Source organism: Streptomyces sp. NPDC051963, from assembly GCF_044593495.1.
In the GTDB taxonomy this organism is placed as follows: Bacteria; Actinomycetota; Actinomycetes; order Streptomycetales; family Streptomycetaceae; genus Streptomyces.
The window spans coordinates 284710-400052 of the sequence record NZ_JBIUCC010000004.1 but is presented as its reverse complement, the minus strand read 5'-3'; the positions used below and the strand labels follow the sequence as shown (position 1 = coordinate 400052).

At 71.0% G+C, this 115343-nt stretch carries 95 protein-coding genes (2 of these 95 only partly in view); 41 read left to right on the top strand and 54 right to left on the bottom strand.

Translation table 11 applies throughout. The features are described from left to right. On the bottom strand, positions 1-16 hold the 5' portion of the coding sequence (locus tag ACIHFB_RS18515; RefSeq protein ID WP_365274415.1) for a helix-turn-helix transcriptional regulator. Its footprint begins 821 nt before the window's first position; 16 of the gene's 837 nt are visible here — the first part of the coding sequence; it begins with the start codon at positions 14-16; the stop codon falls past the left edge of the window. A 115-nt stretch (positions 17-131) separates the two neighbouring features. Between ACIHFB_RS18515 and ACIHFB_RS18510 the strand changes: the two genes are divergently transcribed. From ACIHFB_RS18510 to ACIHFB_RS18495, 4 genes are all read left to right on the top strand, one after another. Continuing rightward, positions 132-902, top strand: coding sequence for a hypothetical protein (locus ACIHFB_RS18510; protein ID WP_400127345.1), 771 nt, complete (start codon positions 132-134; stop codon positions 900-902). Between the two features lie 47 nt (positions 903-949). Further along, positions 950-1543 (top strand): helix-turn-helix domain-containing protein, encoded by a 594-nt coding sequence (locus ACIHFB_RS18505; protein ID WP_365274410.1) that lies wholly within the window; start codon positions 950-952, stop codon positions 1541-1543. Beyond that, positions 1540-2841: an MFS transporter gene (locus ACIHFB_RS18500; protein WP_365274407.1), complete on the top strand. Its 1302-nt coding sequence runs from the start codon at positions 1540-1542 to the stop codon at positions 2839-2841. Before ACIHFB_RS18505 ends, ACIHFB_RS18500 begins: the two co-directional genes overlap by 4 nt. Positions 2842-2913: 72 nt before the next feature. Beyond that, positions 2914-4185: an MFS transporter gene (locus ACIHFB_RS18495; RefSeq protein WP_365274404.1), complete on the top strand. Its 1272-nt coding sequence runs from the start codon at positions 2914-2916 to the stop codon at positions 4183-4185. Here ACIHFB_RS18495 and ACIHFB_RS18490 read toward each other — a convergent pair. Further along, positions 4162-5586, bottom strand: coding sequence for a DHA2 family efflux MFS transporter permease subunit (locus ACIHFB_RS18490; protein WP_365274401.1), 1425 nt, complete (start codon positions 5584-5586; stop codon positions 4162-4164). The genes ACIHFB_RS18495 and ACIHFB_RS18490 overlap by 24 nt on opposite strands. A gap of 5 nt (positions 5587-5591) precedes the next feature. Then, entirely contained in the window at positions 5592-6227 is a 636-nt protein-coding gene (locus ACIHFB_RS18485; protein WP_365274398.1) for an NAD(P)H-dependent oxidoreductase, read from the bottom strand. Positions 6228-6310: 83 nt separating this feature from the next. Here ACIHFB_RS18485 and ACIHFB_RS18480 point away from each other — a divergent pair, with 83 nt between their 5' ends. Then, positions 6311-7033 (top strand): TetR/AcrR family transcriptional regulator, encoded by a 723-nt coding sequence (locus tag ACIHFB_RS18480; RefSeq protein ID WP_365274395.1) that lies wholly within the window; start codon positions 6311-6313, stop codon positions 7031-7033. A gap of 47 nt (positions 7034-7080) precedes the next feature. Here ACIHFB_RS18480 and ACIHFB_RS18475 read toward each other — a convergent pair whose 3' ends face one another. From ACIHFB_RS18475 to ACIHFB_RS18430, 10 genes are all read right to left on the bottom strand, one after another. Next, positions 7081-7896 (bottom strand): ABC-2 family transporter protein, encoded by an 816-nt coding sequence (locus ACIHFB_RS18475; protein ID WP_365274393.1) that lies wholly within the window; start codon positions 7894-7896, stop codon positions 7081-7083. Between the two features lies 1 nt (position 7897). Next, positions 7898-8701 (bottom strand): ABC-2 family transporter protein, encoded by an 804-nt coding sequence (locus ACIHFB_RS18470; RefSeq protein ID WP_365274390.1) that lies wholly within the window; start codon positions 8699-8701, stop codon positions 7898-7900. A 1-nt stretch (position 8702) separates the two neighbouring features. Beyond that, a complete protein-coding gene (locus ACIHFB_RS18465) occupies positions 8703-9710 on the bottom strand; it encodes an ATP-binding cassette domain-containing protein (protein ID WP_365274388.1) in 1008 nt (335 codons plus the stop codon). Between the two features lie 133 nt (positions 9711-9843). Beyond that, complete coding sequence (locus ACIHFB_RS18460; RefSeq protein ID WP_400127343.1) at positions 9844-12717, bottom strand: glycoside hydrolase family 2 TIM barrel-domain containing protein; 2874 nt, start codon at positions 12715-12717, stop codon at positions 9844-9846. Positions 12718-12729: 12 nt separating this feature from the next. Continuing rightward, a complete protein-coding gene (locus ACIHFB_RS18455; protein ID WP_365274382.1) occupies positions 12730-13608 on the bottom strand; it encodes a carbohydrate ABC transporter permease in 879 nt (292 codons plus the stop codon). After that, entirely contained in the window at positions 13605-14570 is a 966-nt protein-coding gene (locus ACIHFB_RS18450; RefSeq protein WP_365274379.1) for a sugar ABC transporter permease, read from the bottom strand. Before ACIHFB_RS18450 ends, ACIHFB_RS18455 begins: the two co-directional genes overlap by 4 nt. Before the next feature lie 20 nt (positions 14571-14590). Beyond that, entirely contained in the window at positions 14591-15853 is a 1263-nt protein-coding gene (locus ACIHFB_RS18445; RefSeq protein ID WP_400127342.1) for an ABC transporter substrate-binding protein, read from the bottom strand. Positions 15854-16079: 226 nt separating this feature from the next. Continuing rightward, complete coding sequence (locus tag ACIHFB_RS18440) at positions 16080-17936, bottom strand: glycoside hydrolase (RefSeq protein WP_365274373.1); 1857 nt, start codon at positions 17934-17936, stop codon at positions 16080-16082. Between the two features lie 11 nt (positions 17937-17947). After that, positions 17948-19195, bottom strand: coding sequence for an ROK family protein (locus ACIHFB_RS18435; protein WP_400127341.1), 1248 nt, complete (start codon positions 19193-19195; stop codon positions 17948-17950). Positions 19196-19398: 203 nt separating this feature from the next. Next, positions 19399-20643, bottom strand: a complete 1245-nt coding sequence (locus ACIHFB_RS18430) for an FAD-binding protein (RefSeq protein ID WP_400127340.1) — start codon at positions 20641-20643, stop codon at positions 19399-19401. A gap of 162 nt (positions 20644-20805) precedes the next feature. Between ACIHFB_RS18430 and ACIHFB_RS18425 the strand changes: the two genes are divergently transcribed. From ACIHFB_RS18425 to ACIHFB_RS18395, 7 genes are all read left to right on the top strand, one after another. Further along, entirely contained in the window at positions 20806-22125 is a 1320-nt protein-coding gene (locus ACIHFB_RS18425; protein WP_365274365.1) for a radical SAM protein, read from the top strand. Positions 22126-22188: 63 nt separating this feature from the next. Beyond that, entirely contained in the window at positions 22189-22761 is a 573-nt protein-coding gene (locus ACIHFB_RS18420) for an RNA polymerase sigma factor (RefSeq protein WP_400127339.1), read from the top strand. Continuing rightward, a complete protein-coding gene (locus ACIHFB_RS18415) occupies positions 22758-23504 on the top strand; it encodes a hypothetical protein (RefSeq protein WP_400127338.1) in 747 nt (248 codons plus the stop codon). Before ACIHFB_RS18420 ends, ACIHFB_RS18415 begins: the two co-directional genes overlap by 4 nt. A gap of 185 nt (positions 23505-23689) precedes the next feature. Continuing rightward, positions 23690-25198 (top strand): cellulose binding domain-containing protein, encoded by a 1509-nt coding sequence (locus ACIHFB_RS18410; RefSeq protein WP_400127337.1) that lies wholly within the window; start codon positions 23690-23692, stop codon positions 25196-25198. Between the two features lie 255 nt (positions 25199-25453). After that, entirely contained in the window at positions 25454-26545 is a 1092-nt protein-coding gene (gene rsgA / locus ACIHFB_RS18405) for a ribosome small subunit-dependent GTPase A (RefSeq protein ID WP_400127336.1), read from the top strand. A 63-nt stretch (positions 26546-26608) separates the two neighbouring features. Continuing rightward, positions 26609-27985: a DNA-3-methyladenine glycosylase 2 family protein gene (locus tag ACIHFB_RS18400; protein WP_400127335.1), complete on the top strand. Its 1377-nt coding sequence runs from the start codon at positions 26609-26611 to the stop codon at positions 27983-27985. Continuing rightward, positions 27982-28461 carry a methylated-DNA--[protein]-cysteine S-methyltransferase gene (locus ACIHFB_RS18395; protein ID WP_365274349.1) on the top strand — a complete coding sequence of 160 codons (480 nt, stop codon included), beginning with the start codon at positions 27982-27984 and terminating at the stop codon, positions 28459-28461. Before ACIHFB_RS18400 ends, ACIHFB_RS18395 begins: the two co-directional genes overlap by 4 nt. Before the next feature lie 108 nt (positions 28462-28569). Here ACIHFB_RS18395 and ACIHFB_RS18390 read toward each other — a convergent pair whose 3' ends face one another. The 3 genes from ACIHFB_RS18390 to ACIHFB_RS18380 form a co-directional block, all read right to left on the bottom strand. After that, positions 28570-28941, bottom strand: coding sequence for a PPOX class F420-dependent oxidoreductase (locus ACIHFB_RS18390; RefSeq protein ID WP_365274347.1), 372 nt, complete (start codon positions 28939-28941; stop codon positions 28570-28572). Between the two features lie 180 nt (positions 28942-29121). Further along, positions 29122-29604: a DUF456 domain-containing protein gene (locus ACIHFB_RS18385; RefSeq protein WP_365274344.1), complete on the bottom strand. Its 483-nt coding sequence runs from the start codon at positions 29602-29604 to the stop codon at positions 29122-29124. 36 nt (positions 29605-29640) lie between these two features. Beyond that, on the bottom strand, positions 29641-30630 hold the full coding sequence (locus ACIHFB_RS18380; protein ID WP_400127334.1) for a helix-turn-helix domain-containing protein: 990 nt from the start codon (positions 30628-30630) through the stop codon (positions 29641-29643). Between the two features lie 204 nt (positions 30631-30834). Here ACIHFB_RS18380 and ACIHFB_RS18375 point away from each other — a divergent pair, with 204 nt between their 5' ends. From ACIHFB_RS18375 to ACIHFB_RS18365, 3 genes are all read left to right on the top strand, one after another. Continuing rightward, on the top strand, positions 30835-34521 hold the full coding sequence (locus ACIHFB_RS18375) for a S8 family serine peptidase (RefSeq protein WP_400127333.1): 3687 nt from the start codon (positions 30835-30837) through the stop codon (positions 34519-34521). A 193-nt stretch (positions 34522-34714) separates the two neighbouring features. Beyond that, entirely contained in the window at positions 34715-36283 is a 1569-nt protein-coding gene (locus ACIHFB_RS18370) for a protein phosphatase 2C domain-containing protein (protein ID WP_400127332.1), read from the top strand. A gap of 93 nt (positions 36284-36376) precedes the next feature. Continuing rightward, entirely contained in the window at positions 36377-37030 is a 654-nt protein-coding gene (locus tag ACIHFB_RS18365; protein ID WP_400127558.1) for a DNA alkylation repair protein, read from the top strand. Positions 37031-37037: 7 nt separating this feature from the next. Here the strand turns inward: ACIHFB_RS18365 and ACIHFB_RS18360 are convergent, their stop codons facing one another. Beyond that, the gene (locus ACIHFB_RS18360) at positions 37038-38441 is read right to left on the bottom strand and encodes a helix-turn-helix domain-containing protein (protein WP_400127331.1); all 1404 of its coding nucleotides are present in this window, start codon (positions 38439-38441) and stop codon (positions 37038-37040) included. Between the two features lie 173 nt (positions 38442-38614). Between ACIHFB_RS18360 and ACIHFB_RS18355 the strand changes: the two genes are divergently transcribed. Further along, positions 38615-39223 carry a hypothetical protein gene (locus ACIHFB_RS18355; protein WP_365274329.1) on the top strand — a complete coding sequence of 203 codons (609 nt, stop codon included), beginning with the start codon at positions 38615-38617 and terminating at the stop codon, positions 39221-39223. Between the two features lie 377 nt (positions 39224-39600). Next, positions 39601-40047 carry an ATP-binding protein gene (locus ACIHFB_RS18350; protein ID WP_365274326.1) on the top strand — a complete coding sequence of 149 codons (447 nt, stop codon included), beginning with the start codon at positions 39601-39603 and terminating at the stop codon, positions 40045-40047. 58 nt (positions 40048-40105) lie between these two features. Here the strand turns inward: ACIHFB_RS18350 and ACIHFB_RS18345 are convergent, their stop codons facing one another. Together ACIHFB_RS18345 and ACIHFB_RS18340 are read right to left on the bottom strand one after the other, a co-directional pair. After that, positions 40106-41149, bottom strand: coding sequence for a DUF2637 domain-containing protein (locus ACIHFB_RS18345; protein ID WP_365274323.1), 1044 nt, complete (start codon positions 41147-41149; stop codon positions 40106-40108). Between the two features lie 303 nt (positions 41150-41452). Then, entirely contained in the window at positions 41453-42301 is an 849-nt protein-coding gene (locus ACIHFB_RS18340; protein WP_400127330.1) for a (2Fe-2S)-binding protein, read from the bottom strand. Between the two features lie 168 nt (positions 42302-42469). Here ACIHFB_RS18340 and ACIHFB_RS18335 point away from each other — a divergent pair, with 168 nt between their 5' ends. Next, a complete protein-coding gene (locus ACIHFB_RS18335) occupies positions 42470-43279 on the top strand; it encodes a GntR family transcriptional regulator (RefSeq protein ID WP_400127329.1) in 810 nt (269 codons plus the stop codon). 388 nt (positions 43280-43667) lie between these two features. Here the strand turns inward: ACIHFB_RS18335 and ACIHFB_RS18330 are convergent, their stop codons facing one another. Next, complete coding sequence (locus ACIHFB_RS18330; protein ID WP_365274315.1) at positions 43668-44441, bottom strand: hypothetical protein; 774 nt, start codon at positions 44439-44441, stop codon at positions 43668-43670. Positions 44442-44753: 312 nt separating this feature from the next. After that, positions 44754-46436, bottom strand: a complete 1683-nt coding sequence (locus tag ACIHFB_RS18325; protein WP_365274312.1) for a PucR family transcriptional regulator ligand-binding domain-containing protein — start codon at positions 46434-46436, stop codon at positions 44754-44756. 378 nt (positions 46437-46814) lie between these two features. Between ACIHFB_RS18325 and ACIHFB_RS18320 the strand changes: the two genes are divergently transcribed. From ACIHFB_RS18320 to ACIHFB_RS18300, 5 genes are all read left to right on the top strand, one after another. Next, positions 46815-47705, top strand: a complete 891-nt coding sequence (locus ACIHFB_RS18320) for an FAD binding domain-containing protein (RefSeq protein WP_365274310.1) — start codon at positions 46815-46817, stop codon at positions 47703-47705. Next, a complete protein-coding gene (locus ACIHFB_RS18315) occupies positions 47705-48277 on the top strand; it encodes a (2Fe-2S)-binding protein (protein WP_400127328.1) in 573 nt (190 codons plus the stop codon). The genes ACIHFB_RS18320 and ACIHFB_RS18315 overlap by 1 nt, the downstream gene beginning before the upstream one ends. A 2-nt stretch (positions 48278-48279) precedes the next feature. Further along, positions 48280-50664, top strand: a complete 2385-nt coding sequence (locus tag ACIHFB_RS18310) for a molybdopterin cofactor-binding domain-containing protein (RefSeq protein WP_365274304.1) — start codon at positions 48280-48282, stop codon at positions 50662-50664. A gap of 181 nt (positions 50665-50845) precedes the next feature. Then, positions 50846-52303, top strand: a complete 1458-nt coding sequence (locus ACIHFB_RS18305) for an NCS2 family permease (RefSeq protein ID WP_365274302.1) — start codon at positions 50846-50848, stop codon at positions 52301-52303. A gap of 50 nt (positions 52304-52353) precedes the next feature. After that, positions 52354-53511, top strand: a complete 1158-nt coding sequence (locus ACIHFB_RS18300; protein ID WP_365274299.1) for an XdhC/CoxI family protein — start codon at positions 52354-52356, stop codon at positions 53509-53511. A 58-nt stretch (positions 53512-53569) separates the two neighbouring features. Here the strand turns inward: ACIHFB_RS18300 and ACIHFB_RS18295 are convergent, their stop codons facing one another. Both ACIHFB_RS18295 and ACIHFB_RS18290 read right to left on the bottom strand, forming a co-directional pair. Beyond that, complete coding sequence (locus tag ACIHFB_RS18295; protein ID WP_400127327.1) at positions 53570-54139, bottom strand: class I SAM-dependent methyltransferase; 570 nt, start codon at positions 54137-54139, stop codon at positions 53570-53572. Further along, a complete protein-coding gene (locus tag ACIHFB_RS18290; protein WP_365274293.1) occupies positions 54139-54579 on the bottom strand; it encodes an SRPBCC family protein in 441 nt (146 codons plus the stop codon). The genes ACIHFB_RS18295 and ACIHFB_RS18290 overlap by 1 nt, the downstream gene beginning before the upstream one ends. A gap of 133 nt (positions 54580-54712) precedes the next feature. On the opposite strand from ACIHFB_RS18290, the gene ACIHFB_RS18285 reads away from it, so the two are divergent. Beyond that, positions 54713-55738 (top strand): DUF2278 family protein, encoded by a 1026-nt coding sequence (locus ACIHFB_RS18285; protein WP_365274291.1) that lies wholly within the window; start codon positions 54713-54715, stop codon positions 55736-55738. 130 nt (positions 55739-55868) lie between these two features. After that, positions 55869-57200: a vanadium-dependent haloperoxidase gene (locus tag ACIHFB_RS18280; RefSeq protein WP_400127326.1), complete on the top strand. Its 1332-nt coding sequence runs from the start codon at positions 55869-55871 to the stop codon at positions 57198-57200. Positions 57201-57325: 125 nt separating this feature from the next. Here the strand turns inward: ACIHFB_RS18280 and ACIHFB_RS18275 are convergent, their stop codons facing one another. From ACIHFB_RS18275 to ACIHFB_RS18265, 3 genes are all read right to left on the bottom strand, one after another. After that, positions 57326-58798: a family 43 glycosylhydrolase gene (locus ACIHFB_RS18275; RefSeq protein WP_400127325.1), complete on the bottom strand. Its 1473-nt coding sequence runs from the start codon at positions 58796-58798 to the stop codon at positions 57326-57328. A 164-nt stretch (positions 58799-58962) separates the two neighbouring features. Continuing rightward, the gene (locus ACIHFB_RS18270; RefSeq protein ID WP_365274280.1) at positions 58963-59355 is read right to left on the bottom strand and encodes an SCO5389 family protein; all 393 of its coding nucleotides are present in this window, start codon (positions 59353-59355) and stop codon (positions 58963-58965) included. 61 nt (positions 59356-59416) lie between these two features. Continuing rightward, a complete protein-coding gene (locus ACIHFB_RS18265; protein WP_400127324.1) occupies positions 59417-60376 on the bottom strand; it encodes an ATP-binding protein in 960 nt (319 codons plus the stop codon). Positions 60377-60526: 150 nt separating this feature from the next. Between ACIHFB_RS18265 and ACIHFB_RS18260 the strand changes: the two genes are divergently transcribed. Genes ACIHFB_RS18260 through ACIHFB_RS18245 form a run of 4 tightly spaced genes read left to right on the top strand, consistent with a single transcriptional unit; the run spans position 60527 to position 63976 of the window. After that, the gene (locus ACIHFB_RS18260) at positions 60527-61492 is read left to right on the top strand and encodes a metal ABC transporter solute-binding protein, Zn/Mn family (RefSeq protein ID WP_400127323.1); all 966 of its coding nucleotides are present in this window, start codon (positions 60527-60529) and stop codon (positions 61490-61492) included. Next, a complete protein-coding gene (locus tag ACIHFB_RS18255) occupies positions 61489-62334 on the top strand; it encodes an ABC transporter ATP-binding protein (protein WP_365274272.1) in 846 nt (281 codons plus the stop codon). Before ACIHFB_RS18260 ends, ACIHFB_RS18255 begins: the two co-directional genes overlap by 4 nt. After that, complete coding sequence (locus tag ACIHFB_RS18250) at positions 62331-63140, top strand: metal ABC transporter permease (protein ID WP_400127322.1); 810 nt, start codon at positions 62331-62333, stop codon at positions 63138-63140. Before ACIHFB_RS18255 ends, ACIHFB_RS18250 begins: the two co-directional genes overlap by 4 nt. After that, the gene (locus tag ACIHFB_RS18245; protein WP_400127321.1) at positions 63137-63976 is read left to right on the top strand and encodes a metal ABC transporter permease; all 840 of its coding nucleotides are present in this window, start codon (positions 63137-63139) and stop codon (positions 63974-63976) included. Before ACIHFB_RS18250 ends, ACIHFB_RS18245 begins: the two co-directional genes overlap by 4 nt. Here the strand turns inward: ACIHFB_RS18245 and ACIHFB_RS18240 are convergent. The 9 genes from ACIHFB_RS18240 to ACIHFB_RS18200 all read right to left on the bottom strand — a co-directional run bounded on the left by ACIHFB_RS18240 (position 63933) and on the right by ACIHFB_RS18200 (position 73985). Beyond that, positions 63933-64337 (bottom strand): (2Fe-2S) ferredoxin domain-containing protein, encoded by a 405-nt coding sequence (locus ACIHFB_RS18240; protein WP_365274264.1) that lies wholly within the window; start codon positions 64335-64337, stop codon positions 63933-63935. The genes ACIHFB_RS18245 and ACIHFB_RS18240 overlap by 44 nt on opposite strands. Before the next feature lie 90 nt (positions 64338-64427). Continuing rightward, positions 64428-65357 (bottom strand): sugar phosphate isomerase/epimerase family protein, encoded by a 930-nt coding sequence (locus ACIHFB_RS18235; protein WP_400127320.1) that lies wholly within the window; start codon positions 65355-65357, stop codon positions 64428-64430. Continuing rightward, positions 65354-65962: a nucleoside deaminase gene (locus ACIHFB_RS18230; RefSeq protein ID WP_365274258.1), complete on the bottom strand. Its 609-nt coding sequence runs from the start codon at positions 65960-65962 to the stop codon at positions 65354-65356. Before ACIHFB_RS18230 ends, ACIHFB_RS18235 begins: the two co-directional genes overlap by 4 nt. Further along, complete coding sequence (locus ACIHFB_RS18225; protein WP_365274256.1) at positions 65959-67488, bottom strand: GMC oxidoreductase; 1530 nt, start codon at positions 67486-67488, stop codon at positions 65959-65961. The genes ACIHFB_RS18230 and ACIHFB_RS18225 overlap by 4 nt, the downstream gene beginning before the upstream one ends. Positions 67489-67550: 62 nt before the next feature. After that, positions 67551-68681, bottom strand: a complete 1131-nt coding sequence (locus tag ACIHFB_RS18220) for an ROK family protein (RefSeq protein ID WP_365275115.1) — start codon at positions 68679-68681, stop codon at positions 67551-67553. Between the two features lie 35 nt (positions 68682-68716). Continuing rightward, positions 68717-69598 (bottom strand): carbohydrate ABC transporter permease, encoded by an 882-nt coding sequence (locus tag ACIHFB_RS18215; RefSeq protein ID WP_400127318.1) that lies wholly within the window; start codon positions 69596-69598, stop codon positions 68717-68719. Then, positions 69595-70473: a sugar ABC transporter permease gene (locus ACIHFB_RS18210; protein WP_365274251.1), complete on the bottom strand. Its 879-nt coding sequence runs from the start codon at positions 70471-70473 to the stop codon at positions 69595-69597. The genes ACIHFB_RS18215 and ACIHFB_RS18210 overlap by 4 nt, the downstream gene beginning before the upstream one ends. Positions 70474-70480: 7 nt before the next feature. Beyond that, the gene (locus tag ACIHFB_RS18205; RefSeq protein WP_400127317.1) at positions 70481-71779 is read right to left on the bottom strand and encodes an extracellular solute-binding protein; all 1299 of its coding nucleotides are present in this window, start codon (positions 71777-71779) and stop codon (positions 70481-70483) included. A 559-nt stretch (positions 71780-72338) separates the two neighbouring features. Beyond that, positions 72339-73985, bottom strand: coding sequence for a PucR family transcriptional regulator (locus ACIHFB_RS18200; protein WP_400127316.1), 1647 nt, complete (start codon positions 73983-73985; stop codon positions 72339-72341). Between the two features lie 238 nt (positions 73986-74223). Here ACIHFB_RS18200 and ACIHFB_RS18195 point away from each other — a divergent pair, with 238 nt between their 5' ends. The 3 genes from ACIHFB_RS18195 (at position 74224) to ACIHFB_RS18185 (ending at position 78636) form a co-directional block, all read left to right on the top strand. Continuing rightward, on the top strand, positions 74224-75477 hold the full coding sequence (locus ACIHFB_RS18195; RefSeq protein ID WP_400127315.1) for an aspartate aminotransferase family protein: 1254 nt from the start codon (positions 74224-74226) through the stop codon (positions 75475-75477). Continuing rightward, positions 75474-76913: an NAD-dependent succinate-semialdehyde dehydrogenase gene (locus ACIHFB_RS18190; RefSeq protein ID WP_400127314.1), complete on the top strand. Its 1440-nt coding sequence runs from the start codon at positions 75474-75476 to the stop codon at positions 76911-76913. The genes ACIHFB_RS18195 and ACIHFB_RS18190 overlap by 4 nt, the downstream gene beginning before the upstream one ends. Positions 76914-77013: 100 nt before the next feature. Beyond that, on the top strand, positions 77014-78636 hold the full coding sequence (locus tag ACIHFB_RS18185; protein WP_400127313.1) for an MFS transporter: 1623 nt from the start codon (positions 77014-77016) through the stop codon (positions 78634-78636). A gap of 59 nt (positions 78637-78695) precedes the next feature. Here ACIHFB_RS18185 and ACIHFB_RS18180 read toward each other — a convergent pair whose 3' ends face one another. The 4 genes from ACIHFB_RS18180 to ACIHFB_RS18165 form a co-directional block, all read right to left on the bottom strand. After that, on the bottom strand, positions 78696-80066 hold the full coding sequence (locus ACIHFB_RS18180; protein ID WP_400127312.1) for a PhoPQ-activated protein PqaA family protein: 1371 nt from the start codon (positions 80064-80066) through the stop codon (positions 78696-78698). Beyond that, positions 80063-81493: an MFS transporter gene (locus ACIHFB_RS18175; RefSeq protein WP_400127311.1), complete on the bottom strand. Its 1431-nt coding sequence runs from the start codon at positions 81491-81493 to the stop codon at positions 80063-80065. The genes ACIHFB_RS18180 and ACIHFB_RS18175 overlap by 4 nt, the downstream gene beginning before the upstream one ends. Positions 81494-81590: 97 nt before the next feature. Then, positions 81591-82808, bottom strand: a complete 1218-nt coding sequence (locus tag ACIHFB_RS18170; RefSeq protein WP_400127310.1) for an acyl-CoA dehydrogenase family protein — start codon at positions 82806-82808, stop codon at positions 81591-81593. Positions 82809-82833: 25 nt separating this feature from the next. Then, on the bottom strand, positions 82834-84393 hold the full coding sequence (locus ACIHFB_RS18165; RefSeq protein WP_400127309.1) for a long-chain fatty acid--CoA ligase: 1560 nt from the start codon (positions 84391-84393) through the stop codon (positions 82834-82836). 141 nt (positions 84394-84534) lie between these two features. On the opposite strand from ACIHFB_RS18165, the gene ACIHFB_RS18160 reads away from it, so the two are divergent. Beyond that, positions 84535-85161 carry a TetR/AcrR family transcriptional regulator gene (locus ACIHFB_RS18160; protein WP_365274225.1) on the top strand — a complete coding sequence of 209 codons (627 nt, stop codon included), beginning with the start codon at positions 84535-84537 and terminating at the stop codon, positions 85159-85161. Positions 85162-85185: 24 nt separating this feature from the next. Here ACIHFB_RS18160 and ACIHFB_RS18155 read toward each other — a convergent pair whose 3' ends face one another. After that, positions 85186-85818 carry an HAD-IA family hydrolase gene (locus tag ACIHFB_RS18155; RefSeq protein WP_400127308.1) on the bottom strand — a complete coding sequence of 211 codons (633 nt, stop codon included), beginning with the start codon at positions 85816-85818 and terminating at the stop codon, positions 85186-85188. An 81-nt stretch (positions 85819-85899) separates the two neighbouring features. Next, complete coding sequence (locus tag ACIHFB_RS18150) at positions 85900-87120, bottom strand: MFS transporter (protein WP_400127307.1); 1221 nt, start codon at positions 87118-87120, stop codon at positions 85900-85902. Positions 87121-87209: 89 nt separating this feature from the next. On the opposite strand from ACIHFB_RS18150, the gene ACIHFB_RS18145 reads away from it, so the two are divergent. From ACIHFB_RS18145 to ACIHFB_RS18130, 4 genes are all read left to right on the top strand, one after another. Next, positions 87210-87971: a DeoR/GlpR family DNA-binding transcription regulator gene (locus tag ACIHFB_RS18145; RefSeq protein WP_365274217.1), complete on the top strand. Its 762-nt coding sequence runs from the start codon at positions 87210-87212 to the stop codon at positions 87969-87971. 201 nt (positions 87972-88172) lie between these two features. Then, on the top strand, positions 88173-89294 hold the full coding sequence (locus ACIHFB_RS18140) for a diaminopropionate ammonia-lyase (protein WP_400127306.1): 1122 nt from the start codon (positions 88173-88175) through the stop codon (positions 89292-89294). Positions 89295-89329: 35 nt separating this feature from the next. Continuing rightward, complete coding sequence (locus ACIHFB_RS18135) at positions 89330-89968, top strand: M20/M25/M40 family metallo-hydrolase (protein ID WP_400127305.1); 639 nt, start codon at positions 89330-89332, stop codon at positions 89966-89968. A 129-nt stretch (positions 89969-90097) separates the two neighbouring features. Further along, on the top strand, positions 90098-92068 hold the full coding sequence (locus tag ACIHFB_RS18130; RefSeq protein ID WP_400127304.1) for a potassium transporter Kup: 1971 nt from the start codon (positions 90098-90100) through the stop codon (positions 92066-92068). A gap of 44 nt (positions 92069-92112) precedes the next feature. On the opposite strand, the gene ACIHFB_RS18125 is transcribed toward ACIHFB_RS18130, so the two are convergent. From ACIHFB_RS18125 to ACIHFB_RS18105, 5 genes are all read right to left on the bottom strand, one after another. Then, the gene (locus ACIHFB_RS18125) at positions 92113-92766 is read right to left on the bottom strand and encodes an FHA domain-containing protein (RefSeq protein ID WP_400127303.1); all 654 of its coding nucleotides are present in this window, start codon (positions 92764-92766) and stop codon (positions 92113-92115) included. A gap of 40 nt (positions 92767-92806) precedes the next feature. Continuing rightward, positions 92807-94156: a VWA domain-containing protein gene (locus tag ACIHFB_RS18120; RefSeq protein WP_400127302.1), complete on the bottom strand. Its 1350-nt coding sequence runs from the start codon at positions 94154-94156 to the stop codon at positions 92807-92809. A gap of 48 nt (positions 94157-94204) precedes the next feature. Further along, a complete protein-coding gene (locus ACIHFB_RS18115; protein WP_400127301.1) occupies positions 94205-96700 on the bottom strand; it encodes a tetratricopeptide repeat protein in 2496 nt (831 codons plus the stop codon). A 48-nt stretch (positions 96701-96748) separates the two neighbouring features. Next, a complete protein-coding gene (locus ACIHFB_RS18110) occupies positions 96749-98158 on the bottom strand; it encodes a hypothetical protein (protein ID WP_400127300.1) in 1410 nt (469 codons plus the stop codon). A 408-nt stretch (positions 98159-98566) separates the two neighbouring features. Beyond that, positions 98567-99730: a magnesium and cobalt transport protein CorA gene (locus tag ACIHFB_RS18105; RefSeq protein WP_400127557.1), complete on the bottom strand. Its 1164-nt coding sequence runs from the start codon at positions 99728-99730 to the stop codon at positions 98567-98569. Positions 99731-99856: 126 nt separating this feature from the next. On the opposite strand from ACIHFB_RS18105, the gene ACIHFB_RS18100 reads away from it, so the two are divergent. Further along, complete coding sequence (locus tag ACIHFB_RS18100; protein ID WP_400127299.1) at positions 99857-100963, top strand: winged helix DNA-binding domain-containing protein; 1107 nt, start codon at positions 99857-99859, stop codon at positions 100961-100963. Between the two features lie 105 nt (positions 100964-101068). Here the strand turns inward: ACIHFB_RS18100 and ACIHFB_RS18095 are convergent, their stop codons facing one another. The 3 genes from ACIHFB_RS18095 to ACIHFB_RS18085 form a co-directional block, all read right to left on the bottom strand. Then, positions 101069-101860 carry a serine protease gene (locus ACIHFB_RS18095; RefSeq protein WP_365274187.1) on the bottom strand — a complete coding sequence of 264 codons (792 nt, stop codon included), beginning with the start codon at positions 101858-101860 and terminating at the stop codon, positions 101069-101071. Between the two features lie 201 nt (positions 101861-102061). Continuing rightward, positions 102062-104872 carry an AAA family ATPase gene (locus ACIHFB_RS18090; protein ID WP_365274184.1) on the bottom strand — a complete coding sequence of 937 codons (2811 nt, stop codon included), beginning with the start codon at positions 104870-104872 and terminating at the stop codon, positions 102062-102064. A gap of 183 nt (positions 104873-105055) precedes the next feature. Next, positions 105056-105892, bottom strand: a complete 837-nt coding sequence (locus ACIHFB_RS18085; RefSeq protein WP_365274181.1) for a LuxR C-terminal-related transcriptional regulator — start codon at positions 105890-105892, stop codon at positions 105056-105058. A gap of 114 nt (positions 105893-106006) precedes the next feature. On the opposite strand from ACIHFB_RS18085, the gene ACIHFB_RS18080 reads away from it, so the two are divergent. After that, entirely contained in the window at positions 106007-107677 is a 1671-nt protein-coding gene (locus ACIHFB_RS18080; RefSeq protein WP_400127298.1) for an AMP-binding protein, read from the top strand. Beyond that, positions 107674-109260 (top strand): AMP-binding protein, encoded by a 1587-nt coding sequence (locus ACIHFB_RS18075; protein ID WP_400127297.1) that lies wholly within the window; start codon positions 107674-107676, stop codon positions 109258-109260. The genes ACIHFB_RS18080 and ACIHFB_RS18075 overlap by 4 nt, the downstream gene beginning before the upstream one ends. 7 nt (positions 109261-109267) lie before the next feature. On the opposite strand, the gene ACIHFB_RS18070 is transcribed toward ACIHFB_RS18075, so the two are convergent. Continuing rightward, entirely contained in the window at positions 109268-109963 is a 696-nt protein-coding gene (locus ACIHFB_RS18070) for a hypothetical protein (RefSeq protein WP_365274172.1), read from the bottom strand. Between the two features lie 208 nt (positions 109964-110171). On the opposite strand from ACIHFB_RS18070, the gene gcl reads away from it, so the two are divergent. Beyond that, a complete protein-coding gene (gene gcl / locus ACIHFB_RS18065; RefSeq protein WP_365274169.1) occupies positions 110172-111956 on the top strand; it encodes a glyoxylate carboligase in 1785 nt (594 codons plus the stop codon). A gap of 238 nt (positions 111957-112194) precedes the next feature. On the opposite strand, the gene ACIHFB_RS18060 is transcribed toward gcl, so the two are convergent. The 4 genes from ACIHFB_RS18060 to ACIHFB_RS18045 form a co-directional block, all read right to left on the bottom strand. Next, positions 112195-112443: a hypothetical protein gene (locus ACIHFB_RS18060; protein WP_400127296.1), complete on the bottom strand. Its 249-nt coding sequence runs from the start codon at positions 112441-112443 to the stop codon at positions 112195-112197. A gap of 282 nt (positions 112444-112725) precedes the next feature. Continuing rightward, entirely contained in the window at positions 112726-114183 is a 1458-nt protein-coding gene (locus ACIHFB_RS18055; protein ID WP_365274166.1) for a catalase, read from the bottom strand. Between the two features lie 184 nt (positions 114184-114367). Then, positions 114368-115285 carry a 2-hydroxy-3-oxopropionate reductase gene (locus tag ACIHFB_RS18050; protein ID WP_400127294.1) on the bottom strand — a complete coding sequence of 306 codons (918 nt, stop codon included), beginning with the start codon at positions 115283-115285 and terminating at the stop codon, positions 114368-114370. A gap of 26 nt (positions 115286-115311) precedes the next feature. Next, positions 115312-115343, bottom strand: the end of a protein-coding gene (locus tag ACIHFB_RS18045) for a TIM barrel protein (RefSeq protein ID WP_400127293.1). Its footprint extends 808 nt past the window's final position; the window shows 32 of its 840 coding nt (coding positions 809-840); its start codon lies beyond the right edge, outside the window; its stop codon occupies positions 115312-115314.

Here is a 115343-nt window from a genome sequence, read left to right as displayed (position 1 = left end):
CCTGTGCAGGATCCATGACGTCATAGTGCCGTGTGGGTGGGTCTGCGCGTCCCTGGGTCCGACAGCGCCTGGGAGCGGCGAGGCCGCCGGGTGAGCATGGGGCGAACGGACGGACGTGAGAGGAGCGCGGAGTGCGCACACGGTACTTCAGCAGCGGCCTGGCCGCGGCGTTGGTGGCGGCGGCGGGACTGGCCTGGGGAGCGGAGGACGGGGGCGGTCCGCCGGACCCCGCGCCCGGCGGACCGCAACGGCCGTACGAACCGGATGTGTCCGGCCCGCGCAACATCGACTCCTTGACGGTCGGGGTCGACGGGGACGGGGGAGCGGGCGTCCGGGTGGCGTTCGACCGGACCAGCCGCGCCGAGCCGGCCGGTCCACCGGCCGCGCCCCGCAGGTTCGTCTTCCTCTTCGACGAGTCGCTGGACTTCCACCCGCGTGACTTCCCGGTGTGCGCACGGGCCGTCATCGAGACGAACGGACCGGCGGCCTGCCCCGACGGCTCGCAGGTCGGCCGGGGCACCAGCCACCTCCACCCCGAGGGCACCGCCGACGTGTACGCCTTCAACGCGCGCCATGCGAACGGGCTGCGCGGCGCGCTCGTCGTGATCCCCGCGAGCAACACGATCCTCGAACTGACCTGGGAGAAGGTCACCCGGCCCTACCGCGAGCGCGGTTACCGCTGGGCCCTGGACGAGATCGTCCCACCGAGCCCGCTGCCCCCGGAGCAGCGCGTGGGCACCCGACGCTTCGAACTCACCTGGGGGGCCACCCACGGCACTGCGTCCTTCGCGACCGTACGAAAGGACGACGGCAAGTTCCGCTTCGGGCTGTGGAGCGAGTTCGTGACCGGGCAGGTCGTGCTGCCGGAGGCGCTCAACGTCTCCCGCCGACAGGGGACGTGAGATGTGAGACTTGACTCTCACAGTTTCTGAGAGAACACTCTCACACCATGGAACCCGGTAACCGTTTCGGCGACATGGAGATCAGCGACCCGAAGGCCATGCGGGCGCTGGCGCATCCCGTACGCCTCGCGATCCTCGAACGACTTCAGCGGTACGGGCCGGCCACGGCCACCCAGCTTTCCCCGCACGTCGGTGCCACCCCGTCCGTGACCAGTTGGCATCTGCGTCATCTGGCGGGCTTCGGCCTGGTCGGTGACGCCGAGGGCGGCACGGACCGGCGGGAGCGGCGGTGGGAGGCGATGGCCCGCGGCTTCCGGTTCGAGCGGCCGGAGGACGAGGACGGCGCCGCGGCCGCACGGGCGTTGTCCTGGGAGATGTTCGCCCAGGCCGCGGCCGTGCCCGAGCGGTGGGCCACGGATACCGAGCCCGGCCTGGAACCGTCCTGGCGGCGACTCGCGGGGCTGGCGAACACCCGTGTCGTGGTGTCGGCCGAGGAACTCGCCGCGATCCACGACGCGATCGAGGCCGTACTCGAGCCGTATGTGACGCGGGACGCGGCGGAGCAGCCGGGGAGTCGCGGCGTGCGGTTGCTGCGGTACGTGCTGCCGGAGGCGGACGACGAGTCCGGTGCCTCCGCGTGACGCGCCGCGGCCTCGTCCCCGCGTCCTCCCTCTGGCGTGACCGGCGCTTCGTGCGGTACTGGACGGGCAGTGCCGTGTCCCAGTTCGGCGACCGGATCTCGGAGTTGGCGCTGCCGTTGATCGCCGTCGGGGTGCTGGACGCCTCGGCCGGGCAGGTGGCGTGGCTGACCGCGCTCGTGTGGACGCCGAACCTTCTCGCGGTGGTCCTGGGGGCGTGGGTCGACCGCCGGCGGCGCAAACGCCGGCTGATGGTGGCCGCCGATCTGATCCGCGCGGGCGTGCTGCTGACCGTGCCCGTCGCCTGGCTGACGGGCGGTCTGACGCTCGCGCAGCTGTATGCGGTGGCGCTGCTCACCGGTTTCGCGGGGGTGCTCTTCAACTGTGCGTGGCCGCCGTTCTTCGCCCATCTGGTGCCGCGTTCGTCGTACGTCGACGCCCACAGCAAGCTCAGCGCGGCCCGTTCGGCCTCCTTCGTCGCCGGTCCCGCCGTCGGGGGCGGTCTCGTGCAGGCGCTGAGCGCACCGGTCGCCGTCGTCGCCGACGCCCTGTCCTTCCTGGCCTCCGCGGTACTGCTCGCGCCGGTCGCGGTCGACGAGCCCGCCCCGTCGGCCGAACGGGAGAAACCCTCGCTGTGGCGAGAGGCCCGGGAGGGGCTGGCGTTCGTCGTCCGCCACCCGGTGCTGCGGGCGAGCCTCGGCTGTGTGACGACGCTGAACTTCTTCACGTTCATATCGAGCACCGGCCTGGTGGTGCTGTTCGCCGACCGGGTCCTCGAACTCTCCCCAGGGGCCATCGGGTTGACGCTGGGCATCGGAGCGACCGGCTCCCTGCTCGGCGCTCTGATCGCGCCCCGGCTGTCCCGGCGCATCGGAGTGGGGCGCGGTATCGCCGTCGGGGCCGTGCTGTTCCCGGCCCCCTTCGCCGTGGCCGCGCTCGCCGACGGCCCCGCGTGGGCGCGTGCCGGGATCCTGGGCGGGGCGCACTTCCTCGCCGGCTTCGGGGTGATGCTGTTCGACATCAACCACAACTCCCTTCAGGCCGCGGTGATCCCGGACGACCTGCGCAGCCGCGTGGCCGGCGCCTACGGCACCGTCAACTACGGAGTACGTCCCCTCGGTGCCGTCGTCGGAGGGGTGCTCGCCGAGACCGTCGGGCTCAGGGCGACCCTCGTCACGGCGGCCGTCGGCGGGACCCTGTCGCTGCTGTGGCTGCTGCCCTCACCGATACCGGGGATCCGCTCGCTGGAGCAGGTGGCTGCGGTGCGGCCCCCTGCGCTCGTGCGTCCGCCGCGGTCGTAAGGTTGCCGGACCGGTTACCAGGTGCCGGAACCGGTTACCAGGTGCTGAACCGGTTACCAGGGGGAGGGCGGTTTGACGTACGACGCGCGGCGGACGGACGAACCCGCCGGCCGCAGGCCCGACTCGGCGTCCGAGGACAGCCGTCCGCTGTGGCGGCGCCGGGACTTCGGCATCTTCTGGGCCGCGCAGACCCTCTCCGTCCTCGGGGACTCCTTCGCCCTGATCGCACTGCCCCTGCTGGTGCTCCAGGCCACCGGTTCGCTGGCCCGGATGGGTCTGCTGACGGCGGTGGGCGGTGCGGCCATGGTCGTGGCGGCCGTGTTCGCGGGGGCCGTGGTGGACCGCGTCGACCGGCGCAGACTGCTGATCGGCTGCGATCTCGTCCGGATGGTGCTGTACGGGGTGGTCCCGGTGGTGTGGCTCTTCGGGCCGCAGATCTGGCTGCTGTACGCGGTGCTGCCGCTGTGCGAGGCGGTCGGCATGCTGTTCGCCGTCGGCTATGTCACCGTCGTCCGCAGCCTGGTCGGCACCGAGCAACTCACCGAGGCCAACGGCCGGTTGAACGCGACCGCCGCCGCGGCCGGGGTGCTCGGGCCGCTGGGCGCGGGGCTGGTGGCCGCCTGGTCCGGCCCGGCCACCGCCGTCGGTGTGGACGCGGCCAGCTTCGGGGTGTCGGCGGCCTGTCTGGTCGCCGTACGGTTCCGGGCCCGCCCTGGAGACGACCGACCGAAGGAGCGGACGAACCTGTGGCGTGACCTGCGCACCGGTGTGTCCTTCCTGTACGGGCACCCGGTGCTCCGCACGCTGACCGCCCTGCTGTTCCTCTTCAGCTTCTTCACCCTCGGCCTGAACGACCTGGTCATCTACCACCTCAAGCACGACCTCGGCCATGACGACGGCACCGTCGGCACCGTGATGGCCGTCGGCGCGCTCGGCACCATCGCCGGCTCCCTGCTGGTCGCCCGGATCCGCCGCCGGCTCGGCTTCGGCCCGACCTGGATCGGCGCGGTCGCGATCTGCGGACTGGCCTTCGCCGGGCTCGGCCGGGCGAGTGAGGTACCCGAAGTCGCCGTCCTCGCCGCGGCCTTCCTGGCGTGCGTCGCCATCGCGGGCACCTGCTCGATGTCGCTGCGCCAGGAAGTGACCCCGGAGCCGCTGCTGGGCCGGGTCACCTCTGCCTTCTGGACCCTTCAGTACTCGGCGGCCCCGATCGGCGCGGCCGTCCTCACCTGGGCGGCGGAGCGGCAGGGCACGGCGCCCGTCGCGCTGATCGCGGGCGGCAGCTGTGTACTCATCGCGCTCGGCGCCCTGTTCACACCGCTACGACGAGCGGGCACCGACTGACGCGTGGCCCGGCAGCAACCACGCCGGCAGCAGCGCAAGCCCCAGCAGGCCGGCCGCCACCGCGAAGGTGATGCGGAAGCCCGACGGGTCCGTGCCCGCGGCACCCAGGACCACCGACATCAGGGCCGTGCCCACCGATGCCCCCACCTGCGCGTTGATGCTCAACGCCGTGCTCGCCGCGGCGATACGGTCCTTCGGCAGATCGCGGGTCGCGGTCGTCATCGTCGGCATCAGCACCATGCCCGCGCCGATGCCCATCACCACCGACGCCGCCACGACCCGCCAGGCCGCCACACCGTCCACGCCCGTCTGAAGCGCGGTCAGCACCATGCCCAGCGCACCCACCACGATCCCGGCCGGGACCAGGCGGCGCGGCGACATCTTGTCGATGCGGCGGGCGGCGATCTGCATCGTGACACCGACAGCGAGGCCGACCGGTGCACCGAGGAGACCGGCCGCCGTCGCGCTGGTGCCCCGCACCTCCTGCCAGTACATCGGCGCGAGCAGCATCGACCCGAAGTAGCCGCAGGTGAACAGTGCAAGCGTGCCGATGCCGACGGCGAAGGTACGGTCGCGCAGCAGCCGTAGGTCCAGCAGCGGGTCGCGGGTCGTCAGCGCGCGCCGGACGAAGGCGGCGACGAGAGCCGTGCCGGCGAGCGTGGGCAGCAGTACGCCCGTCGCCGCGAAGTCGCCGCGCTCGCCGCCCCGCGCCAGCCCGAACAGCAGCAGCGCCAGTCCCGGCGAGAGCATCAGCAGGCCCGGTACGTCCAGCCGCGGCGCCGATGCGGACCCGCGGGGCGCGTCCGATCGTAGGAGCTTCGCCGCGAGGGTCAACGCGATTGCTCCCACGGGCAGGTTGACGAGGAAGATCCACTGCCAGGACGCGATGTCGATCAGCCAGCCGCCCAGCACGGGCCCGGCGACCGGCCCGACCAGGATGGGCAGCCCGAGCAACGCCATGGCGCGGCCCATCCGTTCGCGCTCCGCGGTGCGCATCACCATCGCCATGCCGACCGGCATGATCAGCCCGCCGCCGAGCCCCTGCACGGCCCGGAACGCGATCAGACTGCCCGCGTCCCAGGCACACGCGGCGAGCAGCGAGCCGAGTGTGAACAGCGCCAGCGCGGTGAGGTAGGTGCGCTTGACGCCGATCCGGCCCATCGCCCAGGCCGCGGTCGGGATGACGGCGGCGAGCGCGAGCGTGTACGCGGTGGCGGTCCACTGGATCGTCTGAAGCGGGGCGTGGAACGCCTCGGAGAGTCTGCGCAGCGCCACGTTCACGATGGTCATGTCGAGCACCGTCATCACCGAGCCGGTGATCACGACGACGACCGTGCGGTGGAGGGCGGCGGAGGGGGTGGCGTGCTCCGCCAAAGCCCGCGCCGGCTCGGTGGAGGTCATCCGCTTCAGCCCTCGTACGGCCGCGTCGCGCGTGCCTCCCGCAACACCCGCCCCCACCAGGTCAGTTGACCGAGCATGCCCTTGGCGGCGCCCTCGCAGACGGCGGCGTCGCGCGGGGTGCCGTCCTCCTCCAGGCCCGACCACGGCCAGTGCAGGCTGACCGAGTCGCGTACGGTCATCGCGTGCAACTCGGCGAAGACCAGCCGGAGTTGCTCGACCGCCCGCAGGCCGCCGCCCAGTCCACCGTAGGAGACGAAGCCGACCGGCTTGGCCCGCCACTGTACGTAGTGCCAGTCGATGAAGTTCTTCAGCGCGGCCGGAAAGCTGTGGTTGTACTCGGCCGTGACGATCACGAAGGCGTCCGCGGCGGCGACGCGCGGCGTGACGTCCTCCAGCGCGGCGACGGCCTCCGGGCTCGGGGAGCCGCCCCAGTCGGGCATGACCAGCGGCAGCGGTACGTCCGCGAGGTCGATGACGTCCAGTTCGACCCCGTCGTAACCCTCCGCGGCTCCCCGGAACCAGTCGGCGACGGCGGGTCCCCGGCGACCGTCGCGGACGCTGCCGACGATGACGGCGAGGCGCAGCGGTGTGTCCGCGGCGTCCCCGGGGGCGGCAGTGGGCGTGATCTCGGTGGCAGACATGGAAGTATCCCCTCGTCAGCGGGTCGGCCGCCCGATACGGCCGCCCGCACCAGAAAGGTACAACGGTCGTTGTAGGAATTACAATGGACGTTGTACTTCGGGATCGTGAGGAGGCGAGAGTGGGCAGCGGCAACGAGGCTCGGGTGGAGCAGGCGCGGCGTGAGGTCCCGCCGCGCAGGCTGGAGAAGCAGATGGCCATCGCGAGCGCGTCCTGCAAGGTCTTCGGCCGCGAGGGCTACGCACGCGCCTCCGTCGACGTGCTCGCCGCCGCGGCGGGCGTCTCGACCCGCACGCTCTACAACCACTTCCCGGGCGGCAAGGCCGAGCTCTTCCGTACGGTCGTGACCTGGACGTCGACCGATGTGCGGGACGCTCAACTCACCCGCCTCCACACCCTGTTGGACCTGGAGCGGCCGCCCCGCCCGGAGGACCTGGAGCGCGACCTGGTGGCCCTCGCGCGCGCCTTCGTCGCCCTCATGACCGACTTCCCCGACCACTTCGCGCTGGTCCGGCACATCCACGCCGAGGCCGACCATGTGCCGCCCGAGGTCCTCCAGGCGTGGCAGGAAGCGGGCCCGAGCCCGGTCCAGCAGGCGATGTCCGACACGATGACGGGCCTGGAGGAGGCCGGGCTGATCGACGTGCACGGCGACGCGCCCCTGGCGGGCATCCACTTCCTCGCCCTGATCTCGCACTCCGTCGTCCAGCAGTCCCACTACGGCGTACGGCCCCTCCCCAAGGGCGAGACCGACCGCATGGTCACGGGAGGCGTGTCGGCGTTCCTGAGGGCGTACCGGGCCGGTTGATCCGCGGGCGCCCCTTCAGCCCGCCCCGACCGCCGGTGCCGTCGCCGTCAGCCGTTCACCCCCGTGTAGTGCCGCAGCGCCCACCGCCACAGCAGCCGCGCCCCCGCATACGCCAGCACGCCCAGCAGCGGGGAGACCGCCGCCAGCCAGTACGGGGCGCCGGTGTCGTGGCCGTGGCCGGTGAGGACCGCGGCAGGGAAGAAGGCGACGAACGCGAGCGGAAGGCCGTACGTCAGGAAGCCGCCGACCGCCTTCGGCAGGACGTTCAAGGGGTAGCTGCCGAAGGTGCCGAGGAGTTCCTCCAGCCAGCGGCCCCAGTAGTCGGCGGCGGGGAACCGGAGCGAGGCGCAGGCCACCACCGTGAACAGGGCCGCCTCCAGGAGCATGCCGCCGAGCACGGCGGCGACCAGGTACGAGATCCGGCCCGACGTCCAGTCCAGGTCACTGCGGCTGAGCGCGCCCACCATCAGGCCCGCCGCGATGGTCAGATCGCCGATCGCGTTGGTGGGGAAGTAGGCGAGCTGGACCTGGCGGTGCACCGGCATGGGGCGGACCAGATAGACGTCCAGCATGCCTTCCTGGATCTGCCGGCCGATGAAGGGCAAGCGCCCCAGCACCAGGACGAACAACCCGTGCGCGAGCATCCGGATCGCCGGGATCAGCAGGACGTCCGAGCTGTCCCAGCCGCCCATCCCCGTGAACCGCGCCAGCAGCACCGTCGCGAACACGATCACCGACACCTGCCAGATCGCGCCGACCGCGATGTTCAGCAGGAACTCGGTGCGGTACTCCATCGCGGCGCGGATGTTGAGCAGCGTGATGCGCCACGTGATGCGCAGCGACTTCACCGCCTTCGGCGACATCTCAGCCTCCCTGCGAGATCACGCGCAGTGCGGCCCGCCGCCACACCCACCGGGTGAACAGAGCCAGCACGACGACCCAGGCGGCCTGAACGGCCAACTGGACTCCTGCGTCGGACAGTTCGATCCGGCCGACATAGATGGACAGCGGCACGCTCAGCGTCGCCTGGAAGGGGAGGAAGCCGCTCAGCCTGATGAACCAGTCCGGGAAGAACCACAGCGGTGCGTAGACCCCGGACAACAGGTTCTGCGCGAAGATCAGGATCAGCATCGCGGAGTTGTTGCGGATGGTGAAGAAGCACATCTGGTCGAGGACGAGCATGACGTAGTACAGGACCCACTGGCCGAGCAGCATGCTCACCGCGAACACCCCGGCCACGGCCGCCGACCCGGGCGGTTCCACCACACCCGCGGCCAGACAGACCACATACCCGCCCAGCGCCCAAGCCAGCCCGTACAGCTGCTCGCCGAGCGCGCGCAGGGCGTAGTAGCGCTGGGGCGGCAGCGGGCGCAGATACCAGTAGACGATCGTGCCGAAGTGCATGTGCTGCAACACGGTGTCCCGGCCCGCGTACTGGTCCAACTCCCGTAGCCGGGAGGCGAGTACGGCCATCACCGCGTACGTGACCGCCTGGTCGCGGGTCAGTCCGGCGGTGGTGCCGGTGTGTGCGTACAGGCCGCGCCACAGCGATGCCACCAGGACCACCTGGACGGTCAGCCGGAGCAGGACGGCGGTCATCCGGGGCGGTGTGTGCAACTCTCCGAGCGGGGTGACGCGGGCGGCGCGCCAGCCGTGCAGGACCGCCATCTCAGGCTCCCTCTGCCACGGGCTCGGCATGCACGTACGCGGCCCGCATCACGTCCTCCAGGTCGGCCTCGTCGAGGGCGAGGTCCGTCACCTCGTACCGCTCGATGACGTGCTTCAGCGCCTGGTGCACGGTCGGCGCGTCCGGGCCGTCCGGGCCGAAGACCGCCTGCGGGCCGTCGTGCCGGAGCAGCGCGATGCCCGGCAGGGAGCCGACCTCGGTGTGCGGGTCGGCGAGCGTCACCCGTACCTGCCAGGTCGAGCCGTACTTGCGGCGGATCTCGTCGAGGGTGCCGTCCAGGACGAGCCGCCCGTGGTTGATCAGGACGACCCGCTCGGCGAGCCGCTCGACCTCCGTCATGTCGTGGGTGGTGAGCAGCACCGTACGGCCGCGCTCCTCGACCTGGTGCCGCAGGAACTCCCGCACCTGCTCCTTCACCACCACGTCCATGCCGATGGTCGGCTCGTCGAGGAAGACCACCGGCGGGTCGTGCAGCAGGGCGGCGGCCAGATCGGAGCGGACGCGCTGGCCGAGGGAGAGATGACGGACCCGGGTGTCCCAGAAGGAGGAGAGGGCCAGGAGGTCGTCGAACTCCTTCAGTCTCGCCGCGTGTTCGGCCTTCGGCACTTCGTAGATGTCACGCAGGATCGCGAACGACTCCCGCACCGGGAGGTCCCACCACAGCTGGGTGCGCTGCCCGAACACCGTGCCGATGTTCCGGGCGTTGCGCTCGCGCTCCTCGTACGGCACCACGCCCGCGACCCGGGCCTCACCGGCGGTGGGGGTGAGGATGCCGGTGAGCATCTTGATGGTGGTGGACTTCCCGGCGCCGTTCGGGCCGAGCAGGGCGAGGAGTTCGCCGGGGGCGACATCGAACGTGACGTCCTGGACGGCGTGCTTGGCGACCCGCTCCGGGTTGACCAGGGACCGCAGCGCGCCGGCGAAGCCCGGTCTGCGGACGGTGGTGTGGAAAGTGCGGGACAGGCCGCGGACCTCGATGCTTCGGCTCACGTCGTGAATTCCCTTGCCTGGAACATGAGTTGCGGCCGGTCGGCTTGGAAGGGGCCGACCGGCCGCGGGCACATCACGACCGTCGCAGAATGTCGATCAATCGGTCAATGGATTAATGGTCCGTCCAGTTGGACTAATCGATCACCGAGAACACGAACGAGAACTCCGCCGGCTCGGCCTTGAGGAAGTACTGCGGCAGCGGTCCCGGCCCGCACGACTGGGAGCCGATGCCGTGCTGCCCGTGGTCGAGGTTGACCCACACCGTCTCACCGGGCGTGAGATCGGTGAGGTGCCCGGCCGCGTCCAGCTGCTCGTTCGTCCAGCGGCGCGCACTGAACCAGAACTCCGGCTCACCCTCGATCCGCAGCCCGCCCAGCTCCGCCCAGCGGACGTCGGACCGGGCACCGTTCTCCTGCGGACGGACGTACGGCGTCTGGAGTTCCCCGATGCTCGCGTCCCACTGAAGGAGCTTCGCCGCGGCCTTGGTGTCCGGGTACGCCTCGCCGCCACTGCCGAACCAGACCGCGGAGTCCGTGGACGCCGCGGGCAGCCCGAACCGGACGCCGAGCCTGGGCAGCGGCACGGTCCAGTCGCCCTCGGGCGCGACCGAGACGGTGAGGCGCAGTCGCGTTCCGTCGGACGTCCACCGGTACACCGTGCTGAGGCCCACCTCCCGGGCGGCGGGCGCCACCCGCGTCCGTACCGTCAGCGCGTCGTCGCCCGACTCCACGCCGTCCAGCCGGTGCCGCATGCGGTGCAGGCCCAACTGCCGCCACCGCACGCCGTACCGCACATCGTCCTGCCAGGACGCTCCCTCGTCGTTGTCGGTGGGGGCGCGCCACACGTCCAGACGCAGTCCGGTGACGTCGACCCCGCCGATGGACCGCAGGGCACCGGTGCGGGCGTCGAAGGAGGCCGGGCCGAGCACGATCCGGTCGCCGTCGGCCGCGGGCCCGGCACCGGTCGCCGCCGGGAGGGGCGCACGCGGCGCGACGGTCCGCTGCGCCCACGCCACCTCGTGCCCCCTGCCGGACCAGGAGGTGTCCTCGGCGAGCAGCGCGCGGACCGTCCACCGGACCTCGTCGCCGTTGCCGTCGGGGGCGGCCGCCGGCAGCTTGACCTCCGCCGACTCACCCGGCCCGAGCGGCGGCACGGCGAGCGTGTGCGCACCCGTGGGGACGCCGTCCACCTGGTACGAGAACTCGAACTCCAGGTGCGACAGATCGGCGAAGTCGTACGCGTTCGTCACCCGTACGGTGCCGTCCGCGCCGTCTCCCTCGATCCGGACCGGCTCGATCACCTTCTTGTACTCGACGAGCCCCGGGGACGGCGTCCGGTCAGGGAAGACCAGTCCGTCGCAGACGAAGTTGCCGTCGTGCAGCTCCTCGCCGAAGTCGCCGCCGTAGGCGAACCCCAGCTCAGGGTGGGTGATGCCGTGGTCGATCCACTCCCAGATGAAGCCGCCCTGGAGCCGGCCGTACGACTCGAACAGCCGCTGGTAGTCGGCGATGCCGCCGGGGCCGTTGCCCATGGCGTGGCCGTACTCGCAGAGGATGAAGGGGAGTTCACGCCGTTTGCGCGTCCCCCCGTCCAGTCCGGCGCCGATCCGCTCGACCTCGGCGTGCCCCGCGTACATCCGCGAGTACACGTCCGTGTCACGGCAGTCGATGTCGCCCTCGTAGTGCACCAGCCGCGATCCGTCCCGCCCGTGGATCCACTCGGCCATCGCGGTCAGGCCGCGGCCGGTGCCGGCCTCGTTGCCGAGGGACCAGATGACGACGGAGGGGTGGTTCTTGTCGCGCTCGACCATGCGGGCGGCGCGGTCGAGCAGGGCCGGGGTCCAGCGGTCGTCGTCGACGGGGTTGTCGCGCCAGGCCTGCTCGGTGAAGCCGTGGGTCTCCAGGTCGCACTCGTCGACGACCCACAGGCCGTACTCGTCGCACAGGTCCAAGAAGGCCGGGTGCGGCGGGTAGTGCGAGGTGCGGACGGCGTTGAGGTTGTGCCGCTTCATCAGCAGCACGTCGGCCCGCATGGTCTCCACATCGAGGGCACGGCCCTGCTCCGGGTGCCATTCATGGCGGTTGACCCCCTTGAAGAGGAGGGGTTTGCCGTTGACCTTGATGAGTCCGTCTTCGAGGGCGACCGTACGGAAGCCGATGCGCAGGGGCACCCGCTCGCCTCCGGTGGCCAGCACCCCGTCGTAGAGATACGGGGTCTCGGCGGTCCACGGCCGCACCGGGACCGTCACCGACTCGCCCGTCGCGACATCGATGTCCAGGGCGGGCACGGACACCCGCCCGTCGACGTCGGAGTCGACGCGCAGGGTGCCCTCGCCCGTGACATGGTCGAAGCCGGCGTGCACGAAGAAGTCGAGCGCGCTGTCCGCCGGCCGGTGCAGCAGCGTCACATCACGGAAGATGCCGGGCAGCCACCACTGGTCCTGGTCCTCCAGATAGGAACCCGCGGACCACTGGTGCACACGGACCGCGAGAACATTGCCGGTCGGCTTCAGCAGCAGCCCGACCGCGAACTCGTGCGGCAGGCGCGAGCCCTTGAACTCCCCGAGGTCCGTGCCGTTCAGCCAGACGCGGGCGCACGACTCCACCCCGTCGAAGCGGAGCACGGCGCCGCCGTCGCCGGGCCAGTCCGCCGGCAGGTCGAAGAACCGGACGTGGTCGCCGGTCGGGTTCTCGGTCGGGACGTGCGGCGGGTCCACCGGGAAGGGGTACAGGTGATTCGTGTAGATGGGCGACCCGAACACGCCGCCGCCTTGGAGAACCCAGTGACCGGGGACCGCGACCTCGGCCCAGTCCCCGGTGTCGTACCCCTCCGCCGCGAAGGACTCGTCCTCGGCGTCGGCCGTCGCGGACAGCCGGAAGCGCCAGTTGCCGTTGAGGGAGAGCGACTTGGCGTCCGAGGACGCGAACCAGGCGCGGGGCGGGAGGGCCCCGCTGCCGGGTGCGACGTCCTCGACGTAGTCGATGGCCGGGGTGGTGCGGTAAGACATCGGTCTCCTAGGTCAGCCCTTGATGCCGGTCTGTGCGATCCCCTGGACCAGCCAGCGCTGGAGGAAGAGGAAGACGAACACCAGGGGCAGGATGGAAATGGCGGTGGCCATGAAGATCAGGTGGTAGTTGACGGTCTGGTTGTTCATGTACGCCGACAGCGCGACCTGCACGGTCCATGCGCTCGGGTCCTGGCCGATGACCAGCGGCCACAGGAAGGAGTTCCACCCGTTGATGAAGGTGATCGTCGCGATCGCCGCGAAGAAGTTCAACGAGTTCGGCACCACGACACGCCAGTACGCACCCCAGTAGCCGAGCCCGTCCACGCGTGCCGCCTCCTCCAGTTCCTTGGGGAACCCCAGGAAGTACTGCCGGAACAGGAAGCAGGTGAAACCACTGAACAGGCCCGGAATGATGAGACCCCGGTAACTGTCCACCCAGCCGAGGGACGAGACGAGCACGAAGCTGGGGACGAAGGTGACGGCCGTGGGAACCATCAACGTCGCCAGGACCGCGTAGAACACCTTGTTGGCGTGCTTGTACGGGATACGGGCGAGGCCGTAGCCGGCGAGCGAGCACAACAGGAGGATGCCCGCGGTGTGCAGGACGGCGACGACCACGGAGTTCCACATGGCCCGCGCGAAGTCGACGGTGACATCGTCGAACGGCTCGGTGATGTTGCCCCACTGGATGTCGGTCGGGAACCACTTCCAGCTCTCGCCGGTGATCTCCGGGTCCTTCATCAGGGCGTTGCGGACGATCAGATAGAAGGGGATCAGGAACAGAAGTGCGGCGACGGCGGTCGCGACGTAGAGGCCGCTGCTGCTCATGACGCCGCCGCGCCTTGCCTTCACCGGCTTCGTCTTCCCGACCTCGGGTGCTGTGGTGGTCACTTGGACTCCTCACCCCTTCCGAAGCCCATGATCTTGCCCTGGAACAGGGTCACGATGCAGATCAGCATCGTCAGCACGACGGCGCCCGCGCTGCCCGCGCCGTAGTTCTGGTTCTCACCGAGGGCCATCTTGTACAGCTCGACCAGCGGAGGCTGGCCCCAGGTCGCCCTCGGCAGCAGATTGAAGAACTCGTCGAAGGCCTGGTAGGCGGCGACCAGCAGAAGCAGGATCACCGCGGTGGACGTGGCCCGCAGCTGGGGCAGCGTGATGAAGCGGAAGGTCTGCCAGCCCCGCTTCGCACCGTCGATGGCGGCGGCCTCGTACAGCTCCCGCGGGATGTTCTGGAGCGCGGCGATGAAAAGGATCATGTAGAAGCCGGACTGGAGCCACAGCCGCACGGTCACGATGACCAGCCAGTACCAGGGCGGGTCGGGGACCGCGAGCCAGGCGATGTTGTCCACGCCGAACCAGCCGAGGACGGTGTTGGCCAGGCCGAAGCGCACGCCGTTGAAGAGGGACATCTTCCAGATGAGCGAGGCGGCGACATAGCTGACCGCCGTGGGCAGGAAGAACACCGACCGGAAGAACGCCCGCATGAACCGGATCTGGTTCACCAGCAGCGCGAGGCCCAGGGAGAGGGCCCAGGTGGCCGGCACGATGAACGCCGCGAACACGGTGAACGTGACCAGCGAGTTCCGGAAGTCGGTGTCGGTCAGGATCAGCTTGTAGTTGTCGAAGCCGACGAAGTCGCTCGGCGTGACCGTGAAGCGTGCCTCGAAGAAGCTGAGATAGATGCTCCAGCCGATGGGCACGAAGACGAAGATCACCAGGCCGATCAGGAACGGGCCGGTGAAGAGCCAGAAGTTGAAGGTGCTGTTCGCCCTCAGGCCCCGCCGCGGCCGGCCCTTGGAGACCTTGGCCGAGGCGGGCGGGGCGACCCCTCGCGTGGTGGTGGTCGACATGTCGAGATCCGTCCGTCGGCCTATCCGAAGAGCTTCTTGAGCTCGGTGTCGACCTTCTTCTCACACGCGTCGAGCTGGGCCTTGGGGTCGCCGTCCTTGCGGACGGAGTTGGCCATCACGTCCCAGAACGCGGTGATCATGGCCTGCGTCCAGCCGATGTTGTCGAAGTGCCCGAACTCGTTGAAGAGCTTCACGCCCTCGGCCGGCAGGCCGGACTTGAGCTTGGTGGCGCTCTCCGCGAGGGAGGTGCGCGGCGGGATGTGGAAGCCGTAGGAGGTGGCCCAGTCCTCCTGGTACTCCTTCTGGTCGATCCACAGCCACTTGACGTACTCCTTGGCCGCCTCGACGTTCTTGCCCTTGGCGTTGACGAACATCGACCAGCCGCCGTTGTACACCGACTCCTTGCCGGCCGAACCGACCTTCGGGAAGGGGAAGATGCCGATGTCGTCGCCGAGCGCCTGCTGCATCGCCGGCATGGCCCACATGCCGCACCACTGGATCGCCGTCAGGCCCTGGGTGAAGGCCGAGGGGTCCCACCACTCGGTGGGGGCGCCGAGCAGCAGGTTGCCGCTGGTGAACAGGGTGCGCAGCTGCTTGAGGCCCTCGGCGACGGCGTCCGTGTTGAAGGCGGCCTTGTTGTCCGCGGTGAGGGTGTCGGCGCCGGCCGACCAGATCAGGTTGTGCTGGACCGGGGTGATGTCGCTGCCGAGGAAGGCGCCCTTGACCTTGCCGGTGGTGAGCTTGTCGGCGGCCTCGAGCAGCTCCTCCAGCGTGGTCGGCACCTCGACCTTCGCCTTCTCGAAGAGCGAGGGCCGGTAGAAGAAGAACTGCGGGTCGTCGATCATCCGGACGCCGTATGTCTTGCCGTCGACCGTGTGCGATGTGATGTCGGCCTGGTTGAAGTCGCTCTTGACCGGCTCGATGATGTCGGTCAGGTCCGCCACCTGACCGCTCTTGATGAGCTGGATCTGCGGGTGGAACTCGAAGACGTCCGGCGCGTTCTTGGTGAGCAGCGCGGCGAACAGCTTCTGCTCGAAGTTGGAGCCCGTGATCCACTGCGTGGTCACGTTCGCCTTGTCGTAGGCCTTCGCGTACTTCTTGATCGCCTGCTCGGTCCCCGCCTCGCCGTACGCGTGGAAGTACTGGACGAGTGCGTCGCCCGAACCGCCCCCGCTCCGACCGGTGTTGCCGCCGCATGCGGCCAGTCCGCCCGCGGCAGCCAGGCCCATCGCGGCGCGCAGTACGGATCGGCGATCCCAGTTGCTGTTGCTCAGTGCCGACATGATGACGTCCTTGTCTCGAGTACGGCTGCGGCTCCACGGCCCGGCGGCCGGTGGCTCAACCGGTGGCTCATTTCGGCTTGCGGTGCGGGACGTTAACCTTCGGCTAAGGCTTCGGCAAGGGGTTGGACGAAGCCTGTTCGAAGCGTTGTGGGGCGTTCGGAATGCCGGACATGGGAAGGGGGCGGGCCGCCGCGCGGCGGCCCGCCAACTCGTCGATCAGGAAGGGTTACTGACGGAACCAGGCCTGGTTCGTCCCGCCGCCGCAGCGGTAGAGGATCACCTTGCTGCCGTCGGCGGTCGCCTGTCCGCTGACGTCCAGGCACTGACCGGACGCCTCGCTCACGATCTGCCCGTTGGAGTTGAGCAGCCAGCGCTGACCGGCGTCACCCGTGAAGGCCGCGCTGGTCGTCAGGCCCGAACTCCCGGCCGTCAGATAGCCGCCCGCGCCCTTCAGCGCGCCCCTCGCGTCGTACGACCAGTCCTGCGCGTCCTCGCCCGTGCAGGCGTTGATCGCGGCCCCGGAGGCGTCCGCAGTCAGGCACTTGCCGGACTGCGCGCCCTGCCAGGCGCCGGTGACGGCCGAACTGCCGTGGCGCTTCTGGTCGAGGACGTACGTCGTGATGGAGCGGGCGGGCAGCGAGGCGGAGACGGTCGATCCGCTCACCTTCGGCTCGGCGGCCTTCGCCCAGTTCTCGTCCGCCGAGGTCCGCACGGCCTGCGTGGCCCGCAGCGGTGTCCTGGTGTTGAAGTGCAGGTTCAGCGAACTGCCGGTCGTGTTGTGGTTGTTGACCACGACGACCCACTTGCCGTTCCGGTCGTACGTCGACACCTCGACCCCGTCGGGCGCTCCGGTCACGTTGTGCGCGACCGAGCCCGGTTTCACGAACTTGCTGTACTGGCCGAGCGCGTAGTAGCGCTTGGTGAAGTACAGGGTCTGGTTGCCGTTGGTGGCGTAGTCGGGGTCGTAGTAGATCAGGCCGTCGTTCCAGCCGGAGTCGTTCTTCGCGTACGGGTCGCTGCCGATCATCTCCGACAGGGCGACCCACCAGTGGAACGCCGAGTCGTGCGCGGTCGCGAAGTCCTTGTAGATGATCCGGGAGAGGTTCAGGCCGCCGTCGATCGTCGGGTCGTACTCCTGCGCCCAGCCGGTGCCGCCCTTGCCGAAGCAGCAGTCCTCGGTGGACCAGGACTCGATGCCGACCTTCTTGGCCGTCTCGTAGACCTGCGCCCGGTTGGCGTCGCTGGGGTTGTCGTAGGTGTGGTGGGCGAGCTTGTCGACGTACTGGGCCGTGCCCGGCTGCGAGATCCACCGGGGGACCTCGTCGTTGAACTTGACCGTGCTGGTGGACTCGTCGGCGATGATGCCGGTCTGCTGGCGCCGTGCGTCCTGCTCGGCGCCCAGCGCCCGCACGATGTCGTCGCGCTGGTCGACATCGACCAGCATGCCCTCCTGGCCGCAGTCGGCGAAGCTGTTCGTCGGCTCGTTGAAGGGGCTGATGTAGTCGAACCTCTGGCCCAGTTTCGCGAAGTGGTCGGTGACGTCGGCGACGTACTCCGCGAAGTCCTGCTCGTTCTCCGCCTTCAGATACCCGCCGCAGCTCTTGGCGTTGGTCTTCCACTCGGCGGGCGCGCTGTTCACGAAGGCGACGAGGTTCTCGACGCCGTACTTCGCGGCGTAGGACAGGAACGTACGGCCGCCCTCGTCCTTGCTCCAGTCGTACGTCCCGTCGTCGTTCCGGAAGTCCTCGGGGGCGCGGGACGGGGTGGTGACCGAGGTGCCGCCACCGCCGATGTTGTAGCGGTAGTTGCTCAGGTCGAGGCCGCCGGAGGAGAACAGCAGCTTCGCCACCCGGGCCTGGACCTTCGGGTCGAAGTTCTTCAGGTCGTTGACCCACCAGGCGCCGGACGCACCGATGTTGTCGATGGTCTGCGCGGCGTAGGGGGAGACCTCGGCGGCCACCGGGTCGGCGGCGCCCGCGGGCGGGGCGGATATCAGGGGGCCTGCGACAGCGAGTGCGGCTGCGGCTGTCAGGAGGGCCGATCTCCTGCGGGGGTGAGTGGTGCGGGGGTGAGTCACGTGCATCCCTTCCGTCGTCATGAAGGTGGTGCGGTACGGCTCCTTGCGGGGGTGGTGCGTTTGGCGGTCCTCTGCCCGACGGACTGGAGTGCACCTTCGAGCGCGAACGTCGCCGCGCCCAGACACGCCGGGTCGGTGGGGATCGGGGAGAGGACGATCTCGGTGGCGGCCATCGGCCGCGGCAGCGCGTGCCGGCCGACGGCCTCGCGCACCTCGGCGACCAGGGGCTCGCCGAGGGCGGCCGCGACCCAGCTGCTGAGCACGACCACTTCCGGGTTGAACAGGTTGACCAGGTCGGCGATGCCGGCGCCGAGGTAGCGGGCGGTGTCCCGGACCACCTTGATCGCCACCGGGTCGTGATCCCGCACGCCCCGGGCCAGCGCGGCGATGGTGGCCGTCTGGTCCTCCGGGTGCAGCAGTGTGCTGCCGGGGCTCAACTCCCTTAGGTTCAGCATGATTCCGGGCGCGCCGACATACGTCTCCACACAGCCGTGGTTGCCGCAGCGGCACAGCCGGCCGTCCAGGACGATCGTGTTGTGGCCCCACTCGCCGGCGCTGTTGCTCACCCCGCGGTGCAGCCCGCCGCCCAGGATGAGCCCGGCGCCCACCCCGGTCCCGAGGTTGACCACCACGGCATCCCCGCGCCCGCGCGCGGCCCCGAACCACAGCTCGGCCACCGCGCCGGCCCGCAGCGGGTTGTCCAGGTACAGGGGGTAGGCGATCTGCTCGGTGAGCAGGTCGAGCAGCGGCACGTCGTGCCAGTCCCAGTTGGGGGCGTACTCCGAGATACCGGTCGCCCGGTCGACCTGCCCCGGCACGCTCACCCCGACGCCGAGCACCCGAGCGCCCTCGATCCCGGCCTGCGCGACCACCGAACCGACGGTGGCGGCGACATGGCCGACCATCTGCTCGGGCAGGCTCTCGCCGGGGCGGACGTCCTCCTCGGCGCGGGCCAGGACGTTCAACGCGAGGTCGAACAGCTCGACATGGACGTACGTCTCCGCGATGTCGACGCCGATCAACGCGCCCCCCGACGCGTTGACCGCCACGAGTCCCCGGGGCCGGCCCCCCGCCGAATCCTCGAACCCGACCTCCGTGATCATGCGGAGGTCGAGCAGCTCACCGACGAGCGTGGCGACCGTGGCGAGGCTCAGCCCGGTGGAGGCCGCCAGCTGCTGCCGGGAGGTGGGGGACTGGGCGATGATCTGGCGCAGCACCTCGTAGCGGTTCGCGGTGCGGATGTCGCGTGATGTGCCGCGCTTCATCGAACTCCCCTCGCTGACAAGCGCCGGTGCGGGTGCTTCGGCCGGGGGTCCGGGGGTTGTCCCCCGGGAGGACGCAGCACCGGGGTGCCCCATCCTTCCAGCCGGGCCGGGGTCGACGTCGTCACCGGCGCGGCGCAAGGCTATGGGCTGCTCGGACTTTCGACAAGGGGTTAGGAAAGGGGGTGGAGAAAGTCCCCGCCGGTTCAGTCGGCCAGGATGTCCCACACAAAGGCGTTGGCGAATTTACCGCTGGGGTCGAGTGCCCCGGCCAGCGCCCGGAAGTCGCCCAGCCGCGGATACCGCTCCCGCACCACCTGCGGGGCCTCGGCGAACACCTTCCCCCAGTGCGGCCGTGCGTCGAGGCCGTCCAGCGCCTCCTCCACCCGCCGCACCACCGGCAGTACCGCCTCCAGGTCCTCGATCCAGGTGAAGTGCACGGCCACGGTGTCGCGTCCGTACGCCGGGCTCAGCCACTGCGTGTCGGCGGCGACCGTGCGCACCTCACAGGTCTGGAGCACGGGCGCCACCGTCGTACGGATCGCGTCCAGCGCATGCAGGATGTCGAGGGCGTACGGCCGTGGCAGCAGGTACTCCGACTGGAGCTCGGCGCCGCTGCTGGGCGTGAACTCCGCCCGGAAGTGCGGCAGTCGCTCGTGCCACGGACCAGCCACCCCGAACTGCTCGGTGCAGTTGACGGCGGACATGCCGGGCACCGGGTGCATCTTCTCCGCGGCGGGCGCCGCCCACGGGAAGTCGGGCAGCGGCTGGTCGGTGCGCCGCTTCAGCCACACCTGCCGGAAGCCCGGCTCGCGCCAGTCGGTGAACAGGCTCACGCTGTACGCCGTCGCCGCCACGGTCTCGAAGTCCAGCCCGGCCAGCGGCAGTTCGGTGAAGACATGCTGCTCGACCTCGAAGTCCGGCTCCAGGTCCAGGGTGAGCGCGGTGACGACACCGAGGGCGCCGAGGGAGGTCACCGCACCGTCGAACCGTGCGTCGCCCTGTCCGATGACCACGGTCGACCCGTCCGCCGTGATGATCTCCACCTCCCGCACGGGGGCGGCGAGCGATCCGTTGCGGACGCCCGAGCCATGCGTACCGGTCGCCACCGAACCGGCCACCGAGATGTGCGGCAGGGACGCCATGTTCGGCAGCGCGAGTCCGTGCTTGTGGACCCGGCGGGCCAGCTCGGCGTAGCGGACGCCGCCTCCCACCCGTACCGTACGGGCCGCCGTGTCGACGTCGACCTCGGCCGGCATCCCGGCCAGCGACACCAGCGCCCCGTCGACACCCGGCTCGGCGATCTCGTTGAAGGAGTGACCGCTGCCCAGCACCCGCAGCCGTTCGCTGTCGGCGACGAGCGAGCGCAGCGCGTCGAGCGAGTGCGGGCGGTGCAGCTCCTTGGCGGTGAACGTGATGTTGCCCGCCCAGTTGGTCACGGTCTCGGCCATGCGGTCGCCCTCCCGAGGTATGCGCGAACGAGGAATGCGAGAACCAGGAATTCCCAGGTGGAAACTACCTTGCCGACAACACGGGGCCACCCCGCCCCCACCCGCGCCCCCGACGGGGCATACCGTGAGGAGTCGAACGCCTGAGCCGGGAGGAGACACGGGATGGGCAGCCGTACCGCGCTGGTCGAGGATCTGATGGAGCGCTTTCCCCATGTGCCGCGGGAGGCCGTCTTCAAAGAGGACCTCCTGCGCGGTGGTGTCGCCTTCGACCCCTCCGCGCTGAGTGACAACGAAGGCGGGGAGGTGAAGCCGAAGTCGTACTTCATCTTCTCCTTCGACCACGGCACCCTGCCCGAGCTGGGCGAGGCCGCGCTGCGCCGCCCGCCGGAGGAGATCATCCTCACCGGCGGGCCGTACGACCTGCGGCGCACCGTCGTCTCCGTGCGCGTGAACCCGTCGTCGCCGTACCGGGTGGCCGCCGACGAGGACGGGATGCTCGGGCTCTACCTCGACGGCAGGCGGATCTCCGACGTCGGGGTGCCGCCGATGCCGGAGTACTACCGGCACAAGCTCGCCAGCGGCAAGTCCGTCATGGAGGTGGCCCCCACCATCCAGTGGGGCTACCTGATCTATCTGACCGTCTTCCGGGTCTGCCAGTACTTCGGCGCCAAGGAGGAGTGCCAGTACTGCGACATCAACCACAACTGGCGCCAGCACAAGGCGGCCGGGCGGCCGTACACGGGCGTCAAGGACGTGGAAGAGGTCCTCGAAGCGCTGGAGATCATCGACCGGTACGACACCGCGAAGACCTCCACCGCCTACACCCTCACCGGCGGTGCGATCACCAAGACCGTCGCCGGGCGCGACGAGGCCGACTTCTACGGCCACTACGCCAAGGCCATCGAGGAGCGTTTCCCGGGCCGCTGGATCGGCAAGGTCGTCGCCCAGGCGCTGCCGAAGGACGACGTACAGCGCTTCAAGGACTACGGCGTGCAGATCTACCACCCCAACTACGAGGTGTGGGACGAGTATCTGTTCAAGCTGCACTGCCCGGGCAAGGAGCGGTACGTCGGCCGCGACGAGTGGCACAAGCGCATCCTCGACTCCGCGGAGATCTTCGGCGCGCGCAATGTGATCCCCAACTTCGTCGCGGGTGTGGAGATGGCCGAGCCCTTCGGCTTCACCACGGTCGACGAGGCGATCGCGTCGACCACCGAGGGCCTGCGCTTCTTCATGTCGCACGGCATCACGCCCCGGTTCACCACCTGGTGCCCCGAGCCCACGACCCCGCTCGGCAAGGCCAACCCGCAGGGCGCCCCGCTGGAGTACCACATCAGGCTCCTGGAGGCCTACCGCGCCACCATGGACGACTTCGGCCTGTCCTCGCCCCCCGGATACGGCCCGCCCGGACCCGGCCGCGCGGTGTTCTCCGTCAGCTCCTTCATGGACAGCCTCGCGGCACAGGATCCGGCCGAGGTGTAATCCGTCCCGCGCGTCCGGACATAGGGGGGTGTCACAACGGATCGCGGACGGAAGGGGGCAGGTGTGCCGGAGGACGGAACACCTGAGACGGAACCGGACGGTGAGGAGAGACTCCGCGCGCTGTACGCGGCGCACTACGGGCGCGTGCTGAGCTTCGCCCGGCGCCGCGCAGGCGACGCGGAGACCGCACAGGACGTGGCCGCGGAGACCTTCCTGGTCGCCTGGCGCCGGATCGACAAGGTGCCCGCCACGCCCGACGAGGCGTTGCCGTGGCTGTACGCGGTCGCCCGCAACATCCTCGCCAACGTGCAGCGCGGGCAACGGCGCGGCGGTCGGCTGGCCGCACGCCTCGGACGTACGGCACCCGCGACGCCGGCGGCACCCGACCACGCCGGGGGAGTGGTCGAGGCGCTGCATGTGCGCCAGGCGCTCGCCGCGCTGTCGGAACGCGACCAGGAGACACTGCGGCTCGTCGGCTGGGACGGCCTCGACTCGGCCGCCGCGGCCCGGGTGGTCGGCTGCTCGACACGCACCTTCGCGGTACGGCTGCATCGCGCACGGCAGCGACTGGAACGGGAGTTGACAGGGCGCGGGCCCGTCGAGCGGCTGGCTCTGCTGGAGGGGGAACGGGCATGAGAACTCACCGGAACACAACGGAAGTCGAGGAGCGCGTACGGCAACTGCTGGGCCCGGCGGACCCGGTGACCCGACAGGAGCGGCCGGACCCGGCGGTGCTCACCCGCATCCTGGCCGGCGAGGGACGTCCGCGGTCCTACCGCCCCCCTCGGCGGCACTGGGTGGTCGGCGTCGCGGTCGTCGCCGTCCTGGGCGCCGGCGGACTGGCCGCCGAAGCCACCGGCGTCATCCCGGACGACGTGGTCTGGGGGCTGAACCGGACGGGTCACGGACCCGGCTCCGAAGGGCTCGCGCCCGACACCGACCGGGCGAAGATGCTGTTCTCGGGCACCGCACCGGACGGTGTGCGCATGCAGTACTGGTCGGCGCCGAACCCGTCCGGTGGGACATGCGAGTTCGTCCGTGTCCTCGACCGTCACGGGGATCGCCAGGAGGGGGGCTGGTCGTCGTGCGGCCGCGGCGGCGAGTACGGCGAGACGCCGACGACCTGGTCCGACGTCGACATGAACGCGCTGGCCGACTGGGTCACGGTCTACGGCCGCGCGCCGCGGGGAGCGGTCGGTGTCCGGGTCACCTGGGAGGGCGGCCGGGTCACCGGTCCGATCGATGTCGGTCCGCATCGATACTTCTTGGCGTTCCTTCCGTATGACTCTCGTAGTAACCAGGAGTGGATCGAGCTGTACCGGACGGAGTACCTCGACGTCGACGGCCGGGTCGTGGCGGTGGAGCAGTCGCGCCACTGATCCGGGACGGGGGGATGCGCGGTCCGGCAGAGGGGAGCCGGACCGCGCATTCGTCGGTCAGGGGATTTGAATAGCGCGCTTGTCAGTTGTGTGGGGAACGTGAAAGGCTCGTGCTCTGCTGCGAGGTTCCCCCCAACTCCGTTGCCAACATGGTGAGTTGACCTCGCTCGTGATGCAGGAGACCCATGCCCGACCTGCCGACCCCCCAGGATGCCGCCGAGGCCGCGCTGTTCTCCGAGTGCTGGGACGCCGTGCTCTCGTACGCCGACCTGTGCACGGCCGGATCCGTGGCGGCCACCCGCCTGGCCACGGAGGCGTTCGCACTCGGCGTCCGCGAGGCCCGCGCCGCCGAGACCGGCCCGACCCGGAACAGTGGCCGCCGCTCGGCCCGACTGCCCCGGATTCCCTTGCTGCTGACCGCCGTTCGCACCACGGCGGCGGCCTGGGAGACCGACGGCCACGGCCACAAGCTCGACCCCGAGCTGCGGCTGTGGCTCAACTCCGAGAAGGCCGCCCGCTACACGGGCCCTCCGTTGCAGCGCCCGATCGCGTTGCGCGGTCTGCGCGACATGCAGGAACCGGACGCGGCGCTGCTGTGGCTGGCCGAGGTGGAGGCCGTGCCGCTGTCCATCGTGGCCCGGCGGCTCGGCCTCGACCCGGCCACGGTGTCCGACGAACTCGACCAGGTGCGGGTCCTGTTCAGGGACCGCTGCCACCGCAACCACATCGACACGCCGATGGCCGCGCAGTGCCGCAGCTACGCCCGGCTGCTCGACGCGGTCACCCGCTCGCCCCTCGCCGACACCCCGGACGACCTCTCCCGCCACCTCGCCCGGTGCGTGGACTGCGCGGAGGCCGCGGCCTGTCTGCGGCTGCACGGCGGCGGGCTGCCGGCCGCCCTCGCGAGCGGTGTGATCGGCTGGGGCGGCCTCGCCTATCTGGAGCGCCGCCGCAGAGCCGCCGAGGTACGGCTGGGCGCCGGGCGTCCGGACCTGGTGGACATGGACGGACCCCCGAACCCCGGCGCGCACAAGGCGCGTGTCCTGCGGGGCGGCCTGCTCGTCGCCGCCGTCCTCGTCTCCCTGCTGGCACTCGCCGTGTCGATGCTGCCCGGCGGCGCCACCGACGACGGGGCCGCGGCGCCCACCGACGGCTCCGACCGCCAGCCGGTGGCCGACCCCGGCGCCCCCACGCCGCCCGTCACCGCGCAGCCCTCGGACTCGGCGACCGCGTCGCCCGGGCCGTCGGTGACCACTGCCTCGGACCGCTCCGAGCACCCGGCCTCCGACCCGGAACCCCAGGGCACCACCTCGTCCACCGCCCGCGGCACCGAACCCGACCCCGGGAACGGCGAACCGGACCCCGAGACCAGCGAACCGGCCACCTGTCAGGTCGACTACGACCTGGTCAACCAGTGGCCCGACGGCTTCCAGGCCACCGTCACCGTCACCACCGTCGAGGCCCTGGACACCTGGCGCGTCGCCTGGTCCTTCAAGGACGGCCAGCAGGTCGGCCAGATGTGGGACGCGGGCTTCACGCAGAACGGCGGCCGCGTCACCGCCACCGCCGCCGACTACAACAAGGTCGTCCCCGCCGACGGCTCCCTCGCCTTCGGCTTCATCTCCTCCTGGCGCGGCAAGAACTCACCGGCGTACGACTTCACGCTGAACGGACACAGCTGCACGAAGGCCTGATCGCGGGCCCTGACGGAAAATGCGTTGACGGACCGCCACCGGGCGGAGCTAGAGTTGCCACCATCGAAAGGCGCGGCCTGCCGGGCGCGCCTTTGTCCGGCGAGCGAGAACGGGAGGTGTTGACCGATGGCTGTCACTGAGATGGGCGCTGCCCGCATCCAGAAGACCGTCAAGTCCACCTCCGTGGCCGCCGGCTGACCTTCCTTCTCTCGCGTCCGAGTGCGCGTGCCGGGGCCGCCCATTGAAGGGTCACCCTTGACTTCCACCTCAGTTTTCTCCGCTCTCGCTCCCTACGGCTGGGACGCGGCATGGGAGGACGAATTCACCCCCTACGCGTCCGAAGGGCTGCTGCCCGGACGGGTGTTGCGGGTCGACCGCGGACAGTGCGACGTGGTCACCGCCGACGGGGTCGTACGCGCCGACACCGCGTTCGTCACCCCGCACGATCCGATGCGGGTCGTGTGCACCGGCGACTGGGCCGTCGTAGAACCCGGCGGCAACCCCCGCTACGTACGGGCGTATCTGCCGCGCCGTACCGCCTTTGTGCGCTCCACCTCCTCCAAGCGGTCCGAGGGGCAGATCCTCGCGGCCAACGTCGACCACGCGATCGTCGCCGTGTCGCTGGCCGTTGAGGTCGACCTCGGCCGGATCGAACGCTTCCTGGCGCTGGCCTGGGAGTCCGGTGCGCAACCGGTCGTGGCCCTCACCAAGGCCGACCTGGTGCCGGACGCGGCAACCCTCGCCCATCTCGTCCAGGACGTGGAGACCACGGCGCCTGGTGTGCCGGTGGTGCCGGTCAGCGCCGTCGACGGCGCCGGGCTCGATGTGCTCGCGGCGGTCGCCTCCGGCGGTACGTCCGTGCTGCTCGGACAGTCCGGCGCGGGCAAGTCGACCCTCGCGAACGCACTGCTCGGCGAGGACGTCATGGACGTACAGGCCACGCGGGACGCCGACGGCAAGGGCCGCCACACGACGACCACCCGCAACCTGCTGGTGCTGCCGGGCGGCGGTGTACTGATCGACACGCCGGGGCTGCGGGGCGTCGGGCTCTGGGACGCCGAGACCGGCGTCGGGCAGGTCTTCTCCGAGATCGAGGAGCTGGCCGGGCGGTGCCGGTTCCAGGACTGCGCGCACGAGAGCGAGCCGGGGTGCGCGGTGCTGGCCGCGATCGACTCCGGGGAGCTGCCGGTGCGGCGGCTGGAGAGCTACCGCAAGCTGCTGCGGGAGAACCAGCGGATCGTGGCCAAGACGGATGCGCGGGTCAGGGCCGAGATCCGCAAGGACTTCAAGCGCAAGGGAGCGGAGGGGAGGGCGGCGATGGAGGCGAAGCGAGGCCGTTGGCAGTAGGTTGTCTCGACGTCCGATTTCCGCCAGCCCCGTCCCCGGAACCGGCGGAGACTGGAACATGTGATGGACGAAGACACCAGGTACGAAGCGGTCCGCAGCCGGGACGCACGGTTCGACGGCGAATTCTTCTTCGCCGTCGAGACGACCGGCATCTACTGCCGCCCGAGCTGCCCCGCCGTCACCCCCAAGCGCCGCAACGTCCGCTTCTTCACGACCGCCGCCGCCGCGCAGGGCTCGGGTTTCCGGGCCTGCCGGCGGTGCCGGCCGGACGCGGTGCCGGGGTCGGCCGAGTGGAACGTGCGCGCGGACGTCGTGGGCCGGGCCATGCGGCTGATCGGGGACGGCGTGGTCGACCGCGAGGGAGTCGCCGGGCTCGCCGTACGGCTGGGATACAGCGCGCGGCAGGTCCAGCGGCAGCTCACCACCGAGCTCGGCGCCGGGCCGGTCGCACTGGCCCGCGCCCAGCGCTCGCACACCGCGCGCGTCCTGCTCCAGACCACCTCGCTCCCGGTCACGGAGATCGCGTTCGCGTCCGGGTTCGCCAGCGTGCGGCAGTTCAACGACACGATCAGGGCCGTGTACGCCGCGACGCCCACCGGACTGCGGGCGTCCGCGCCCAAGGGCTGTACGGCCACCCCGACGGCCGGTGTCCCGCTGCGCCTCGCGCACCGGGGCCCGTACCAGGCCGAAGCCGTCTTCGACCGGCTGGCGGACGAGGCCGTCCCCGGCGTCGAGGACATCGGTGGACCGCACGGGCGGCGGACGTACCGGCGCACCCTGCGCCTTCCGTACGGCACCGGGATCGTCGCCGTCGAAGAGCGGCCGGGACTCCCGCACCCCGGGCCCGGCGGCTGGCTGGACGCCCGGCTGCACCTCACCGACCTGCGCGATCTGACGACGGCCGTGCAGCGGCTGCGGCGGCTGTTCGACCTGGACGCCGATCCGTACGCCGTGGACGAGCGGCTCGGCGCCGATCCGCGGCTCGCCCCGCTGGTCGCCGCCCGCCCCGGGCTGCGGTCGCCCGGCGCCGCCGATCCGGAGGAGCTGGCGGTGCGGGCGCTGGTCGGGCGTACGGCGGCCGAGGGGCTCGTACGGCGCTACGGCAAGGCCCTGGACGCGCCCTGCGGCAGCCTCACGCATGTCTTCCCCGAACCCGCTGTCCTCGCCCAGGCCGAACCGGACGGCCCCCTGGGAGCGCTCGCCGCCGCCCTCGCCGACGGCTCCCTGCGACTGGACCCCGGCGCCGACCGGGACGAGGCGCAGGACGTGCTGCTCGACCTGCCCGGGATGGACGCCCGCACCGTCGCGGTCATCCGCACCCGTGCCCTCGGCGACCCGGACGTGGCCGTGCCCGGCACGGACGTCCCCGACAGCTGGCGCCCCTGGCGCTCCTACGCACTACAACACCTGCGCGCAGCAGGGGAGTCGGAGCAACGATGACCTACTACACCACCCTCGACAGCCCCCTGGGCCCCCTCCTCCTCACCGCCGACCCCGACTCCACACTGACCTCCCTCTCCATGCCCGGCCAGAAGGGCGGCCGCACCGTCCAGGACGGCTGGCGGCACGACCCCGGCCCGTTCCGCGAGGCCGAGGAGCAGCTCGCCGCCTACTTCGCCGACGACCTGAAGGAGTTCCGGCTGCCGCTGCGCGCCGAGGGCACCGAGTTCCGGGAGCGGGTCTGGTCCGCGCTCGACTCCGTGCCGTACGGCGCCACCACGACCTACGGCGAGATCGCCGCCCGCATCGGAGCGTCCCGCGCCGCCGTACGCGCCGTCGGCGGTGCGATCGGCGCCAACCCGCTCCTCGTCCTGCGCCCCTGCCACCGAGTGATCGGCGCGGACGGCTCCCTCACGGGCTACGCGGCCGGCCTCGAACGCAAGGTGCGGCTGCTGACGCTGGAGGGCGTGCTCTGAGCTTCGCTGGACAGGCGGTTCGTCGGCTGCTGGCCGGTGGGGGCTGGTCGCGCAGTTCCCCGCGCCCCTTACGGGGCGCGACACCGCACCGGACCTCATCGGGCCTGCTCAGCCCTCCTCCAGCCCCCAGCTGTGGATCCGCCGCGGCAGGATGCGGATCACCTCCTCGCTGAAGTGCGGGCCCAGGTCGTGCGGGCCGACGAGGAGTTCGGCCTCGCCGCGGATGTCGACGCCGCGCACCTTCCAGGGGCGGGCGCTGATCATGTCGTCGACGACGAGGGCGACCTTCGGGTTCTTCTGGAGGTTGCGCCACTTCTTGGTGGTGCCCATGGCCCGGCCGCTGATCAGGATGGTGCCGTCGTCCTGCGGGAAGATCCCGACCGGGTTCGCCTGCGGCTGACCCTGCGGGTCGACGGTGGCCAGCCGCCCCAGCCGCTGGGTCTTCAGATACGCGCGTTCGGCCTCGGTGAATTCCGCCATGACGGCAGCCAAGCACGTCGTCCGCACCGGGCGCATCGGATCGGCGGCCGCAGAACCGGCCGGCGCCCGGTCACTCTTGCGTGCCGGGCGGCCCCCAGCGGGGCGCGTCCCCGTTGGGCCGTACGGGTCTGACGGGTGAGGTCGGGCCGGTCGCCGCCGCTGCGACGGGGATCCGGTGCGTCAGCCCCAGAGCACCGCGCCCAGCCACGCCCCGAAGATCAGCAGGCAGGTGAAGAGCTCCGCCAGCACGCTCCAGCCGCCGTTGCGCATTGCCGTGCGCAGGGCCGTCCTCGCCTCGCCGTGGCCGCCCAGCCGGAAGCGTTCGTAGAGGTAGATCCCGGCCATGAAGCCGGGGACGGCGCCCAGCACCGGGATCAGGACGAAGCCGAGGAACGCGCCCGCACCGGCGTACACCCCCATCCGGGGCGTGGCGCCGCTCGCGCGCAGCCGTCGGGGCGGCAGGGCCCAGCGGACCACCTGGGAGAGGAACAGGGCGACGGTGGCGCCCACGAGCACCCACCAGGCGACGGGCTGCGGATCCTTCAGCGCCCACCACATGACCGCGGCCCACACGAGCCACGACCCCGGCACCCCGGGCACCAGCACTCCGCACAGGCCGAGCAGGATGACCAGGCCGACCAGCAGGAGGTCCAGGACTCCCATCTGTCCAGGGTGCCGGAGCGCAGGAGAAAGCGCAGGTCACCCCTGCCGCTCCCGGGCCACCCACCCCCGCTCGTAGGCATGCCAGCCCAGCTGGAGCCGCGTCGACACCCCGCTCAGCTCCATCAGCCGCTTCACCCGGCGCTGCACGGTCCGCAGGCCCAGATCGAGCTGCTTGGCCACGCTCGCGTCGGTCAGGCCGGCCAGCAACAGGGAGAGGATCTCCAGGTCGGTGCCGTCGGGACCGTCCGGATCATCCTGCGACACACCGGTGGCGCCGATCCGCAGCGGCAGCGCGTCCCGCCACACCGACTCGAACAACCCGCAGAGCAGTTCCAGCAGCCCGCTGGCATGCACGACCAGCGCGGCGGGCTCCGCGGTCTGCGAGGTCAGCGGCACCATCGCGAGCGTCCGGTCGGCGACCACCAGCTTGGTGGGCACCTGGTCCACCATCCGCACCTGCTCGTCACGGCCGAGCGCGGCGGACAACTCGGTGATCCCGTGCGGCAGATCGAGGACCGACCGCTCGACGACCACCCGGTAGCGCACCCCGCGCCCGGCCGCCTGCTCCTCCGCGCCGTTCTCCGTGCCGGTGACCACGACCGGGTTGCCGGTGACCAGCGCGCACACCTCCTGACTCGCCCCCAGCTGGAGCTGGAGGAACCGCTGGGAGACCGCGGCCGACCCGGTCACCACCTCGACCAGGTCATGGACGGCGGGCTCGGCGGCCGCCGCCCGGTACTCCTCGGCGAGCAGCGCGGCCGCCAGCTCCGCCTGCTCCAGCTCGTGCCGCTGCTGGGTGAGGAGTGCGCCGAGCGCCACCCCGGGCGGCGCGGCGACCCAGCGCCCCGGCCGGGCCGGCGACTGGGCCGCGAGTCCGTGCCGCTCCAGGCGGCGCAGGGCGCGCTCGGTGTCGTACTCGCCGAGCGTCAGCCGCCGTGCGAGATCGGGCACGTCGGCCGCGCCCACGGACACCAGCGCCCGGTACGCCGACTCGTGCGTCTCGTCCAGGCCTATCGCTGCCAGCATGCGGCGCCGTCCCTCCCCAATGACCCCGTGGCGGAAACCGGCCACGGCGCAAACCCGCCTCGGCACATCATCGCCGTACCACCCGCCACTCTGCCAAGGTGACGCCACCGCAGCATCAACCACCGTCCGCATTGCCCGTATTGGGCCTCCTCGGCCTGCACAGAAACGTCCGCGGGCTGGCGGCCGCACGGGAAGAAGGCGATCTTGGGGAGAGTCATACGGCGTACGGCCCTGGGGGCGGCGACCGCCGCCGTCCTGGCCGTCACCACAGCCGTGCCCACGCACGCGACCGACGAGCCGAGACCGCTGACCGGCAGCCGGGCCACCCCCGGCACCGGATCCGTCGTCACCCTCGTCACCGGCGACCGGGTCCTCGTCACGAAGGACGGGGCCGTCACCCTGCCCGGCCCGGACGGCACGACCCCTATCACCCAGACCCGCCGGTCCGGCGACGACCTGTACGTCTATCCCGAGAGCGCGATCGAGGAGCTCGCCGCCGGCCGCGTCGACGAGGAACTCTTCAACGTCACCGGCCTGGTCCGCCAGGGCTACGACGACGCGCACACCGAGACGCTCCCGCTGATCGCGACGTACGACCGGTCCATGGCGCGCGGCGTCCCCGCCACGCCCCGCGGCGCCGAACGCGAACTCGTCCTCGACCCCATCGACGGCGTGGCCCTGAGGACGGACAAGGCGAAGAGCGCCGACTTCTGGGCGGACGTCAGCCAGGGCGACGTGAAGAAGCTGTGGCTCGACGCCAAGGTGCAGGCCACCCTGGACCGTTCGACCCGGCAGGTGCACGCCCCCGAAGCCTGGGCCGCGGGCTACGACGGCAAGGGCACCAAGGTCGCCGTCCTCGACACCGGGGCCGACGCCGACCACCCGGACCTCAAGGGCCGCATCACCGCGTCGCGGAACTTCACCGACTCCGAGGACGCGGCCGACCGCGACGGCCACGGCACCCACACCACCTCCACTGTCGGTGGCACGGGAGCGGCGAGCGACGGCAGGAAGAAGGGCGTCGCGCCGGGTGCCGACCTCCTCAACGGCAAGGTCCTCAACGACTACGGCTACGGCGAGACCTCCTGGATCATCGCCGGCATGCAGTGGGCGGTCGACCAGGGCGCCGACGTCGTCTCCATGAGCCTCGGCAATCCGGCCCGCACCGACTGCACCGACCCGATGGCCCAGGCCACCGAGGAACTCGCCGAGTCGAGCAAGGACACCCTGTTCGTCATCGCCGCCGGCAACACCGGACCCGGCAACAACACCGTCTCCTCACCCGGTTGCGCCCCGAGCGTCCTCACCGTCGGCGCCGTCGACCGCGACGACTCCACGGCCTCCTTCTCCAGCCGCGGCCCGGTGTACGGATCGCACACCCTCAAGCCCGAGATCACCGCCCCGGGCGTCTCCATCTCCGCCGCCAACGCGGGCGGCCGCGGCGTCTACGCCTACCGGTCCATGAGCGGTACGTCGATGGCGACGCCGCATGTCGCGGGCGCGGCGGCGCTGGTCGAGCAGCGCCACCCCGACTGGTCCGCCCAGCAGATCAAGGCGGCCCTGGTCTCCTCGGCCGACGCGGACATCCCCGGCGACGTCCGGGAGACGGGCGGCGGACGCCTCGACGTGGCGACCGCGATCGACCAGCCGGTGCTCGGCGCACCCGCGGTCCAGGGCGGCACCTTCAACTGGCCGCAGGACCCGAGCGACCGTACGACGGTCACCGTGCCGTACACCAACACCACAGACAGGGCGGTGGAGTTGACGTTGTCGATGCCCGCCGTAACCGGCAACGACGGCTCCACCGTCCGCTCGTCGATCGCCCGCCTCACGGCCCGCTCGGTCACCGTCCCGGCGGGAAGGACCGTCGAGGTCCCGCTCGCCGTCGACCCGACCGCGAGCCTCAAGCGCGCCCAGTACGGCGACATCACCGGCCGTGTCCTCGCAACGGCCGACGGCGTGACCGTCTCGACGCCCTTCTCCCTGTACGTCCAGCCGGAGACGGTCACCCTGCGCGTCAAGCTCGTCGACCGTCTCGGCAGGCCCGCCGACGGCGCCTCCTCCGTCGACGTCATCGGCACCGACGACGCGAGCGGCGAGCGGCGGTTCAACGAGGGCGCGAGGGACCAGACGTACGCGATCCGCCCGGGCAGCTACTTCCTCTCCAGCTTCATCACCACGTCGGAGACCGAGGGCACCCTCGTCAACTCCCTTTCCTACCTGGCCCGTCCGCAGCTGGAGATCCGCAAGGACACGACCGTCGTGCTCGACGCCCGCAAGGCCCACCGGCTGAGCGTGCGGACGGACAAGCCGTCCGAGATCCGGGCCACCACCCTCGGGTTCGCACGCAGCTGGGACGACACCTGGCTGCACGCCGGCACCGCGGTCGGCAACCGGACCGTCCGGGGCTACTACGCCTCGGTCGACGGCCGGGCCACCGACGGCAGTTTCGAGTTCGACAGCTTCTGGCGCGCGGCGGCCCCGCAGATCACCGAACTCGCCGTCGTGGGCGGGCGCTCGCTGCATCCGGTGACCGCGTCGACGAGTTCGGCGAACCTGGACGGCACGGGCAAGGCATCGCTGTTCGACGCCAAGTCCGGTACGGAGGAGGAGCTTTCAGGCGCTGAAGGGAAGATCGCGCTCGTCAGGCTGCCGGACAGCGGCAGCGCGTACGAGATCGCGGCGCGGGCGGAAGCGGGCGGTGCGGTCGCCGTCCTCGGGTATCGCGAGGAGCCCGGCCGCTGGTACCCGTCGGCCGGTTTCACCGGCGGTCCGCTGCCCGTCCTCGGCATCCCGGCCGAGGAGGCGAAGGCCCTGCTCGCGGCGACGGACGTGACCCTGCGCTGGAAGGCCACGGCCAAGAGCCCGTACGTCTACAGCCTCGCCTTCCCGGAGACGGGACCGATCCACGGTGACCGCACCTACGGCGTGCGGGACAGGGAACTGGCGGCGACGACGGCGACGTACCGGGCGATGGGCACGCCCACCGACTACATCGACCTGATGACCATGACCCGGCCGAGCGGACTGTCCGGCTACTTCGGTGACCTGGAGACCGTGCCCGCGCCCTTCACCCGCACCGAGTACCACTCGGCCGGCGCGACCGGCTGGGGCCACGATGTGTCCAGCAGCTTCCCGTGGGGCGAGTTCATGATCGACCCGGTGCGGACGTACGAGAAGGGCGAGCGGCGGACCGAGGAGTGGTACGGCGGGGTCGTCTCGCCGGTCGCCCCGCTCGACGACAGCGGGGAGCAGGCGCTCGCCGCCGAGCGGCAGGGCAACCTGATCGGTGCGGCGCCCGGGTTCTGGGGCGATGCCCGACACCAGGGAATTCAGGGCAGTTTCGGTGACATCGGGAACATGGTGCTGAAACAGGACGGCGAGACGATCGGCGAAAGCCCCTACCCCTTCGGGGTGTTCGAGGTCCCGGCCGAGGAGTCGTCGTACGAACTCAGCCTGAACACCACCAAGGTCGGCCCGCCCGCACGCGTGTGGAACCGGTCGACGAGCACGACGACGACCTGGTCCTTCCGCTCCGGCCTCGACGAGGACATCCCCTCCCAGGGCATCCCGCTGCTCTTCCCGCGCTACGAACTGCCGGAGGACGGGCTCAAGACGCTCCCGGCGCGGGACGGGCTGCGCATCGGACTCACGGTGACCGGCCACGCGGGCTACGAGCCCGGCGAGCCGACCTCCGTGCGACTGGACTACTCCTACGACGGCGGGGAGACCTGGACCGAGGCGCCCACCGAGCGCGGCGACGGTGGCTGGAATGCCATGGTGGACCACAGCGGAGCTTCAGGAAGGCAGGTCACACTCAGGGCCCGGCTCACCGACACGAACGGCAATTCGGTCACCCAGACCGTGACCCGGGCGTACGACGTGCGCTGAGCGCCGGTCGCGCACACGCGGCGGGAGCCGCATGTCGATAGAGCCCCGCGCCCCTACGGGCGCGACAGGCGTCGCCGGGCGGTTCTCCCGTGGGGGGTGGGATCGCCCGGCGACTTCACACGTGGCGCGGACGGGCACCGGATTTTCCCGATGCCCCATTTTCATCCGGCCCGTGCGGTGGACAATTGGGGGCATGAGCCAGCAGGGGGGAAGTCCCACCGGTCATGAGGACGACTGGTGGGGACAGCTGTACAACGACTCCACCGACGACACCGGCCCCACGCCCGAGCCCGACTCGGTCGACGACCGGTTCGCTTCGGCGGCGGGGGCGGTGGGCGACGGCAGCGCGTCGGCGGTGGCGGTCCCTCAGCCGCGCGCCGGGGCCGCACCGACAGGAGGCCCGGGACGGCACCGGGCCCCCTGGGAGTCCCCGCCCACCGCACCTCCGCCCACGGCGACGTTCCCGCCGGGACCCAAGCCACCCGGCTTCACCGAAGAGCCGCCCCCGACGACCGGTGCCGCCCGCACCTCGACGGAGACACCGGCCACGACCACCCCGGCGTCCTGGACACCGGAGGACACACCCCCGGAACCGGCGCTGACCCCCGGCACTCCGCCCGCCTCCGACGACGCCCTCCGCCCGGACCCCGACGACGATCTGCCGCCTGCCACGGTCCGTGCCGCAGCCGACTCCGCGGCCCCGCGCCTCCCCGACCCGGGCACCGAAGCCCCTGCCGCGTCGCCGCAGGCCCGCCATGCCGCGCCCACCCGTGTCGACCTCCCTGCAACCCCGTCCTCGTCCCTCGACTACGTCGGCTCCGGACCGCCCACCTACGACGCCGAACCCACCGCGTTGCCCCCGGCCGATCCGGATGAGCTGGACGATCTGGTCGCGGACACCGTGCTGGACGGGGCGCGGTACGGGACCTGCTCGTTGCGGGCCGTCTCCGTGCGGGGGGACTCCGCGCGGTACCGGGGCGAGCCGCGGCGCGACTCGCTGCTCATGGCGCGGTTCGGCAGCGGCGACGCTGCGCTGGTCCTCGTGGCGATGGCGACCGGCGCCCGCGCCACACCGGGGGCGCACCGGGCGGCCGCCGAGGCCTGCCACTGGATCGGGCGGGCCGTGGGACGCAGCCATGCCCGGCTCGGCGAGGACATCCGGGCCGCCCGGCGCGGTGATCTGAAGTCCGGGCTGCACCGGCTCACCGACCGCAGCCTCGGCAAGCTCCGCGCCACCGCCGCCGAGCAGGGCATCGACCCCGAGGAGTACGCGGCCACCCTGCGCTGTCTGCTGCTGCCCGCCGACCCCGAGTGCCGTACCCGCGTGTTCTTCGGCGTCGGCGCAGGCGGACTGTTCCGGCTCAGGGACGGCGCATGGCACGACATCGAGCCGCAGATCGGCGACATCACCGGCGAACCCGTCGTCGGCTTCGGCTCGCTCCCGCACGAGACCCCCGAGGGCGACCGGCTCACCATGGACCTGGGCATCCCGACACCCCCGAGCCCGTACGAACCCGCGCTCGAACCGCCCCGCGAACCCTTCCGCTTCCGCGCCTCCGTCGCCCGCCCCGGTGACACGCTCCTGATGTGCACCGGAGGCCTCGCCGAACCCCTGCGCGGCGAACCCGAACTGTGCGCGTACCTGACCGGCCGCTGGTCGGGCCCCACCCCGCCCGGTCTCGCCGCCTTCCTCGCCGACACCCAGACCCGGGTCAAGGGATACGCCGACGACCGGACGGCCGCCGCCGTCTGGGAAGAGTGACACACGGGCCTCGTAGGCTGACCTCTCACACGCGATGGACAGGAGGCCGAGGTGGCCGGGACGACACCGAACGGGACGACAGTGGCCGAGGTGATGGCCGAGCTGGCCGCGCTCGAGGACCCGAAGGTACGCGCGGTGAACGAGAGGCACGGTGACGATCACGGTGTGAACCTCGGCAAGCTGCGCGCGCTCGCGAAGCGGCTGAAGACGCAAGCGGAACTCGCGCGCCTGCTCTGGCGGACGGACGACACCGCGGCGAGACTGCTCGCGCTCCTGATCTGCCGCCCGAAGGCGTTCGAGCGGGACGAGCTGGACGCCATGGTGCGCGAGGCGCGCGCACCCAAGGTGCACGACTGGCTCGTGAACTACGTGGTGAAGAAGAGCCCGCACTCAGAGGAGCTGCGCACGGCCTGGTCCGCCGATCCGGATCCGGTGGTCGCGAGTGCCGGCTGGGCGCTGACCACCGAACGGGTCGCGAAGAAGCCCGAGGGCCTCGACCTGCCAGGGCTGCTCGACATCATCGAGGCTCAGATGAAGGACGCCCCGGACCGCCTGCAGTGGGCGATGAACCACTGCCTGGCCCGGATCGGGATCGAGCACGCCGAGCACAGAGCCCGTGCCCTCGACATCGGTGAGCGCCTGGAGGTGCTCAAGGACTACCCGACGTCCCCGGGCTGCACGTCACCGTTCGCGCCCGCCTGGATCACCGAGATGGTGCGGCGACAGCAGGGCGCGACGGTGCCGTGAGGGGCGCTCAGTCGGTCCGCGGGACCCACTGAAGCTCGGAGTACCAGTAGTGGGGCAGGCCCTCGATGCTGCTCGTGCGGAACGGGCGGCCGTGGTCGTCGATGCGGACCGTTCCGGAGCGGCCCTGGGAGGACCAGTCGAGCTCCAGGAACCAGCGGCAGTCGCAGGTCCGGGTCGTCGCGGTGACGAGCAGCACCTCCGGGTCCTCGGAGGAGACCCGGTAGGGCATGCGCACCGCCGGGATCGGGCCGTTCTCGTCGCCGCCGTCGACCGGGCGGGCGATGGGCCGGTTGATGTCCAGGTTGACGTCGAAGTAGCGCGGGGAGAGCGATCCGCCGCAGCCCTGGTCCATGGAGTACACGTTCCCGGCGACGGGCTCGCCGCGGCCCACCACCCGGACGCGCAGCGCCTGAAGGACCACGGCGGTGGAGTCGCGCCCCTGCACCGAGATCTCCACCAGCTGCTCCCGCCCGTGCACCGCCCCGAGCTCCCTGGCCCAGTTCGCGGCGTCCTGCGACACCGGCGGCGCGGGGACCTGCTGCGGCGCCTTGTCCACGATGTAGTCGTGCGCGCAACCGAGCGCCCACTGATGGGAGTTGGCGGTCCAGGTGAGCGGCACGGCGGCCGTGCCGCTCGGTGTCTGCGCACCGCCGGAGGAGCCACCGCCGGACGGGTCGTCGCCGGAGGGGGCGCCGCCGCCATGGCCGGGCGGTGCGGACGTCGTCGCCTTGCCGCCGGCGGACGGGGTCGGTGTGGCCGATCCGGGGGAGTGGCTGGGCGACTTCGCCGACGGGCTCTTCGGCGCGTCGGACGACGTCGGGGCGGCGGGGCCCGCGGACTGTGCGCTGCCGTTCACCGCGGAGCTCCCGTCCGGCAGAGCGGCGAGGCTGCCCAGGGTGGCGAGCAGCGCGGCGGTCACGGCGGCCGTCGCGACCGTGATGCGCCGGCGGCGGTACCAGGGGGTGCGGGGAGCGGCGGAGTGGGAAGCGGGGGCGGGATCCCGGGCCGTGTCGGTCGGGTCCATCGAGTCCATGGCGTCCGCCGCCGGGGACTCCGCGGCGACACCGTCCGCTGCCAGGGAGTCCGCGGCACCACCGGCCGCCGCCGCTCCCGCCGTACCGTCCGCCTCGGTCGTCCTGGCCTTCCCCGCGGAGCGCTGTCGGGCCGCCACCGCGGCCAGCCACATCCGGTGCAGCTCCAGTCGCTCCTCCGGCGACGCCCCGCACAGGGCGGCGAAGCGTTCCACGGGGGCGAAGTCGAGCGGGACCGCTTCGCCCGCGCAATAGCGGTGCAGGGTCGAGGTGTTCATGTGCAGACGGCGGGCCAGCGCACCGTAACTGCGGTCCGTACGAGCCTTCAACTGCCTCAGCAGCGTCGCGAACTGAGCGACGTCGTCCTCTTCCGGCACCATTCCCCCGTATCTCCCCTCCCGGGACGCCGTCCCAGGCGCCCCTGTACCTGCACGTCGGACGGGGTGGGATGGTTCCACCGTCGCCGATGGGGCGCCGGCGGTTGCCTCCCCCTGCCGTGACCGCAGATGCTCTTGGTGCCACACCGACCAGGACTCGACTACGGGGGACACCCATGCACAAGCCCACCCGAGCAGGCGCGCTCACCCTACTCGCCCTCACGGGCCTCACGCTCGGTTCGGTACTGGCCGCACCGGCCGGCGCGACACCCGCCACGGGGTTCCTCTCGGCCGCCGACCTGCCGCCGCACCCGTCGTCCTCCTGGACCGCCGGCCCGGTCACCGACGGCGTCCCGGCGGAACTGCTGCTGTGCCTGGAGGACACGCTGCCGGGCTACGACTCCCGCTACCGCGCCTTCCACACCGAACTGGACACCGGCGCCCGCCAGATGACGATCGTCACGGGCACGGCGGCCAAGGCGAAGGCCCTCGCGACCCGCCTCGACGCGGACATACGGTCCTGCCCGACCCGCATCGAGCAGCGCGACCCGGAGACCGAGGCCGTCCACCAGGACTACGGCAGGCTGCCCGTCGAGGAGGGCGCCCGCGTCCACGGCCTGCACACCGAAACCTCATGGGGCGCGACGGACATCCACCTCCTCTCGGTCGGCCGGGACGGACGCACCGTCACGGTCGTGGAGTGGTCGCAGCTGGGGGACTTCGACGACGCACCGGTGACCGCTTTCAAGAAGACGACCGTCACCGCCGTCGCCAAGCTCCACTGACGAAGACCCACAACGGCCGGGAGTGGCGATTTCCGGCCAGATTCACCGGCTTTGGGGAGGTGTCCGGGCCCAACTGCCTCACGGCTTCGTCGAGTACGGCGGGATCGGCAGAGCGCAGTCGGTAGTTGGGCCGACCTCCGACCCGGCCTCCCTCCCCTCCCGTGACCGCCCGGCGCGTCGAAGGGGCCCTCCACCAGCCCTCATCCACCGCCGGAACCCCCGCACCCGTGGCCGAACATCCGGTCGTTGACGATTCCACATGACTGTCGAGTGCCCTAGCGGGCATGGATCCCCGTGAACGTGTTCGAGGCAGGAGGGGAACCGACATCGGCACGCGGGCGGGGGTCATGAAGAGGCAGGCACGAGGGGGCGGTCCCATGGCGATCGGGGCCTCCTCGGCTAGGACAGTGGAGGAACAGGCCGACGGCGCCACGGCGCAGCCGCCGCAGCTGCGGCGCAGACTCGGACGCGCGGACCTGAAGGCGGTGCCGGAGGCACGCAGGGCGCTGCGCGAGCTGCTGGGTCAGTGGGGAAAACCGGGGCGGTCGGAGATAGCGGAGCTGCTCACCAGCGAGCTCGTCACCAACGCGCTCGTCCACACCGATCACGACGCGGTCCTGACGGCCGTGGTCGGGCCCCGTGGACTACGGGTGGAAGTACGGGACTTCGTGGCCCGCAGGCCCAGACTGTGCGTACCGAACGCCGACGACGGTACGCACGGCAGGGGCCTGGTCCTGGTGCAGTCCCTCGCGGACGCCTGGGGCGTACGGCCGCACGGGGTGGGGAAGGCGGTGTGGTTCGAACTCGACGCCGGAGCCGTATGACAAAGCGTCAGGGGGTACGGCCCCGGGCCGTACCCCCTGACGTCATCAGCATCCGTTCCTAGCCGAACTGCTGCTCCAGGTCCTTGAGCTTGCGCTCCAGGGAGTCCAGGCGCGGCAGCGCCATGGTGTCGTCCTCCGCGGTGAGGTCGACGGTGATCGGGTCAGAGCTCTGGCGGACGGGCTGAAGGGAGGGCCGTGAGCGTACGGGCAGCGACTCCGGCGCGGATATGGCAGGCTCCGCGGTGACTCGGTCCGAGCCGCGCTCCATGGCCGGCACCTCCATGGGCCGTCCGGGGCCGCGTCCGACGAAACCGCGGTGACCCCGGCTGATCGCCTTGAGCTGGGCCCGCTCGACCCGCTCCTGCTCGCGCCGGCGCAGTCGGGCCGTTTCCTTCTGCCGCTTGTCCTCGCGCACCTCGTCGACGGCCTCGTCCAGGCTGCGCACGCCCTCCAGGAGCATCAGCGACCAAGCCTTGTAGGTCTCGCGGGGCGCCCGCGCCCAGCGCACGATGCGGATCTGCGGCAGCGGACGGGGCACCAGACCCTGCTCGCGCAGCGCGGCCTTGCGGGTCTGCTTCAGCGCGCGGTCGAAGAGGACGGCGGCGGACAGGGACATGCCGGAGAAGAACTGGGGCGCACCCTCGTGGCCGAGGCCCCTGGGCGCGTGCACCCAGTTGAACCAGGCCGCGGCGGCCGCGAAGGTCCATACGAGTATCCGGGAGCCGAGTGCGGCGTCACCGTGGCTGGCCTCGCGCACCGCGAGCACCGAGCAGAACATGGCCGCACCGTCCAGGCCGAACGGGACCAGGTACTCCCAGCCGCCGGACAGGTTCAGGTTCTGCTGGCCGAAGCCGACCAGGCCGTGGAAGGAGAGGGCGGCGGCGACCGCCGCACAGCAGAACAGCAGGACGTAGGAGGCGGTTCCGTATATGGCCTCCTTGCGCCTGCGGCGCTCCTCGGCTCGCTCCCACGAATCGTCCGCGCTCGCATCCTTCCCCGAGGAGCGCTTGCCGCGCGCGAGCACCGCCACCGCTGCCAGCATGCCCAGGAGCAGTACGGCGCCCGGAAGCAGCCAATTCAGCGATATGTCGGTCAATCTCATCTGGGGTCCCTTGCATTGGGATAGGGCGTAACGCCCGCCATGGTGGCCCAATTCGACCGCCCCTCAGGGGGTTTCGGGGCAAGAGGCCGCCAAGTAAGTGCAAGGGGATGCCCAGGGCGACGTTCTGCTCGAACTGCCGCGTGAGGGGCGGGAGTTGAGTTCGAACAACACTACCCGTACGGATGGTTCTACGGAAAGTTCCTGCGGCGAGTGAGGGAATTGTGAAGTGCCTGTAACCGCAGGGGTGCGCTGTTCGTAGTTGATCTTACGGGGCGGGCGGTGGTGCCTCCGCCTGAGGGAGCGTCAACTCGCCGCGGTGGCCGCGAGCTTGACGACCCGGTCCGCGTCGCTGGTGCGCGGGCAGGTGACGCAGGTGTCCTCGGGGCGCAGCGTGTAGAACATGCAGCAGCTCGCCCGGTCCCGGGTGGGCAGCGATTCGCCGTTCGGTCCGGTCAGCTCGCGGAAGGCGGCGGAGCCGACGTACGGCTTGGTCGCGCCCGGCAGCAGCAGCTCCAGCTCCCGCATCGCCCGCTCCTGCTCTCCGAGCAGATGGGCGACGTACCAGAGCCCCTCGACGATTTCGTCGGTCGCCATGCCCCACAGTGCGCGCCCGCGCCGCCGCATGCGCGGTCCGAACCCGCGGAGCACGGGTTCCAGGTGTTCGGCGACGGCCTCCCGCACCTCGCCGCGCAGCGCCTCCTCGTCGGCGACCACGCGGGCGCCGGGCAGGGCGGCGGCGGGGTCGCCGGGCAGACAGGCGAAGCGGTGCGGCCGGACGGCCATGCGGCCGATGGGCAGTTCCGGGACCGTCCGGTCGCACGAGACGTCGGTCACGGGGAAGCGGGGTACGCGGCGGTGCAGAAACCACGGCACGGTGATCAGCAGACAGGCCGGCCAGGCGTACCGGTGGAGGCCGAAGCCGGCGACGACGTCCGGTCGTGCTCGCTGTCCGTAGTCGCGCACTACCTGTGCGTCGTCCCATGCGAGGAAGGTGTCGAGCCCGGCCCCGCCCTCCGCGAGCGAGTCGGCGGCGACCCAGCCGCCCTCCCGGGGGACCCGCTCCCCGGCGCCCAGTTCCGTGATCGCCAGCCCCGGGAAGGCCGTGGTCAGACGCGTGTAGGCGTCCGAGAGGGCCGAGCGGGGCGCGGGCATGCGGGACCGCCGATCTGGGTGTCTTGCCGGGGTTACTTGAAGGTAAGCCTTACCTTACCCAACATCGTTGGGATTTGAACCGGCCGCTTCTGGCCCTAAGGTGCTTGACGGACGAGTAACAACCCGCCGTAATGACCCCAAGTACCGACAAGCCCGGAGGAGGACCCCGTGAACCAGGGCATGCAGGGCTCCATGGAGACGGGGAATCCGCAGCGGGCGCAGCTGTCGGCCGGCGGAATGCGGGTACCGCAGCAGCCGCGGGCGGCCGACGTGGACCGGCGGCGGGACGCGGCGGCCGGAGCCGTCCGGGGTGAGCACACCCACAGTGAGGCGCCGATTCCGCGTCCTCGCCCCGCCGTCCAGCGGTCCTCCGTGCGCGGGCAGATCCTCGACGCGCTGCGCACCGCGCTGGTCTCGGGCGAACTGACTCCGGGCGAGGTCTACTCGGCGCCCGCCCTCGGCGAACGCTTCGGGGTCTCGGCGACGCCCGTACGCGAGGCGATGCAGCAGCTGGCCCTGGAAGGCGCCGTCGAGGTCGTACCGAACCGCGGCTTCCGCGTCATCGAACGCGGTGCCCGCGAGCTGGCCGAACTGGCCGAGGTCAGGTCCCTGATCGAGGTTCCGGTGATGATGCGACTGGCCCGGTCCATGCCGGTCGAACGCTGGTCCGACCTGCGCCCCCTCGCCGAGGCCACCGTACGCGCAGCCTCCTCCGGCTGCCGGGCCACCTACGCGGAGTCCGACCGCGCCTTCCACCGCGGCCTGCTCTCCCTGGCGGGCAACGACCAACTGGTCCAGATCGCCGAAGACCTCCACCGCCGCTCCCAGTGGCCCCTGGTGGGCGGCCCCGCGAGCCCCGCCCGCGCCGAGCTCCTCGCGGACGCCGCAGAACACACGGCGCTGCTGGACGCGCTCATGGCACGGGACCTCGATGTGGTGCGGTCACTGGTGGGGGAGCACTTCGCCGGGGCTCGGTGAGCCGGGGTCGGTGATCCTGTGGGGTGCGACCGCGCGGGGCTGCCGGCGGATGCCGCGGAGCACGCGGGTCGCTGTGCGCGCTGATGGCACGGGACTCCGGTTGCTGGGCGGCGTGTTGATGGCGCGGGATTTCGGTGTGGTGCGTTCGGCGGGGTCCGGTGAAGCCGGGTCGTGTGGGCCGCGGCCGAGTTGCCGGCGGATGCCGCGGAGGGCAGGGGTTGCTGGGCGGCGTGTTGATGGCGCGGGATTTCGGTGTGGTGCGTTCGGCGGGGCGCGGTGAAGCCCCGTGTCCTGTGGGCCGCGGCAGCGCCGAGGTGTTGGCGGACGCCGCGGAACACACGGTACTGCCGGACGCGCTGATCGCACGGGACCAGCCCGGTGAACCCGGTCAGGCTGTGGCCGCCGGTGGTGTCAACTCCCGGGCCAGCCACGTCGGTACGCCGCCCAGGAGCCGGAACAGCCGTCGGGCCTCCTCCCGCAAGCGGGACGCCTCCGGTTCGGTCTCCGCGTCGGCCAGGGATGCCAGGGCCGGTGCCGTGCCGACCAGGTATCCGAGCTCCTCGCGAATGCGCAGTGATTCGGCGAAGCCGTGCCGGGCCTCGGCCAACTCCCCCTCCCGCAGGGCGAGTCCGGCGAGATGGCGCCAGGTGAAGGACAGCAGCAGGGCGTCGGCGTGCGCCGTGGCGCCCGCGTGCGCGCGGCGGTAGGCGGCGCGGGCCGCCTGCGGGGAGCCGCTGAGGTTCTGGGCGACCAGACCGCGACGGAAGTCCAGCAGCGCCCGGCCAGGGGTGTCCGGAAGGATCAGTGCGGCCGCCCGCCCGAGCGCCGCACGCGCCTCGTCGGCCCGGTCGCGCACCCCGAGCAGTGTGGCCGCATAGGCCAAGTACCCGCGTTCACAAGCGGCCGCGCCCCGCTCGGCGTCGCTGTGCGCCAGGGCCTCGGCGGCGCGCAGTGCCTCCTCCGCCTCCGCCCACCCCTGCTCGGTGTACAGACACCGCTCCACGAACAGCCCGGCCCGCTGCAACGCGGTCACCGCGGTGACCGGCTGGAGCAGGGCCGCCGCGTCCGCCCAGCAGGCGCGCGAGCGCAGCCGCCATACCGCGGTCTGGAGGGGATCGTCACCAGGCGTCGTTCCGTAACCAGACATGGCGGTATCCGCCACATTGCCCTCCCCAGGGTCCTGTCCTTCGGATCAGCTCGGGGTCGCGGGGCTCGGCACGCACATCTGCCGCGTTGTCGTCGGTCGCCGACGCTCCGCGTCGGCTCCCTCCTCCGCCTTGCAGCTGCACGCACCAAGCCCCGCTCACCGGCGTCGCAAGGCACCGCCCTTGAGACCGACCTGATCCGAAGGACAGGCCCAGCACGCCATTGAGCTGTTGAGTGGTGGCCGCATCTCAGCACGAATCCCGGCGCCGGGCCAAGGGGGTGGGTGAAGGATTTCACAAAGTCGGGGGACTCTGCGGAGCTCGAGGTTTCAGCTCATTCGCAACGCCAGGAAGAAATCGAGCTTGTCCTCGAGTCTCGACAGGTCACGGCTCGTCAACTGCTCGATCCTGCCGACGCGGTACCGCAGCGTGTTGACGTGCAGGTGAAGGCGGCCGGCGCAGCGCGTCCACGAGCCGTCGCAGTCGAGGAACGCCTCCAGGGTCGGGATCAACTCGGCGCGGTGCCGCCGGTCGTAGTCGCGCAACGGGTCCAGCAGGCGGGCGGTGAAGGCACGCCGTACGTCGTCCGGGACGAAAGGGAGCAGCAGCACGTGCGAGGCCAGCTCCTGGTGGCCCGCGGCGCACACCCGGCCGGACCGCGCCGCCGCCACCCGCCGTGCGTGCCGCGCCTCCTCCAGCGCCCCGCGCAGTCCCTCCGCCGAGTGCACGGCCGCGCTGACGCCGAGCGTGACCCGCCCGTCCTCGTCCAGACCGGCGGTCAGGGGATCCCGTACGGACTCCAGGAGCGCGTCGGCGTGGATCCCCGTCTCGGAGCCGTCGTGCTCGGTCGACACCGCCGGGAGGGGTACGAGGGCGATCGCCTCGTCGCCGGTGTGGGCGACGGCGATGCGGTCGGAGGGCTCCGGTCCCGTCGACAGCGGGTCGACCAGGATCTCCTCGAGCAGCGACTGGGCGATCGGCCCGCCCTCGATCTCCTCGCCGGCCCCGACCCCCCAGTCCACCCGGGCCACGACCACCTGCCAGTGCGGTGCCGCGCCGAGCCCGGGCAGCAGCACCGGCGCGGCCACCCGCAGCCGGGCCGCGATCTCGGCGGGCGCGGCACCGGTCTGCACCAGCTCCAGCACCTCCTGCGCGAGCCGTCTGCGCACGGTACGGGCGGCGTCCCGCCGGTCCCGCTCGACCGCGATCAGCTGGGTGACGCCCTGGAGCAGGTCGAGCCGCTCCTCCGGCCAGTCCCCGGCATCCGCCGCGACGGCCAGCAGCCAGTCCGACAGCACCGTCTCCCGCACGTCCCGTGAGCCCTGCGGGGAGCGGCCGCTGCTGTGGATCGGGAAGAGGGCGTACGGCGTGCCGTCGACCGTCACCCGGTGCGGTCCCCGTCGGCCGGTGCGGGCGGCGCTCAGATGCTCGGCCGCGAGCTTCGCGCACACGTCGGCGGGCAGCCCCGGCCCGCCCACCTTCGGGCCCGCGATGAGCCGTCCGGCCGGCGACAGCACCCAGGCGCTCAGGTCGAGGTCGGAGCCGAGGAGGTCCAGGACCACGTCCGGGCCGCCGCCCGCCGGGCCGGAGGTCATCATCCGCCGGTGCCGGTCGACCACCGCCGCGAGGTCTCCGGCGCGCTCGCCCGAGACCTGCCGTACGACATGCTCGGTGATCGTCGCGAACGCCACCGACTCGTGCACCGCGAACAGCGGCAGCCGGTGCTTGACGCAGGCGACCACCAGATCGTCCGGGATGTCCCCGAGCTCGGCCTCACCGGCGGCGAGGGCGGCCACACCGGCCCCCACCAGGGTCCGTACGAACGGCTCGCAGTCCGCGGCCTCCCGGCGCCAGGCCAGGCCCGTGAGCACCAGCTCCCCGCCCGAGAGATAGCGGCTGGGGTCCTTCAGGTCGGTGGTCATCACACCGCGGACGGTGCGGTCCAGCTCGTCCTCGCCGCCGAGCAGCCTGAGGCCCAGCGCGTCGGTGTCCAGCAGTGCGCGCAGCCGCATTCTCGTCGCCGCCGTTCTTTGTCTCGAAATCTACGATGAATCGTGATGGGCCATTGTGGACGGGGCCCGATCGGCGGGCTGATGAGCGCCGCTGCGCGCGGTACTCGCCGGCTTCCGGAAGGTGTCCCAGGTCACAAGGGCTGTGCCTGCTGTTTCCCCAGGAAAACAAGGAGGTTACCGGTGGCCTTCTTTCATACGAATCTACAAGATGACCTCCCTGGCCAGCCAACTCCTTCATGGTTTCCGTGACTGACTCAGTGGACTCACGGCGCTGTGTACTGATTTCACTCCGCGTTAACAGCACATGAACGAGCCAGTACCGAAGCACCCGATCTGGCTTGATCAGTACGACTCACGAGACGAGGAAGAGGGCCGGTCATGGACTTCCTTCGCCCCGCCACCTGGGAGGAGGCGCTCGCCGCCAAGGCCGAGCACCCCACCGCCGTGCCGATCGCGGGTGGCACCGATGTGATGGTCGAGATCAACTTCGATCACCGCCGGCCCGAGTACCTGCTCGACCTCAACCGCATCGGCGATCTCTACGAGTGGGAGGTCGGCGAGGACTCCGTACGGCTCGGTGCCTCCGTCCCGTACAGCGCGATCATGGAGAGGCTGCGCCCCGAGTTGCCGGGGCTGGCCCTCGCCTCGCACACGGTCGCCTCCCCGCAGATCCGCAACCGCGGCGGCGTCGGCGGCAACCTCGGTACCGCCTCCCCGGCCGGCGACGCCCACCCCGCCCTCCTCGCGGCCGGCGCCGAGGTCGAGGCCGAGTCGGTGCGCGGCTCCCGTCTCATCCCGATCGACGAGTTCTACACCGGCGTGAAGCGCAACGCGCTCGCCGCCGACGAGCTGATCAGGGCCGTGCACATCGAGAAGGCCGACGGGCCGCAGCAGTACTCCAAGGTCGGCACCCGCAACGCCATGGTGATCGCGGTGTGCGCCTTCGGCCTGGCACTGCACCCGCGGACCCGCACGGTCCGCACCGGCATCGGTTCGGCCGCGCCCACACCCGTTCGGGCGAAGACCGCGGAGGAATTCCTGAACGCGGCGCTCGAAGAGGGCGGCTTCTGGGACAACGGCAAGATCATCACCCCGTCGGTCGCGAGGCAGTTCGCGGACCTCTGCGCCGCCGCCTGCAACCCGATCGACGACGTCCGGGGCACCGCGAACTACCGCAGGCACGCCGTCGGTGTCATGGCCCGCCGCACGCTGACCTGGAGCTGGGAGTCGTACCGCGGCACCGCCGCACGCACGGAGGGAGTCGCGTAATGCGCGTCAATTTCACGGTCAACGGCCGTGCGCAGCAGGCCGACGACGTGTGGGAGGGCGAGTCCCTGCTGTACGTGCTGCGTGAGCGGCTCGGTCTGCCGGGTTCGAAGAACGCCTGTGAGCAGGGCGAGTGCGGGTCGTGCACCGTCCGACTCGACGGCGTGTCGGTGTGTTCGTGTCTGGTCGCCGCCGGTCAGGTGCAGGGCCGGGAGGTCGTCACGGTCGAGGGGCTCGCGGACTACGCGAAACAGCGGTCCTGCGGCACGGGCGCCTGCGGCACGGCTCTCGACGAGGCACAGCGGTGGCAGGCCGGGGGCACCGACTCCCGGACCGGTGAGGGCACCGAGCTCTCGCCCGTGCAGCAGGCGTTCATCGACGCCGGCGCCGTCCAGTGCGGCTTCTGCACGCCGGGTCTGCTGGTCGCCGCCGACGAGATGCTGGAGCACAACCCGAACCCGACCGACGCGGACATCCGCGAGGCGCTCTCGGGCAACCTGTGCCGCTGCACCGGCTACGAGAAGATCATGGACGCGGTCCGCCTGGCGGCCGCCCGGCAGGGCGAGGTGGTCTGACGATGGCCACCATCGGCGCTCCCACGAAGATCACCCAGGGCTCGCAGACCAAGGGCGGCATCGGCGAGTCCACGCTCCGCCCGGACGGCATCCTCAAGGTCACCGGAGAGTTCGCGTACTCGTCCGACATGTGGCACGAGGACATGCTCTGGGGCCAGATCCTGCGCTCCACGGTCGCCCACGCCGAGATCGTGTCCATCGACACCGGCGAGGCGCTCGCGACGCCCGGTGTCCACGCCGTCATGACGTACGACGACCTGCCGACCGACGTGAAGCACTACGGCCTGGAGATCCGGGACACCCCGGTCCTCGCCCACGGCAAGGTCCGCCACCACGGCGAGCCCGTCGCGATCGTCGCCGCCGACCACCCGGAGACCGCGCGCCGCGCCGCCGCCAAGATCAAGGTGGAGTACCGCGAGCTGCCGGTCATCACGGACGAGGCGTCCGCGACCGCGCCGGACGCGATCCTCGTCCACGAGGACCGTGACGACCACCACATCGGCCATGTCCCGCACCCGAACATCGTGCACCGCCAGCCGATCGTACGAGGGGACGTCTCCGCCGCCCGGGAGCGCGCCGACGTCATCGTCGAGGGCGAGTACACCTTCGGCATGCAGGACCAGGCCTTCCTCGGCCCCGAGTCGGGCCTCGCTGTCCCGGACGAGGACGGCGGCGTCCACCTCTACATCGCGACCCAGTGGCTGCACTCCGACCTCAGGCAGATCGCCCCCGTCCTCGGCCTGCCCGAGAGCAAGATCCGGATGACGCTGGCCGGCGTCGGCGGCGCGTTCGGCGGCCGCGAAGACCTGTCGATGCAGATCCACGCATGCCTCCTCGCGCTGCGCACCGGCAAGCCCGTCAAGATCGTCTACAACCGCTTCGAGTCCTTCTTCGGGCACGTCCACCGCCACCCGGCGAAGCTGTCCTACGAACACGGCGCGACCAACGACGGCAGGCTCACGCACATGAAGTGCCGGATCGTCCTGGACGGCGGCGCCTACGCGTCGGCCTCCCCGGCAGTGGTGGGCAACGCCTCCTCCCTGTCCGTCGGTCCGTACGTCGTGGACGACGTGGACATCGAGGCCATCGCCCTCTACACCAACAACCCGCCCTGCGGCGCCATGCGCGGCTTCGGCGCCGTCCAGGCGTGCTTCGCCTACGAGGCCCAGATGGACAAGCTGGCCGCGAGGCTCGGCATGGACCCGGTGAAGTTCCGGCAGCTCAACGCCATGGAGCAGGGCACGATCATGCCGACCGGTCAGCCGGTCGACTCCCCGGCGCCGGTCGCCGAACTCCTGCGCCGCGTCAAGGCGATGCCGATGCCGCCGGAGCGCCAGTGGGAGAGCAGCGAGGGCTCCGACGTACGGCAGCTGCCCGGCGGTCTGTCCAACACCACGCACGGTGAAGGCGTCGTACGCGGTGTCGGCTACGCCGTCGGCATCAAGAACGTCGGCTTCTCCGAAGGCTTCGACGACTACTCGACCGCCAGGGTGCGCATGGAAGTCGTCGGCGGCGAACCCGTCGCCACCGTGCACACCGCGATGGCCGAGGTCGGCCAGGGCGGCGTCACCGTCCACGCGCAGATCGCCCGCACCGAGCTGGGCGTCGCGCAGGTGACCATCCACCCGGCGGACACACAGGTGGGCTCGGCGGGTTCGACGTCGGCGTCGCGCCAGACGTACGTCACGGGCGGCGCGGTGAAGAACGCCTGCGAGATCGTCCGCGAGCAGGTCCTGGAGCTCGGCCGCCGCAAGTTCGGTACGTACCACCCGGCTTGGGCGACGGCCGAGCTGCTGCTCGAAGGCGGCAAGGTCGTCACCGACGGTGGCGAGGTACTCGCCCACCTGGTGGACGTGCTCGAGGACGAGGCCGTCGAGGTCGAGGAGGAGTGGCGGCACCGTCCGACCGAGGCCTTCGACCTGCGCACCGGGCAGGGCAACGGGCATGTGCAGTACTCGTTCGCCGCGCACCGCGCCGTCGTCGAGGTCGACACCGAGCTGGGCCTGGTCAAGGTCATCGAACTGGCCTGCGCCCAGGACGTCGGCAAGGCCCTCAACCCGCAGTCCGTCATCGGCCAGATCCAGGGTGGCACCATCCAGGGCCTGGGCATCGCGGTGATGGAGGAGATCGTCGTCGACCCCAGGACGGCGAAGGTCAGGAACCCGTCCTTCACGGACTACCTGCTCCCGACCATCCTCGACACGCCGACCCTTCCGGTCGACGTCCTCGAACTCGCCGACGCCCACGCCCCGTACGGGCTGCGCGGCGTCGGTGAGGCACCAACCCTGTCCTCGACTCCTGCCGTACTTGCGGCGATCCGCAAGGCGACGGGCCTGGAGTTGAACAGGACGCCGGTGAGGCCGGAGCACCTCACCGGCACAGCGTAAGGAATCACGCAAGTCTCTCCGGGCGGCGCACGGAACGTCACACACTCCGCGCCGCCCGGAGTATCCAGATCGTTCGTCCTGGGCCGTCCCCCGGGTCGTGCGGCCGCAGCACCTTCCCAAATCCCGCAGCCGTAAGGGCGGCAGACGCGGGTGCCCCTGTGAACCTTGGGAGTAGGCCCACATGACCCAGCAGTCCACCGAGCCGACGACGGTCGCCGACGACGCGGGCGTAGGAACCCGCGTCCCGGCCGGCCGGTCCTGGCTCGACCGGTACTTCCACATAACCCACCGAGGATCCAGCGTCGCGCGCGAAGTCCGCGGCGGCGTCACCACCTTCATGGCGATGGCGTACATCCTCCTGCTCAACCCCCTGATCCTGTCCGGCAAGGACGCGGCGGGGGACACGCTCGGCCAGAAGGCGCTGATCACCGCGACGGCGTTCGCGGCGGCCTTCACCACGCTGCTGATGGGCTTCTTCGGGAAGGTGCCCCTTGCCCTGGCCGCCGGCCTCTCCGTCTCCGGCGTCCTCTCCTCGCAGGTCGCCCCGCAGATGACGTGGCCGCAGGCCATGGGTATGTGCGTGATGTACGGCGTGATCATCATGCTGCTGGTCGTCACCGGCCTCCGCGAGATGATCATGAATGCGATCCCGCTGGCGCTGAAGCATGCGATCACCATGGGCATCGGTCTGTTCGTCGCGCTGATCGGCCTGGTGAAGGCCGGCTTCGTGCACCAGGGCGAGGCGACCCCCGTCACCCTGGGCCCGGCCGGCGAACTCGCGGGCTGGCCGGTACTGCTCTTCGCCGTCACCCTGCTCGCGATCTTCATGCTCCAGGCCCGCGCCGTCCCCGGCGCGATCCTGATCGGCATCGTCGGCGGCACCGTACTCGCCGTCGTCCTCAACGCAACTGACGTCATCGACCCCAAGCAGTGGGCGAGCGGAGCACCCGAACTGCACGGCAGCGCGGTCTCCATGCCCGACTTCTCGATCTTCGGCGACGTCGAGTTCGGCGGCTGGGGCCAGGTCGGCGCCATGACGGTCGGCATGATCGTGTTCACGCTCGTGCTGGCCGGCTTCTTCGACGCGATGGCGACGATCATCGGCGTCGGCACCGAGGCCAAGCTCGCCGACGACAAGGGCCGGATGCCGGGTCTGTCCAAGGCGCTGTTCATCGACGGCGCGGGCGGCGCGATCGGCGGCGTCTCCGGCGCCTCCGGTCAGACGGTGTTCGTGGAGTCGGCGACGGGTGTCGGCGAGGGAGCCCGTACGGGCCTGTCCTCGGTCGTCACCGGGCTCTTCTTCGCGGCCTGTCTGTTCTTCACGCCGCTGACGGCGATCGTGCCGGGCGAGGTGGCCGCCGCGGCCCTCGTGGTCATCGGTGCGATGATGATGATGAACGCACGCCACGTCGACTGGGCCGACCGGGCCACCGCGATCCCGGTGTTCCTGACGGTCGTGATCATGCCGTTCACGTACTCGATCACGGCGGGCGTCGCGGCCGGTGTGATCTCGTATGTCGCCATCAAGATCGCACAGGGGAGGGCACGGGAGATCGGGGCGTTCATGTGGGCCCTGACAGGTATCTTCCTGGTGTTCTTCGCCCTCGATCCCATAGAGAGCTGGATGGGCGTGCACTAGGCACTCTGCTGGACGCCCCTCCGCGCGAGCGCTGTTGAGGAGACCGAGAGATGCTGGACATCGCCGAAGAGTTGCACCGGTGGGTCGAGCAGGGACGCGACTTCGCCGTGGCCACCGTGGTGGCCGTCGGCGGCAGCGCGCCCCGCGAGCCCGGCGCCGCCCTCGCGGTGGACGCCGACGGCACGGCGATCGGCTCGGTCTCCGGTGGCTGTGTGGAGGGCGCGGTGTACGACCTGTGCCAACAGGCGCTCCAGGACGGGGAGTCGGTCCTGGAACGCTTCGGCTACAGCGACGAGGACGCCTTCGCCGTCGGCCTGACCTGCGGCGGCACCATCGACATCCTGGTCACACCGGTCCGGGCGGGCGACCCCGTCCGCCCGGTGCTCGCATCCGCGCTCACCGCCGCCGCCCGTGGGGAGGCGGCGGCGGTGGCGCGGATCGTCTCCGGCCCGCCCGAGTTGACGGGCCGCGCCCTGCTCGTCCACCCCGAGGGCCCGTACGACGGCGGCTTCGGCGCCCACCGGGAACTCGACCGCACGGTCGCCGAGGAGGCCCGCGCCCTTCTCGACGCCGGCCGCACCGGCACCCTGGAGATCGGCGAGCAGGGTTCGCGCTGCGGAGCCCCGCTCACGGTCCTGGTGGAGTCCTCGGTCCCCCCGCCCCGGATGATCGTCTTCGGTGCGGTCGACTTCGCGTCGGCGCTGGTGCGCGTCGGCAAGTTCCTGGGCTACCACGTGACCTTGTGCGACGCCCGTCCCGTCTTCGCCACGAGGACCCGCTTCCCGGAGGCGGACGAGATCGCCGTGGAGTGGCCCCACAAGTACCTGGAGCAGACCGAGGTGGACGGCCGCACCGCCCTTTGCGTCCTCACCCACGACGCCAAGTTCGACGTACCCCTTCTCCAACTGGCGCTGCGCCTCCCGGTCGCGTACATCGGCGCGATGGGCTCCCGCCGCACCCACCTCGACCGCAACGAACGCCTCCGCGAAGTCGGCGTGACGGAACTGGAGTTGGCGCGCCTGAGGTCCCCGATCGGCCTCGACCTCGGCGCCCGCACCCCGGAGGAGACGGCCCTGTCGATCGTCTCGGAGATCGTCGCGGACCGACGCGGCGGCAGCGGCGTCTCCCTCACCGGCGCCCACACGCCGATCCACCACGACGTGACCGCGGCGGCGGAGCCGACGGGGCGGATCGGGTCGGTGGCCTGACCGCGTGCCCGCCGTCGAGGCAACGCACGACGGGTCTTCAGCCTCTGACGCACCCCGGTCAGCCGCGCAGCACGAAACAGCGCGGCCCGCCCCGCTCCAGGTCGTACCAACAGCCCCTGTCCCAGCCGTCGGTCACCACCGCCACATCCTCGGGCGTCACACCGATATGGCGCCGCTCCTCGGGCAGCCGGTCCGTCAGCGGCGTGGTCACGACCCACGTGCCGCCCGGTGCCAGCAGCCTGTGCACCTCCTCGGCCACCGCCGCCTTGTCGCCCATGAACGCGAGCACGAGCCGTGTGGTCACGAGGTCGAAGGCGGCTTCCGGCAACCGCTGTCCGGTGCTGTCCTCGAAGTCCAGGCGACGGGTGGTGAGCCGGGGCTCCAGATCCGCGTACCGGTCGCGTGTCGCGGCCACCGCGGCGTCGGCCCAGTCGACGGCGAGAGTGAGGTAGCCGAGGTGTGCGAGTGCGGCGGCGTACGAGCCGAGCCCGCAGCCGATGTCCAGGGCACGGGCGCCGGCGCGCGGTGGTACGGCCTCGGTGAGCAGCCGTAGCTCCTCCTCGGACACCCGCCGGAAGCCGTACCCGGCCCCGAAGTGCTCCTCCCATCGCTCCCGGTCGACCCTCATCACGCCCTCCTGAGCAACCGATTCACCGCCCGCCCGAACACATACCGCGACGCCCGCTCCAGCACCGGATCGAACACCCCGGGCAACGGCCGCACCCCCAGCTCCTCGCGCCAGACGACCCGTGTCCGGCCGCCCGGCCCCGGCCGTACCTCGATCTCCGCCCAGCCGACGACGACGCGACCCCGCTTCTCCAGCCGGCACAGTCCCGGTGTCCCGTCGCCCGGCGGACGCCACACCGTGACCTCCATGCGGTCGTCGAAGGCCAGCGGCCCCAGTCCGGAGCGGGCCACGAACACCGTGCCCTTGCCGGTCGGGGGCGGTGTGACGACCGTGACCCGGGTCAGCGGCACGACCTCGCCGTGCCGGGGCCACTCGGTGAGTCGGCGCCATGCCTCGTCGAGAGGGAGGGGTGCCGTGCGTTCGAGGAGGAAGGTGACCACGCGATGATCGTAGGCAAGCTGCTTGTGAATTCCGCCCGATACTTCCCGCACGTACCGGTGAAGCACGGCGGCAGCCCTCTACTATGCCCCCATAGGCGGGCAATCCGCCCGCCCGTAGGGGGAGTTGGTCGTCATGCCGCTGAAGGCGTACGGCGTACTGATCACACGAGCGGTCGACACCCGGCGCGAGGGTGCCGACGACTCGCCGCACTACCAGATCCATCTCACGGACGACGCGGGCACGCACTACCGCGCCGCCGTCAACGTCCTGTCGCAGGAGCGGCCGTCCGAGCTGCTGTATCTCGTCGACGAGGACTTCCGGCACCCGGTCACGACCCGGCTGGAGGGTCTGGTCAGCGGCTGGAACACCCTGCCGTCCGGGCCGGGCGGCCCGAACCTCGACTTCGTGCGCGGCAACCTCTTCGACCCGGCGCGGATGCGTTCGCTGCCGCCGGACGTCGCCGGTCCCGACAACGACCTCGCGGACGTCCTCGACCACTATGTGCGGCGCGCGCTCGACGACCCGCGGGCCCGGCTGTACGTCTTCGGCGAGCGCTGGGGGCCCGAAACCGGAGTCCAGGACAAGGTGTTCGGCTTCAAGCCCGGCAACGGCGTCCACGACATCCATATGAACCAGGGCAACAGCCGCCGCTTCCGGGGCGACGACGGTGTCTGGCAGGACGGCGGGATCCTGATCCACTTCCCGGGCGAGCCCATCGAGCAGTCGCGCTGGGTCGGCATCTTCCTCGCCTTCCAGAGCCAGTCCTGGCACACCGACGACAGCACCGGCCACACCCTGGAGGGCACCGACGGTACGCGTCCCGAGCCCGGCGGTCAGCGGGTGCGTGTCCTGGCGGCACTGGTCAACCCCAGGGGCCCCGCGCCCGAGGCGGAGACCGTGACCCTGATCAACGCCTCGCCGGACCCCGTCGACCTCACCGGCTGGCGCATCACCGACCGCCTCGGCCACGGCACCCCGGTACCGTCCGGCCCGCTGGCCCCCGGCGCCTGTGTGCCCGTCGCCCTCACGGCGGACGGCGCCCGACTCGGCAACAACGGCGGCGAGATCAACCTCCTCGACGCCGCGGGCCTGAAGGTGCACGGCGTCTCGTACACCCGGGAACAGGCGGGACGGGAGGGCTGGAGCGTCGTCTTCTGAGGCCCCCGGGGCATGTGTTCGCCGGCCCGCTGCCCTGCGTTCAGCGGGCCGGCCGAACCGGGGAATCCCCTCGTCCGGCCCGGCCGTGGGCTCACTCTTGGGCGCAACAAATCCGTCCGAGGGGTACCCCATGACCAAGGATCAGCATGGATCGGCAGCACCACCCTCCCGTACCGTCCGCCACACGCTCGTCGCAGGCCTGACGGTTCTCGCAATCGGCGTCTCGCCCTGGTCCCCGGCGATCGCGTCGACCACCGCGTCGACCACCGCGTCCCACGCCTCGAACCGGGCCCCCGGCCCCGAGGCGATCACCGACTGGAACGCGACCGCCGTCGCCACGATCCAGGGGGACGCGAAGAAGCCCGCGGCGGAGCAGACCCTCTGGTACGGCTTCGTGTCGGCCGCCGTGTACAACGCGGTGGTGGGCATCGAGGGCCGCTACGCCGGATACAAGTGGCACGAACGCGGCCCCCGCACCGCCTCCTCCGAGGCGGCCGCCGCCACCGCAGCCCACCGCGTCCTGCTGAACTACTTCCCGGCGTCACAGGCCCGGCTCGACGCGGCCTACACCGCGTCACTGGCGAAGATCCCGGACGGGCGGGCCGAGGACCGGGGCGTCGCCTTCGGGGAGCGGGCCGGACGCCACCTCATCGAGCTCCGCGAGAACGACGGGCGAGGCGCCCCGGTGACGTACGACAAACCTCCCTCGCCGGGCATCTGGCGGCCCACCCCGCCCGCCAACGCGCCCTTCGCCGTCCCCTGGCTCGCGAAGGTGCGGCCGATGCTGGCGAACTCGCCGGACCGGTTCCTGCCCGGGCCCCCGCCCACGCCGGCCTCGAAGACGTACACCAAGGACTTCGCCGAAGTGAAGGCGCTGGGAGCGAAGACCGGCTCGGCGCGGACCGCGCAGCAGACCGAGACCGCGCTGTTCTTCAGCGACCTCATTCCGGTGCAGCTCCAGGCCGCCTACCGCGGCTACATCGAGCGCCACGGCCTGGACATCGTCGAGGCGGCACGGCTGTCGGCCGCCGCCAACACGGCGGTCGCCGACGCGGCGATCACCGGCTGGAACGCCAAGCTGACCTACGGCCAGTGGCGCCCGATCACCGCGATCCAGCTCGCGGACACCGACGGCAACCCCGCGACCGCGCCGGACCCGTCGTGGACACCGCTGCTCGACACGCCCCCCTACCCCGACCACATCAGCGGCCACTGCGTCATCGACGGCGCCGCCATGAGCGTCCTGAGCCGTCTGACCGGCGGTGACATCGACTTCCGCATCTCGTCGGCGGTGACGGGCACCACCCGTACGTACACCGGCGCGGCCGCGTACAACCGTGACGTGGTCAACGCCCGGGTCTGGGGCGGCATCCACTTCCGGACCAGCGACATCGTCGCCAACCAGGTCGGCACCCGCATCGGCGCCTTCGCGCTGGCGCACTACTTCAAGCCGCTGCACTGAACGGCCCGTCCGGGTGGACTCCCACGGCCTGCGCCGTCACTGGCCGTAGAACGTGGCGTCCGCCCGATCCGTCGCCGTGCTCGGCGTCCGGACGTACAGCAACTGTTCCAGTTCTCCGGATCACGTCAGGTCGTGGGTATGAGGCGCCACTGCTGGCAGTTGTTGTTCAGCCAGGTCCACTGGCGTACGTCGGCGCCGTCGGCGGTCGAGCAGTCGGCCACGTCGGCGACCTTGCCGGTGGACTCGTTGACGATCCGGACATGGTCACCGCTGGCCGTGAGGACGGCCCGGTAGCGCTGGCACTTGTTGTTCAGCCAGGACCACTGCCGGATGGCGGCGCCGTCGGCGGCGGAGCAGTCGGCCGTGTCCATCACCTTGCCGGTGGCGACGTTGACGAGACGGTTGGTGTCGTCGCCCAGATCCTCGACACGCCACTTCTGGTTGGCGCCGCCGGTGCAGGTCCACTGGACGATGTCCGTGCCGTCGGCGGTGCCGCCGCCCGCGACGTCGAGGCACTTGCCGCTGTTGCGGTTCACGAGCGTGTACGAGGTCGGCGTCGCCGCCGTCTCACCGGACGGCCCGGGGAGCGTCGTACCGAGGGCGACGGGGGTGCCGAGGTTCGGGGTGCCGTCGGCGTTCCAGGTGAACTCCTGGGCGCGGGTGGTCCGTCCGTTGCCGCAGCCACCGTTCGCCGCGGAGTTGGCGTGGTACACGATCCAGTTCTCGGTGCCGTCCGGCGAGGTGAAGAAGCCGTTGTGGCCGGGCCCGTACACGCCGCTTGCGTCACTCCGCTGGAAGACCGGCGTCTGCTTCTTCGTCCAGGAGGCCGGGCTGAGCGGATCGGATCCCGTCAACTCCAGCTGACCGAGCTTGTAGTCGGCGGTCTGACAGGAACTCGCGGAGTACGTCAGGAAGGTGCGGCCGCCCCGATACAGCGGCTCGGGGCCCTCGTTGACGGGGCTGCCGGACCGCTCCCAGCCCAGGGTCGGGCTGGAAATGACGGTGAAGGCGCTGCTCGCCAGGGTGTACGGATTGCTCAGCGGCGCGATCACGAGGCTCTGTGTACTGCCGTTGATGAACCCGCTGCCCACCAGGTACAGCCGGTTGCCGGCCTGGAGCACACTCGCGTCGATCAGCCAGCCGCCCGGCGTGAGGTTGGACCCGGTGAGTGAACCCTTGTAGGTGTACGGCCCCATCGGATCCGTACCGGCGCTCTCCAGCACATGCGTGCGCTGCGAGTCGCAGCACGCGACGCCGCTCTGTCCGGCGGAGTAGTACACGTACCAGCGGCCGTTGAAGAGATGCATCTCGGGCGCCCAGAAGTTGGTGTTGCGCGTCGACGTGGTGTCCGAGAAGACCTGCACATTGGGCGCGGTGGCGAGGCCCGCGAGGGTGGGCGACTTGCGGATGCCGAGGATGCCGGTGAACGTCGTGGTGATCAGGTAGTAGTTGCCGTCGTGGTACTGCACCCAAGGGTCGGCGCCCTTGTAGGACTTGAGCGGGTTCGTGTACGGGCGGCCGTCGGCCGCGGAAGCCGGCTGGGTCGCCGACACCAGTGCGAGGAGTACGGCGCAGAGAAAGACGAGCAGCCGACGCATACGAGACCATCCTGTCCGTGATTTCGAACGCGGTTCGTGAATTCGATCAGAAGATAGGAGCGGGGCATGTCCTCGTCAACGGTTGTGGCACATGAACGCTTGTGGCGCATGCGAAAAGAGGCGCAACCCTGATCGTCCAGGGTTGCGCCGGCCGGCATACGGCCTCAGCAGTCGCGGAACTCCGGCGACTGGTTCAGGATCTGGGCGCGCAGGGACGTGAAGCGGGTGTACGTCTCGCCGCCGCGCGCCGCGGGCGGGAACGCGGCCACGCGGTGGCAGTTCTGGAAGGCGAGGGCGACGCCGAAGTGCCGCTCCAGACTGCCCCGGATCGCGTCGCTGGACAGCGCCCGCAGCAGCTGGCCACGCTCCTTCTCCGATGGCGGCGGCGTCTGGTTGTCGGCGAACTCGGCCTGTCCGGCGCGCAGTTCACCGGCCAGGCGGGCGATCAGGTCGTAGGCGTACGGCAGGGACGTACGGACCGTTTCCACGAAGTCCTCTTCCCGCACCTGGCCGTTCTCGGCTTCGGCGAGGAGCTGCGGGGAGACGTCGAGCGACATGAAGGGGTGTCCTGTCTGTTGTGCTGGGAGTCGGTGCTCAGGTGCTCAGGTGTCAGGTGCCTCAGGCGAACGCGGCCAGTGCGGCGGGGCCGTGTCGGAACTCGGGGTCGACCTGGTCGGCGAGGTTCTGGCCGGTGGCCTCGTTGGCCCAGGCGACGGCGTTGCGCAGATGGAACTCGACGGCGTGTCGCTGGAAGGCGGCCCAGTCCTTGGTGCGGGCGTCGACGGCGGCGCGCAGTCGCTCCAGGGCCCCGGCGTTGACGGGCTCCAGCTCGCCCCGGTCGCGGCCCTGTTCCTGGGCGCGGACGAAGGCGGACTGCTCGCAGTGGGCGAGGAGGTCGGCGCCCACGTGCTGCCGCAGGAAGGCGAGGTCGTCCTCGCCGGTGACCTTGTTGCCGACCACGGCGACCGGGATGCCGAACTCGGCCGCGTGGTCGCGGTACTGGCGGTAGACCGAGACGCTCTTCCGGGTCGGCTCGACGACCAGGAACGTCATGTCGAACCGGGTGAACAGCCCCGACGCGAAGGCGTCCGCGCCGGCGGTCATGTCGACGACGACGTATTCGCCGGGGCCGTCGACCAGATGGTTGAGATACAGCTCCACCGCGCCCAGCTTCGAGTGGTAGCAGGCCACCCCGAGGTCGCTCTCGTCGAAGGCGCCGGTGACCATCAGGGACACCTCGCCGACCCGCTGGACGTGCTGCGAGTGGATCTCGTCGTCGCCGAGAAGCCGGATCAGCCGGGAGCCGCGCCCGGGCGGGGTGGTCTTCACCATGGCCTCGGGGGACGGGATCCGTGGGTTCGTGCCCCGCAGGAAGTCCTTGATCTCACGGGTCCGCGCGCTGAGCGGCGGCGCGGCGAAGACCTCGTCCTCGTCGAGGCCGAGTGCGTAGGCCAGGTGCTGGTTGATATCGCCGTCCATGGCGACGACGGGCGCGCCCGAGCGCGCGAGATGACGGGCGAAGAGTGCGGACAGGGTCGTCTTGCCGCTGCCGCCCTTACCGACGAAGGCAACGCGCATGCTAGCCGCCCCTATTGGAAATGAATGTCACGAACGCAGGCTACATGAAAATGGATCCCATTACTCCACCAAGTAACGGCAATGATTTTCATTAAGCATCTAGGGTGCGAGGAGTCCGTCGAGCGAACGCGTCACCGAAGAGGACCCACCATGCACCCCGCCTTCCGCCCGGCCCCGCACCCCACCCCCTCCCGCCGCCGTCTCACCGCCGCCCTCGTGGCCGCAGCTCTCGGCGTCGGCGCGACCGCCTGCTCCACGGCGGCCTCCTCCGCCACCGGCACCTCCTCGTCCTCGGACGACCCGATCCAGGTGGTCGCCGCCGAGAACTTCTGGGGCTCCTTGGCCGCGCAGCTCGGCGGCAGCCATGTGAAGGTCACGAGCATCATCGACAACCCGAACGCCGACCCGCACGACTACGAACCCACCGCCGCCGACGGCCGCACGGTGGCCACCGCCCGGTACGCCGTCGTCAACGGCATCGGCTACGACGCCTGGGCCGACAAGCTGCTGTCCGTCAACCCCTCCTCCGACCGCACCGAGTTGAACGTCGGCGACCTCGTCGGCGTCGAACCGGGCGGCAACCCGCATCGCTGGTACTCGCCGGACGACGTCCACCAGGTCATCGACAGGATCACCGCCGACTACAAGAAGATCGACCCGGGCCGGGCCTCGTACTTCGACGCCCGGAAGAAGACCTTCGAGGACCGGACCCTCGCCACCTACGACGGGCTGATATCGAGCATCAGGAAGACCTACGCCGGGACCCCGATCGGCGCCTCCGAGTCCATCGTCAGTCCCCTCGCCGACGGTCTCGGCCTGAAGACGCTCACGCCCGGGACCTTCCTCGACGCGATCAGCGAGGGCACCGACCCGACCGCCGGGGACAAGGCCACGATCGACGAGCAGATCGCCGAGAAGAAGATCAAGGTCTACGTCTACAACAGCCAGAACTCCACGCCCGATGTGCAGTCCCAGGTCGAGGAGGCCAAGGCCAAGGGCATCCCGGTGGCCACCGTCACCGAGACGCTCACCCCGGCGGGCGCGTCCTTCCAGGAGTGGCAGGTGCGGCAGCTGCGGGAGATCCAGCAGGCGCTGGCCGAGGCGACGGGCAAGTGACGACGACCGTAGGGCCGCGGGCCCCCGCGCAGGCAGCACCCGTCGTCTCGCTGCGGGGGGCCGCCGCCCGCGTCGGCGGCCGTACCCTCTGGTCGGGCGTCGAACTGGACGTCGGCGCGGGCGAGTTCGTGGCCGTGCTCGGCCCGAACGGGGCCGGCAAGTCGACGCTGGTGCGGATGCTGCTGGGCGCGGTTCCGCCGGCCTTCGGCGAGGTGCGGGTGCTGGGGCAGGAGCCGGGCCGGGCCGGTGACCGGGTGGGGTATCTGCCGCAACGCCGCAGCTTCGACACGTCGTTGCGGATCCGGGGCGTCGACATCGTCCGCCTCGGACTGGACGGCCACCGCTGGGGCGTGCCCGTGCCGTGGCCCGCTCGGTTCAGCGGCCGTCGGCGCGAGCGGGACGCGTGCGTCGCCGAGGTGATCGACCTGGTCGGCGCCACCGCCTACGCCCACCGGCCCATCGGCGCCTGCTCCGGCGGGGAGCAGCAACGCCTGCTGATCGCCCAGGCGCTCGTACGACGGCCCGAGGTGCTGCTGCTCGACGAGCCGCTGGACAGCCTCGACCTGTCCCATCAGAGCGCCGTCGCCGGGCTGATCGGGCGGATCTGCCGGGAGCGGGGCGTGAGCGTGGTGCTGGTCGCGCACGACGTGAACCCGATCCTGCCCTGGCTCGACCGTGTCGTGTACCTCGCCGAGGGCGGGGTGGCCGCCGGGTCGCCGGAGGAGGTCATCACGACGGAGACGCTCACGCGTCTGTACGGCGCTCCGGTGGAGGTCCTGCGCACCGGCGACGGCCGGCTGGTCGTCGTCGGCACCCCGGACGTCGATCGGCATGCCCCGTGACCGTGATCCGCGAGCTGTGGTCGTACCCCTTCATGGTCAACGCGTTCCGCGCGGGGACGATCGTGGCCGTACTGGCCGCCGTCATGGGCTGGTTCATGGTGCTGCGCCGGCAGAGCTTCGCCGGGCACACCCTCGCCATGGTCAGCTTCCCGGGCGCCGCCTGCGCGACGCTGCTCGGGGTCGCCGTCGGCTACGGCTACTTCGCGTTCTGTGTGGCCGCGGCGCTCGTGATCGCCGTGGCGCCGCGGCGCGAGGCGGGCCAGGACGCGGCGCTGACGGGGACCGTGCAGGCGTTCCTGCTGGCCTGCGGATATCTGTTCGTCGCCCTGTACAAGGGGTTTCTCGGCGGGGTCAACTCCCTGTTGTTCGGCAGCTTCCTGGGCATCACCGAGACGCAGGTGGTGGTGCTGGCCCTGGTCGCGGTCGTCGCTCTGGGCGTGCTCGCCGTCATCGGACGGCCGCTGCTGTTCGCCTCGGTGGACGCCGATGTGGCCGCCGCGCGGGGTGTGCCGGTGCGGGCGCTGTCCGCCGTGTTCCTGGTGCTGCTCGGGGCGGCCACGGCGGGGGCGAGTCAGATCACGGGGGCGTTGCTCGTGTTCGCCCTGCTGGTGATGCCCGCGGCGACTGCTCAACTCCTCACCGCACGACCGGTGTTGAGCCTTGCCGTCGGTGTGCTGATCGCGGTCGCGGTGACCTGGGGCGCGCTGACTGCCGCGTACTACTCGCCGTATCCGATCGGCTTCTACGTCACCGGCTTCGCCTTCGGCACCTACGTCGTGGTCCGGGCCGTCAGGAGGCCGGCGTGAGCGCCCTCGGGCATCCATTCTTCGTGCACGCCCTGATCGCGGGCACCACGATCGCTTTCGCGGCCGGACTGGTCGGGTACTTCCTGGTGCTGCGGGCCCAGGTGTTCACCGGCGACGCGCTCAGCCATGTCGCGTTCACCGGCGCGCTGGCCGCGCTGGCGGCCGGGGTCGATCTGCGGCTCGGGCTGTTCGCGGCGACGATCGGGGTGGCGGTGCTGATCGGGCTGCTGGGGCGGCGGGGGAGGGCGGACGACATCGCCATCGGCGGTGTCTTCTCCTGGCTGCTGGGTCTGGGCGCCTTCTTCCTCACCCTGTACTCGACGTCGCGCGGCGCCTCGCACGGGACCGCCGGGGTGAGTGTGCTCTTCGGGTCGATCTTCGGGCTGTCGGCCGCACAGGCGTGGACGGCCGCCGTGGTCGCGGTCGGAGTCGGTGCCGCCGTACTGCTCCTGGCCCGGCCGCTGCTGTTCGCGTCCGTCGACGAGGCGGTGGCGGCGGCCCGCGGGGTGCCCGTACGGGCCCTGGGCATCGCCTTCCTCGTCCTGGTCGGAGTCTGCGCCGCCGAGGCCACCCAGGCCGTCGGCTCCCTGCTCCTCCTCGGCCTGCTCGCCACCCCGGCGGGCACCGCACACCGGCTCACCGACCGGCCGTACCGCGCCCTGTGGCTGGCGGCGGGCCTCGCGGTCACCGACCTGTGGACCGGACTCGCCCTGAGCTACACCTTCCCGTCCCTGCCGCCCAGCTTCACCATACTGGCGACGGCAACGGCGGTGTACGCGGCGGTACTCGGCCTCACCGGCGGGCGCGGGCCCGTGCCTCGCGCGGCGGGCGGATGAACTGCAACTCCAGCGCGGCGGGCGGCTCGGCGACGCCGGGACCGCCCTCGGACACCCAGCACAGCAGCTCGTCCGTGCAGTCGTCGTCCATCGCGAAGCCGATCCAGACGGGCTTGGCGCCCGCCTGACGTCCGGCGCCGGACGGCTGGACGACGATCACGTTCGCCGCGTCGCAGGGGCCGAGGCAGTCCGTCGTGCGTACCGTGAACCGGCCGCCCGAGTCCAGCGCGGCGGACCGCAGCCGGTCGAGCTGCCAAGTGTGGTCGGTGCGGGGGTACTTGCGCTGGTTGCCGCAGCAGCAGCCCCGGCACACCACGAGCGTGCACGGCCGGTGCGCGGACCGGATCACGGATCGGTTCACGGCGGGAGATCCACTTTCGGTCGGCGCCACGGCGAGCGCGAGATGCGGGCCGGCCAAGCGTAGATCACCACCGGGGCTCCGGGCTCGGCCTCATGCGCGCATCTGCCGCGACGCGACGGCCGTCCCCGCCCGGAGCGCGGCGACGGGATCGGGAGCCTCGTCCAGTTCGATGAGGACGATGCCGGCGCCGGGTGTGCGGGACATGGCGTCGGCCCATCCTCTCCAGTCCACGATGCCCGTGCCGAGTTCGGTCATGTAGGGCTGTTGCTGGGCGAAGACCGTTTCGTCGACGGTGAGGTGGACGTCGATCGGCTTGACCGCGTCCTTCCAGTGCGCCAGGGCGATGCGCTGCGCGTGGCGACGTGCGACGGCGACGGGGTCGCCGCCGCCGAGCGCGATGTGGCAGGAGTCGGGGCACAGCCACACATAGCGCGGGTCCGTCAGCGCCATGAACAGGTCGATGTCACGTTCGTACCAGAGCGTGCTGTTGGACTCCGTGTGGAAGGCGAGCTTCACCCCGTGTCGGGCGACGGCCTCGCCGACCACGTGGGCGATGTCGGCCATCCGCGTCATATAGGCGGCGTCGACGAAGAAGGGCGGGCGCGTCCCGAACGTCGTCCGCATCGGCAGTCCGGCGACGAGGAGTTCGGCCCCCATGCCGGCGAGGAAGGCCGCGCGTCGCTCGGCGTCGGCGACGATCGCGGGCAGGTTCGTTCCGTCCCGCCAGTCGGGGCAGTCGCTCCCGGCGATGAAGGCGCTCACGACCGACAGGCCCCGGGTCTCGAGCGCGCGGCGGAACGCAGGTGCGCCGCCGAAGGCACGCAGCGCCGAGTCGATGTCGCCGGGCGCGAAGGTCAACTCGATACCCGTGACACCGGCCTCGGCCAGCGCGTCCATCACCCGTTCCCAGAAGCCTTCGGGGTTCGCCGAGGCCCAGCCGCGCACGGCGTCCGCGGATTGGAGTCCCCAGAAATCCGGGTGGAAGAAGGTGATGATGTCGGTCGCGAACCGCGGTGTCATACGGCACCTCCGCGCGCGTTGTAGACGACGACGCCGTCGGCGTCGACCGCGTCCCGGTAGTTCCGGAACACGGCGAGCGCCCCGTCCCGGAGCACATCCCGTACGACGTCGATGCCGCGGGCCTCGAACTGCTCTGCCCAGTCCGCGCCGAGCGGGCCCTCGTCGAACGTGGTGATCTCCTCCAGCTCCGGGCCCTCGCCTGCGACGACGAGGCCGCGCACCCCGGACCACATCGTCGCGCCGTAACACTGCACGCACGGACGCCAGTTCACGACCAGCTCGTGCGTCGGCAGACCGGGGCCGCCGAGGTCCCAGCCGCCGGTCGCCGTCTGGGCGAGGCCGAGCGCGACGACCTCGGCGTGAGCACTCGACACCCCGGAGGCGAGCACGACGTTCACGCCGACGGACACGATCCGGCCGGTGCCCCGCTCGGCGACGAGTGCCGCGAACGGGCCGCCGTTGCCCTCGCGCCAGTTGCGGTCGGCGAGGCGGTGCACGAGGCGCATCCGGTCCTCGCGGCCGGGGATGACCGAGGGCACGTCGGCCAGCTCGTCGTCGATCCACGCCGGCAGTGCCACGCGGTATTCCCTCGCGATGTCGATCATGACTGAACTCCCGTGAGTGCATGGCGCTCGGCCACGGCGCGAGCGGCGCGCACCGCGGTCACCGCGCCCGTCAGTGTGACGTTGGCCGCCATCGCCGTCGGAATCACGCCGTTGCCGGCGAGGTACAGGTTGTCGAAGCCCCACACCCTGCCGTCCGGGTCGCACACGCTGGTGCCGTCGTCGGCGGTACCGGCCCGGACGGTGCCGGTCAGGTGCAGCGAGGAACCGGGCGGCAGCAGGGCGCGTTCCGTGTCCGGGTCGAACGGGCCGAACTCCTCGGCGAGGGAACGGACTTCGTCCAGAGCCCGCCGGATCAGCGCGCGGTCGGCGTCGGAGTAGCCGAACTCGATGCCGATCCGCGGCATGCCGGCGAGGTCGGTCTCGGTGTCGGAGAACACCAGCCGGTTGTCGGGGTGTGACTCGACGGGGACGTACAGCGAGAGGCCCACGGAGTGTGCGAGCGGGCGGCCACCGCCGTCGACGTACGTCCGGTTCATGATCTGTCCGTGGAACGGCTGGGCCGCGCCGTTCTGCGGCAGCCAGAGGGAGTCCGTGCAGAACTCGCCGGTGCGGGGCAGGGGCAGGGCGTCCAGGTCGAGGCCGTACCGGTCGAGGTCGAGCAGCGCGCGGGCGGTGACGAAGGCGTGCTCGTTGAGGTGACGGCCGAGCGCTTCGGGCCGGATGCCCGAGGCGAACAGCAGCTGCGGGGTGCGCAGCGCGTCGGCGCACACCACCACGACGTCCGCCCGGAGTTCGGACTCGGCGGCGTCGGCGACCCGACGCAGCCGGGCGCCGGTGACCCGGCCGTCCGACACGACGAGCGATGTCGCGAGGGTGCCGGTGACCAAGGTGAAGGCCGGGTCCCCGCCCGTCGCGAGCGCGGGGAAGATCGTCCCGGGAGCGGTGCGCGGCAGGGGGCCCGATGCCGACGCGGCGACGGCCATGGGCATCGGCTGCGGCCCACGGTCGTCCGGTCCGGTCCCGTCGTAGCGTCGGCGCAGTACGTCGAGTACGACTCGGCCGACCTCGGTCGGACCGATCGGAGAGGGCGTGACCGCGACCGCCCGGCGCGCGGTCTCCAGATCCGCCTCCCAGCGGGCCGGGTCGCCGAAGTCGAACACCTCGTCTCCCGCGGGCCACGGGGTCGCGGCGGTCCAGTGCACGCCCATGCCGCCCGCGTTCCAGGCGAACGCCGTCGCCGGCATCGCCTCGGCGTCCTCGCCGAAGGCGAGCGCATGGAACATGCCGGGCGGCAGGTCGGTGAGGCCGGCCGCCACCTCGCGCACCACCTCGGCGCCCGTGTACATGCCCTGGATGCCCGTGGTGACCTGCTCGTTGTAGCGCGACCACAGCACCGGGTCGTCGACATCGTGCAGATGCCGGCCGGGGACCTCGCCGATCGCGCTGCCGCCGTCGACCATCGTGATGCGCAGCGCCGGATCGGTGTCGCGCAGCAGCCGGGCCACGACGGATCCCATGATGCCGCTGCCGACGACGAGGACGTCGGTGTGCGGGGTGTCGGTCAAGGAAGGCTCCTGTCCTGCCGAGGGGGGGGCGGCGTACGTGGTGAAGTGAGGGGCGTACGCGGTCATGCACTGGGGATCAGCGGGCCGAACAGCTCGGTGTCCATGCGGTCGAGCGCGAGCTTGACGGCGCCGATCAGCGGCGCGTCGCGGCCCAGGACCGTGGCGCGCAGCTCGACCGCGGGGGTGCGGGCACGGCGCAACGCCTCGCGCACCCGGGGCAGCAGCACATCGGCCGCGTCCTCCAGACCGCCGCCGAGCACGATCAGCGACGGCGCGACCGTCCACGACAAGGTGGTGAGGATCGACGCGATGTTCGCCACGAGCTCGTCGACCTCCGCGAGCGCGGTCGCGTCGCCGGAGCGAGCCGCGTCGAAGCGGTCCAGTGCGACGGCGCGTTGGGCCGGGTCCGGTGAGGTGAGCCAGGCGACGGGGTGGTTCTCGACCGAGCCCGTCGGCATCGACACCGCCTCGACGATCTCACCGGCGGCACCGTCGAGACCGCGGTGTACGGCCCCTCGGATGAGGATGCCGAGACCGGTGCGGTTCCCGAGCATCGCCCAGACGACGTTGTCGTGGTCGCCGGCCACACCCCGCCAACGCTCCGCGAGGGCACCGAGGTTGGTGTCGTTGTCGGCGAACCAGGGCATACGGATGCGGCGCGCGAGTTCATCGGGCAGGTCGACGCCTTCCCAGCGCGTCGTGTGCACCAGACGCCTGACGACTCCGTGGTCGTCGATGGCACCGCCGCCCGCGACCGCGCCGGCCCGCAGCCGGTCCGCCGACCCGCCCGCGTCGTCGAGCGCGTCCCGCACCAGCGCCGCAACGTCGTCGAGGGTGACCTGCGGATCCTGGTAGGCGCGCAGGGGCCGGTACGCGCGGCCGAGGATGCGGCCGCGTACGTCGGCGACCGCCGCGGACGCGTCCGAGGTGGTGATGCGTACGGCGGCCAGCAGCGCGTGCTCGGCCCGCAGTTCGTAGCGTCGGGCGGGGCGTCCGGCACAGCCGCTGGTCGGTACGCGGTCCAGTTCGGCCACCCAGCCCGCCTCGACGAGGGAGTCCAGGATCAGTTCGATGGTGCGGCGGGAGAGCCCGGCCTGCTCCGCGAGCGCGGTCAATGTCGTCGGCGCGGCCGACACCGCCAACGCACGCAGGATGACCGATGTGTTGACGCGTCGGACGGCGCTCTGGTTCATGCCGGACAGCCGTGCGCCTCTGGAGGTCACCGCGGTCACCGCATGCCCGTTCCGGAGATGCCCTGCACGAAGTAGCGCTGCAGGAACAGGAAGAGGACGAGCACCGGCAGCATCACGACGATCGCGCCGGCGAGCATCAGGCCGTAGTCGGTGACGTGACCGGCTGCCTGACTGGTGGCGGCGAGGCCCACCGGCAGCGTGTAACTGGACATGCTCTGGGCGACGATGAGCGGCCAGATGAAGTTGTTCCACGAGGTGAGGAACGACATGATCGTGATCGTCGCGACCGCGGGTCCGGCCAGCGGGAGGAAGATCCGGAAGAAGATCCGGAACTCGCCGGCGCCGTCGATCCGCGCCGCTTCGAGGAGTTCGTCGGGGACCGACATCGCGTACTGCCGCATGATGAACACCGACAGCGGCAGAGCCACGCCCGGCAGGGCGATACCGGCGAGGGAGTCAGCGAGACCCAGGTCCACGGTGATCACGAACTGTGGGACGAACACCGCGGTGAACGGCACCATCAGCGCGGCCATGACCGCGCCGAACGCGATCCGCCTGCCCGCGAAGTCGAGCTTGGCGAGCGCGTAGCCGGCGGCCGAAGCGGCCACGATGTTGCCGGCCACCACGAGGGTCGCGACCACGATGCTGTTGACCATGAACCGGCCGAAACCCTCGGTGCCGAACAACCGCACGAAGTTGTCGAGGGTGACGTCGTGCGGGAGCCAGGCGCCGGGGTCGGAGCGGATCTCGTCGAGACTGCGCAGCGAGCCGCTGATCACCCAGAGGAACGGCAGCATCGTGAGCAGCGCGCACAGCACCAGCGCGCCGTACAGCAGCGGCCGGGAGACGGACCGGCGGCGCACGGCGATCCGGTCGGCGGTCAGATGGGCGTCTTCGAACGCGGCGACGGCGGTCATGCGCGGGACCTCAGCAGTCGGAACTGGACGAGACTCACCAGCGCGACGAGTACGAGCGTCACGAAGGACGCGGCCGACGACATCCCGAACTCGCCCGCCCCGAACTGGTGGTAGGTGTACAGCGCCACGGACTCGGTGGAGCCGAGCGGGCCCCCGTCCGTGAGGAGATAGGGCTCGTCGAACACCTGGAGGCAGAAGACGGTCAGCAGTACCGAGACCATCAGGGTGGTGGGCAGCAGCAGCGGCAGAGTGATGTGCCGCAACTGCCGCCACCGGCCCGCCCCGTCGAGGGCGGCGGCCTCGTACACGTCCCGCGGGATCGCCTGCAGACCGGCGAGGAACAGCACCATCGCGGTGCCGAAGTTGCGCCAGACGCCGAGCAGGATGACCACGGGCATGGCCAGGTTCGGGTCGTCCAGCCAGTTCGGTCCGGCGAAGCCGACAGAGTCGAGCACCTTGTTGACCGTGCCGCTGTCGTTGAAGGCGTACCGCCAGATCAGGGCGACCGCGACGACGTTGGTGACGACCGGCGCGAAGAAGACCGTACGGAACACCCCGCGCAGCCGGCGGATGCCGGAGTTCAGCGCGAGGGCCAGCGCGAACCCGGTGCCCATCGTCAACGGCACGCCGACGGCCACGAACACGGCGGTGTTCAGGATGTCCCGCAGGAAGCTCTGGTCCCGGAACAGCCGGAGATAGTTCTCCAGGCCCGTGAAGTCGACCGCGAACGGATGCCGCAGATCCGTGCCCCGCAGGTCGGTGAGGCTGAACCCGAGCGCCGCAACGGTGGGGATCGCCGTGTAGAGCAGGAACACGACGGTGAACGGTGAGAGGAACAGCCAGGCGACGGCCGTTCGCCGGGTACGGGTGGTCATCCGCCGATCACTCCGCGCCGGTGCCGACGCTGTCCGCGTACGCCTGGACGTTCGCGGCGGCCTTCTGGGCGCTCTCCGTGCCCTTGGCCACGGCCTCGATCTCCTTGCCCAGCCGGGTCGCGACCTGCTGCCAGGTGCTCACCTGCGGAAACGCCCGAGTCTTCGTCATCTGCGTGAAGAAGGCGTCCAGCAGGGGCTGGTCGGCGATGACCGGGTCGTCCCAGGCGGAGATCACGGCCGGCAGCGAGCTGTACGCCTTGTACTGCGCGACCTGGGTGCTCGGCTCCGCGAGGTGGCGGACCAACTTCCATGAAGCGTCCGCGTTGTCGCTGTCCGCGAGTACCCCCCAACTTCCTCCGGCGGAGAAGGAGGCGCTGCTCGACTCTCCGGCCGGCAGGGGTGCGGTGGCGACGTGGGACGTCGTCCAGCCGTTCTTGCCCGCGGCCTTGTCGAGCTGGCCGATGACCCAGGGGCCCGTGATCATCGCGGCGGTCCTGCCGGAGGTGAAGTACGGCTGGGCGTCGAGGAAGGTGGGTGTGCTGGTGTCGGCGGCGCCCGAGGTGAAGAACGACGCGTTGTACTTGATCGCGTCGGCCATCTCCGGTGTGTTCAGGTTCCACTTGCCGTCGGAGGAGACCAGCGAACCGCCGGCCTGCCAGGCGTACATCGCGACGTCCTGCCCGTTGAAGATGTCCCAGCCGTTGTCCGCCCCGAGGCCGTGCCCGGCGCCGGCGCCTTCGAGCGCCTCGAAGAACGGCACCGTGTCCTTCCACGTCGCCGGCGCCTTCACCCCCGCCTTGTCGGCGAGGTCGGAGCGGTAGACGAGCGCGTAGGTGTAGGCGTACCAGGGCACCGTGTAGGCCACGTTCTTGACCACACCCGCGTCCCACAGGCTCTTGAAGAAGCTGCCCTGGTCGACGAGCCCGTCCGGCACGGGCCGCAGGATCGACGGATCGAGGAACTGCGCCTGCGACTCGGGGAAGAACTGCGCGACATCGGGTCCCTTGCCCGCCGCGATCGCCGACTGGAGCTTGGTGTAGTACTCGGCGTTCGGGATCAGTGTGAAGTTGACCTTGACGTCGGGGTTGTCGGCCTTGAAGGGCTTGATGACCTTGTCGAGCACGTCGGCATCGCCCTGGGCGGCCCAGACGTCGACGCTGCCGGTGGCCGGGGAGGTGTCGACGGGCGCGGCGCTGCCCGTCGCGGCGGTGTCACCGCCACGCCCGCAGCCCGTCAGAGCGAAGGTGCAGATGAGCGCTGTACCGGCGGTCAGCCGTAGGGCGCCGCGGCGCGGGGAATTGGGCACGCGGGGGCTCCTGTCTCCTGAAGGCACTGTGGGCAGAGGTGCGATTTCAGGAAGGTATGGAGCGCGCATTTCGGCCAAGTGGCGCACCCGTCACGAATAATTTCGGAACTTGTAGCGAAATCGATTCGTGCAGATTTGTGCGTTTACGGCTCAGCGGGTGATGGTTACGGCGTCCGCCCTGGTGGCCGGAGGGCTGCTGCTCGCTCTGTGCCGGGTGGCGCCGCTTCCTGCGGGATTTCTCCACCCTCCTCGCCGACCATCTGCACCGGCGGCTGCGGAAGCCGGCCGCGGCGGTCGCCGCGGGCGCGATAGCCCGGACCACCCACACCACACCGTCGTCCACGGCGAGTGAGCAGGATCAGCCGCAGGCGCTCCACCGGGTGGCGAAGGCCTCGCCACGCCGGCCGGGCTGAAGCCGCTGTCGTCCTACCAGAACTCCGACCCCAAGGCGTTCGCGAAGTTCATGTCGAACCGTGCCGAGGTCGAGCGCTTCCGCTCGCAGGTCGAACTCCACCTCGGCCGACGACAGTCGAGGTTCTTCCCGCCGGGCGTCGCTACGTCACCGGGCCCGCAGGACGTCAAGTGCGCTGAGGGCGACGTGGAGTTCGGTGCGCTGTTCGCCCGATTCGAGGTCGCAGTCGAGTATCCGCTCGATGGTGCGCAGCCGTTGGTAGACGGTCTCCCGGGACAGGCCGCTCGCGCGGGCGGCGACGGTCTTGTTCCCGGCCGCGTCCAGGTACTGGCGCAGGATGCTCAGCAGGTCGGTGCCGTGGCGGGTGTCGTGGTCGATGAGGCGGCCCAACTGCCGTTCCGCGTAGTCCTGGATCCGGGTGTCGTCGCGGAGTGCGAACAGCAGTCGGCGCAGTCCGATGTCGGACCGTTCGTGGAAGGAACGCTCCGCGGGGAGCGGCCGGCCGGGCCCGGTCGCCTCGGCCACGCGGGCCGCCTCGCGGAACGAACGGGCGACGTCGGCGAGGGCCGGGGCCGGGGAGCCGACGCACAGGGTCGCTCCCGGGGCGACGCCGTGCGCGGCGCGGCTCACCTGCTCGACGGCGGGGCGCCAGGGCTGGGACGGGCGCAGCGCGAGAAGGATGCCGAGGCGGGTGGGGGCGAGCCGGCCGACGAGTGCCTTGGTGCCCGTCGTCCTCAGCTCCTCGGGGAGGCGGGCTTCGGTCTTCGCGGTGTCCTCCGCGGTGGGGATGTCCGCGAGTACGGCGATGAAGCAGGCGTTCTCGGTGGGCAGGCCCAGGGCCGCGACTCGGGCACGGGCGTCGGCCGGCGAACGGTGGCGCTGCTCGGCGAGGTCGCGCAGGGCGTTGCGGTGTGCGGTGCGTTCCCAGGGTGTGGTGTGGATGAGGCGGGCGATGGTCAGGGCCATCGCTGTTCTCTCCAGGACGGTGACGTCCTCGGAGCCGAAGACCGGGGACGCGGTCGAGGTGGAGGTGCCGGTCGGCGCGGGGAGCATGGCCACCCTTCCCCAGCCCTCGCCCTGGTACTCCACGGATGCCACGAGCCACCCCTCCGGGCCCGACCGGCCCGTGCGGTCGGCGGGCGGGGTCGCCCGGGAGCGCCGTTCCCAGTCGGTGAGCGCGGTCTCGGCGGTGCCGCCGGAGGGTTCGCAGATCAGCGCCTGATGGACGAGGTTCTCCAGGACGACCGTGTGGCCGCTCATCTCCGCCGCGGCCCGCAGCACGTCCTCGGGGCCCGCGCCGCGCAGCGTGAGAGCGGTGAACGCCTCATGAATGCGCTGGGTCCTGCGCATCGCGTCCGCCTGGTTGCCGAGGATCAGCGTGTGGACGACCTGGGTGACCTCCAGGAAGTTGACGTCCTCGGTCAGGGTGACCAGCGGGAGACCGCGCGTGCGGCACGCCTGGACGAGCGCCTCGGGCGGCCGGTGATAGCGGCGGACGAGTTCGATGACCAGGGCCGCGGCGCCGATGTCGGCGAGCTCGTCGACGTAACGGCGTACGCCGGCGGGCTCGTCGGGCAGGGGCATGCCGGTGGTCAGGACGAGTTCGCCGCCCTTGAGGAAGGACGCGGGATCGGTGAGCTCGGTGATGTGGACCCAGCGGACGGGACGGTCGAGGCGCGTCGACCCGGTGACGACCTGCGGGCGGCCCGCGGACAGGACGGGAAGGGCCAGCACGTCGGCGACGGTGAGCGGACGGCCCGGGGGTCCGGGGCCTGCGGGCTGGTTGTAGTTCACCGATGCCTCCCAACCTCCCCTGTCACTCTGACAAGCGTCACTGACCTGCGCAAGAGCGGCCGGCGGGCGGCCGGGGCAGGGGTGAGCGGTGCTCGGAGCCCGCCACGCCTGACACAACGTCCGGATACCGCCTCCAGGCCGGACAGATCAGGCGTTGTCGGCGTCCTGGGCCGTGGGGATGCTCGACAGACCGCGCGAACCGACGACGCAGACCGACGACACAGGCCAGGAGACGACCATGACCGCACTGTCGCCGCACCTTCGCCAGGCCACGCCCGTCGTGGCGGTCCGGGGCGAGGGCGTCCATCTCTACGGCGAGGACGGCCGCCGCTATCTCGACTTCACCGCCGGTATCGGCGTGACCAGCACCGGGCACTGCCACCCCACGGTGGTCGCCGCGGCCCAGGAGCAGGTGGGCATGCTGGTCCATGGTCAGTACACGACGGTCATGCACCAGCCGCTGCGACGGCTCGTCGACAAGCTCGGCGAGGTGCTGCCGGCCGGCCTGGACAGCCTGTTCTTCACCAACTCCGGCAGCGAAGCGGTCGAGGCGGCGCTGCGACTGGCCCGACAGGCCACCGGCCGCCCCAACATCGTTGTCTGTCACGGCGGTTTCCACGGCCGTACGGTCGCCGCGGCCGCCATGACCACCTCCGGCACCCGCTTCCGGTCCGGCTTCTCGCCGCTGATGAGCGGTGTGGTCGTCACCCCGTTCCCGACGGCCTACCGCTACGGCTGGGACGAGGAGAGCGCCACCCGCTTCGCGTTGAAGGAGCTGGACTACACGCTCCAGACGATCTCCTCGCCCGCCGACACGGCCGCGATCATCGTCGAACCGGTGCTGGGCGAGGGCGGATACGTCCCCGCCACCCAGGCCTTCCTGGAAGGGCTGCGGGAGCGCGCCGACCGCCACGGCTTCCTGCTGATCCTCGACGAGGTGCAGACCGGCGTCGGGCGCACCGGCCGGTTCTGGGGGCACGACCACTTCGGCGTCACACCCGACATCCTGATCACCGCCAAGGGGCTGGCCAGCGGGTTCCCGCTGTCCGGCATCGCGGCCTCCGAGGAGCTGATGAGCAAGGCGTGGCCGGGCTCGCAGGGCGGTACGTACGGCGCCAACGCCGTGGCCTGCGCGGCGGCCTGCGCCACCCTCGATGTCGTACGCGACGAGAAGCTCGTCGAGAACGCCGAGGCGATGGGGGCACGGCTGCGCCAGGGCCTTCAGGCGGTGGCCGACCGCACTCCCGGCATCGGTGACGTCCGGGGCCTCGGGCTGATGCTGGCCAGCGAGTTCGTCACCGAGGACGGCGAGCCCGACCCCGAGACCGCCGCCCGGGTGCAGCGGGCCGCCGTCGAGGAGGGCCTGCTCCTGCTGCTGTGCGGCGCCTGGAACCAGGTCGTGCGGATGATCCCGGCGCTCGTCATCGACGAGACGGCGGTGGACGAGGGCCTTCGTGCATGGACGGCCGCGGTGGAGGGAGCGACCTCATGACCGACGTACCGAAGCAGTTGTTCATCGGCGGCGCCTGGGTGGACGCCGCGGACGGCGCGACCCTGGCCGTGGACGACCCCGCGACCGGGGAGGTCCTCTGCCGGGTGGCCGACGCGGGTCCGAAGGACGCCCGGTTCGCGGAGGACGCGGCCGTCCGGGCGCAGCAGGAGTGGGCGCGTACGGCACCCCGGGCGCGCAGCGAAATCCTGCGCCGCGCCCACGAGATCATCCTCGACCGCAGCGAGGAGCTCGCCCGGCTGATGACGTCGGAGATGGGCAAGCCGCTCGCCGAGGCCAGGGGAGAGGTGGCGTATGCCGCCGAGTTCTTCCGCTGGTTCTCCGAGGAGGCCGTCCGTATCGACGGCGGCTACGGCACCCTGCCCGACGGCCTGGGCCGCATGCTGCTCTCCCGCCGTCCGGTCGGGCCCTGTCTGCTGATCACTCCGTGGAACTTCCCGCTGGCCATGGGCACCCGCAAGATCGGTCCGGCGATCGCGGCGGGCTGCACGATGGTGTTCAAGCCGGCCCCGCAGACCCCGCTGTCCAGCCTCGCGCTGGCCGCGATCCTCAAGGAGGCCGGTCTGCCGGACGGTGTGCTGAACGTCGTCACCACCTCGCGGGCCGGCGAGGTGTGCGAGCCCCTGCTGCGCGGCGGCCGGATCCGCAAGCTGTCCTTCACCGGCTCCACGGCCGTCGGCCGGCTGCTGCTGGCGCAGTGCGCCGACACCGTCGTACGCACCTCGATGGAGCTGGGCGGCAACGCGCCGTTCATCGTCTTCGACGACGCGGACCTGGACGTGGCCGTGGGCGGCGCGATGACCGCCAAGATGCGCAACATGGGCGAGGCGTGCACCGCCGCCAACCGGTTCTTCGTCCAGCGGTCGGTGGCCGAGGAGTTCGCACGGCGTCTCACCGCGCGGATGGGGGCGCTCGTCGTGGGCCCCGGCACGCGGGACGGAGTCGACGTCGGTCCGCTGATCGACACGGCGGGCCGCACCAAGGTCGAGGAACTGGTCGCCGACGCGGTGGACCGAGGTGCCCGCGTGCTGGTCGGCGGCACCGCACCGGACGGTCCCGGCTGCTTCTACCCGCCGACCGTACTCGCCGACGTGGACCCCGGCAGCCGCCTGATGGACACGGAGATCTTCGGTCCCGTCGCCGCGATCCTCACCTTCGACGACGAGGACGAGGTCGTGCACCGCGCCAACGACACCCCTTGGGGCCTCGTCGGCTACGTCTTCACCGAGGGCCTCGACCGGGCCATCCGCGTCAGCGAACGCCTGGAGGTCGGCATGGTCGGCCTCAACACCGGCCTGGTGTCCAACCCGGCGGCGCCGTTCGGCGGGGTCAAGCAGTCGGGGCTCGGCCGAGAGGGCGGCCGGGTCGGAATCGAGGAGTTCCTGGAGTACCAGTACTTGGCGATCCCGGTGCGCTGACCTCGACGAGGGGGCCCACCGGCATTACTTGCACATCGATGAGCAACAAAGTAATCTGCTCATTGATGTGCAATTAACTCCTTGCCTCTGGGAGCCTCCCGTGCCGTTCATTGCCAACACACCCGTGGACAAAATGACCGGGCCGTACGCCCGGCGCTGGTGGGCACTGCTCGTGCTCTGCCTGAGCCTGCTGATCGTCGTCATGGCGAACACGTCGCTGATCGTGGCGGCACCGGACATGACGAAGGACCTGGGCCTGTCCAGCAGCGACCTTCAGTGGGTCATCGACGGCTACACCGTCCCGTACGCCGCGCTGATGCTCGTGCTCGGCTCGATCGGCGACAAGTACAGCCGTCGCGGTGCGCTGATACTGGGTCTGCTGATCTTCGCGGGCGGCTCGGTGATGGGTGGGCTGGTCGACGAGACCACCCTGGTCATCGTGGCCCGCGCGATCATGGGTATCGGTGCCGCCGTCGTCATGCCGGCCACCCTGTCCCTGCTGGTCGCGATGTTCCCGAGGGGCGAGCGCGCCAGGGCCATCACCGCCTGGACCGCCACCTCCGGCCTCGCCATCGCCGTCGGCCCGCTGGTCGCCGGATGGCTGCTGGAGGACCACGCCTGGGGCTCCACCTTCCTGATGAACGTCCCCCTCGCGCTCGTCGGCGTCGTCGCCGCACTGTTCCTGGTGCCGCCGTCGAAGGCGGCGAAGACGGGCCGGATCGACTACATCGGCGGTCTGCTCTCGATCGTCTCCGTCGGCAGCCTGGTCTACGCGACCATCGAGGGCCCGCACTTCGGCTGGGGCGTCGGCCCGATCACCGCGGCCGTGGTCGCCGGTGTCGGCCTGCTGACCTTCGTGGCCTGGGAGTTGAAGCACCCGCACCCGATGCTGGACGTGCGCAAGTTCACCAGGCGCCCCTTCAGCGGCTCGATGCTGGCGGTGCTGTTCTTCTTCTTCGGCACCTTCGGCTCGATCTACTACGCCACCCAGTTCCTCCAGTTCGTCCTCGACTACAACGCCCTGGAGACCGGCATACGACTGCTGCCGCTGGCCGGAGCCGTCTTCGTCGGCGCCGCGGTGACCGGCCGGCTGGCCCCGAAACTGGGCGTGAAGCTGGTGGTGGGGACCGGCATGGTGATCGGCACGGCGGGCGTCTTCCTGCTCACGCAGATCGAGGCGGGCTCGACGTACACCGACTTCCTGGCGCCGCTGTTGCTGCTCGGCTTCGCGATCGGCCTGAGCGTGTCCCCGGCCACCGACACCATCATGGGCACCTTCCCCGAGTCGGAACTGGGCGTCGGCGGCGGCGCCAACGACACCGCGCTGGAACTCGGCGGCTCCCTCGGTATCGCCATCCTCGGCTCGCTCCTCGCCACGTCCTACAAGGACAAGCTGACCGACCTGGTCGGCGGCAACCTCCCGGCGGCCGCCATGGACACCGCCAAGGACTCGGTGGGCGGCGGCCTCGCCGTCGCCGAGCAGATCGCGAGGACACCGTCCGCCGGACCGCAGCAGGCCCAGACCCTGGTCGACGCGGTCCATGAGTCCTTCGCCCACTCCATCGCCCACACCAGCCTCATCGGCGGGATCATCATGGCCGTCGGAACGGTGATCGTCTTCCTGGTCCTGCCCGGCCGCAAGGCCGCCAGCGAGGACCGCCACGAGGAGCCGGTGGCGGCGAAGTCCGAAGGGGACGAGGAGTACGCAGACTCCGTTCGGTGATCAGGCCCAGGCCCCTGGGACGTTCGTGGTGGAGTCGTCGGTGTCTCAGGTGAAGCCGTTCACGCCCCGGGCCCTTCGACCTTGACCGCCGAGGTGACGAACCCCGGGTCCGACGGGGTTCCGTGTCGCAGCTCCACGTACCAGGCCAGGCTCGTGTCCGCGGCGAAGGGGACGCTGACGCGGTACGTCCCGTCGGCTGTCCGTGGCATGGCGGTCAGGGACCACTCGGCCTGGCGCCAGTCCGTGCCGCGGATGCGGGTGGTGGCGAGACGGGCCGCCGTGATCGGCGTGTTCGTGCGGGTGGTCACGGTGAGGTGACCGGAGGTCCGGTCGACCGTCAGGTCGTCGAGGGCGGGGAGGGGCCTCCCGTGGGCGAGATGGTCCAGCCACATGCGCCAGGCGGCGAGGATCTTCCGGGCAGCCCAGGTGTGGGTGACGTTGTCGACGGCGAGGAGGGTGGTCGGTCCCTTCGCGTGCCGCATGCTCTGGGCGACGTCCACGGCGAAGAACGGATCGTTCGTGCCGTTGACGACGAGCCATGGCGTGGTGAGGGAGTCGCGCCAGAAGTACGGGTCGAACCGCTTGAGCGCCTCGAAGCCGAGCGGGGTGTTGAACATCCTCAACTGCGTGTCGGCGGAGAGGAATCCGAGGCCCTCCCGGCGCACCGAGGGACCGGCGACGTCCATGCCGAGCTGACCGATCTTGCGGGCGGTGGCCTCCAGCATGTTCATCCCGTTGGTGCCCGTCGTCACGATGCCCGCGAGGCGGTCGGGGTCCACGCCTGTCGCGATGGTCGACCCGATGCCGCGCTTGGAGTGGCCGAACAGCACGGCCTTGCGGACGCCGAGTCCCGGGAGGGTCGTCAGGAGGGTGATGGCCCGCAGATAGGACGTGGCGACGGGGTAGTAGCCGTACCAGGTGAAGTCACCCGTCTCGAAGAACCTCCGGTTGCTGTAGCCGTTGAGGTCCGACTCGTTCATGTCGACGGGGAGTTCGGGTGGGGTCGCGAAGATCATGACCGGAATGCCCAGATCGACGGCGACGCCTTCCGCGTACTCCTTCTCCGTCTCCTGGCCGGTCTCGGGGATGAAGCGGCGCTCGTTGCCGGGTTCGTTCCAGAAGTCGGCCTCGGTGCCGATGACGCCCGCGATTCCGTGGGCCGGGGGGTGTTCCAGGGCGGGGGCGTAGACGTGGACGGGGTGACGCCATGTCATGCCGTGCCACTGCTGGCTGGTGAAGGCGAGGACGATCTTCCGCACACGGGCGCCGGGCCGGGCGGTGCTCTCCTCGACCGCGTCCTTCTCGATCACCACGTCGAGACTCTCGGCGTCGTACAGCTCGTCGAGGTCGAACAGGCCGGCGGGACCGACGTGCTTCCATGCGTCGTCGCCGCCAGCCGAGGCGGGCGCCGGGACGGTCGGGTCGGTCATACGTTCTCCACTGTGGTGTCGGTACGGGTGGTGCGGGTGGCCGGTGCCGGTGTCGTGCTCCCGCCGGAGGCGGCGTCCTCCAGGCTCACGCCCGTGGAGCGCGGCCCGAAGAGGTACACGACGCATCCTCCGGTGGCGGCCAGGGCGGCGAGGAGGGCGAAGACGGCGGTGTAGCCGAGACCTCCGTAGACGGCGGCCACCAGGGCGGGGCTGGCGAAGTTGACGATCCGGGAGAGTGCGTTGGCGGTGCCGGAGCCGGCGGCACGGATCCGGGTGGGGAACACCTCGGCGGAGTAGACCTGCATGAACGGCACGGCCATCTGGAACAGCAGGCTGACGGCGAACCCGAAGACGAGAATCGTCGCGTGGGACCGGGCCACGCTGAACAGCAGCAGCACGGTCGCGGTCAGGGCGCCGAGGACCAGCTGCGTCGTGCGCCGGTCCCAGCGGTCGATGAGCGGTGCGGCGACGATCGCCCCGACGGGAGCCGCCGTGGCGAGGACGGCGGACAGCAGCAGGGTGTCGTCGAGGGTGAGGCCGTTGTCCTTGAGGAGGGTGGGGGTCCAGGTGTTGAAGGCGGAGTAGGCGAGAAGACCTGTGGTCCACAGGGTCGTCACGACGAGGAACCTGCGCCGGTACGCGCCGGTGATCAGGCCGATCGCGCGGACGCGGGGTGTCGCTCCGGCACCGGCTCCGGCCGCGTCCGGGGATCGGGACGGAGCCGGGTCCGACGGTTCCACCCCGCATGCGCGCTCGATGGCGCAGACGATCTCATGGGCGCGCTCCGTCTCCCCGTGAGCGGCCAGCCAGCGCGGGCTCTCGGGCACCCACCGCCGGACGAGCACGGCGAAGACGGCCCCGAGCGCCCCCAGTCCGAACAGCAGACGCCATCCCCAACTCCACTGCGGCAGCAGGAAATACCCCGACCAGGCGGCAAGGGGGATGCCGAGCGACCCGAGGGCCACCTTGTAGGTCTGCATGCGTCCGCGAGCGCCGGCCGGCACGAACTCGGAGAGGACGACGATGGCCACCACGGCCGTGCCCTGCGCGCCGAACTGCACGGCGGTGCGTGCCACCAGGAGTTGCTCCGGCGACTGCACCGCCGTGGCCGACAGCGCGGCCAGGCAGTAGACGACGGCGAAGGCGAGGAGCGTGCGCCGCCGCCCGACCCGGTCGGCCAGCCAGCCGCCCAGGACACCGCCGGTGAAGGCGCCGAGCGAGCTGACCGCGACGACCGCCGCGAGCCCGGAGATCGGCAGGTCCCACTGTTCTCGCAGAATGGGTGCGGCGAACGCGAAGGAGTGGGTTTCGATCCACTCGAAGAGGATCATTCCGGCCAGCGCGACGACGAGTCTGCGGTGGAAGGAAGTGAGGGGGAGCCGGTCGAGCCGGTCTCCCACGCTTCGGGCAGGGACGACATCGTCCACGGTGTGCTGACCTCCGGGGCGGGGTTGGTGCGAGTACGGGGCTGGGCGGATCGGGCCTTTCACGTACGGGAGTCGGACCGGTCGGTTCGCGGTGAGGTCAGCCGCGTGGCCGGTCACCCAGAAGCAACGAGCCCGCGATGGCGTTCCGTTGGATCTCGGAGGACCCGGTGAGGATCCGGAACATCCGCAACTGCCGGAACAGCAGCTCCACTTCGCAGCCGCGGACGAGTCCGGCCTTGCCGTGGATCTGGACGGCCTCGTCGGCGATGCGGAAGGCGTTCTCGGCGACGAAGAGCTTGCACATGAACGCCTCCGTGCGCGGCTCGGCGCCGGCGTCCAGGGCGGCCAGCGCGTCGTACGTCATGGAGCGCGCCGCGTAGTAGGCGGCTGCCATGTCGGCGAGCTTGTGCTGAATGGACTGAAGGGCGCCGAGCGGGGCGCCGAAGACCTGCCGGGTGCGGGCGAATTCGACGCTGAGGGCGAGGGCGCGGCGGGCGCCACCGAGGGCGGTCGGGCAGTGCAGGAGGCGGTTGGTGGTGACGCGGCCCAGACCGATGCGCAGACCGTCGCCGACGTCGCCGAGAAGCTGCCCGGGGCCGACGTGGCAGTCGTCGAGGACGATGTCGCTCTCGATGTGCTCGCCGGACATCGGGGTCTCGCCCGCCTCGACGGTGACGCCGGGCGCGTCGAGGTCGACGAGGAACGCGGAGAACCTCGGCCTGCCCGGCGGGGTGCCGTCCTCGGGCTCCGGCTCGGCCATGCGCGCGATGAGGACGGAGAAGTCGGCGAAGGGTCCCGCGGAGGAGAACACCTTGTGGCCGGTGATGCGCCAGCCCTCGCCGTCCGGCGTTGCGGTGGTGCGCATGGCGCGCACGTCGGAACCCGCGTCGGTCTCGGTGAGCGAGAAGCAGCAGGCGCGCTCGCCGCGGATGACCGGCAGCAGATACGTCCTCAACTGCTCGTCGGTGGCGTACTGGAGGATGGAGCCGGCCCGCAGCGGCCCGCCCATGTCGCCGAGCACGCTGTGCTGGAGCACCCGCCCGGAGGCGCCCACCTCCTCCTTCAGGGCGGCGAGTTCGGTGAAGGTCAGGCCCTGGCCGCCGTGCTCTTCAGGCAGATGGATGCCGTAGAACCCGAGCTCGCGGCTGCGCCTCCAGACGGGTTCGAGGACGGAGCGGGTGTAGACGGACTCGTGGGTCAGGCCCAAGTCGGCTTCGTAGGCGGCGAGTTCACCGTCGAGGTACTCGCGCAGCCGGCCGACGAGATCGGCCAGGCGGGGATGGTCGTCGTAGGCGGGGGTCAGGGAGAAAGGCATGGGTGGTCGGGCTCCGGGGTGTAGGTCAGTGGACGTTGCGGGCGCTGCCGGCCCAGTAGCCGTCGCGTACGGCGCGGCGGTCGGTCTTGCCGTTGCGGTTGGCGGGGAGGGAGTCCACGAAGTCGACCGACCTGGGCTTCTTGATACGGGCCAGTCGCTCGGCGCAGAACGCGATGAGTTCGCCCTCGGACAGCGCGGCGCCCTCGCGCCGTACGACGACCGCCTTGACGGCCTCGCCCCACTCCTCGTCCGGCACACCCACCACGCACGCCTCGGCGACGGCCGGGTGCTCGTAGAGCGCGGCTTCGACCTCGCTGCAGTAGATGTTGAAACCGCCGGAAATGATCATGTCCTTCTTGCGGTCGACGATGAACAGGTAGCCGTCCTCGCGCAGGTAGCCGATGTCGCCGGTGTGCACCCAGCCGTCGCGGAAGGTCTCGGCGGACAGCTCCGGCTCTTTCCAGTACGCGCGCACGCAGTCCGGCCCGCGCGCCACGATCTCACCGAGGCTCCCGGCCGGTACGGGCTTGCCGTTGTCGTCGACGACCCGTACCTCCGTGTCGAAGACGGGCCGCCCGCACGACATCAGCAGGTCGGGGTCGGTGCTGACACCGGCCGCCACGTCCTCGGGGGTCAGCACGGTGATGCCGCTGGTCGTCTCCCCGAGTCCGTACCCCTGCATGAGGACGGGCCCGAATGCCTCGACCGCCTGGCGCAGCCGCTGCGGTGACACCGGCGCGCCGCCGACGCGCACGGAGGTGAGGGACGTCAGGTCGTGCCCGGCGAGGTCCGGGTGGGCCAGCACCATGTTCAGCATGGTGGGCACGAGGAAGGTCGTCGTGATCCGCTCGGCCTCGACGGTGCGCAGGAACAACTCCGCGTCCCACTTGGGCAGTACGACGACGGTCGAGCCCCGGGACAGGGACGCGAGCAGTCCCATGCCGGTGGCGTGCGTGATGGGTCCGGCGGCGAGATAGCGCTCGGCCGTGGAGGGGGCGCCTCCCGGGGTCATCAGGAGCTTGCGCATGTTGGCGATCCGGTTGCCCTGGGTCTGTACGGCGGCCTTGAGCTTGCCGGTGGTGCCGGAGGTGAAGTTCAGTACGGCGGGATCGTCCTCGCTCACGTCGACGGCGACGGGCTCGGAGGCCGTGCCGTCGGCCAGCAGATCGCTGTAATGCGTGACACCTTCGACGGCGTCGTCGTAGTCGACTACCAGGCAGTCGGCGCCGGTGCGGGCGACGGCACGGCGAGCGATCTCGGCGTGCGCGGTGTCGGTGAACAGGACGCGTACGGCGGAGTAGCCGAGGATGTGCTCGACCTCCTCGGCGGCGAGGCGCGAGTTGATCGGTACGCGCAGGAAGCCGCCCTTGCACAGGGCCATCTCCGTCTCGACGAGCTGCCCGCAGTTGCCCGCGAAGGTCGCGACGGCCTGCCCCGGCCGAATGCCGTGCATGAGCAGAGCGGATGCGAGTCGGTTGGTGGACTCCTCCAACTCCCGGTAGTTCCACCGCTGTTCCGCGCAGACCAGAGCCTCATGGTCGGGCCAGAACGTGCTGCTGCGGCTGAGGTAGCTGCCCAGATTCACTGACGGATCACATCCCTCTCGGCACTCATTCGATCGGCAGTTATTTGCCATGATGACCAATGCTGGACAGCGTGTCCAGAAACTGCCTGGGTGTCAATGGGGGTGTAATCTGCGATCCGATCAGGACTGTGAGGAGGGCCGATGCCGCCAGAGGTGGGGGACCGCCGCGTACGACGCAGCCGACGTCTGCTCAGGGACGCGCTGGTGTCACTGGTGCTGGAACGGGGCTACGCGGACATCAAGGTCGAGGACATCACCGAGCGTGCCGACCTGGGGCGCGCGACGTTCTACAGCCACTACACGGACAAGGGCGACCTGCTCGGCCAGGTCGTGACCGACCTCCAGGACGAGCTGGACCGCCGGCTCCGGCCGCTCGTGCCCGCCGACGAGCAGGGCTTCACCGGCAAACCGATCCTGGAGATGTTCCGCCACGCCGACGAGGAGCGAGACGCCTACCGGGTCGTGCTGCGCGGCGAGGGCGACGGGCGGGCGCTGCGCCAGCTCGTGGAGGCACGGACACGCGCGGCCGCCGCGGTGTTCAGCGCCCGCGCCGAACACTTCGGGGTGACACCCCGCATCGACGTCGAGGTGCTCGCCCGCGCCTGGGTCGGCGAGCAGATCTCCGTACTCCAGTGGTGGCTGGAGACCGATCCGCGCCCGCTCTCACCCGAGGCGGTCACCGAGATGCTTCTCGACCTGTCGCTGAAGGGTCGGTACTGGGCGAACGGGTTCGAGGGGCGACCGCCGGCAGTCGGTCCTTCCGCTTGAAGAGGTGTCACTTCTGAAGAGGTGTCACTTCCGCGTGGGTCGTCGAGTCGGCAGCCAGGTCTCGATGACCGCCGCCAGCTCATCGCGACCGGTGAAGACGTGTCCGTTCATGCCGATGGCCTGCGCGGCGCGTACGTTCTCCTCGCGGTCGTCGACGAAGAGGAAGTCGGTCGGGGCGGCCCGCATGGCGACGACGCAGTGCTGGAAGGCTGTAGGGGCCGGCTTCGCCGCTTTGATCTTTCCGGACAAGGCGACGTGGTCCAGACGGTGCAGCCAGGGCTGTGCGGCGAGGAAGGCGTCCGCGTGGTCCGAGGGGATGTTGGACAGTACGGCGACCTCGGCGACGTCCCGGAGGGACTGGGCGTAGGCGACCATCCGGCTGTCGACGCGTGACCAGCTGTCGATGTCGGTGATGCGCAGTTCCTCGATGACGTCGGGGTCGACGGGCCGGGACAGCCATCGCAGTACGGCGGTCCAGTACTCGGACGCGGACTGCCGGCCGGCGTCGTAGGGCGGGCGGCAGGCCCAGTAGGCCGTGGTGAAGGCGTCGGTGGGTGCGTGACAGCGGGCGGCCATCTTGTCCAGGGAGCCCGGGCGCTGGTGGCGGGCGATGACCCCGAAGAGGTCGAACAGCACGATGTTGCGGTCGGTGGGCATGGCGAGGGTTCCTCCGGGTTCTGGTGGCCGGGCGGGAGGAGAAGCCTGTGCGGCACGGAGTGAGCCGTGCCGCACAGGCGGTCAGTGGCCGCTGTGTGCCATCTCGCTCGTGCGGCCGGATCGGGTGCGCAGGACTCCGGCGGCCACGGCGGTGATCGCGCACAGCAGGATCAGCAGGACGAAGGCGTGGTTCAGGGCGACGAAGTGGGTCAGCCAGCCGATGACGGCCGGGCCCGCGAGCATGCCGACGTAGCCGAGACCGGCGACGCGGGAGACGTTGGCCCCCGCGGCGGAGGGGTCGGCGTGCCCGGCCGCGCTGAACAGCTGCGGGACACAGCCGGACAGCCCCAGACCGAACAGCGCCCACCCCGCGAACGCGGTCCACATCCACGGGGAGACGGTCACGATCGCGATGCCGACGGCAGCCGTCGCCGCGCCGAAACGCAGGATCGCCATGGAACTGAACCGGGCGACGAGGCGGTCGGCGAGCAGTCGGCCGATGGTCATCGTCGCCGCGAAGGTGCCGTACGCGAAGGCGGCGGTGCTCGCGGGTGCGCCGAGGACGTCCTTCAGGTGCAGCGCGCTCCAGTCGTTGGCGGCTCCCTCGCACAGCATGACCATCAGGGCCAGGGCGGCGAGGATCCAGATGCGCCCGCGGGTGCTGCGGCGGTCGGCGGCCGGTGCGTACTCGGCCTCCTTCGCGGAGTCGGGGTCGGAGTCGGTGTCGGTGTCGGCAGCGGTGGGTGCGGCCGGCAGCAGGGCGCGGGCCGACACCAGGGCGATCACGATGCCCAGGGTTCCCATGGCGCCCATGCCCGCGGCCGGGCTCAGGCCCGCGCTCGCCGTGGCCGCACCGACAAGCGCGGCGAGGACGCCGCCGACCGAGAACGTGGCGTGGAAGGCCGACATGACGGGTCGGCCGTACGCCTTCTCCACGTGTACGGCGTGGGCGTTCATGCTCACGTCCAGGCAGCCGTTGCAGAAGCCGAAGACCAGCAGGGCGGCTGCCAGCGTCCACGGTTCACGGGGCAGGCCGGGCAGCACCAGGGCCGCGCTGCACAGCACGGCGGTGGCGGGGACGACCGTGCGCGCGCCGAGACGGTCGGTCAGGCTCCCGGCGACCTGCATCCCGATGAAGGCCCCCAGCCCCAGCAGCACCAGCAGTGCCCCGAGCGTCGCGTGGCTGATGCCCACGCGCTCCTCGATGGCGGGGATGTTCACCACCCAGGTGCCCATCAGAGTCCCGCAGAGGCTGAAGTAGACGAAGGTCGCTACTCGGGCGCCTCGAAGCGAATCGTTCATGGCGACCACGGTAACGAACATGAGCGACGGTTGAATACTGTCGTTTCGAACATATTGCATGTTCGTTTTGGGTGGTGTTCAATCGCCGTATGAGCAACGCAGACCGGCACGGGGCGATCGCGCAGGCCGTCAGGGAGTCGGGAAGGGTCACCGTCCAGGAACTCACCGAACTGACCGGCGCCTCCGAGATGACCATCCGGCGCGACCTCGACGCGCTGGCCGCGCAAGGCGTCCTCGAGCGCGTCCGGGGCGGGGCGCGCACCCTGCTGCTGAGGGGCGAGGAGCCGCCCTTCGCGCTGCGTGCTCACGACGCCGTCGACGCCAAGCGCCGTATCGCGTCCGAGGTGTCCTCGCTCATCGCCGACGGCGAGACCGTCCTCCTCGACAGCGGCACCACCTGCCTGGAGATCGCCCACCTGCTGCGCCGGCGGCCGGTCACGGTGATGCCCCTGTCATTGCAGGCCATCCACGTATTCGGCGAGGGCCCGGGCCCGGCCACGCTGATGGTGCCCGGCGGGCAGCCTCGGGCCGCCGAGGGAGCCCTCACCGGCCCCCTCACCCTCGCGTCCCTCGCGGCACTGCGATTCGACACCGCCGTCATGGGCTGCTGCGGTCTCAGCGCGGCTCAGGGCCTGACCGCCTACGACCTCGACGACGCGGCCGTGAAGAAGGCCGGCATCGCCGCCACGCGCCGCATCATCGTCGCCACCGACGGCAGCAAGCTCGGCCACACCGCCTATGCCTACGTCGGCCCTTCCACACTCCTGCACACCCTCGTCACCGACACCGCGGCGCCCGCCGACGAGGTCGCCGCGCTCGAAGGCACCGGCGTCGTCGTCAAGGCCGTCTGACCGGACCGTCGACCGTCGGTCGTGAGATGTCACCGATCGATGTCCGGCTGGAGCGGAGGGCGACGGCGCGGCGCAGGGCGGCGCGTGCGCCGGCCGCGCGGGAGTTGCCGCAGGGCGACGGTCGGGGTCTGTCCGCTCCGATGAGTATGGGTCGGAAACGTTCGCTGGACCGATCGTAAGGGTGCACCGCACCCTGATCGTGTGTCCGACAACGCTGCCTCTCCCCGTGCGCTGCCGTGGTTCGTGCGTCCCGACGCACGTGCCTGGCGGTGTGAACCCGCGCCCACCGACGTGCGGGTCTTCCACTCCTCGCTGCCCGACCACGCGCCCACCGCACTGACCGAACTCCCGTCGCTCGCAGAGGAGTTGGGGGTCGGCCGGGTGTTCGTCAAGGACGAGTCGTGCCGTCTGGGGCTGCCCGCGTTCAAGGCCCTCGGTGCGTCCTGGGCGGTTCACCGGACCCTTGCCGAGCGGGCGGCGAACGGCGAAGGACAGGGCCCGGTCACCCTGGTGACCGCCACCGACGGCAACCACGGCCGCGCGGTGGCCCGTATGGCGCACCGCCTCGGACAGCGGGCCCACGTGTTCGTCCCCCAGGGCGTGCATCCGCAGGCCGTGGCGGCCATCGTCGCCGAGCAGGCGGAGGTCACCGAGGTCGCAGGGTCGTACGACGAGGCCGTGCGCGTGGCGGCCGAGGCGGCTGCCGCGCCGGACGCGATCCTGGTCCAGGACACCGGGTGGGCGGGCTATGAGCAGATCCCGGGGTGGATCGTCGAGGGTTACTCCACTCTCTGCGCCGAGATCGACGAGCAGTTGGCGGCTGACGGGGTCGTCGACGGCCCCGATCTCGTCTCCGTACCGGTGGGTGTGGGGTCTCTGGCCCAGGCCGTGGTCACCCACTACCGCAGCCGCCCCTCGGAGCGTGCCCCGGCGCTGCTGTCGGTGGAGCCGGAGGCAGCGCCCTGCGTCCTGGAAAGCCTCACCCTCGGGGCACTCGTCAGCGTCACCACGGGGGAGACCATCATGGCCGGGCTGAACTGCGGCACGCCGTCCAGCATCGCCTGGCCCCACCTCAGCGGTGGGCTGGACGCGGCTGTCGCCGTCACGGACGCCGACAGCGCCCGCGCGGCCACCGATCTGGCGGCGGCCGGTGTCGCCTCGGGTCCCTGCGGGGCAGCGTCGCTCGCCGGTCTGCGTGCGGTGCTCACCGGGGTGGGCGCCGAGGAGCGCCGTAGGGCATTGGGGCTCGGACCGTCCTCGGTGGTGGTGCTGCTGAGTACCGAGGGCATCGCTGCCAACCCGCACGCGGGCGCCGATCACTGAACACTGACCACGACACCGGAAGGACGCCCGCCCCCATGCTTCCCGAGGCTTCCACCGATTCCGCCGCTCACGCCGCTCCCGACCTCCTCGACTCCGAGCCGGTCCGCCTGCTGGCCGGGCTGATCTCCATCGACTCCGTCAACCCGGACCTCGTCGCCCTGGAGAACCTCGGCCGGCGCCTCGCGCAGGGCCCGGCGCACCCCCTCCTGGGCACCGGCACCGTGCACGCCTCCGTCATCCACGGCGGCGAGGAACCCTCCGCCTACCCCGCGCGCTGCCGCATCACCCTGGAGCGCCGCACCGTCCCCGGCGAGGACGCCGACAGCGTGGAGCGGGAACTGACCGCCGTTCTCGACGACCTCGCCGCCACGGTCCCCGAGTTCCGCCACCGGCTGACCCGCGGTCTGCACCGCGAACCCTTCGAAGCCGACCGCGGAGCCGCGATCGTGCGCACCCTCACCCGCCACGCCGAACAGTCCCTCGGCCACCCACCCGTGGTGCGCGCCGAGCCCTTCTGGACCGACTGCGCCCTCCTGGACCGTGCCGGCATCCCCTGTCTGCTCTTCGGCGTCGACGGCGAAGGCGCCCACGCGGCAACCGAGTTCGTCGACCTGGCCTCGCTGGACCGTCTCACCGACATCCTCACCGCCACCATCACCGACTTCTGCTCCTGAGCCGCCGTCCGGCGACACGGTTCGAGGTGAAGCGGCCCACACCTACGGTTGATTGCTCCGGTGCATCGGTAGTGTCCGCCCCGACGCACCGGGCCCGCGGCACCGCGGTCCGTGAGGAGGAGGATCAGCATGGCCGATCGTGGGCAGGGGGCCGAGGCGGACGAAGCGTCCGGGTCGGGGTCGCCGGAGGCTCGCCGGGGGAGCGCGCGGGAGACGGTGCGGCTCGCGGTGGTGATCGGTGCGCTCGGCGTGGTCTTCGGCGACATCGGGACGAGCCCGATCTACACCCTCCAGACCGTGTTCAACCCGAGCGACCCGCACCCCGTCCCGGTCAGCACGCAGAACGTGTACGGCGTGGTGTCGCTGGTGTTCTGGTCGGTGATGGTCATCGTCACGGTCACCTATGTGCTGCTGGCGATGCGCGCCGACAACGAGGGCGAGGGCGGCATCATGGCGCTGATCACCCTGGTGCGGCGGTGGAGTTCGCAGCGGGGTCGCAAAGCGGCCGTCGTCCTGGCCGGCCTGGGCATCTTCGGCGCGTCGCTGTTCTTCGGCGACAGCATGATCACCCCGGCGATCTCGGTGCTGTCCGCGGTCGAGGGGCTCAAGGTCGTCGAGCCGTCGCTGGACGGCGCGGTCGTGCCCGTCACCGCGGTGATCATCGTGCTGCTGTTCCTGGTGCAGCGCAGGGGAACCGCGGCGGTGGGCCGGGTGTTCGGGCCGATCATGATCCTGTGGTTCGCGGCCATCGGGGCGTGCGGTGTCGTCGGCATCGCCGACCACCCGTCCATTCTCCGGGCGCTGTGGCCGAGTTACGCCCTGGGCTTCCTGTTCGGTCACTTCGGCACCGCGTTCTTCGCGCTCGCCGCGGTGGTGCTCGCGGTCACCGGCGCGGAGGCTCTCTACGCCGACATGGGGCACTTCGGCCGCCGGGCCATCACCCGTGGCTGGCTGTTCCTCGTCTTCCCCGCCTGCGTCCTCAGCTACTTCGGCCAGGGCGCGCTGATCCTCGACGACCCGGACAACATCAGCAGCCCGTTCTTCCTGCTCGTACCCGAATGGGGACGCTGGCCGATGGTCCTGCTGGCCACGGCGGCCACGGTGATCGCCTCCCAGGCGGTGATCACCGGTGCGTACTCGGTCGCCTCCCAGGCGGCCCAGCTCGGCTATCTCCCGAGGCTGCGGATCGCGCACACCTCCGAGTCCACCATCGGCCAGATCTACGTCCCCTGGATCAACTGGCTGCTGATGGTCTCGGTCCTCACCCTGGTCTTCGCCTTCCGCAGCTCCGCGGCGCTGGCCTTCGCGTTCGGCATGGCGGTCACCGGCACCATCACCATCACCACCCTGCTGTTCTTCTACGTCGCCCGCGCGAAATGGGGCACGCCCGTGTGGCTGATCGCCACCGGCGCGACCCTGTTGCTCACCGTCGACCTGCTGTTCGTGGCGGCCAACCTGACCAAGCTCGTCCACGGCGCGTGGCTGCCGCTGCTGATCGGCCTCACCGCGTTCACCGTCATGACGACCTGGCAGCGCGGCCGCGAAGTCGTCACCGCGGAACGCGCGGAGCACGAAGGTTCCCTGCGCGAGTTCGTCGACGAACTCCGCAGCGGGGAACGGCCGGTGACCCAGGTACCCGGTACGGCGGTCTTCCTCAACCGGGGCAAGCAGACGGCGCCCCTGGCGATGCGGGCCAACGTGGAACGCAACCACGTACGGCACGAGCAGGTGGTGATCCTGTCCATCGAGACCGAGACCGTGCCGCGCGTCCCGGCCGACCGGCGGATCGTCGTCGACGGCCTCGGCTACGCCGACGACGGGATCGTCCACGTCACCGCACGGTACGGCTACATGGAGACACCGGACGTGCCCGGCACGCTCGCGATGCTCGACCCGGCCGACACCGAGGGGCCGTTGCACCTCGACCAGGCGTCCTACTTCCTGTCGACGATCGAACTCCGGCGCGGCCATGCACCGACGATGGCCCCCTGGCGCAAACGGCTGTTCATCGCCACCTCCCACATCACGGCCGACGCCGCCGAGCACTTCGGCCTGCCCCGCGACCGAACCGTCATCATGGGCTGGCACATCGAGGTGTAGACGCGCCCGGCACGGACGGTCGTCGCAGCGCATGCCGACCCGATTCAGTCCCGGCGGACGGTGATCGTCGTCCAGAGTCCGACGTGTACGCGGTCACCGTCCTTCAACGGCACCGGTACGTAGGAGGCGACGGGGTCCTCGGCGCCGTTCACCGTGGTGCCGTTGGTGGAGCCCTTGTCGATGAGGGACCAGGTGAAGTCGGGCTGCTGGACGAGGATGGCGTGTTCGTGGGAGACACCCGGGTCCTCGGGGTGGCTGTCGAGGTCGATGAAAGGGGGCTCGCCCGTGGACCGGTGGCGACGGCCGATCGTGATCACGGTGCGGGTGAGGGGGATATGGAGGTCGGGGGCGTGGGTGGGGACGTAGAGTCCCTGGTCCTCGGGCTCACTGCGGGCCATCACCCTGGCGAAGTGGTCATGGTCGACGCAGACGGTGGCGGTCCAGGTCGGCGAGCTCGCGGGAACCTCGGCGCGGGGGGAGGACTGCGAGGGCGGTGACTGGGGGACGGAGACAGTGCCGGTCCGGGTGACGAAGCTGTAGCGGCACCCCTCACAGAACTGGGCGAGATCCTCGCGGGGCGTGCCGCAGTCGGGGCAGAGTTCGGCGGCGGCCGGGACCGGTGCGCAGGACATGCGGTGGCCGCACACCTCGCACCAGTCGTCGGTTTCGGACGGGTGACCGTTCGGGCAGGTCGACATCTCGCTCTTTCTCTCTTCGCCCCTCTGCGCGCGGCGTGAACTATTTCTTGACACGTACGGTTTTCGTCGAGCGCGTCTCCAACGTCATTTCGTCCGCGTCGGCCACCCGGGCCTTGAGCCGCACGGTGCCGCTCGCCGCGTCGACGACATCCACCACCTTGGCCAGCAGCTTCGAGGTCGCCTCGTTGCCGGAGGCGCCGGCGAGCTGGACGGCGCGGCCCAGCTTGGCGGTCGCGGAGTCGACGTCGCCCTGTTTGCGGGCCTCCAGGCCCTCCTGGATGACCTGGGCGAGTTCGGCCTGCCCGGTGTAGTGGGCGACCTGGGGGTCGATGCGGGTGGAGGCGACCATGTCGTCGGTCCAGCAGGCACGTACGAGTCCTTGGGCGACGGCCTGTGTCGTGCCGTCCGGCTGCGGGACGATGAGAGAGATCCGGCCGGCCAGCATTTCCTCGCCGACTTCTGTGCGGGGGACCTTGACGCAGATGTGGTAGTCACGGGACTCGTCGCCCCAGGAGCCGGTGGGGTAGTCGCCGGCGCGAGGGCCGGCTTCGGTCCGGCGGAGGGTCAGGTCCTCGACCGTGGGGGCGACCTGCTTGACCCACTTGACCTCGGAGCCCTGCGGGGTCCAGACGCGCAGCGCCACATCGGCGACGCTCTTGCCCATCGCGTTCTCCATCATCTGCCGGAAGTCGTCGGCCAGGCCGGAAGGGTCGGCGACGATGTCCACGGAGCCGAGCAGCGCCGAGGCGACATCGGTGAGCTCCTTGACCTCCCAGTCGGTACCGACGCCTCGGGCGTCACAGGTGAAGCGTCCGGCGCAGGCGTCGAGTACGGCCCGTAGCGCACCGGGCGCCTCGTGCTCGTTGCGGCCGTCGGTGAGCAGGATGCCGTGGCGTATCGGAACGTCGGCCGTGCCGAACAGCTCGTCGGCGAGCCACAGCCAACTCCCGATCGCCGTACCGCCGTCCGCCCCCAGCTTGTGCACAGCCCGCTTGGCCTGGTGGCGGGTGGCGAAATCGGCCACGGCCAGTCTGCCGTCGGCGGGGTAGACCTCGTAGGCCGCGTGGGTGCCGGCGATCACGGCGAAGGCCACGCCGTCGCGGATGGTGTCGATCGCGGCGGCGGTCGCGTCGCGGGCGTTCTGCATCTTCGTCGGCGGGTCGTCCATGGAGCCGGAACAGTCGACCATGATGACCACGGCCGCCTCCGGAGCCGTCCCGTACATCCCGGTCGGGCCTTGGGCTCCCAGTGGCAGGCCGCCGAGGGTGCCGCCGCCGGTCGCGGTCACGGTGACGATCGCGTTGACTTCGCGGCCGCCTTCCGGAAGGTACTCGTTCTGGTAGATGTCGACGGCGAACTGCGGCACGTTCGACTTGGCGAAGACAGCCATCGTTTGCGCTCCTTGGCGTGCTTTACGCAGGGTCGGTTGCGGCATGTGTCACACCCACGTCCAGGGGCGGAGGCGATTGGCCCGTTCCACCAGTTCGATCGCCGAGCTGTCCTGCTGGGCGAGCCGGGCCAGCACACGGTAGGAACGCTCCATGCCGAAGCGCAGCCCACGCTCGGTCAGATCGCAGTCGAGCAGTCTGATCCCGGTGGCCTCCGGGCCGGCGCCGGGGCTGCCGGAGAGCACCCAGTCGAGTGCGCTGCCCAGTACTTCGGTGCAGAGCCGTTCGCGCCGGTCGGCGTCGATACCGAGCTCCCGCAACTCCTCCACCTGGGTGGCTGCCGCCCGTAGGTCGTCCAGCAGCGGCTCCAGCGGCGACCGCTCGCGCAGCCGGGAGCGTATCGCCGCCACCCGGGCCGCCGTGAAGTGGATCGAAGCCTCCGGCACCGACTCCAGCGCCGCCACGGCCCCGACCCGGTCGCCTGAGGCCAGCAGTACGCGGGCCAGGCCGAACGCGGCGCTGACATAGCGCTCGTCGGTGGTCCACACCAGCCGGTAGTACGCGGCGGCGTTGTCCACCCGGCCCAGCACCTCGGCGCAGATGCCCAGCGCCAGCTTGGGCGCGGACTCGCCGGGGAAGGCGTCGTACACGGCGTCGAAGGCCGGCGCGGCCGTCTCGTGGTCGCCGGTGGTCAGCGCGACCAGGCCCCGGTGCCACACCACACGCCAGTCGTCGAGGTCGTCGTCCGCCAGCGCTGTCAGCACGTTCGACACGGCCTCGGCGTCGTCCATCTCCAGCCGCGCCCTGAGGTCGCGCAGCCGGATCTCGACGGAGTCCTCGGGCGCCGCCCGCAAGGCCGTGACCAGCTCCGCCGGTGCCGCGGCCGCCAGGCCCGCCAGGAACTTGGCGTTGGCGTCGGTCGGATCCACCAGCGGCACCGGCAGCGCGAGGGCTGCGGCCCGCGCGTCGAGCCGTACGACGGAGAGCGCGTCGTCGGCCCCGGCCGATGCCCCACCCCCCACGCCGCCTGCCACCAGGACCGGCGTCGGGCCGAATCCGGACGCGGCTGCCCCGACCGCCGTGCGCCCGGGCCCAGGTCCGGGCCGGGCGCCGTAGGGCCCCTTCGCCGACCGGCGCAGGGCACCACGCCGTCCCACGGCCGTGTGCGCGCCGAGGGTGGAGGTGTCGCCGGTCAGGGGGTCGACCAACTTGTCCTCGACGACCCGCAGTTCCTGCCCGAAGATGCCGGACAGGGTGGGGCGGGGCTTGCCGGTCTGAAGGGCCACGATCTCGCGGAGGACGCCCAGGAGCTGGTCCGCCATTTCCTGGGCGGAGCCGAAGCGCTTGCCGGGGTCGGGGTCGGTGGCCCGGACGAGGAGCCGGTAGAAGGACTCGTACTGCGAGAAGACAGGGATGTTGCGGGGGTCGGGGAGGCTGTCGACGAAGACGTTCGAGTAGCCCTGGAAGTCGAAGGTGAGGATGGCGAGAGCGCGGGCCACCGTATAGAGGTCGGAGGCGACGGACGGGCCGAACTCGGCGACTTCCGGCGCCTGGTAGCCGATGGTGCCGTAGACCGCCGATTCCTGGTCGTCCATCTGCCGGACCGCGCCCATGTCGATGAGTTCGAGCCAGTCCTCCTGCTGGATGGCGTTGTCGAGCTTGAAGTCGCAGTACAGCAGATGGCGGCTGTGCAGGTGGCCGAGGGCTTCCAGGACCTCGATGGCGTACGCGATGGCCTGCTCGACCGGCAGCGGCTCGCGTCTGCCGTCCGGACCGCGCCGCTCGTCGGCGATCTCCTTCAGGGACTTGCCGCCGACGTACTCCATGACGATGTAGCCGTCGAGCGAGCCCGTGCGCTTGTCGAGATGCTCGACGAAGTTGTAGATGCGGACGATGTTGGGGTGCTTGATCTCGGCGAGGAACCGCCGCTCCGAGACGGCGGCGGCCAGCGCGTCCTCGTCGCCGGTGTCGAGCAGGCCCTTCAGGACCACCCAGCGGTCGTTGACCGCGCGGTCGACAGCGAGGTAGATCCAGCCGAGCCCGCCGTACGCCAGACAGCCCACGACCTCGTACTGGCCGTGCAGGACATCGCCCGCCAGCAGTCTGGGGGTGAAGGAGTACGGCTGGCCGCACTTGGCGCAGAAGCCCTCCGTACGCGCCGGGCGGTCACCGCGGCTGCGACTGACCGGCGCGCCGCAGTCGCTCCTGCCGCAGTACCGGTGCCGCTCGGGGACCTGGGGGTTCCTGAGGACGGAACCGGCCGGGTCGGGACGCGGGACGGGCGGTACGGTCACCAGCCCGGCGCCGAGCCTGCTGCGGGTCGGGCCGGTGCCGTCGGAACGGGAGCCGCGCACGGTCACCGACGGGCCGCCGAAGCTGCCGGTGAGCGTCTGGGACAGTCGCCCGAGCCCGGAGCGGGGCGAGTGGGACGAGGAGCGGGACGAGGATCCAGAGACCGGGGCGAGCCCGCAGACATCGCAGTACAGGTCGCCGCCGCCGACGTCCTCGATGGTCCCGGTGCAGCCCGGGCGTCGGCACTCGCTCATCGTGTCCACCTTGTTCCCCATCGAATGTTGGCCGATCCCGGACACGCGTCAGCCCGTCGGGCGGAACTCGACCAGGCGGCGGCGCAGGCCGATGACGGTGAGGACGGCGACGAGGGCCGCGGCGCCCGAGAGGCCCAGCGGTTCGGACAGCGCACCGCCGGCGCCGGTGGCGGCGGCATCCTCGTAGGCGCCGGTGTTGATGGCGATCACTTTCTGAAGTGCCTTGTCCAACTCGCCGAAGGCCCAGTTGGAATCGCCCGGTTTGTAGCTCACACAGAACGCGATCGCCCCGGTCAGGTCCCCGGAGGAGGCGAGGGCCCGGATGCGGCGGTCGTCCTTTTGGTACACCTGGTAGGCGGCGACGGTGGCCTCGGCCGCCTTGCGCTCGCCGGGGAAGGTGATGTTGCGGAACTCGTCGCCGAAGAAACCGGTGAAGCGCAGGTCCGCCTGCTTGGCCCGGTAGGCGTTCATGGCGGTGGCGGCCCGGGCGTCATAGCTGTCGATGGTGGCTCCGGGCAGATGCATGAGCTGCTGGGTCTTTTCGAAGAAGTGCTGCTGGTGTTCGGCGGCGCGCGGTTGGTCGAGCAGATAGCGGGACTCGTCGGCGTTGGCGTCGTAGGCGGTGGCGCGGGCGCGGGTGAGGGCGACCACGGAGTCGTAGGCGTCGTGGCGGGCGACCCGCAGGTACTCCTGCTGGCCGGAGATCTGCATGCTCGCGGTGATGGAAACGCCGAGCGTGACCAGGACCGCGGCCGCCAGGGCCGGATTCACGATGCGCCGGAACCGGAAGGCGAGGAAGACGTAGAGGACGACGAGCACGGCGAGCAGCAGCATGCCGGCGGCGAGGACCGCGATCCGGGCCGAGGACAGGTCGTCCGTGGTGTTGTCGTAGGTCGTGTTGAAGGCGACGTTGTTCGCCGTGACCAACTGGTCGGCCTGGGGCAGGAGGCGGGTGCGCATCACCTCGGTGGCGGACCGGTAGGCGGCCAGCGTCTCGGCGTCGGTTCTGCCCGCCGGGTGGGCGGCCTGCTTGCTGAGGAGCAGCGCGTGGGCGGCGCCCTCCTCGTATTTGCCGTAGTCGGCGATGGCCTTGGCGACGGACGCCCCGGCGACGGGGTCGCCCTGCGCCGCGACGGAGAGGTCGCGGAGGTAGATGCCGGCCTGGGCACGCCGCTCGTCGTAGATGCGGGCGGCGGTGCGGCGGTCGTCGGCGAGTTCCGGATTGGTGCCGAACATCAGCTGGTTGGCGAGCTGCGCGTCCATGTCGTTGATCGCGAAGTACAGGCCGGTGGCGCTGGTGATCTGGGGTGCCGAATGGTTCCGGATGTCCGACCAGGCGGACCGCGTGAGCAGTCCGGTCAGCACGAGCCCGGCGATGAGCAGTGCCGAGGCGCCGATCGCGGCACCGCGCAGCAGCCTCAGCCACTTCGGGACGGTCGTGGGGAGGCGGCCGCGCAACAGGCTCGGTGGTCTGAGGCGCGGCCGCCGTATCGTGCGAAGCGGCCTGATTGTTCGGCTGTTGGGGGAAACCCGCCGTTCGCGATGTCTCCCCCGGGAGGGCCGGGGGGAGTTGGCCCCCTCGGGAGCGGACGCCTGAGGCGGCGCCGCAGGGCGCTGTTCCGTCACGTTGGTGTCCGGCATTGCGTTTGAGTCCCCTTCGCACTGCGGAGCGGCCTGCGCCGCGCTGTCCGCGAGGGCCACTCTTGCGCCTCGAAGGCGGGACAACCCTGTCTTGTCGCTGCTTTAACGCCGCGTCGTCGAGTTCTTGACGCCATGCTGACGGGGCGGGCGGGATGACGGGCGCAGGGCCCCGGCTGCGTGCGGAAAGCAGTCAGCACGCGTCGCGAACCACACGGCAGACATTGCTCAGAGCCAGTCCCGCCGCTTGAAGATGACGTACAGACTCGTGCACACGACCGCCATCAGCAGGATCGCGAAGGGATACCCGAGCACCCAGTGCAACTCCGGCATATGGTCGAAGTTCATCCCGTAGATCGTCCCGACCAGCGTCGGAGCGAACAGGATCGCCGCCCACGACGAGATCCTCTTGATCTCCTCGTTCTGCTCGAACCCCGCCTCCGCCAACGCCCGCATCTCCGCGTTCTGTTGCTGGTTCACCAGGGTCGCGTTCACCGCGAGGATGTCGGTGAGGGCCTGGCGGAAGGCGTCGACGCGTTCGCTGGTGTGGGTGACGTGGTCGGCGACGTCGCGTAGGTAGCGCTGGAGTTCGTCGTCGGTGCCGTACTTGGCGAAGCCGGCCATCAGGCTGTGCAGCATGCCGACGAGGGGGCGGGTGGCGCGCTGGAACTCGACGACCTCGCGGGAGAGTTCGTAGATACGGCGGGACACCTCGGGTTCGCCGCGGAAGACTTCCGTCTCGATCTCGTCGAGGTCGTTCTGGACCCCGGCGACGACCGGCAGATAGCCGTCGACGACCGCGTCGAGGATGGCGTACAGCACTGCCTCCGGGCCCAGTTTGAGCAGCTCCGGCGTCTCCTCCATGCGGCGGCGGACCGCCGACAGGTCGGGGGCCGCGCCATGGCGGACCGTGATCACGAAGTCGGGGCCGACGAAGACGTGCAGCTCGCCGAAGTCGACCTCCTCGGGCGCGTCGAGATACCTGGCCGCCCGCAGGACGACGAAGAGCGTCTCGCCGTAGCGCTCCAGCTTCGGGCGCTGGTGGGCCTCCAGCGCGTCCTCGACCGCCAGTGGATGCAGGTCGAACTCGGCGGCGAGGGAGAGGAGTTCGCTCTCGGTGGGCCGGGCCAGGCCGATCCACGCCATGCCGGGTTTCTCGCGCAGCTCGCGGTAGGTCTCGGCGAGTGTGGCGGGGGAGGAGACGCGGATGCCGTCCTGGTAGAGGACGGCCTGGACGATGCTCGGCGGCTCGGACGTCTCCGCCGGTGCCGGAGCGGCCGGCGTGGGTTCGGGCGGTGCCCCGGGTGTCACCGGCTGGTTCGGGGCACGGCGCCAGCCGGACTTCCTGGGGTTCTTCGCGGCGATGGCGGCACCTCCCTGCTGGTTGCGGATCTAGCGGAGCGGCTGATCACGAAGCAGGATATGCGGGGGCATACGGCATCGGGGCGGGCGGACCGTAGGTAAATCGGTGAGAGTTGCGGACCGAAGGTGTCCGCAAGCGCAGCTAGCGTGCGGAGCATGACGAAGACGACGACCGCGACGGCCCCCGTGCTCGGCATCCGCGCCCTGAACCGCGCGACCCTCGACCGCCAACTGCTGCTGCGCCGCTCGCCGCTCTCCGCGCAGGCGGCCGTGGAGCATCTCGTCGGCCTCCAGGCGCAGGAGGTCAAGCCGCCGTACCACGCACTCGCCGCCCGGCTCGACGGCTTCACGCCCGAGGAGCTGTCCGGGCTGCTGGAGCGCCGTGAGGCGGTGCGCATCGTCACCATGCGCTCGACGATCCATCTGCACACCGCCGACGACAGCCTCACCCTGCGTCCGCTGGTGCAGCCCGCCCGGGACCGTGAGATCAACTACTTCCGCAAGGGGCTCGTGGGCGTCGACCTCGACCGGCTCGCCGTACTCGCCCGGGAACTCGTCGAGGACACGCCGCGCACCATGAAACAGCTCCGCGAGGCGCTGCACGTCGAGTGGCCGGATGCCGACCCGCAGTCCCTGGCCATCGCCGCCCGCTGCGCACTGCCCCTCGTCCAGGTCACCCCGCGCGGAATGTGGGGCCGAAGCGCCCAGGTCTCCCTGACCACCGCCGAGCACTGGCTGGGCCGCCCGGCCGAGCCCGCCGCGTCCGCCGACGCCGCGGTCCTGCGCTACCTCGGCGCGTTCGGCCCGGCCTCGGTGAAGGACATGCAGACCTGGTCCGGCCTGACCCGGATGCGCCCCGTCTTCGAACGGCTCCGCCCCAGGCTGCTCACCTTCCGGGACGAGAACGGCGTCGAACTCTTCGACCTCCCCGACGCCCCCCGCCCCGACCCCGACACCCCGGCCCCGCCCCGCTTCCTGCCCGAGTTCGACAACCTGCTCCTCTCGCATGCCGACCGCACCCGCGTGATGCCGCCCGCGACCCGTGGCCGCACCTGGCAGGCCAACACGTTCTACTGTCCGCTCCTCGTCGACGGCTTCCTCGCGGGCGTGTGGCGGATCCTCGACGGCGCCCTCGTCATCGAGCCCTTCGCCGAGCTCACCGAGGCCGAGCGCGAGGAGGTGACGCAGGAGGGTGCGCGCATGCTCCAGGTGCTGCACCGGGACGCGTCGTACGACATCCGCTTCGGGACCGTCATCCCGTAGCCCTGAGGGCGGGCGGACATGGATAGGGGGCGTTGCGGGCTGCTCGTGGAAGCCCGCAACGCCCCCTGGTTTCTCACCTGAGGGGTGGCTCAGGAGATCTGGCGGTTACGAGTTGATCTGCTCGGTGACCTCGTCCGAGAAGGTGGTCAGCCGGGTGTAGACACCCGGGTAACCCGCATCCGCGCAGCCCTCGCCCCAGGAAGTGATGCCTGCCAGGACGCCCCCGATGATCAGGGGACCGCCGCTGTCGCCCTGGCAGGTGTCGACGCCGCCGTCTTCATAACCGGCGCAAACCATGTCGGACTGGACGTAGTCCGAACCGTAGGAGCTGCCGCAGCTGGAGTCCGAAACGATCGGGACCGTCGCCGTACGCAGCTGGTTGGAGGAGCTGCCGCCCGAGGAGGTGGTGCCCCAGCCGATGATGCGGGCCGTGGTGCCGGCCGCGTACACATCGGTGTCGTCGGCGGAGACATACGGCGCGGTCGTGTACGACATCGACGTGGCCAGGGTCAGGACGGCCACGTCGTCGCCGTTGGTGGCGTCGGTGTAGTCGGGGTTGACCCAGATGTCGGTGACCCGGCTGACCGTGCCGTTCGTCCCGTTGAGATAGGTGCGGCCGCCCACGACTCTGACGCTGCTGGTGGTCTCGCCGACCATGCAGTGGGCGGCCGTGACGACCTTGGTGGCCGAGACGAGCGTGCCGCCGCAGAACTGGTTCTCGGAGGCGTCCGTGATCTGCATCATGAACGGGTACACGGTCGTCGTGGTCGTCGTACCGCCGACGATGGGCTGCGGGGCGGCGACCGCTGTGGGGGCGGTCAGCAGCGCGGTCGCGGCGGCGGCAGCGGTCGCCGCGACGACGGCGGCGGTCTTCGTGGCACGGTTGAGCCCGAACATGAGTCTCCTCAAGGGGTTGCCGGTGGGGGGACGCGCGGGTGTGGGGGGTTGCCACGGGGGTCTCGGGACCGACCCTCGTATGCCCGAGCGAGCGGCACGCTCATACGCTAGGGCGGCAGCGCCCACCTCCCAATGAGGGAACCCCCTAGGGGAGTTGGGCAGGGAAAACCCTCGGTCGGGCTCAGTAAACCCGTACCGGTGTCACTTCGCGCGGCGTTCTGCCGCCAGTCGGACGATATCCACGCGCGATCGGATCCCCAGCTTGCGGTAGACCCGGGTCAGGGTCGCCTCGACCGTCTTCACGCTGATGAACAGGCGCCCGGCGATCTCCCGGTTGGTCGCGCCCTCCATGACCAGCGCGGCGACCTGACGCTCCATCGAGGCGAGACCCTCCAGGCCGTCGAGCGCGACAGGCGGCTCGGCGGCGGGCTCCGGCGGGCTCACGGCAGCCGCCGCGTCCACCTGCCTGAGCCAGGGGAGCGCGCGGCAGCGGCGGAACAGCCGGGCCGCTTCGTCGTACGACGTCGGCCCCGGCCGCCGGGTGCGCAGCGAGGCCAGCACGAACGCGGCCCGGGCCTCTTCGAGGCCGTAGCCGAGCTTGCCGAGCCGGTCCTGAACCGACGTCAACTGGGCGACGGCGGCGTCGTGTTCACCCCGTGCGGCACGCACCAGGGCCTCCGCCCGGTCCAGTACGGCGAGCACGCTCTCGCGGCCGAGCCGCATCGCCTGTTCGCGGGCGACGTCGATGACGTCCTGCGCCTCGGCCGGCTCGTCGATCCGCACCAGCGCTTCGGCGAGGTCGCCGTGCCAGCGGCCGCGCGCCGGGTCGGTGATGCCGAGCCCCTGCTCCAGTTCCCGCACCCGGCGCAGCGAACGGACCGCCTCGGCCGCGTCCCCGGCGACCAGCTGGGCGTACCCGAGGGCGGCCAGGGCCCGGGAGACATATACCTGGTCGCCGCCCTCCTCGGCGTGCTCCACCGCTTCCCGGGCCAGCGCCAGCGCCCGGTCCACCTCACCGCCCGAGGCCTCCGCGATCGAGGTGAGGACGGCGGAGGCGACCTCGCCGATCCCGGTGTCCCGGGCCAGCCGCAGACCCTCCCGGGCCAGGTCCAGCGCACGGCCGCAGTGCCCGGACCGCAGTTCGGTCTCGGCCACCCCGCGCAGGAAGTGCACCTCGCTCTCGACCGATCCGCGCCGGCGCACCTCGCGCAGCAGGGCGGTGACCGTCGCACGGGCCTCCGCCAGCTGATCGCTCATGATCAGCCAGCGGAACCGGGAGTAGCCGGCTCCGTTGTGATGGCAGGACACCCGCGGGTCCTGGGGTTCCGTCAGCGCGCGCCGGATGGTCGCGGGGGCGTCTGAATGGCCCATCAGGGTCTCGATCTGGGCCTGGAAGGCGAGCGCCATGAGCTCGGTGTACCGGTCGCCGGCCCGCGCGGCCAGGTCCGCCGAGTACGCCGCCTCCCGGCGGGCCTCGTCGAAGTCGCCCTCCACGAGCAGGCCCCGCCAGGCGAGTTGGTAGTGGATCAGGGCGAGCAGCTTGGGGTCGTCGCCCGCGTCGGCGAGGGCCTGCGGGAAGACCGCGTCGACTTCCGTCATGGCGTGGCCCGCCGTGTCGATCACGATGATCCAGGCCCGCACCCGGTCCTCGGGCACGGTCGTCCGGCTGAGCACCTCGCGGGCGATGTCCCGGGCGAGGTCCAGATCGCCGGCGGTGATCGCGTCCTCGGCGGCCGCCAGCCGCAGCACCTCCTGGCCGGGCGCGCCGTCCGCCGGGGTGTGCCGGGCCGCGAGCAGGCCGAGCGAGGCGGCCACGGACGGCGCGCCCCGGTCCCGGGCCAGGGTGGCGGCCTCCGCGAGCCGGGCCGCCACCTCCGGATCGGTGCCGTTCGTCGCCAGGGCCAGATGGCGGGCCCGCTCGATCGGGTCGGAGGCCGCGGTGGACAGCGCGGCATGCGCCGCCCGCCGCTCCTGCGCGGCCGCCTCCGCATACAGCGCGGCCGAGATCAGCGGATGCGCGAACCGTACGGCGGGACCCTCGGTCTCGGTCGCGAGGAGCCCGAGCGCGGCCGCCTGCGCGGTCTCCGCCTCGGCGTTCTCGCGGCCGGCCGCATGCAGCAGGGCCAGCGTCGGGCGGGCGCCGGCGCTGGCCACGAGCAGGGTGTGGCGGACCTCGTCGGAGAGGTTCTCCAGCCGGCTGAGGACGAGGGCCCGCAGCGAGGTCGGCACCGGCAGCGGCTCGCCCGGCCGGGGACGCGCGGGGCTCTCGGCGAGCGCACGGCCCAGTTCGAGGGCGAACAGCGGGTTGCCGCCGCTGGTGCGGTGGATCTCACGGACCGTGGCGCGCGACAGGCCCGGGTAGCCGCGGTGGTCGAGCAGGTCGGACACCTGGGTGCGGGAGAGCGGGTTGACGCGGACGGCCAGGGTGTCCGGTGGGGACGCGCGTAGATGGCGGTCGTACTCCTGGCCCTCCGTGCGGACCGCGCACAGCATCCGCACCGGGGTGTCGCCGAGGCGGCGGGCGGCGAAGCCGAGGAGCTCGGCGCTGGCCGGGTCCAGCCACTGGAGGTCGTCGGCGACGATGAGCACGGGTCCTTCGGCGGCGAGGGCGCGCAGCGCGGACAGCACCGCCAGGCGCAGCGCGAGCCCGTCGCGCTGGAGGGTGGACTCGCCGCGGCCGGTGAGCGCCGACTCCAGCGCGGTGCGCTGGGCGGCGGGCAGCCGGTCGGACACCTCGTCCAGGGCCAGACCGAGCAGGTCGGCGAGGGCGAGGAAGGGGAGGTGGGATTCCGACTCGGTGGCCGAGCAGCGCAACACGGTGCGTGCCGCATCGGCAAATTGCGCGGCCAACGCCCGCAGGAGCGTCGACTTTCCTATTCCGGCGGGGCCGTGCAGCAGCACGCTGCCGCCTCGGCCGAGCTGCTCACGCGCCGCCGTGACCAGCTCCTCCCGGCCGATGACCAGGTCGGGGCGGCTTCTGGCAGGCTCCGTGAAGTCCCGTCGCACGGTCACCGCTCCCCTCCGTGTGTCGTGTCCGGGCCAATATTAGGCAATGGGTCTTTGAAATTCGGACGTGTGGCGAGGTGAGGGAAATAACAGGGGCGTGGAGCATGGGGAAATTCAAAGCGCGGGCGACTGAATAGAAGGATGGTGCAACGATCTGCCCGATCGCCGGACCGGCCCTGCGGACCGGTCCTACGGCAGCAGTCCCGCCCGGCGGGCCGCGACCACCGCCTCCCCGCGGGTGTGCGCACCGAGCTTGCGCATGGCGGACCGCAGATACGACTTGACCGTCTCGGTCCGTACACCGAGTTGTTCCGCGGCGGCCGAGTTCGTGGCGCCCGCGGCGACGCAGGCCAGCACATCCACCTCGCGGGGAGCCAGCTCCACCCCCTCCGTCCGGGCCGGCGGGGTCAGCAGGCCGCACACGTCGAGCAGTTCGGCCCGCAGCGCCGGGTCGGCGATCCGCGGCGCCAGCGCGCGCAGCGCCGCATGGGCCTCGCGCACCTGCTCCCGGACGGCCCCCGCCGCGGAATCCCGGGCCGGCTCGGCGCGCACGGCCGCCGCCAGCACGCCCTGCGCCTGGTCCCGCACGGCCAGCGCCTGCTCCACGTCCCGCGCGGCCTGCATCGCGGCGCCCAGAATGCGGTCGCCGAGCGGCTGGGCCGTGCGCAGGGCGCCGTACAGCACACCGCGCACCCGGCGTCGTACCACCACCGGAACCGCGAGCACCGAGCGCAGCCCCTCCGCGGCGACCGGGATGTCGTACTCGTGGCTGATCTGCCGGGACGAGGAGTAGTCCGTCACCGCGCAGGGGCGGGCCAGCGCGGCCGCCCGGCCACCGAGCCCGTTCCCGGTGGTCACCACGAGCGCGCTCAGCGCGGGCGTCGCGGTGCCGTTGAGTTCGCTGATGCGCACCTGCTGCCGCCCCGGCTCCACGAGGCCGCCGAAGGCGATCGGGAGGCCGGTCGTGCGTCGCAGCCGCACCAGTGCATGGCGTATCTCGGCCGTACCGGCTGCGTCCGCTGTCACCTGCTCGCCCTTTCCCTGCGGCGCACACCCTCGTTCGGGGGTAGTGAGACCTGCATCACGAATTACACGATGGCAGAGAGCCGCCCGGCAATGGTCCGGTGACGAGGAGGACATATGACGACGGCGACGGAGCTCTTCCGCAGTGCGCGGGACTTCCTGCTGGAGCACCGCGAGAACTACGCGCAGGCGTACGAGGGATTCAGCTGGCCCCGGCCCGAGCGGTTCAACTGGGCGCTCGACTGGTTCGACGTCATCGCCGACGGCAACGACGGGACCGCCCTGCACATCGTCGAGGAGGACGGCACCGAGGTCCGGGTGTCCTTCGCGGAGATGTCCGACCGGTCGGACCGGGTGGCGAACTGGCTGCGCGGGCAGGGCGTCGGCGCCGAGGACCGGATCCTCGTCATGCTCGGCAACCAGTCCGAGCTGTGGGAGACGGCGCTGGCCGCGATGAAGCTGCGCGCCGTCGTCATCCCGGCCACCCCGCTGCTCGGCCCCGCCGACCTGCGCGACCGGGTGGAGCGCGGGCACGTGCGGCAGGTGCTGGTACGGGCCGAGGACACCGGCAAGTTCGACGAGGTGCCCGGCGACTACACGCGCATCGCGGTCGGCGGGGTGCCCGAGGGCTGGCAGGCGTACGAGGACGCGTACGCCGCCTCGGCCGACTTCGCCCCGGACGGGCCGACCATGGCCGACGCCCCGCTGATGCTGTACTTCACCTCCGGCACCACCGCCCGCCCGAAGCTGGTCGAGCACACCCACACCTCGTACCCGATCGGCCATCTGGCGACCCTGTACTGGATCGGCCTCAAACCCGGCGACGTCCACCTGAACATCTCCTCCCCGGGCTGGGCCAAGCACGCCTGGTCCAACCTGTTCGCTCCGTGGAACGCGGAGGCGACCGTCTTCATCCACAACTACACGCGCTTCGACGCGGCCCGGCTGATGGCGGAGATGGACCGGGCGGGCGTGACCACGTTCTGCGCCCCGCCGACCGTGTGGCGCATGCTCATCCAGGCCGACCTGACCCAGCTGCGCACCCCGCCGCGCGAGGCCGTGGCGGCGGGGGAGCCGTTGAACCCCGAGGTCATCGAGCAGGTGCGGCGGGCCTGGGGCGTGACCATCCGCGACGGTTTCGGCCAGACCGAGACCGCGGTGCAGATCTCCAACAGCCCCGGCCAGCCCCTGAAGACGGGCTCCATGGACCGTCCCGGCCCCGGCTACCGAGTCGAACTCCTCGACCCGGTCTCCGGCGCACCCGGCGCCGCGGAGGGCGAGATCGCCCTCGACCTGTCGGCCCGCCCCGTCGGCCTGATGACCGGCTACCACGGCGACCCGGAGCGTACGGCCCGGGCGATGGCCGGCGGCTACTACCGCACCGGCGACATCGGCTCCCGGGACGCCGACGGCTACCTCACCTACGTCGGCCGCTCCGACGACGTCTTCAAGGCCTCCGACTACAAGATCTCCCCCTTCGAGCTGGAGAGCGCCCTGCTGGAGCACGATGCGGTGGCCGAGGTGGCCGTCGTGCCCGCGCCGGACGCACTGCGGCTGGCGGTGCCCAAGGCGTATGTCGTCCTCGCGGCGGGCTGGGAACCCGGGCCGGGCACCGCGAAGGTGCTGTTCGAGCACTCCCGTGAGGTCCTCGCCCCCTACAAGCGCCTCCGCCGCCTGGAGTTCGCGCCGCTGCCCAAGACCGTCTCCGGCAAGATCCGCCGGATCGAGCTGCGCGAGGCCACGGCCGCCGGCTCGGACGCCGAGTACCGCGAGGAGGACTTCCGGTGACCTCGTACACCCACGGGACGAGCGGGACCGCACTGCTCGGCGAGACGATCGGCGCCAACCTGGACCGGGCCGTCGCCGCCTGGCCGGACCGCGAGGCGCTCGTCGACGTGCCCTCCGGGCGGCGCTGGACCTACGCCCGATTCGCGGCGGACATCGACGAGTTGGCGTACGCGCTGCTCGCGAGCGGTGTCACCAAGGGCGACCGGGTGGGCATCTGGGCGGTGAACTGCCCCGAGTGGGTGCTGGTCCAGTACGCCACCGCCCGTATCGGCGCGATCATGGTGAACATCAACCCGGCGTACCGTACGCACGAGGTCGAGTACGTCCTGGGCCAGGCCGGGATCTCCCTGCTCTTCGCCTCGCTCCGCCACAAGACCAGCGACTACCGGGCGATGATCGAGCAAGTGCGTGGCAAGTGCCCGCAGTTGAGGGAGACCGTGTTCATCGGGGACCCCGGCTGGGACGCGCTGATCGCGCGGGGGACGCCGGTCCCGTACGAGGTTCTGTCCTGCGACGACCCGATCAACATCCAGTACACGTCGGGCACGACGGGCTTCCCCAAGGGCGCGACCCTCTCCCACCACAACATCCTCAACAACGGCTATTTCGTGGGTGAGTCGATCGCCTACAGCGAGCAGGACCGGGTGTGCATTCCCGTGCCCTTCTACCACTGCTTCGGCATGGTCATGGGCAATCTGGCCGCCACCTCCCACGGCGCCTGCATGGTGATCCCGGCCCCCTCCTTCGACCCGAAGGCCACACTGGAGGCCGTCCAGCAGGAGCGCTGCACCTCCCTGTACGGCGTACCGACCATGTTCATCGCGGAGTTGAACCTCCCCGACTTCGCCTCGTACGACCTCTCCTCCCTGCGCACCGGCATCATGGCGGGCTCGCCCTGCCCGGTGGAGGTGATGAAGCGGGTGGTCGCCGAGATGAACATGGCCGAGGTGTCGATCTGCTACGGCATGACGGAGACCTCGCCCGTCTCCACGCAGACCCGGCGCGACGACGACCTGGAACACCGCACCGGCACGGTCGGCCGGGTGCTGCCGCACGTCGAGGTCAAGGTCGTGGACCCGGCGACCGGGGTGACACAACCCAGGGGCACCGCGGGCGAGTTGTGCACCCGCGGCTACAGCGTGATGCTCGGCTACTGGAACGAACCCGAGAAGACCGCCGAGGCCGTCGACGCCGCCCGCTGGATGCACACCGGTGACCTCGCGGTGATGCGCGAGGACGGTTATGTCGAGATCGTCGGCCGCATCAAGGACATGATCATCCGGGGCGGCGAGAACATCTACCCGCGTGAGATCGAGGAGTTCCTCTACGCCCATCCGAAGGTCGCGGACGTCCAGGTGGTCGGCGTACCGCACGAGCGCTACGGCGAGGAGGTCCTCGCCTGTGTCATCCCGCGCGACCCGGCCGACCCGCCGGTCCTGGAGGAACTGCGGTCCTTCTGCGAGGGACGGCTGGCCCACTACAAGATCCCGAGCCGGCTGCGGATCCTGGAGTCCTTCCCGATGACCGTGTCCGGGAAGGTGCGCAAGATCGAGTTGCGGGAGGAGGCGGCGCGGGGGCTCTGACGCTCGGCTACAGGGCGTCGCTGGTGCCCGTGGCGTCCAGTTCGTCGGCGAGGCCGTTGACCGGCTGGGGGGTGCCCGTGAGGTCGAGGACGAAGAGCGGGACGCCCAGGGCGTCGGCGCGGGTGCGGGCGTCCGTCGCGTATCCGGCGAGGGAGAAGTAGACGCAGTCGGCGGACTCCGTCATGGCCGTCAGCCACAGGCACTCCACGTCCCGCAGTGAGGCGGGGCGCACGGTCGGATCGACCTGCGCCACCAGGCCGCGGGCGGCCAGGCCGATGCCGGACGGGGGTCGCTGGTCCGCCCGGCGGATGTCCTCGTAGCCGAGCCAGCGCAGATAGAGGGCCGCGGCGGTGACGGCGTCGCGGGCCGTGCGGATGGTCACCGGGTTGAAGGCGCGTCGCGGGGCCGGCGTCGCGGGCTCGGCCGCCTCGCCGTCGTCAGCCGCGCGCGCCATCGGGATCCGCAGCAGAGTGCCGCAGGCGCAGCCCAGCTCCGGCCGCGGCCACTGGTCGCTGCGGCCGCAGGACGCGCAGTGCACGGTGACCCACTGCTCGTCCCAGACCGGGTGGGTGACGGCCGTCGCGGTCCCCTCCGGATCGAGCTGCACGATCACCGGCGCGCCGCACGCGCACGGATACGACGGAGCCGTGTAGAGCTGCTCGCGCCGACAGGCCGGGCAGCGCACCGACACGCTCTCGGACATGGCCCACTCCAGGACGAGATCGCGACCGCACACCGGGACAGCGCTGCCATCGTCCTCCAGGAAACCCCTGCTTGTCCGTCTCTTGACTGCCCTTCCCCGACCCGCCTACATTGTTTCCAGATAGTAGAAAACTAATTCCACTATGCGGAAGTACTCACCGCGGGGCGCGACGGGAGTGCACATCCGACAGCCGAAGCAGGAGTACTCAATGGCTCGTATGACCGCTGCCCGCGCGGCAGTCGAGATCCTCAAGCGCGAGGGCGTCAGCGACGCGTTCGGTGTCCCGGGCGCGGCGATCAACCCGTTCTACGCGGCCCTCAAGGCCTCCGGCGGTGTCCAGCACACCCTCGCCCGGCACGTCGAGGGCGCCTCGCACATGGCGGAGGGGTACACCCGGACCCACCCGGGCAACATCGGGGTCTGCATCGGTACGTCCGGCCCCGCCGGCACCGACATGATCACCGGTCTGTACTCCGCCATCGGTGACTCCATCCCGATCCTCTGCATCACGGGCCAGGCCCCGACCGCCGTGATCCACAAGGAGGACTTCCAGGCCGTCGACATCGCCTCGATCGCCAAGCCGGTCACGAAGATGGCCGTCACCGTCCTGGAGGCCGCGCAGGTCCCCGGCGTCTTCCAGCAGGCCTTCCACCTGATGCGGTCCGGCCGTCCCGGCCCCGTCCTCATCGACCTGCCGATCGACGTCCAGCTCACCGAGATCGAGTTCGACCCGGAGACGTACCAGCCGCTGCCGGTGTACAAGCCCGCCGCGAGCCGCGCCCAGATCGAGAAGGCGATCGGGATGCTGAACGCCGCCGAGCGCCCGCTGATCGTGGCCGGCGGTGGTGTCATCAACGCCGACGCGGCCGAACTCCTCGTCGAGTTCGCCGAGTTGACCGGCACCCCGGTCGTCCCCACCCTCATGGGCTGGGGCATCCTGCCCGACGACCACGATCTGAACGCCGGCATGGTGGGCCTTCAGACCTCGCACCGCTACGGCAACGCGACCTTCCTGGAGTCCGACTTCGTCCTCGGCATCGGCAACCGCTGGGCCAACCGCCACACCGGCAAGCTCGACGTCTACACGGCCGGCCGGAAGTTCGTCCACGTCGACATCGAGCCCACCCAGATCGGCAAGATCTTCGCGCCGGACTACGGCATCGCGTCGGACGCGAAGGCGGCCCTGGAGCTCTTCGTCGAGGTGGCAAGGGAGTTGAAGGCGGCCGGCAAGCTGCCCGACCGCTCCGACTGGGCCGCCGCCGCGCAGGAGCGCAAGGCCACCCTCCAGCGCCGTACGCACTTCGACAACATCCCGATCAAGCCGCAGCGCGTCTACGAGGAGATGAACAAGGCCTTCGGCCCGGAGACCCGGTACGTCTCCACGATCGGCCTCTCGCAGATCGCCGGCGCCCAGATGCTGCACGTCTACCGGCCGCGGCACTGGATCAACTGCGGCCAGGCGGGGCCCCTCGGCTGGACCGTCCCGGCCGCGCTCGGCGTCGCCAAGGCCGACCCGGAGGCACAGGTCGTGGCGCTCTCCGGCGACTACGACTTCCAGTTCATGCTGGAGGAGCTGGCGGTCGGGGCGCAGCACAAGATCCCGTACGTCCATGTCCTGGTCAACAACTCCTACCTGGGCCTGATCCGCCAGGCGCAGCGGGCGTTCGAGATCGACTTCCAGGTCAACCTGGAGTTTGAGAACATCAACTCGCCCGAACTGGGCGTCTACGGCGTGGACCACGTCAAGGTCGCCGAGGGCCTCGGCTGCAGGGCGATCCGGGTGACCGACCCGAACGAACTGGGCGCGGCACTGGAGGAGGCCAAGAAGCTCGCCGCCGAGTTCCAGGTGCCGGTGATCGTCGAGGCGATCCTGGAGCGGGTCACCAACATCTCCATGTCCACCACCAACGACATCAGCAACGTGGTGGAGTTCGAGGAGCTGGCGACCGAGCCCGGCCATGCGCCGACATCGATCAAGACACTGAAGGTCTGACAGGACGCTGAGGGTCTGACACGGCGCACCATCACCAGGGGCGGCCCATCCGGAGGGATGGGCCGCCCTTCGCGCTGTCCCGCGCTCGCACTGACGCCGGGCCCGCCGCCCCCGTGCCGGCGGGCCCGGCGTGTGGGGTTCCTGCCCGTATCCGGGGGTGGTTGAAGCATCCAGGCCCGTCTTCAGAGGTTGATTTGAGGGTTCCGTAGACGGCGTACGCCCTGTGCGGCAGGCGGGGTCACTGCTCGTGGTGCTCCGACAGTCCCGGCCAGTCGTCCGGGCCGCCGCCCTGCCACTCGATGAGGTCACTCTGCTCCACGTCCGTCACGTACAGATCGGCCAGCCGCAGAATCTCGCCCACGTCGTCGATGTGCGAGGCGACCCCCAGCGTGTCGTCGTCCGTGGTGACACGCCGGGATCCGTCCAGGGCCGGGGGGTGCACCACGATGTGCGGGTGTTCCAGTGGATGTTCCAGTGGGTGTGCCATGCCTTCAGCGTCCTGCGGACGGGCCGCCGGCGCACCCCGGAACACGCCGAGGAGCGCCGGATACGGGTTGTCCGTATCCGGCGCTCCTCGGGATGTCGTACCGGGACCGCGGCGGGCGCGACGGAACCGGGGTGCTCCTTCCCTCAGGTCGAGAAGGAGTGCCTCGGGGCCTTCACCACCGCACTGGCTCGCACACCGCCGCGGTCCACACCCTGCCCGCGCCCCGTACCGAGGGACCACCCCTCATCCGGGTCGGTCGGTTGCCGGGCGCGGGCAGGGAGTTCAGTCCTCGCGCAGGGCGTGGACGGCCTCCTCCACGCGCTTGCCGTACTCCGGGTCGGCGGCGTGGAAGTGGGCCAGGTTCTTCTCGATCACGTCGTCGCGGGAGACCTGGGACAGACCGCCGGCGATGTTCGCGACGAGACGGGACTTCTCCTCCTCGGACATCAGGCGGTAGAGCTCGCCCGCCTGGAAGAAGGCGTCGTCCTTGGTGTGGAGCGGGGCCTCGTGCGTGCCCGTGTGGCCGGCCACCGCCAGCGGGGCGGACAGCGGGCGTCCGGTCTCGGCCGGGCCGTCGTAGGAGTTGGGCTCGTAGTTCTTGGCGTGGCGGCCCTGGGAGTTGGAGGCCATGAAGCCGTCGCGGCCGTAGTTGTCCGCGACGGTCGCCTTCGGGGCGTTCACCGCGAGCAGGGTGTGGTTGACGCCCAGGCGGTAGCGGTGCGCGTCCGCGTAGGCGAACAGGCGGCCCTGGAGCATCTTGTCGGGGGAGGGGCCGATGCCCGGAACGAAGTTGTTCGGGGAGAACGCGGCCTGCTCGACCTCGGCGAAGACGTTGTCCGGGTTGCGGTCCAGGACCAGCCGGCCCACGCGCTGGAGCGGGTAGTCCTTGTGCGGCCAGACCTTGGTCAGGTCGAAGGGGTTGAAGCGGTACTCCGCCGCGTCGGCCGCCGGCATCACCTGGACGTGCAGGGTCCATGACGGGTTGACGCCCCGCTCGATCGCCTGAAGCAGGTCCGTCTGGTGGGAGCCCGGGTCCTTGCCCGCGATCTCGGCGGCCTGCTCGGAGCTCAGGCAGCGGATGCCCTGGTTGGTCTTGAAGTGGTACTTGACGAAGAACGCCTCGCCGTCGGCGTTGGTCCACTGGTAGGTGTGCGAGCCGTAGCCGTTCATGTGGCGGTACGACGCCGGGATACCGCGGTCGCCCATCAGCCAGGTCACCTGGTGCGTGGCCTCGGGGGCGTGCGCCCAGAAGTCCCAGACGTTGTCCGGCTCCTGCTTGCCGGTGAACGGGTCGCGCTTCTGCGAGTGGATGAAGTCCGGGAACTTGATCGGGTCCTTGATGAAGAACACCGGGGTGTTGTTCCCGACGAGGTCGTAATTGCCCTCTTGCGTATAGAACTTGACCGCGAAGCCGCGCGGGTCGCGGACTGCGTCCGCGCCGCCCAGGTTGTCGGCCACGGTCGAGAAGCGCAGGAACACCTCGGTGCGCTTGCCGACGGTGCTCAGGAAGTCGGCGTGGGTGAAGCCGGTGACGTCGTCGGTCACCTCGAAGTAGCCGTACGCGCCGGAACCGCGGGCGTGCACCACGCGCTCCGGGATGCGCTCGCGGTTGAAGCGCGCCAGCTTCTCCAGGAGGTGCTGGTCCTGGAGAAGGAGAGGGCCGCCGATGCCGGCGGAGGCGGAGTTCTGGTTGTCGGCGACCGGGGCGCCGGACTCGGTGGTGAGCACGCGCTTCGACATCGTGGACCTTCCGTACGAGAGTCAGCGGGAATCTTCGGAAAGGGACTTCCGCTTCGTGGAGCCTAGGTTTGGGGCGATCTGGACGTCAACAGTTTGTTGAACTGGATTCCGGGCCGCGGCGGCGCTTGGGCGCGACAGGACAGATGTCAGCACCGCCGCGGCCCGGAGGTCTGTGTGGCGGGCGTCAGATCTGCGCGCCGGAGAGGCGCTCGACCGCCCGCAGCAGGGCCGAGTGGTCGAGCCCGCCGTCGCCCTGCGCACGCAGGCTGGCGACCAGCTGGGCGACCACCGCACCGACCGGAAGGGCGGCGCCCACGTTGCGCGCCGCGTCCGTGACGATGCCCATGTCCTTGTGGTGCAGGTCGATACGGAAGCCCGGCTTGAAGTCCCGGTTCAGGAAGTTGTCCTTCTTGCGGGTCAGCACGGTGGAGCCGGCGAGCCCGCCGTTCAGCACGTCCAGCGCGGCCGTCAGGTCCACGCCGGACTTCTCCAGGAAGACCACGGCCTCGGCGCACGCCTGGATGTTCACGGCGACGATCAGCTGGTTGGCGGCCTTCACGGTCTGCCCCGAGCCGTGCGGACCGCACAGCACGATGGTCTTGCCGAGGGCGTCGAAGATCGGCTTGGCCTGGTCGAAGTCGACCTGCTCGCCACCGACCATGATCGACAGTACGGCCTCGATCGCGCCGGCCTCACCGCCGGACACCGGGGCGTCCAGCACGCGGATGCCCTTGTCCTTGGCGGCCTTCGCCAGGTCGACGGAGGTCTGCGGGGTGATCGAGGACATGTCGATCAGCAGCGCGCCGGACCTCGCGTTCTCCAGGATGCCGTCCGGACCGTACGCGATGGCCTCGACCTGCGGGGAGGCCGGCACCATCGTGACGACCACGTCGGCGTCCCGCACGGCCTCGGCGATCGAACCGGCGGCGCGGCCACCGGCGGCGGCCAGCCGGTCGAGCTTGTCCTGCTCCAGGGTGAAGCCGGTGACGTCGTAACCCGCCTTGATCAGGTTCTCGGACATGGGGGAGCCCATGATGCCGAGGCCTATCCAGGCGATCGCAGGGCGGGTTGGGTGGGAGGAAGCTGCGCGTGCATTGCTCATTCTGAGGGTGCCTTTCGGTACGGGGATCAGCGGGGCAGCCAGTCGAAGGCCTCGGCGC

Coding starts and splice junctions, on each gene's coding strand:
- ACIHFB_RS18130 (WP_400127304.1), top strand. CDS start 90,098: ATGGCCGATCGTGGGCAGGGGGCCGAGGCGGACGAAGCGTCCGGGTCG.
- ACIHFB_RS18270 (WP_365274280.1), bottom strand. CDS start 59,355: ATGTCGCTCGACGTCTCCCCGCAGCTCCTCGCCGAAGCCGAGAACGGC.
- ACIHFB_RS18230 (WP_365274258.1), bottom strand. CDS start 65,962: ATGATCGACATCGCGAGGGAATACCGCGTGGCACTGCCGGCGTGGATC.
- ACIHFB_RS18300 (WP_365274299.1), top strand. CDS start 52,354: ATGCTGGACATCGCCGAAGAGTTGCACCGGTGGGTCGAGCAGGGACGC.
- ACIHFB_RS18305 (WP_365274302.1), top strand. CDS start 50,846: ATGACCCAGCAGTCCACCGAGCCGACGACGGTCGCCGACGACGCGGGC.
- ACIHFB_RS18155 (WP_400127308.1), bottom strand. CDS start 85,818: ATGCCCACCGACCGCAACATCGTGCTGTTCGACCTCTTCGGGGTCATC.
- ACIHFB_RS18100 (WP_400127299.1), top strand. CDS start 99,857: ATGACGAAGACGACGACCGCGACGGCCCCCGTGCTCGGCATCCGCGCC.
- gcl (WP_365274169.1), top strand. CDS start 110,172: ATGGCTCGTATGACCGCTGCCCGCGCGGCAGTCGAGATCCTCAAGCGC.
- ACIHFB_RS18445 (WP_400127342.1), bottom strand. CDS start 15,853: ATGTCGGCACTGAGCAACAGCAACTGGGATCGCCGATCCGTACTGCGC.
- ACIHFB_RS18050 (WP_400127294.1), bottom strand. CDS start 115,285: ATGAGCAATGCACGCGCAGCTTCCTCCCACCCAACCCGCCCTGCGATC.
- ACIHFB_RS18435 (WP_400127341.1), bottom strand. CDS start 19,195: ATGAAGCGCGGCACATCACGCGACATCCGCACCGCGAACCGCTACGAG.
- ACIHFB_RS18400 (WP_400127335.1), top strand. CDS start 26,609: ATGGACGAAGACACCAGGTACGAAGCGGTCCGCAGCCGGGACGCACGG.
- ACIHFB_RS18285 (WP_365274291.1), top strand. CDS start 54,713: ATGCCGCTGAAGGCGTACGGCGTACTGATCACACGAGCGGTCGACACC.
- ACIHFB_RS18415 (WP_400127338.1), top strand. CDS start 22,758: ATGAGAACTCACCGGAACACAACGGAAGTCGAGGAGCGCGTACGGCAA.
- ACIHFB_RS18475 (WP_365274393.1), bottom strand. CDS start 7,896: ATGTCGCCGAAGGCGGTGAAGTCGCTGCGCATCACGTGGCGCATCACG.
- ACIHFB_RS18390 (WP_365274347.1), bottom strand. CDS start 28,941: ATGGCGGAATTCACCGAGGCCGAACGCGCGTATCTGAAGACCCAGCGG.
- ACIHFB_RS18235 (WP_400127320.1), bottom strand. CDS start 65,357: ATGACACCGCGGTTCGCGACCGACATCATCACCTTCTTCCACCCGGAT.
- ACIHFB_RS18265 (WP_400127324.1), bottom strand. CDS start 60,376: ATGCGCGTTGCCTTCGTCGGTAAGGGCGGCAGCGGCAAGACGACCCTG.
- ACIHFB_RS18345 (WP_365274323.1), bottom strand. CDS start 41,149: ATGAGATTGACCGACATATCGCTGAATTGGCTGCTTCCGGGCGCCGTA.
- ACIHFB_RS18505 (WP_365274410.1), top strand. CDS start 950: ATGGAACCCGGTAACCGTTTCGGCGACATGGAGATCAGCGACCCGAAG.
- ACIHFB_RS18385 (WP_365274344.1), bottom strand. CDS start 29,604: ATGGGAGTCCTGGACCTCCTGCTGGTCGGCCTGGTCATCCTGCTCGGC.
- ACIHFB_RS18325 (WP_365274312.1), bottom strand. CDS start 46,436: ATGCGGCTGCGCGCACTGCTGGACACCGACGCGCTGGGCCTCAGGCTG.
- ACIHFB_RS18080 (WP_400127298.1), top strand. CDS start 106,007: ATGACGACGGCGACGGAGCTCTTCCGCAGTGCGCGGGACTTCCTGCTG.
- ACIHFB_RS18210 (WP_365274251.1), bottom strand. CDS start 70,473: ATGACCACCCGTACCCGGCGAACGGCCGTCGCCTGGCTGTTCCTCTCA.
- ACIHFB_RS18275 (WP_400127325.1), bottom strand. CDS start 58,798: ATGCGTCGGCTGCTCGTCTTTCTCTGCGCCGTACTCCTCGCACTGGTG.
- ACIHFB_RS18120 (WP_400127302.1), bottom strand. CDS start 94,156: ATGGCTGTCTTCGCCAAGTCGAACGTGCCGCAGTTCGCCGTCGACATC.
- ACIHFB_RS18350 (WP_365274326.1), top strand. CDS start 39,601: ATGGCGATCGGGGCCTCCTCGGCTAGGACAGTGGAGGAACAGGCCGAC.
- ACIHFB_RS18315 (WP_400127328.1), top strand. CDS start 47,705: ATGCGCGTCAATTTCACGGTCAACGGCCGTGCGCAGCAGGCCGACGAC.
- ACIHFB_RS18150 (WP_400127307.1), bottom strand. CDS start 87,120: ATGAACGATTCGCTTCGAGGCGCCCGAGTAGCGACCTTCGTCTACTTC.
- ACIHFB_RS18355 (WP_365274329.1), top strand. CDS start 38,615: ATGCACAAGCCCACCCGAGCAGGCGCGCTCACCCTACTCGCCCTCACG.
- ACIHFB_RS18340 (WP_400127330.1), bottom strand. CDS start 42,301: ATGCCCGCGCCCCGCTCGGCCCTCTCGGACGCCTACACGCGTCTGACC.
- ACIHFB_RS18170 (WP_400127310.1), bottom strand. CDS start 82,808: ATGCCTTTCTCCCTGACCCCCGCCTACGACGACCATCCCCGCCTGGCC.
- ACIHFB_RS18280 (WP_400127326.1), top strand. CDS start 55,869: ATGACCAAGGATCAGCATGGATCGGCAGCACCACCCTCCCGTACCGTC.
- ACIHFB_RS18215 (WP_400127318.1), bottom strand. CDS start 69,598: ATGACCGCCGTCGCCGCGTTCGAAGACGCCCATCTGACCGCCGACCGG.
- ACIHFB_RS18440 (WP_365274373.1), bottom strand. CDS start 17,936: ATGCACGTGACTCACCCCCGCACCACTCACCCCCGCAGGAGATCGGCC.
- ACIHFB_RS18320 (WP_365274310.1), top strand. CDS start 46,815: ATGGACTTCCTTCGCCCCGCCACCTGGGAGGAGGCGCTCGCCGCCAAG.
- ACIHFB_RS18365 (WP_400127558.1), top strand. CDS start 36,377: ATGGCCGAGCTGGCCGCGCTCGAGGACCCGAAGGTACGCGCGGTGAAC.
- ACIHFB_RS18060 (WP_400127296.1), bottom strand. CDS start 112,443: ATGGCACACCCACTGGAACATCCACTGGAACACCCGCACATCGTGGTG.
- ACIHFB_RS18190 (WP_400127314.1), top strand. CDS start 75,474: ATGACCGACGTACCGAAGCAGTTGTTCATCGGCGGCGCCTGGGTGGAC.
- ACIHFB_RS18070 (WP_365274172.1), bottom strand. CDS start 109,963: ATGTCCGAGAGCGTGTCGGTGCGCTGCCCGGCCTGTCGGCGCGAGCAG.
- ACIHFB_RS18360 (WP_400127331.1), bottom strand. CDS start 38,441: ATGGTGCCGGAAGAGGACGACGTCGCTCAGTTCGCGACGCTGCTGAGG.
- ACIHFB_RS18430 (WP_400127340.1), bottom strand. CDS start 20,643: ATGGCCGAGACCGTGACCAACTGGGCGGGCAACATCACGTTCACCGCC.
- ACIHFB_RS18310 (WP_365274304.1), top strand. CDS start 48,280: ATGGCCACCATCGGCGCTCCCACGAAGATCACCCAGGGCTCGCAGACC.
- ACIHFB_RS18160 (WP_365274225.1), top strand. CDS start 84,535: ATGCCGCCAGAGGTGGGGGACCGCCGCGTACGACGCAGCCGACGTCTG.
- ACIHFB_RS18480 (WP_365274395.1), top strand. CDS start 6,311: ATGGACGTTGTACTTCGGGATCGTGAGGAGGCGAGAGTGGGCAGCGGC.
- ACIHFB_RS18135 (WP_400127305.1), top strand. CDS start 89,330: ATGCTTCCCGAGGCTTCCACCGATTCCGCCGCTCACGCCGCTCCCGAC.
- ACIHFB_RS18380 (WP_400127334.1), bottom strand. CDS start 30,630: ATGCTGGCAGCGATAGGCCTGGACGAGACGCACGAGTCGGCGTACCGG.
- ACIHFB_RS18450 (WP_365274379.1), bottom strand. CDS start 14,570: ATGTCGACCACCACCACGCGAGGGGTCGCCCCGCCCGCCTCGGCCAAG.
- ACIHFB_RS18370 (WP_400127332.1), top strand. CDS start 34,715: ATGAGCCAGCAGGGGGGAAGTCCCACCGGTCATGAGGACGACTGGTGG.
- ACIHFB_RS18460 (WP_400127343.1), bottom strand. CDS start 12,717: ATGTCTTACCGCACCACCCCGGCCATCGACTACGTCGAGGACGTCGCA.
- ACIHFB_RS18490 (WP_365274401.1), bottom strand. CDS start 5,586: ATGACCTCCACCGAGCCGGCGCGGGCTTTGGCGGAGCACGCCACCCCC.
- ACIHFB_RS18095 (WP_365274187.1), bottom strand. CDS start 101,860: ATGTTCGGGCTCAACCGTGCCACGAAGACCGCCGCCGTCGTCGCGGCG.
- ACIHFB_RS18125 (WP_400127303.1), bottom strand. CDS start 92,766: ATGTCGACCTGCCCGAACGGTCACCCGTCCGAAACCGACGACTGGTGC.
- ACIHFB_RS18180 (WP_400127312.1), bottom strand. CDS start 80,066: ATGACCGACCCGACCGTCCCGGCGCCCGCCTCGGCTGGCGGCGACGAC.
- ACIHFB_RS18115 (WP_400127301.1), bottom strand. CDS start 96,700: ATGAGCGAGTGCCGACGCCCGGGCTGCACCGGGACCATCGAGGACGTC.
- ACIHFB_RS18425 (WP_365274365.1), top strand. CDS start 20,806: ATGGGCAGCCGTACCGCGCTGGTCGAGGATCTGATGGAGCGCTTTCCC.
- ACIHFB_RS18145 (WP_365274217.1), top strand. CDS start 87,210: ATGAGCAACGCAGACCGGCACGGGGCGATCGCGCAGGCCGTCAGGGAG.
- ACIHFB_RS18220 (WP_365275115.1), bottom strand. CDS start 68,681: ATGAACCAGAGCGCCGTCCGACGCGTCAACACATCGGTCATCCTGCGT.
- ACIHFB_RS18470 (WP_365274390.1), bottom strand. CDS start 8,701: ATGGCGGTCCTGCACGGCTGGCGCGCCGCCCGCGTCACCCCGCTCGGA.
- ACIHFB_RS18055 (WP_365274166.1), bottom strand. CDS start 114,183: ATGTCGAAGCGCGTGCTCACCACCGAGTCCGGCGCCCCGGTCGCCGAC.
- ACIHFB_RS18410 (WP_400127337.1), top strand. CDS start 23,690: ATGCCCGACCTGCCGACCCCCCAGGATGCCGCCGAGGCCGCGCTGTTC.
- ACIHFB_RS18395 (WP_365274349.1), top strand. CDS start 27,982: ATGACCTACTACACCACCCTCGACAGCCCCCTGGGCCCCCTCCTCCTC.
- ACIHFB_RS18295 (WP_400127327.1), bottom strand. CDS start 54,139: ATGAGGGTCGACCGGGAGCGATGGGAGGAGCACTTCGGGGCCGGGTAC.
- ACIHFB_RS18485 (WP_365274398.1), bottom strand. CDS start 6,227: ATGTCTGCCACCGAGATCACGCCCACTGCCGCCCCCGGGGACGCCGCG.
- ACIHFB_RS18195 (WP_400127315.1), top strand. CDS start 74,224: ATGACCGCACTGTCGCCGCACCTTCGCCAGGCCACGCCCGTCGTGGCG.
- ACIHFB_RS18260 (WP_400127323.1), top strand. CDS start 60,527: ATGCACCCCGCCTTCCGCCCGGCCCCGCACCCCACCCCCTCCCGCCGC.